This window comes from Actinomyces stomatis (genome assembly GCF_031292835.1).
GTDB lineage: Bacteria > Actinomycetota > Actinomycetes > Actinomycetales > Actinomycetaceae > Actinomyces > Actinomyces stomatis.
Genome location: NZ_JASPEP010000003.1, coordinates 172,645 through 254,553, shown reverse-complemented (window position 1 = coordinate 254,553; position 81,909 = coordinate 172,645). Strand labels below are relative to the sequence as shown.

At 69.0% G+C, this 81,909-nt stretch carries 78 protein-coding genes (1 of these 78 only partly in view); 30 read left to right on the top strand and 48 right to left on the bottom strand.

Annotation, left to right across the window (positions count from 1 at the left end; translation table 11 throughout):
• Window positions 1-565: 565 nt before the first annotated feature.
• Window positions 566-1,123 (top strand): DoxX family protein, encoded by a 558-nt coding sequence (locus RIV12_RS03680; RefSeq protein ID WP_075418080.1) that lies wholly within the window; start codon window positions 566-568, stop codon window positions 1,121-1,123.
• Window positions 1,124-1,245: 122 nt separating this feature from the next.
• Here the strand turns inward: RIV12_RS03680 and RIV12_RS03675 are convergent, their stop codons facing one another.
• The 4 genes from RIV12_RS03675 to gatC form a co-directional block, all read right to left on the bottom strand.
• Window positions 1,246-2,634 (bottom strand): NAD(P)-dependent malic enzyme, encoded by a 1,389-nt coding sequence (locus RIV12_RS03675; protein ID WP_309322183.1) that lies wholly within the window; start codon window positions 2,632-2,634, stop codon window positions 1,246-1,248.
• A gap of 332 nt (window positions 2,635-2,966) precedes the next feature.
• Window positions 2,967-4,463: an Asp-tRNA(Asn)/Glu-tRNA(Gln) amidotransferase subunit GatB gene (gene gatB, locus RIV12_RS03670; protein WP_309322181.1), complete on the bottom strand. Its 1,497-nt coding sequence runs from the start codon at window positions 4,461-4,463 to the stop codon at window positions 2,967-2,969.
• Complete coding sequence (gene gatA, locus RIV12_RS03665; protein WP_309322179.1) at window positions 4,460-6,001, bottom strand: Asp-tRNA(Asn)/Glu-tRNA(Gln) amidotransferase subunit GatA; 1,542 nt, start codon at window positions 5,999-6,001, stop codon at window positions 4,460-4,462. Before gatA ends, gatB begins: the two co-directional genes overlap by 4 nt.
• On the bottom strand, window positions 5,998-6,303 hold the full coding sequence (gatC, locus tag RIV12_RS03660; RefSeq protein ID WP_297992906.1) for an Asp-tRNA(Asn)/Glu-tRNA(Gln) amidotransferase subunit GatC: 306 nt from the start codon (window positions 6,301-6,303) through the stop codon (window positions 5,998-6,000). Before gatC ends, gatA begins: the two co-directional genes overlap by 4 nt.
• A gap of 416 nt (window positions 6,304-6,719) precedes the next feature.
• Between gatC and RIV12_RS03655 the strand changes: the two genes are divergently transcribed.
• A complete protein-coding gene (locus RIV12_RS03655; RefSeq protein WP_309322177.1) occupies window positions 6,720-8,597 on the top strand; it encodes a L,D-transpeptidase in 1,878 nt (625 codons plus the stop codon).
• Between the two features lie 75 nt (window positions 8,598-8,672).
• Here the strand turns inward: RIV12_RS03655 and ligA are convergent, their stop codons facing one another.
• On the bottom strand, window positions 8,673-11,129 hold the full coding sequence (gene ligA, locus RIV12_RS03650; RefSeq protein ID WP_309322175.1) for an NAD-dependent DNA ligase LigA: 2,457 nt from the start codon (window positions 11,127-11,129) through the stop codon (window positions 8,673-8,675).
• Between the two features lie 141 nt (window positions 11,130-11,270).
• On the opposite strand from ligA, the gene RIV12_RS03645 reads away from it, so the two are divergent.
• Window positions 11,271-14,864 (top strand): FtsK/SpoIIIE domain-containing protein, encoded by a 3,594-nt coding sequence (locus RIV12_RS03645; RefSeq protein ID WP_309322173.1) that lies wholly within the window; start codon window positions 11,271-11,273, stop codon window positions 14,862-14,864.
• A 215-nt stretch (window positions 14,865-15,079) separates the two neighbouring features.
• Window positions 15,080-15,328, top strand: a complete 249-nt coding sequence (locus tag RIV12_RS03640) for a WhiB family transcriptional regulator (RefSeq protein WP_003779481.1) — start codon at window positions 15,080-15,082, stop codon at window positions 15,326-15,328.
• Window positions 15,329-15,427: 99 nt separating this feature from the next.
• Here the strand turns inward: RIV12_RS03640 and RIV12_RS03635 are convergent, their stop codons facing one another.
• A complete protein-coding gene (locus RIV12_RS03635; protein ID WP_309322171.1) occupies window positions 15,428-16,903 on the bottom strand; it encodes a sensor histidine kinase in 1,476 nt (491 codons plus the stop codon).
• Between the two features lie 177 nt (window positions 16,904-17,080).
• Between RIV12_RS03635 and RIV12_RS03630 the strand changes: the two genes are divergently transcribed.
• The 5 genes from RIV12_RS03630 to RIV12_RS03610 all read left to right on the top strand — a co-directional run bounded on the left by RIV12_RS03630 (window position 17,081) and on the right by RIV12_RS03610 (window position 20,445).
• On the top strand, window positions 17,081-17,587 hold the full coding sequence (locus tag RIV12_RS03630; protein ID WP_309322169.1) for a DUF2505 domain-containing protein: 507 nt from the start codon (window positions 17,081-17,083) through the stop codon (window positions 17,585-17,587).
• A 167-nt stretch (window positions 17,588-17,754) separates the two neighbouring features.
• Window positions 17,755-18,195, top strand: coding sequence for an OsmC family protein (locus RIV12_RS03625; protein WP_075418071.1), 441 nt, complete (start codon window positions 17,755-17,757; stop codon window positions 18,193-18,195).
• Window positions 18,196-18,269: 74 nt separating this feature from the next.
• Window positions 18,270-18,968, top strand: a complete 699-nt coding sequence (locus RIV12_RS03620) for a hypothetical protein (RefSeq protein WP_075418070.1) — start codon at window positions 18,270-18,272, stop codon at window positions 18,966-18,968.
• The gene (locus RIV12_RS03615; protein ID WP_309322165.1) at window positions 18,965-19,858 is read left to right on the top strand and encodes a thymidylate synthase; all 894 of its coding nucleotides are present in this window, start codon (window positions 18,965-18,967) and stop codon (window positions 19,856-19,858) included. The genes RIV12_RS03620 and RIV12_RS03615 overlap by 4 nt, the downstream gene beginning before the upstream one ends.
• The gene (locus RIV12_RS03610) at window positions 19,855-20,445 is read left to right on the top strand and encodes a dihydrofolate reductase (RefSeq protein ID WP_075418068.1); all 591 of its coding nucleotides are present in this window, start codon (window positions 19,855-19,857) and stop codon (window positions 20,443-20,445) included. The genes RIV12_RS03615 and RIV12_RS03610 overlap by 4 nt, the downstream gene beginning before the upstream one ends.
• Window positions 20,446-20,471: 26 nt before the next feature.
• Here the strand turns inward: RIV12_RS03610 and RIV12_RS03605 are convergent, their stop codons facing one another.
• The 7 genes from RIV12_RS03605 to RIV12_RS03575 form a co-directional block, all read right to left on the bottom strand.
• Window positions 20,472-20,879, bottom strand: coding sequence for a winged helix-turn-helix transcriptional regulator (locus RIV12_RS03605; RefSeq protein WP_309322162.1), 408 nt, complete (start codon window positions 20,877-20,879; stop codon window positions 20,472-20,474).
• A 103-nt stretch (window positions 20,880-20,982) separates the two neighbouring features.
• Entirely contained in the window at window positions 20,983-21,606 is a 624-nt protein-coding gene (locus RIV12_RS03600; RefSeq protein WP_309322160.1) for an NADPH-dependent F420 reductase, read from the bottom strand.
• Between the two features lie 158 nt (window positions 21,607-21,764).
• Window positions 21,765-22,763 carry an ABC transporter substrate-binding protein gene (locus RIV12_RS03595; protein WP_309322157.1) on the bottom strand — a complete coding sequence of 333 codons (999 nt, stop codon included), beginning with the start codon at window positions 22,761-22,763 and terminating at the stop codon, window positions 21,765-21,767.
• Window positions 22,760-23,440, bottom strand: a complete 681-nt coding sequence (locus tag RIV12_RS03590; protein WP_309322155.1) for an ABC transporter permease — start codon at window positions 23,438-23,440, stop codon at window positions 22,760-22,762. Before RIV12_RS03590 ends, RIV12_RS03595 begins: the two co-directional genes overlap by 4 nt.
• On the bottom strand, window positions 23,437-24,117 hold the full coding sequence (locus RIV12_RS03585) for an ABC transporter permease (protein WP_309322153.1): 681 nt from the start codon (window positions 24,115-24,117) through the stop codon (window positions 23,437-23,439). Before RIV12_RS03585 ends, RIV12_RS03590 begins: the two co-directional genes overlap by 4 nt.
• Window positions 24,114-24,983 carry an ABC transporter ATP-binding protein gene (locus RIV12_RS03580; protein ID WP_309322151.1) on the bottom strand — a complete coding sequence of 290 codons (870 nt, stop codon included), beginning with the start codon at window positions 24,981-24,983 and terminating at the stop codon, window positions 24,114-24,116. Before RIV12_RS03580 ends, RIV12_RS03585 begins: the two co-directional genes overlap by 4 nt.
• A 235-nt stretch (window positions 24,984-25,218) precedes the next feature.
• Window positions 25,219-25,395 carry a hypothetical protein gene (locus tag RIV12_RS03575; protein WP_256691646.1) on the bottom strand — a complete coding sequence of 59 codons (177 nt, stop codon included), beginning with the start codon at window positions 25,393-25,395 and terminating at the stop codon, window positions 25,219-25,221.
• Between the two features lie 123 nt (window positions 25,396-25,518).
• On the opposite strand from RIV12_RS03575, the gene RIV12_RS03570 reads away from it, so the two are divergent.
• Window positions 25,519-26,292, top strand: coding sequence for a DeoR/GlpR family DNA-binding transcription regulator (locus tag RIV12_RS03570; RefSeq protein WP_075250004.1), 774 nt, complete (start codon window positions 25,519-25,521; stop codon window positions 26,290-26,292).
• Window positions 26,293-26,307: 15 nt separating this feature from the next.
• Here RIV12_RS03570 and RIV12_RS03565 read toward each other — a convergent pair whose 3' ends face one another.
• Window positions 26,308-26,754 (bottom strand): VOC family protein, encoded by a 447-nt coding sequence (locus RIV12_RS03565; protein ID WP_309322149.1) that lies wholly within the window; start codon window positions 26,752-26,754, stop codon window positions 26,308-26,310.
• A gap of 203 nt (window positions 26,755-26,957) precedes the next feature.
• On the opposite strand from RIV12_RS03565, the gene RIV12_RS03560 reads away from it, so the two are divergent.
• Window positions 26,958-27,725 carry a DeoR/GlpR family DNA-binding transcription regulator gene (locus RIV12_RS03560; protein ID WP_309322147.1) on the top strand — a complete coding sequence of 256 codons (768 nt, stop codon included), beginning with the start codon at window positions 26,958-26,960 and terminating at the stop codon, window positions 27,723-27,725.
• Window positions 27,726-27,798: 73 nt separating this feature from the next.
• On the opposite strand, the gene RIV12_RS03555 is transcribed toward RIV12_RS03560, so the two are convergent.
• From RIV12_RS03555 to RIV12_RS03545, 3 genes are all read right to left on the bottom strand, one after another.
• Window positions 27,799-29,628 carry a subtype A tannase gene (locus tag RIV12_RS03555; RefSeq protein ID WP_309322145.1) on the bottom strand — a complete coding sequence of 610 codons (1,830 nt, stop codon included), beginning with the start codon at window positions 29,626-29,628 and terminating at the stop codon, window positions 27,799-27,801.
• Between the two features lie 227 nt (window positions 29,629-29,855).
• Window positions 29,856-31,292, bottom strand: coding sequence for a class II fumarate hydratase (gene fumC, locus RIV12_RS03550; protein WP_309322144.1), 1,437 nt, complete (start codon window positions 31,290-31,292; stop codon window positions 29,856-29,858).
• 95 nt (window positions 31,293-31,387) lie between these two features.
• Window positions 31,388-31,981, bottom strand: coding sequence for a TetR/AcrR family transcriptional regulator (locus RIV12_RS03545; protein WP_309322142.1), 594 nt, complete (start codon window positions 31,979-31,981; stop codon window positions 31,388-31,390).
• 84 nt (window positions 31,982-32,065) lie between these two features.
• Here RIV12_RS03545 and RIV12_RS03540 point away from each other — a divergent pair, with 84 nt between their 5' ends.
• Window positions 32,066-32,446 carry a nuclear transport factor 2 family protein gene (locus RIV12_RS03540; RefSeq protein ID WP_309322140.1) on the top strand — a complete coding sequence of 127 codons (381 nt, stop codon included), beginning with the start codon at window positions 32,066-32,068 and terminating at the stop codon, window positions 32,444-32,446.
• Window positions 32,447-32,485: 39 nt separating this feature from the next.
• Here the strand turns inward: RIV12_RS03540 and RIV12_RS03535 are convergent, their stop codons facing one another.
• Window positions 32,486-33,268 carry a purine-nucleoside phosphorylase gene (locus RIV12_RS03535; RefSeq protein WP_420912300.1) on the bottom strand — a complete coding sequence of 261 codons (783 nt, stop codon included), beginning with the start codon at window positions 33,266-33,268 and terminating at the stop codon, window positions 32,486-32,488.
• Window positions 33,269-33,354: 86 nt separating this feature from the next.
• Window positions 33,355-34,800 carry a purine-cytosine permease family protein gene (locus RIV12_RS03530; protein WP_309322139.1) on the bottom strand — a complete coding sequence of 482 codons (1,446 nt, stop codon included), beginning with the start codon at window positions 34,798-34,800 and terminating at the stop codon, window positions 33,355-33,357.
• Between the two features lie 254 nt (window positions 34,801-35,054).
• Here RIV12_RS03530 and RIV12_RS03525 point away from each other — a divergent pair, with 254 nt between their 5' ends.
• The gene (locus tag RIV12_RS03525; protein ID WP_309322137.1) at window positions 35,055-35,243 is read left to right on the top strand and encodes a CsbD family protein; all 189 of its coding nucleotides are present in this window, start codon (window positions 35,055-35,057) and stop codon (window positions 35,241-35,243) included.
• A 72-nt stretch (window positions 35,244-35,315) separates the two neighbouring features.
• Here the strand turns inward: RIV12_RS03525 and RIV12_RS03520 are convergent, their stop codons facing one another.
• The 3 genes from RIV12_RS03520 to RIV12_RS03510 all read right to left on the bottom strand — a co-directional run bounded on the left by RIV12_RS03520 (window position 35,316) and on the right by RIV12_RS03510 (window position 38,066).
• A complete protein-coding gene (locus RIV12_RS03520; protein ID WP_309322135.1) occupies window positions 35,316-36,524 on the bottom strand; it encodes an RCC1 domain-containing protein in 1,209 nt (402 codons plus the stop codon).
• Window positions 36,525-36,562: 38 nt separating this feature from the next.
• Window positions 36,563-37,225 carry a peptidase gene (locus tag RIV12_RS03515; protein ID WP_309322133.1) on the bottom strand — a complete coding sequence of 221 codons (663 nt, stop codon included), beginning with the start codon at window positions 37,223-37,225 and terminating at the stop codon, window positions 36,563-36,565.
• A 163-nt stretch (window positions 37,226-37,388) separates the two neighbouring features.
• The gene (locus tag RIV12_RS03510; RefSeq protein WP_309322132.1) at window positions 37,389-38,066 is read right to left on the bottom strand and encodes a ferritin-like fold-containing protein; all 678 of its coding nucleotides are present in this window, start codon (window positions 38,064-38,066) and stop codon (window positions 37,389-37,391) included.
• A gap of 263 nt (window positions 38,067-38,329) precedes the next feature.
• On the opposite strand from RIV12_RS03510, the gene RIV12_RS03505 reads away from it, so the two are divergent.
• A complete protein-coding gene (locus RIV12_RS03505) occupies window positions 38,330-39,991 on the top strand; it encodes a DEAD/DEAH box helicase (protein WP_309322130.1) in 1,662 nt (553 codons plus the stop codon).
• 52 nt (window positions 39,992-40,043) lie between these two features.
• On the opposite strand, the gene RIV12_RS03500 is transcribed toward RIV12_RS03505, so the two are convergent.
• Both RIV12_RS03500 and RIV12_RS03495 read right to left on the bottom strand, forming a co-directional pair.
• Window positions 40,044-40,673, bottom strand: coding sequence for a MarC family protein (locus tag RIV12_RS03500; RefSeq protein WP_309322129.1), 630 nt, complete (start codon window positions 40,671-40,673; stop codon window positions 40,044-40,046).
• A gap of 56 nt (window positions 40,674-40,729) precedes the next feature.
• Window positions 40,730-41,575 carry a PHP domain-containing protein gene (locus tag RIV12_RS03495; RefSeq protein ID WP_309322127.1) on the bottom strand — a complete coding sequence of 282 codons (846 nt, stop codon included), beginning with the start codon at window positions 41,573-41,575 and terminating at the stop codon, window positions 40,730-40,732.
• A 36-nt stretch (window positions 41,576-41,611) separates the two neighbouring features.
• Between RIV12_RS03495 and RIV12_RS03490 the strand changes: the two genes are divergently transcribed.
• The 4 genes from RIV12_RS03490 (at window position 41,612) to RIV12_RS03475 (ending at window position 45,793) form a co-directional block, all read left to right on the top strand.
• On the top strand, window positions 41,612-42,712 hold the full coding sequence (locus RIV12_RS03490) for a Gfo/Idh/MocA family protein (RefSeq protein ID WP_075418042.1): 1,101 nt from the start codon (window positions 41,612-41,614) through the stop codon (window positions 42,710-42,712).
• Between the two features lie 70 nt (window positions 42,713-42,782).
• Complete coding sequence (locus RIV12_RS03485) at window positions 42,783-44,405, top strand: aminopeptidase P family protein (protein WP_309322126.1); 1,623 nt, start codon at window positions 42,783-42,785, stop codon at window positions 44,403-44,405.
• A 57-nt stretch (window positions 44,406-44,462) separates the two neighbouring features.
• A complete protein-coding gene (locus RIV12_RS03480) occupies window positions 44,463-44,834 on the top strand; it encodes an ArsR/SmtB family transcription factor (RefSeq protein ID WP_309322125.1) in 372 nt (123 codons plus the stop codon).
• Window positions 44,831-45,793 carry a cation diffusion facilitator family transporter gene (locus tag RIV12_RS03475; RefSeq protein ID WP_309322124.1) on the top strand — a complete coding sequence of 321 codons (963 nt, stop codon included), beginning with the start codon at window positions 44,831-44,833 and terminating at the stop codon, window positions 45,791-45,793. Before RIV12_RS03480 ends, RIV12_RS03475 begins: the two co-directional genes overlap by 4 nt.
• An 8-nt stretch (window positions 45,794-45,801) precedes the next feature.
• Here RIV12_RS03475 and RIV12_RS03470 read toward each other — a convergent pair whose 3' ends face one another.
• Window positions 45,802-46,650: a sugar phosphate isomerase/epimerase family protein gene (locus tag RIV12_RS03470; protein WP_009395917.1), complete on the bottom strand. Its 849-nt coding sequence runs from the start codon at window positions 46,648-46,650 to the stop codon at window positions 45,802-45,804.
• A gap of 29 nt (window positions 46,651-46,679) precedes the next feature.
• On the bottom strand, window positions 46,680-47,486 hold the full coding sequence (locus RIV12_RS03465; RefSeq protein ID WP_309322122.1) for a YflT domain-containing protein: 807 nt from the start codon (window positions 47,484-47,486) through the stop codon (window positions 46,680-46,682).
• An 80-nt stretch (window positions 47,487-47,566) separates the two neighbouring features.
• Here RIV12_RS03465 and RIV12_RS03460 point away from each other — a divergent pair, with 80 nt between their 5' ends.
• From RIV12_RS03460 to RIV12_RS03450, 3 genes are all read left to right on the top strand, one after another.
• Window positions 47,567-48,859, top strand: coding sequence for a magnesium transporter MgtE N-terminal domain-containing protein (locus RIV12_RS03460; RefSeq protein WP_309322120.1), 1,293 nt, complete (start codon window positions 47,567-47,569; stop codon window positions 48,857-48,859).
• On the top strand, window positions 48,852-49,424 hold the full coding sequence (locus RIV12_RS03455; protein ID WP_309322118.1) for a DUF1003 domain-containing protein: 573 nt from the start codon (window positions 48,852-48,854) through the stop codon (window positions 49,422-49,424). The genes RIV12_RS03460 and RIV12_RS03455 overlap by 8 nt, the downstream gene beginning before the upstream one ends.
• Window positions 49,425-49,495: 71 nt before the next feature.
• Window positions 49,496-50,638: an Mrp/NBP35 family ATP-binding protein gene (locus RIV12_RS03450; protein WP_309322117.1), complete on the top strand. Its 1,143-nt coding sequence runs from the start codon at window positions 49,496-49,498 to the stop codon at window positions 50,636-50,638.
• A gap of 109 nt (window positions 50,639-50,747) precedes the next feature.
• On the opposite strand, the gene RIV12_RS03445 is transcribed toward RIV12_RS03450, so the two are convergent.
• The gene (locus tag RIV12_RS03445; protein WP_309322116.1) at window positions 50,748-51,665 is read right to left on the bottom strand and encodes a twin-arginine translocase TatA/TatE family subunit; all 918 of its coding nucleotides are present in this window, start codon (window positions 51,663-51,665) and stop codon (window positions 50,748-50,750) included.
• Between the two features lie 159 nt (window positions 51,666-51,824).
• On the opposite strand from RIV12_RS03445, the gene RIV12_RS03440 reads away from it, so the two are divergent.
• Window positions 51,825-52,460, top strand: a complete 636-nt coding sequence (locus RIV12_RS03440) for an O-methyltransferase (protein ID WP_009406302.1) — start codon at window positions 51,825-51,827, stop codon at window positions 52,458-52,460.
• A 147-nt stretch (window positions 52,461-52,607) separates the two neighbouring features.
• Here RIV12_RS03440 and RIV12_RS03435 read toward each other — a convergent pair whose 3' ends face one another.
• Both RIV12_RS03435 and RIV12_RS03430 read right to left on the bottom strand, forming a co-directional pair.
• Window positions 52,608-52,775 carry a DUF3117 domain-containing protein gene (locus tag RIV12_RS03435; RefSeq protein WP_009396029.1) on the bottom strand — a complete coding sequence of 56 codons (168 nt, stop codon included), beginning with the start codon at window positions 52,773-52,775 and terminating at the stop codon, window positions 52,608-52,610.
• A gap of 105 nt (window positions 52,776-52,880) precedes the next feature.
• Window positions 52,881-53,636: an LOG family protein gene (locus tag RIV12_RS03430; protein ID WP_309322114.1), complete on the bottom strand. Its 756-nt coding sequence runs from the start codon at window positions 53,634-53,636 to the stop codon at window positions 52,881-52,883.
• 299 nt (window positions 53,637-53,935) lie between these two features.
• On the opposite strand from RIV12_RS03430, the gene RIV12_RS03425 reads away from it, so the two are divergent.
• Complete coding sequence (locus RIV12_RS03425; RefSeq protein ID WP_075418032.1) at window positions 53,936-55,675, top strand: phospho-sugar mutase; 1,740 nt, start codon at window positions 53,936-53,938, stop codon at window positions 55,673-55,675.
• 30 nt (window positions 55,676-55,705) lie between these two features.
• On the opposite strand, the gene RIV12_RS03420 is transcribed toward RIV12_RS03425, so the two are convergent.
• Window positions 55,706-56,566, bottom strand: a complete 861-nt coding sequence (locus tag RIV12_RS03420) for an AraC family transcriptional regulator (protein ID WP_075418031.1) — start codon at window positions 56,564-56,566, stop codon at window positions 55,706-55,708.
• A 102-nt stretch (window positions 56,567-56,668) separates the two neighbouring features.
• On the opposite strand from RIV12_RS03420, the gene RIV12_RS03415 reads away from it, so the two are divergent.
• The gene (locus RIV12_RS03415) at window positions 56,669-57,088 is read left to right on the top strand and encodes a DUF6157 family protein (RefSeq protein WP_309322113.1); all 420 of its coding nucleotides are present in this window, start codon (window positions 56,669-56,671) and stop codon (window positions 57,086-57,088) included.
• Between the two features lie 70 nt (window positions 57,089-57,158).
• Here the strand turns inward: RIV12_RS03415 and RIV12_RS03410 are convergent, their stop codons facing one another.
• From RIV12_RS03410 to RIV12_RS03330, 17 genes are all read right to left on the bottom strand, one after another.
• Window positions 57,159-58,043 carry a metal ABC transporter permease gene (locus RIV12_RS03410; RefSeq protein WP_309322112.1) on the bottom strand — a complete coding sequence of 295 codons (885 nt, stop codon included), beginning with the start codon at window positions 58,041-58,043 and terminating at the stop codon, window positions 57,159-57,161.
• A complete protein-coding gene (locus RIV12_RS03405; RefSeq protein ID WP_309322111.1) occupies window positions 58,040-59,098 on the bottom strand; it encodes a metal ABC transporter permease in 1,059 nt (352 codons plus the stop codon). Before RIV12_RS03405 ends, RIV12_RS03410 begins: the two co-directional genes overlap by 4 nt.
• A complete protein-coding gene (locus RIV12_RS03400) occupies window positions 59,095-59,922 on the bottom strand; it encodes a metal ABC transporter ATP-binding protein (protein WP_309322110.1) in 828 nt (275 codons plus the stop codon). The genes RIV12_RS03405 and RIV12_RS03400 overlap by 4 nt, the downstream gene beginning before the upstream one ends.
• Window positions 59,923-59,930: 8 nt before the next feature.
• Window positions 59,931-61,115, bottom strand: coding sequence for a metal ABC transporter substrate-binding protein (locus tag RIV12_RS03395; RefSeq protein WP_309322195.1), 1,185 nt, complete (start codon window positions 61,113-61,115; stop codon window positions 59,931-59,933).
• Between the two features lie 164 nt (window positions 61,116-61,279).
• Window positions 61,280-61,933: a deoxyribose-phosphate aldolase gene (deoC, locus tag RIV12_RS03390; RefSeq protein WP_075418025.1), complete on the bottom strand. Its 654-nt coding sequence runs from the start codon at window positions 61,931-61,933 to the stop codon at window positions 61,280-61,282.
• A 90-nt stretch (window positions 61,934-62,023) separates the two neighbouring features.
• On the bottom strand, window positions 62,024-62,356 hold the full coding sequence (locus RIV12_RS03385; RefSeq protein WP_081380066.1) for a VOC family protein: 333 nt from the start codon (window positions 62,354-62,356) through the stop codon (window positions 62,024-62,026).
• Between the two features lie 47 nt (window positions 62,357-62,403).
• Complete coding sequence (locus RIV12_RS03380) at window positions 62,404-63,213, bottom strand: hypothetical protein (protein ID WP_075418023.1); 810 nt, start codon at window positions 63,211-63,213, stop codon at window positions 62,404-62,406.
• The gene (locus RIV12_RS03375; protein WP_309322108.1) at window positions 63,210-64,556 is read right to left on the bottom strand and encodes a thymidine phosphorylase; all 1,347 of its coding nucleotides are present in this window, start codon (window positions 64,554-64,556) and stop codon (window positions 63,210-63,212) included. Before RIV12_RS03375 ends, RIV12_RS03380 begins: the two co-directional genes overlap by 4 nt.
• Window positions 64,557-64,595: 39 nt before the next feature.
• Window positions 64,596-65,030 (bottom strand): cytidine deaminase, encoded by a 435-nt coding sequence (locus RIV12_RS03370; RefSeq protein ID WP_309322106.1) that lies wholly within the window; start codon window positions 65,028-65,030, stop codon window positions 64,596-64,598.
• Window positions 65,027-66,319 (bottom strand): ABC transporter permease, encoded by a 1,293-nt coding sequence (locus tag RIV12_RS03365; protein ID WP_075418020.1) that lies wholly within the window; start codon window positions 66,317-66,319, stop codon window positions 65,027-65,029. The genes RIV12_RS03370 and RIV12_RS03365 overlap by 4 nt, the downstream gene beginning before the upstream one ends.
• 3 nt (window positions 66,320-66,322) lie before the next feature.
• On the bottom strand, window positions 66,323-67,657 hold the full coding sequence (locus RIV12_RS03360; protein WP_309322105.1) for an ABC transporter permease: 1,335 nt from the start codon (window positions 67,655-67,657) through the stop codon (window positions 66,323-66,325).
• A complete protein-coding gene (locus RIV12_RS03355; RefSeq protein WP_075418018.1) occupies window positions 67,654-69,183 on the bottom strand; it encodes an ABC transporter ATP-binding protein in 1,530 nt (509 codons plus the stop codon). The genes RIV12_RS03360 and RIV12_RS03355 overlap by 4 nt, the downstream gene beginning before the upstream one ends.
• A gap of 57 nt (window positions 69,184-69,240) precedes the next feature.
• Window positions 69,241-70,341, bottom strand: a complete 1,101-nt coding sequence (locus RIV12_RS03350; protein ID WP_075418017.1) for a BMP family lipoprotein — start codon at window positions 70,339-70,341, stop codon at window positions 69,241-69,243.
• A gap of 799 nt (window positions 70,342-71,140) precedes the next feature.
• Window positions 71,141-72,370 (bottom strand): mannose-1-phosphate guanylyltransferase, encoded by a 1,230-nt coding sequence (locus RIV12_RS03345; protein WP_309322104.1) that lies wholly within the window; start codon window positions 72,368-72,370, stop codon window positions 71,141-71,143.
• A 53-nt stretch (window positions 72,371-72,423) separates the two neighbouring features.
• A complete protein-coding gene (locus tag RIV12_RS03340) occupies window positions 72,424-72,774 on the bottom strand; it encodes a hypothetical protein (RefSeq protein WP_309322103.1) in 351 nt (116 codons plus the stop codon).
• A 238-nt stretch (window positions 72,775-73,012) separates the two neighbouring features.
• On the bottom strand, window positions 73,013-74,035 hold the full coding sequence (locus RIV12_RS03335; protein WP_309322102.1) for a YihY/virulence factor BrkB family protein: 1,023 nt from the start codon (window positions 74,033-74,035) through the stop codon (window positions 73,013-73,015).
• A complete protein-coding gene (locus RIV12_RS03330; RefSeq protein ID WP_309322101.1) occupies window positions 74,032-74,694 on the bottom strand; it encodes a 2'-5' RNA ligase family protein in 663 nt (220 codons plus the stop codon). The genes RIV12_RS03335 and RIV12_RS03330 overlap by 4 nt, the downstream gene beginning before the upstream one ends.
• A 314-nt stretch (window positions 74,695-75,008) precedes the next feature.
• On the opposite strand from RIV12_RS03330, the gene RIV12_RS03325 reads away from it, so the two are divergent.
• The 5 genes from RIV12_RS03325 to RIV12_RS03305 all read left to right on the top strand — a co-directional run bounded on the left by RIV12_RS03325 (window position 75,009) and on the right by RIV12_RS03305 (window position 80,658).
• A complete protein-coding gene (locus RIV12_RS03325) occupies window positions 75,009-75,806 on the top strand; it encodes a DeoR/GlpR family DNA-binding transcription regulator (RefSeq protein ID WP_075418081.1) in 798 nt (265 codons plus the stop codon).
• A gap of 93 nt (window positions 75,807-75,899) precedes the next feature.
• Window positions 75,900-77,189 carry a galactokinase gene (galK, locus tag RIV12_RS03320; protein ID WP_309322100.1) on the top strand — a complete coding sequence of 430 codons (1,290 nt, stop codon included), beginning with the start codon at window positions 75,900-75,902 and terminating at the stop codon, window positions 77,187-77,189.
• A gap of 183 nt (window positions 77,190-77,372) precedes the next feature.
• Entirely contained in the window at window positions 77,373-78,440 is a 1,068-nt protein-coding gene (locus RIV12_RS03315; RefSeq protein ID WP_309322099.1) for a permuted SH3 domain-containing protein, read from the top strand.
• Entirely contained in the window at window positions 78,437-79,225 is a 789-nt protein-coding gene (locus RIV12_RS03310) for an ABC transporter ATP-binding protein (RefSeq protein ID WP_309322098.1), read from the top strand. The genes RIV12_RS03315 and RIV12_RS03310 overlap by 4 nt, the downstream gene beginning before the upstream one ends.
• Window positions 79,222-80,658: an ABC transporter permease gene (locus RIV12_RS03305; RefSeq protein ID WP_309322097.1), complete on the top strand. Its 1,437-nt coding sequence runs from the start codon at window positions 79,222-79,224 to the stop codon at window positions 80,656-80,658. Before RIV12_RS03310 ends, RIV12_RS03305 begins: the two co-directional genes overlap by 4 nt.
• A gap of 73 nt (window positions 80,659-80,731) precedes the next feature.
• Here RIV12_RS03305 and RIV12_RS03300 read toward each other — a convergent pair whose 3' ends face one another.
• Window positions 80,732-81,565 carry an exodeoxyribonuclease III gene (locus RIV12_RS03300; RefSeq protein ID WP_309322096.1) on the bottom strand — a complete coding sequence of 278 codons (834 nt, stop codon included), beginning with the start codon at window positions 81,563-81,565 and terminating at the stop codon, window positions 80,732-80,734.
• Window positions 81,566-81,611: 46 nt separating this feature from the next.
• Between RIV12_RS03300 and RIV12_RS03295 the strand changes: the two genes are divergently transcribed.
• Window positions 81,612-81,909 carry the 5' portion of an acylphosphatase gene (locus tag RIV12_RS03295; protein ID WP_075418006.1) on the top strand. 8 nt of this gene lie beyond the right edge of the window, so 298 of the gene's 306 nt are visible here — the first part of the coding sequence; the start codon lies at window positions 81,612-81,614; its stop codon lies beyond the right edge, outside the window.

The window sequence follows — 81,909 nt, the reverse complement described above, 5'->3', positions numbered from 1 at the left end:
GGCCCAACCCAACCCCCCAAACACAGAGAGCCAGGCAAACCAAAACAAAACAACCCCCCAAACCACACAAAACACGCGCAGCCCAAGAGGCCATGGCATAAAAAACATGACACACTATCGAGTTCTCAAACAACACACCCAGCCGGATCTCGGTCAAGCCTTTTCAACTCAACCTCGCTCTGGCGAGCAACTCGGCTACTCTAGAACATTCGCCAGTTCGACGTCAACCTCAAGAGCATTGCTTTCGGTCACACCGATCGACGTTCCGTCGTAGCACGTCTGCTACCGGATGGCCATGAGCGAGGCTCAGCCCGTTCGGCAGCGGGCTGTACTTTAGGCAGGTCCACCCCGCGGACGTCAAACCAAGACTTCATGATCCAGGACACACTGACTTTTCGGTGTCGTTCCAACGCTCTCGCCAATCACTTGGATGTACGGCGGCAACACGCCGCCGTTCGTCAGTATCCACCGAACAGCCTGACACACTACTATCGTCGAGTCAGTTTACTGTTCAACTACCTGGCGTCCGGCATCGGACCCCAGCGATCATCAAGGAGCACCTCCCGTGCCTGTTTCCACTCATGGCGCCAAGCGCCCTCGTTCCGGATCCGAGATCGTGACCAGCCCGTCGGCTCGCATCGTGCTGGCCGTCCTGCGGATCGTCGTTGGCTTCATCTTCCTGTGGACCTTCCTGGACAAGACTTTTGGCCTCGGATTCTCCACACCTCGTCAGATGGCCTGGATCAACGGAGGTCAGCCCGCCCAGGGCTTCATCAAGGGCGTGGCGGTTCACAGCCCCTTCGGGAGCGCCTTCGAGCTGCTGGCCAACCCGGTCGGCGACTGGCTGTTCATGGCCGGGATGCTCGGAGTCGGCGTCGCCCTGACTCTGGGCATCGGACTCAAGGTGAGCGCCTTCGCGGCCTCAGCACTCATGGTGCCGTTGTATCTGGCCCTGTGGCCCATCGGAACCGGAGGTACCGAGAACGCGGCGACCAACCCCCTGGTCGATCTCCACTGGGTTCTGACCCTGTCCGCCATCCTGTTCGCCCTGACTCGGGCCGGCGACACCCTGGGGCTGGGCACCTGGTGGTCTCGCTTGGTCGGCGACTCCTGGCTGCGCTGATGTCACCGAGGTCCTCTGGCTGACGAGCGAGCTCGGGCCACGTATCGCGTACGGCAAGGGGCGTGAGACACCAGTAGGTGTCTCACGCCCCTTGCCGCGTCACATGCCGCGTAATGCGGCCCTCACTCCTCCTCGGCGAATTTGCGGACCGCCTTGGCCACGGCGTCGGCGACCCGGGTGTCGAAGGCGCCGGGGATGATGTACACGGGGCTGATCTCATCATCGGCGATCACCGAGGCGATACCGGTGGACGCGGCCCGCAGCAGCTCGGTCGAGATATTAGTGATCCCGGTGTCCAGCAGCCCGCGGAAGAGCCCGGGGAAGGCCAGCACATTGTTGATCTGGTTGGGGAAGTCCGAACGTCCGGTCGCCACCACAGCGGCGTAGTCGGCGGCACGGATCGGGTCCACCTCCGGAATCGGGTTGGCCATGGCGAAGACGATGGCACCGTCGTTCATGGCCTCCAGGTCCTCGGGCTCGAGCAGGTTGCCCGACGAGACACCGATGAAGACGTCAGCCCCCTTGAGGCCCTCCTTGAGGGACCCCGTCACCTGACGCGGGTTGGTGTTCTCCGCGAGCCACTTGCGGTGCGCGTTCATCCCCTCGGTGTTCGCTGCGGACAGCGCCCCGGTACGTCCGTAACCGACGATGTCCGTGGCGCCGTGCGCCATGAGCAGCTTGGCGATGGCACTGCCGGCCGCACCGACACCGGACAGGACGATGCGCACGTCCTCGATCTTCTTGTCCACGATCTTCAGCGCATTGATGAGCGCCGCCAGGGTCACGATGGCGGTGCCGTGCTGATCGTCGTGGAAGACGGGGATATCGAGTTCCTCGCGCAAGCGGGCCTCAATGTCGAAGCACTTGGGGGCGGCGATGTCCTCCAGGTTGATGCCGCCGTAGGCCGGGGCGATGGCCTTGACGATGGAGATGATCTCCTCGGGATCCTTCGTGTCCAGTGCCACCGGCCAGGCGTCCACGTTGCCGAACTGCTTGAACAGAACGGCCTTGCCCTCCATGACGGGCATGGCGGCGGACGGGCCGATGTCCCCCATGCCCAGGACCGCGGTCCCGTCAGTGACGACGGCGACGGTGTTCTTCTTGATGGTGAGCATCCGGGCGCGCTCGGGGTGGTCGTAGATGGCTTTGCAGACGCGGGCCACTCCTGGGGTGTAGACGCGGGCCAGGTCGCGGCGGTTGTGGATCGGGTACTTTCCGGCGATCTCGATCTTGCCCCCGACGTGAGTCAGGAAGGTCGAGTCGCCGACATTGCGAACGACAACGCCGTCGATCTCCTCGAGCGTGGCGACGAGCTCGTTGCGGTGCTTGGAGTCCCGGGTGTCTGCCGTGAGATTGACGGTGAGCTTGTCGCCGTCGGCATCGGCGACGTCGACGCCGGTGACGATGGCACCAGTCGCAGTGGCGGTGTCGACCAGACGGGCCACCGCCTTCTGGGAGGCGGGCACCTCGAGGTACAGGGCGACGGTGTAACTGGGACTGGGCTGAACCATGGGCACTCCTCGTGGGACGGGCGGGGCTTGAGACAGATACTCCGAGCCTATCTCCCACCAGCCGCAACACACTCGTATGACGGTCCAATTGTGACCGGATGCTGAGATTCTGAGCGACTTTCGCAAGCAATCTCACCCTGCGTGGGAGGAGCATGACGTCTACCCGCCGTGACGGACGCGAGCCATGGAGGAGCCGCCGGCAACAGACAGTCCGGCCTGTGACCGCTGCATGCTGCCAGCGGTCACAGGCCGGACTGTTCAGAGCCGCCCTCGATCCGAGAGGACGATGCTGGGAGGAAGGAGAGGGCAGGAAACGAGTGGCGAGACCCGCCTCAGCCCTGTACTCGCTCCATGACGAGCTCACGCACACGCTTGGCGTCGGCCTGGCCGCGAGTCGCCTTCATGACGGCGCCGACGATGGCGCCGGCCGCCTGGACCTTACCGCCGCGGATCTTGTCCGCCACGTCCGGGTTGGCGGCCAGCGCCTCGTCCACGGCAGCCAGCAGTGCCGAGTCGTCGGAGACGACCTCAAGCCCGCGAGCGGCGGCCACGGCCTCAGGATCACCCTCTCCGGCCAGAACCCCTTCGAGAACCTGGCGGGCCAGCTTGTCGGTCAGACGCCCGGAGTCCACCAGCCCTTGCAACTCGGCGATCTGCTCGGGCGTGACGGCCATGTCCTCCAGGGCGGTCTCCTGCTCCTTGGCCGTGCGGGAGAGCTCCCCCATCCACCACTTCCGGGCGGCCTGACCGGTGATTCCTGCTGCCGCAGTGGCCTCGATGAGCTCGAGCGCTCCGGCGTTGACGACGTCGCGCATCTCGGTGTCACTCAGGCCCCACTCGGCCTTGAGGCGACGGCGCTTGGCCGCGGGCATCTCGGGCAGCTCCTCACGGATCTGCTCGACCCACTCGCGGCTGGGCGCCACCGGCACGAGATCCGGCTCGGGGAAGTAGCGGTAGTCGTCGGCGTCGGACTTGACGCGACCGGCGCGGGTGGTGCCGTCCGCCTGGCCGTGACGGGTCTCCTGGAGCACCTCTCCCCCGGCGGCCAGAATGGCGGCCTGACGCTGGATCTCGTAACGGACGACCTGCTCGATCCCGCGGAAGGTATTGACGTTCTTGGTCTCGGTGCGGGTTCCCAGCGGCGCGTCGGGCGACTCGCGCAGGGAGACGTTGACGTCGGCGCGCACGTTGCCGCGCTCCATGCGTGCCTCGGAGACCCCCAGGGCGCGGAAGATGTCGCGCAGAGTGCGCACGTAGGCGGCGGCGACCTGAGGCGCCCTGGCACCGGCGCCCTCGATGGGGCGGGTGACGATCTCCACCAGCGGCACGCCGGCGCGGTTGTAGTCCACCAGGGAGTGGCTGGCGCCCTCGATGCGGCCGTCGGCGCCTCCGATGTGGGTGTTCTTGCCGGCGTCCTCCTCCATGTGAGCCCGTTCGATCGGGATAGTGAAGAAGGATCCGTCCTCCATCTCGATCTCCAGGGCGCCGTCGTAGGCGATGGGCTCATCCGACTGGGAGGTCTGGAAGTCCTTGGCAAGGTCCGGGTAGAAGTAGTTCTTCCGGGCGAAGCGGCAGGACTCTGCGATCTCGCAGCCCAGGGCCAGGCCGATACGGATGGCGTACTCCACGCCGCGGGCGTTGACCACCGGAAGCGCACCGGGGAGTCCCACCGACGTGGGGGTCACCATCGTGTTGGGCTGAGCGCCGAAGACGTTGGGTGCGGCGTCGAACATCTTGGTGGCGGTCCCCAGCTCGACGTGCACCTCCAGCCCCAGGACCGGGTCGTAGCGACGAACGGCCTCGTCGAAGTCCATCAGCGTGTCACTCATCGTGTCTCCTCCAGCTCGGGCGCACGCGACAGCAGCGGCGCCCCCCATGTCTCCTCCAGCGCGGCCTCCAGGACGGCACCCACGCGGTACAGGCGGTCATCGGCCCTCTGCGGCGCCAGGATCTGGAAGCCCACCGGAAGCCCGTCATCGCTCAGGCCCGAGGGCAGGCTCATGCCGGGCACCCCCGCGAGGTTGGCCGGAATCGTGGTCACGTCCAGCTTGTACATCGCCAGCGGGTCGTCCTTCTCCCCGAAGCGGTAGGCCGTCACCGGAGCGGTGGGCGAGACGAGGATGTCCGCCTTGTCCCAGGCGGTGTCGAAGTCGCGCTGCACCAGCGTGCGCACCTTCTGGGCCGAGCCGTAGTAGGCGTCGTAGTAGCCGGCCGACAGCACGTGCGTGCCCAGGATGATGCGGCGCTTGACCTCGTCACCGAAGCCCGCCCCGCGGGTGGCCGCCATGACGGTCTCTGCGGTGACGGGTCCCGACGTCGGCTCGACCCGCAGGCCGTAGCGCATCCCGTCGTAGCGGGCCAGGTTGGAGGATGCCTCGGCGGGCATGATGAGGTAGTAGGCGTCCAGCGCGTACTCCAGATGCGGTAGGGAGACGGTCTCCACCTGCGCGCCCGCCGCCTCGAGCAGCTCCAGGGCGGCGTGGAAGGAGGCCACGACGCCGTCGTGATAGCCCTCGCCGCCGTCGAGCTCGGAGATGACGCCGACCCGCAGTCCGGTCAGGTCCCGCCCCTCCTGCGCGGCCCGAACCACGGCGGCCATGCCGCGCGGCGCGTCCGGCAGCGACGTGGAGTCCAGCGGGTCGTGGGAGGCGATGACGTCATGCAGGAGAGCCGTGTCCAGCACCGTGCGGGCCATGGGGCCGGGCGTGTCGAGGGAGGAGGCCATGGCGATGACGCCGAAGCGCGAGACCGTGCCATAGGTCGGCTTGACGCCGACTGTGCCGGTGACGGCCGCGGGCTGGCGGATCGAGCCGCCAGTGTCGGTGCCGACGGCCACCGGAGCCTCGTAGGCCCCGACGGCTGCGGCCGAGCCTCCGGAGGACCCTCCGGGGATGCGCCCGAGGTCCCAGGGGTTGGCCGTGCGCCCGAAGGCCGAGTGCTCGGTGGAGCCACCCATGGCGAACTCGTCGAGATTGGTCTTGCCCAGGATCGGGGTGCGGGCGGCGCGCAGGTTGCGCACAAGGGTGGCGTCGTAGGGCGGCACCCATCCCTCGAGGATCCGTGAGGCGGCGGTCGTGACCTGGCCACGGGTGACGATGAGGTCCTTGACGGCCACCGGCACACCGGTCAGCTCGCTGGTCGTCTGTCCCTCCTTGCGGGCGGCGTCGGCGGCGTCGGCCTGGCTCAGGGCGCACTCGGCATCGACGTTGAGGAAGGCCCCTACGGCACCGTCCACAGCGGCGATGCGGTCAAGATGGGCCTGGGTGAGCTCGCGCGAGGAGACCTCCCCCGCTGCCAGGGCCGCCGCCTGCTCGGCGGCGCTGCTCCTGATGAGGCCGGCCAGTGCGGTGGTGCTGTGAGTGCTCATGAAGCGGAGTCCTCCCCCAGGATCTGCGGCACGAGGAACATGGAGTCCTCGCAGGCCGGCGCACCGGCCAGGAGCTCGTCGACGTCGAGCGTGGGGGCCGGAACGTCCTCACGCAGCACGTTGGTCAGGGGCACGGGGTGGGAGGTCGCCGGCAGGTCGGACGTGACCACGCTCGTGACCCGGGCGAAGGAGGAGGCGACCGCGTCCAGCTCTCCGGCCAGGCGCGTCACCTCCTCATCACTCAGGGCGACCCGAGCCAGCGCCGCGACCCGCGCGACCTCATCAGTGGAAATAGCAGACATGGTGTGGAGTCTAGCCGGGCTGAGCCGTGCTGCGGCCGCATCACGTCGACATCACGTCGAGGCATGATCGACTGCGAGGATCGGCCCCACAGCGACGTCCCTCTCCCCGCAGGCAGAGCGTGGGCGTCGAGCCCGCGGGTTCCAGCGAAACGAAACTGAAATCGGATTCGTACGATCTCACAGCGCCTCATCCCCGAGGATGATTGACATCGTCTCGTTTCACGGATGTCATGGTGATCACCAGGGTGAGGACCGACCCGCCGGCGACGGCACTGCCACGTCGACGCAGGTCGGACCAGGAACAGCCCTTGGATCAGACCTCCTTCCAGGAAGTTGGACCACCGGAGGTCAGATGGACCACTGGATTCGGCCACATACCTCCCCGCACGGGGCAGGTGGCCGAGGGACGAGGATGCATGAGCAGCAACACTTCCCCCACTGGTGTACAGCACCAGGGAGAAGCCTCACAGAGCGAGACCCCTGTGCTCAGTACGCCCTACGGACAGTCTGAAGGCGTACGTCGCCAGTCCGTCTTCCAGGCGGCTGCGAACGCCGCGGCACCGCATGCGCGTTCGGCCAACGCTGTCTCAAGCGGCACGAAGGAGGAGCAGGGCAGCACCGAGGAGATCGAGGCGGTCGTCCCGACCCCGACCTCTGAGCCGGGCGCCGGCAGCGAGCCGGGCGATCAGCCGAGCACCGAGGGCGCCTCGGGAGCCGAGAGCATCGTCAGCGCTGAGAGCACCGGCGGTACCGACACTATCGGCAATGCCGACAGCACCGGCAGTGGCGGTCATCCCACCGCAGCCGGCCTGGCCCCCTCCTCCTTCCCCGCGGCCACGTACCCCGATGCGGAGTCGACCCTGGACGAGCCCCGGCGTCGTCGCCGTTGGCCCCTGGGGGTCGCGGCCGCCGCGCTGCTCCTGCTGGGCGTCGTCGGTGCCGGTGGCTACGCCTACGCCGCGCACTACGACGGCCGGGCCGTCCCGGGGACCACCGTGGCCGGCACCGACGTCTCCGGCAAGAGCCGGGAGGAGGTGGTCGCCGCCATTGAGGAGCGCGTGAAGGGCACCAAGGTCGACATCTCCGGGGACGTCACCGCCAGCGCCTCCCTGGCAGACCTGGGAACCACCGTGGATGCTCAGGCCACCGCCGATGCCGTCATGGCTCGAGGCAATACGCTCGGCGAGAAGTTCCACGCTCTGGTCTCCAAGGGCGAGGTCCCGGTGGTCACCACCACCGACAAGACCAAGGTGAGCAGCTACGCCACTTCTCTGATCCCGGAGGACCGCGCCAAGGCACGCAACGCCACCGTGGTCCTCGGTGAGGACGGCACCACCTTCACCACCACGAGCTCGGCCAAGGGCTCCTCGCTGGATGCCGACGCCCTGGCCCAGGCCGCGCAGAAGGCCGCTACCTCCCTGGACTCGTCGTCAATCTCTATGACGATCACGAATGCCGACCCGAAGGTCTCCGACTCCGACGCCCAAAAGGTTGCTGACGAGGCCAACAGCTGGGTCGCCCAGGACGTCACCATCACCATGGGTGAGGACTCCTACACGGCGGAGAGCACGGACAAGGCCTCGTGGATCACGGTGAAGAACTCGACCGACACCGCCCCGACCATCGCCGTGGACTCCTCAAAGGTCTCCCAGTGGGTGAAGACACAGGCCGAGGAGGCCAGCTCCGAGCCCGTCACCGGCGAGCGCAACATCAATGCCAGCGGCCAGGTGGTCTCCACCCCGACCGAGGCCAAGGACGGTAAGACCGTCAACAACGTCGATGCGGTCGCCTCCTCGATCACGCAGTCCCTGGGCAGCAGCAAGGCCTACTCCGGCTCCTTCGAGGCGACGACGGTCAAGGCGGATTGGAAGGAGCGCACCATCGCCAATGGCGCGGAGAAGCTGCCCTACCAGGCCGCTCCGGGTGAGAAGTGGGTCGACCTCAACCTGTCGAGCAAGACGGTGACCGCCTACGAGGGCGCAACCGTCGTGCACGGTCCGGTCTCCATCGTCGACGGCGCCGCCGAGACCCCGACGGTGACCGGCACCTACAAGGTCTACCTGCAGTACGAGTCCCAGACCATGCGGGGCGAGAACGCCGACGGGTCCCCCTATGTCGCCGAGAACGTCCCGTGGGTGAGCTACTTCTACAGCGGCTACGCCTTCCACGGCGCGGGGTGGCGCTCCAGCTTCGGGTACTCCGGTTCCCACGGCTGCGTCAACATGCCGGTCCCCGAGGCGCAGTGGATCTACAACTGGGTCGACACGAACACGGTGGTCCACAGCCACTACTGAGCCGGAATCGACCGAGTCGCGACTGGGGCGGGGCACTTTCCTGACAAGGAGGTGCCCCGCCCCAGTCGTGAGTCCTCAGGAGACCGCCTGAGGTCCTCTCTCCAGGAGCGCCACGAAGCCCTCCTCATCGAGAATCGCCAGCCCCAGCTCACGGGCCTTGGTCTCCTTGGAGCCCGCCTTGTCCCCCACGACGACGAAACTCGTCTTCTTCGAGACGCTGCCGGAGGCCTTGCCGCCGCGCGAGACGATGGCCTCCTTGGCACTGTCCCGGGTGAATCCCTCCAGGGAGCCGGTGACCACGACGGTCAGGCCCTCCAGGGTGCGCGCCGGCTCCTCCTGCTGGTCCGAGGCATCCTCCCGGGTACGGACCCCGGCGGACTCCCAGCGGCTGAGGATCTCGCGGTGCCAGTCGACCTCACGCCACCGCGCCCAGGACTCGGCAATAGTGGGGCCGACGCCGTCGACCTCGGCCAGCTCGGCGACGTCAGCCCGACACAGGGCCTCCAAGGACCTGAAACGCGCCGCCAGGGCGCGGGCGGCAGTCGGGCCGACGTGACGCACGGACAGGGCCACCAGAATGCGCCACAGTGGACGGGTGCGGGCCTGCCGGAGCTGGGAGAGCATGGCGGTCGCGTTCTTTCCCGGTGCCGTCGCCTTCTTGACCCGTCCGTCGGCGTCATAAGTCTGCTTGGTCCAGAAGAAGCGGCTCAGGCGCCAGTCGCCGGTGGGGACCCCCCGGCGGGAGACGGGACGCCAGACGAAGACCTCGCGAAGGTCGTCCTCGGTCAGGTCGAACAGAGTGGCCTCGCCGGTGAGCACCGGTACCTGCTCGGTGATCCCCGACTGCTTCAGGAGCTCCTCGACGGCCTCCACCCGCTGGGAGACGTGGAGGGAGTCGAGCTCGCCGGGCGAGAGGCTGAGCCGTCCGCGTTCGGTCTCCAGGCTCCGCCCTGCCGCGAGCGCGGTCAGGGCCTCGCGGCGTCCGGCGTCGGGTCGGGTGAGGGCGCCGGCGGCCTCGTCTCCCAGTCCTTCGACGTCCAGGGCGCCCCGGGAGCCGATGTGGGCGATCCGCTCGGTGAGCTGGGCGGGGCAGGAACGGGTGTTGGGGCAGCGCAGGTCGACGTCGCCGTCCTTGGCCGGTGCCAGCTCGGTGCCGCAGGAGGGGCAGTGCGTCGGCATGACGAAGTCCCGCTCGGTGCCGTCACGCAGGTCGGCGACCGGCCCTAGGATCTCAGGGATGACGTCGCCGGCCTTGCGCACGATGACCATGTCCCCGATACGCACGCCCTTGCGGGCCACCTCGGTGGCGTTGTGGAGGGTGGCGCGGGCCACCGTCGAGCCGGCGACGAGGACCGGTTCCATCATGCCGAAGGGCGTGACGCGTCCGGTGCGCCCGACCTGGACGGCGATGTCCAGCAACCGGGTGCGGACCTCCTCGGGCGGGTACTTGTAGGCCGTGGCCCAGCGGGGCACTCGGGAGGTGTGACCGAGGCGGCGCTGGAGGGTATGGTCATCGAGCTTGAAGACGATGCCGTCGATCTCGTGGATGAGGTCGTGGCGGTGGTTGGCGTAACGCTCGATGTAGGCCTCACGCTCAGCCCGTCCCCGGACCACGGTGTTGTAGGGGGACACCGGCAGCCCCCAGCCGGCCAGCAGCTCATACCACTCGTGCTGCCGGGTGGGGAGCCTCTCCCCCGGTGCGGGGGTGATCGCGCCGACCCCGTGGGCGATCATCGCCAGGGGTCGGGAGGCGGTGACGGCGGGGTTCTTCTGGCGCAGCGAGCCCGCAGCCGCGTTGCGGGGGTTGGCGAAGACCTGCAGGAGGGGGGCGCCGTCCTTCTGCCGCCGCAGGTTGCGGGTGCGGCGCTCCTCGTTGAAGGCCTCGAAGTCCTGGGTGGGGAAGTAGACCTCGCCGCGCACCTCGAGCAGGGAGGGGTGGGCGTCGCCGGCCAGGACCAGGGGGACCGAGCCGATGGTGCGCACGTTGCCGGTGACGTCCTCACCGGTCGTGCCGTCACCGCGGGTCGCGGCCCGAGTGAGGATCCCGTCCTCGTAGGTCAGGGCCACGGCCAGGCCGTCGATCTTGACCTCGGCGGTCATGGCGAGCTCGTCGTCGCCGACCCCGGTCTCGGCGACCATGCGCTCGGCCCACTCCTGGACCTCGTCAAGGGAGAAGACGTCCTGGAGGGAGTACATGCGCTCGTGGTGCGGGGCGGGGGCGAAGTCGGTGACGGCGCGCCCACCCACGGAGCGAGTCGGTGATCCGGCTCTGGCCAGGAGGGGGTGGGCTGCCTCCAGCTCCTCCAGCTCCCGGTAGAGGACGTCGTAGTCGGCGTCGGACAGGGGGCTCTCGGCGTCGATCGCGTTGTAGTAGGCGTCGCGGGCCGCCTCGATGTCACGCACCAGCTCACTCCAGCGTTCCCGGGCGGCAGTGGGGATGACGCTCAGATCCACGGGGCTCTGCTGATCGGAGTGTGCCGAGGCGGGGGCCTGGCTAGGAGCGGAGCCGCGGGGCACGTCGGTGTCAGTCATGGGGCCATCTTCCCTCAACCGGGTTCACACCGGGTTCTGCGCGTATCCACAGTGAGCATGAGCATCCCCGAATGGAGAGGTTGTCCACACCCGGTGCTGCCCGCCGGCGACGTGACGGACGACAGCGGTGATTCTGGAGGAATGAGCGCTACCGCCGACGTCCTGGACCTCCCCTCACCCCTGCCGAGGGAGGCCTCGTTCTCGTTGTGCCGGCAGTCGGTGGGTGAGGTCGCCGCGGACGCGGCTCTCGCCGCCTTGGCCGGCCCGTGGCACCTTGCGGTCCTGGATGGACCTGACCGCGGCCTGGTGATCCCTGTCAGGGACGGCGCCTTCCTGGGGCGGGGAGAGGTTCTCAGCGACCCGTTGATCTCACGCCGTCATCTGCGCCTGCGGCTTCATGGCGGCCATGTCCTGGCGCAGGACTGCGGATCGGCCAACGGCTCCTACCGCTACTGGCACCTGGGGCTGTGGCTGCGTGCTCGCGGGGAGATGCGGCTGAGGGAGGGGGCGCTCCTGAGGCTGGGAGGCAGCGTGCTCGAGCTGCGCAGGCGCCCCTGCGACCTGGTGGTGGCGGCCCCTGCGGCGCCGGCTTCGTCAACGGCATGGTTGATGGCGGGCACACTGGTCTGCGTCCTGGTCATGGCCGGCTCGGCGGCGATAGCGGTCAGGACGGGGAGCCGCGGTGCGATGGGCATGATCATGGTGGCGCCCATGATCGCGATGACGATCATGCGCCTGGTGCCGTTCCTGCAACGCCGGCGAGCCCAGCGCACCGGGAGCGCCGGCGGGTCCCGATGGCGTGGTCGCCGGCGCCGCCGAGGATGCCGACCGGGTTGGAGGCACGGCGAGCCGGACCCTGCCACGATGCTGCTGGCCGTCGCGGCACGGTCCAGCATGTCTCATCCCGTCCGGGGTTCCGAGGCCGAGGGCCCGACGCCGGTGTCGACCTCCCAAGAGGTCCTGACCGCCTGGAGTGCCGAGCGCCGACGACGCTGCGTCCTGTCGCTCTCCGACGGCGAGAGCGTGGCCCTGTCGGGCAAGGGGGCCGGGAACGCACTGAGATGGTGGTGCACCCAGCTCCTGGCCCGCGATGAGGTCCGGGTGACCGTGATGGATGACCTGCCGGGAGACCCCCAGGATGGGCACGCGGGTGATCGGGACAGGGAGGAGCGTGAGGAGGCAGGCGACCGGCTGGGGCTCCACCTCACCTGGGGTCCGCAGGCACGCCCTCATAGCGCGCTGATACTGACCTGCTCGCGTGATGAGGTCCCGCCGCAGGCACTGTGCACGCGGCCCGCTCCGGCAGGGGCGCCATCGTGCTCACCGACCTGGTGGGATGCGGTTCGCCACCTGAGCCGCTCCCGGATCACGTCACCGCCGCAGGGGTCGTCCCATGTCGACGGCATTCCCGATCTGGTCCCCCTCAGTGCGGTCATGGACGACCTCGACGCCCACGAGCTGCGGACTCGGTGGGAGGAGCAGTCACGCTCGCCGGCCCGGGATGCCCCGGCGTTGTCGGCGGTGCTCGGAGTGGGATCGCGGGGGCCGGTGAGCGCCGACCTGGTGGCGGACGGCCCGCACGCCCTGCTGGCCGGGACGACGGGTTCAGGAAAATCCGAGCTGCTCATCTCGTGGCTGGTGCAGCTGGCGCTGAGTCGGGCACCGGATCGCCTGACACTGGTACTCGTCGACTACAAGGGTGGTGCCGCCTTCGGTCCTCTCGCCGGCCTGCCGCACACGGCCGGGGTCCTGACGGATCTGGATCCTGCCGGCACTCAGCGAGCCCTGTCCTCCTTGGAGGCCGAGGTACATCGCCGCGAGCGGATCCTGGCCGCCCATGGCGCCAAGGATCTCTCCTGCCTGCCGCCACGGGTCGTCGTCCCCGATCTGGTGGTGGCGGTGGACGAGTTCGCCACCTTGGCCGGTGAGCACGCCGAGGTCCTGGAGTCTCTGGTGCGCATCGCCGCCCAGGGACGCAGTCTGGGGATCCACCTCATTCTGGCCACTCAGCGCCCTCAGGGGGCCGTGTCACCGGCGATTCGAGCCAACACCTCCCTGCGAGTGTGTCTACGAGTACTCGACGCCACTGACTCCAGAGACGTCCTGGGGCACGACGGGGCCGCTCGGCTCGGTCATCATCCCGGCAGAGTCCTGATCAGTGGAGCCGGCGGCGAGCAGGAGGACGACCCCGGCCCACGAGGTCTCGGCAACGGACCTATTGGCCCTAGCAGCCCTAGCAGCCAGGTGCTTCAGGCCCCCTGGTGCGGCTCGACGCGTGAGGTCCAAGAGATCGTTGACCTCGTCTCACGCGCAGCCGAGGGACACGCCTCTCCGTGGCGCCCGTGGGCGCCGGCCCTGCCCATCTCGATCAACGCGGCCGAGGCACTCGAGCTGGGACGGTTCCAAGGCCCCCAGGCACCCGGTGGGACTGAGAAGCAGGGGGAGGATGGGGCGCTCGCCCTCGCGGACCTCGCCGGCCACGCACCACCGACCATCCACGACGACCGTCTTCTTCTCGCCGTCACCGACCTTCCTCGCCAGCAGAGCCTCGGGGTGTGGCACTGGTGGGTCGCTCGCCCGTTGCTGGTCCTCGGGGCCCCGAGGTCGGGGCGTTCCACTCTCGTCGTCTCGGCCGCGACGGCGGCACTGAGCTCGGGCAGAGGGGTGCACCTGTGCGGGCTCGCTCCGCCGGCCTCCGACGGCTCCGGCGGGGCCACGGACGCTGCCTCACCCGTGCGCGGACTCCTCACCCACCCCGGAGTGGGCACGGTCGTCGGTACGGAGGACCCGCGGCGCCTGGCCCGGTTGTGGGGGCTTGCGGCCAGTGGGCGGCTGGGCGGGGACCTGCTGTGCCTCGATGACGTCGACGCACTCATCCCGACCATCGATGAAGTGCTGGGCCCAGGTCAGGGCAACGCCCTGCTGGAGACCGTCATCCGAACCGCATCCGCAACGGGCACTCCCCTGCTGTTGACCGCCCCGTTGGGCGCGTCCACCGCCCGGTGGGCCGGATCCATGGGGCTCAGGCTGGTTCTCGGTGCGTCCACTGGCACGCAGGCCGCCCTCGCAGGTCTTCCACGCGGGGTGGTCACCGGAGGCGTCCCAGGGCGGGGCGTCATCCTGGACGGAGCGGCGACGACCGCCTGTCAGATCGTGCTCCGGGAGGACCCCCCTGTGTCCGGCTCCGACCGCGACGGCGGCCGTGTGCTGCGGCTCGAGCCGCTGCCGACACGGCCCACCTGGAAGGACGTTCCGGACGGTACCTGGGCTGTGGGAGGGGACGCGGCAGCACCGGTCGCCCTCCCGGCTCACACCAGTGTCCTGGTCACCGGGCCACCCGGCTCGGGGCGCTCCACGACCCTGCGGGCACTGGCTCAGGCGATTCCTTCAGACGCGCTCGTTGTCGACGACCTGGACCTGGCGGACGTGGCCACCACCACTCAGGTGGAGGCCGCGCTGGCACGCTCCGAGGTGGTTCTGGCCTCCGCCTCGACGGAGAAGGTCGCCACGACCTTCCGCGGCGCGATCTCCACCATGCGTGAGCGCGAGGCCATCGTCGTGCTGTGGCCCGGTCTGCGTCATGCCGATCAGGCAGCCGGCATGTCCTTGCGGGCTGTCACCGACCCGAGGGCGATGACGCTTCCTGGTCGTGGAGCACTCGTCCATCGCGGAACGTGCCTGCCCATTCAGGTCGTGCTGCCGCGGCCCGAAGACGATGACCGTCCTATTGAATAGTCTGTTTAACAGGCATTCTCAATGATGGAAAGTGGTGTTATCTCAATACCTCAGCCTCCTGTGAGGATCACGACAGGGTATCGGCACAGGTCTCATGATCGAGGTCTTGCCCGCTGCCCCACGTCATGTGAAAGTTGTTCTCAGACGCGGCCGCCGTCCCCTGTCAAACCGGACCGGCGATAGCCGTATGACCGATGACCTTGTAGGGGGCCTTTATGGACTGGCGCAGCCAAGCCGCATGTCTCACCGTTGACCCGGAGCTCTTCTTCCCCGTGGGGAACACCGGTCCCGCCATTGCCCAGATCGCCAAGGCGAAAGAGGTGTGCGGCCGCTGCGAGGTGGTGGACACCTGCCTGAAGTGGGCACTGGAGAACGGTCAGGACGCCGGCGTCTGGGGAGGCATGAGCGAGGATGAGCGTCGTTCCCTCAAGCGTCGGGCGGCTCGCGCGCGCCGATCATCCTGAAAACTGATCGACTTCTTCGTGTCGCGGTGTTCGCACGGTTAATCGTGCGAACACCGTTTTTGTCGATCCAGGTGTTTTCAGCAGCCCGGATTCGAAAGGTCAGGCTTCAGCCCTGGCAGCCCTCTGGCTAAGGCGGGCGTGAATGACGACGTCGGTCCCCCCGCCGCTCAGAGGCTCCCAGTCAATGACCCCCCGCAGCTCCCCACGCACGAGCGTGGTGACGATCCGCGTTCCCAGACCGGTCATGAGGGTGTCCGATGCAAGGCCTGCACCGTTGTCCATCACGTGGACCTCGAGGTGGTCCTCGTCGCGGTGGGCCGTGACTGTCACTCGGCCGTCACGTCCGTCAAGGCCATGCTCGACGGCATTGGTCACGAGCTCGGCCAGCACCGTGGCCAGCGCCTGAGCCGTGTCGGCATCGACCACGCCGAAGGAGCCTTCCAGCTTGGTGCTGACCTCACCTGTGGGCGTGGCCACAACCGCGGCCATGCGCAGGATGGAGGAGAAGACCTCGTCGAAGTCCACGTGCTCGTTGACGTTGTGGCTCAGGGCGTCGTGGACGGTGGCGATGGTGGTCACCCGACGCTCGGCCTCGGACAGGGCCTGACGGGTCTCCTCGTTCGAGGCACGGCGGGCCTGCATGCGCAGCAACGCCGACACCGTCTGCAGGTTGTTCTTGACCCGGTGGTGGACCTCCCGGATGGTGGCGTCCTTATTGAGCAGGACCTGCTCACGCCGACGCACCTCGGTGACATCACGGACCAGGAGCGCAGCCCCGGAGCGGCGTCCTCGGAGCGTCAGGGGAATGGAGCGCAGAGAGAGGAACACTCCTCCGACCTCGACCTCGGTGAGCCAGGCCTGCCGCCCCATGAGGACCACGGCCAGCGTCTCATCGACGGGGGTGCGGGCAGGAATGATCGAGGTGACGGCCTCAGCCAGCTGGATCCCCTCCAGCTCGCCCTCGATCCCCAGGCGGTGGAAGCAGGAGCGCCCGTTGGGGCTGACGTAGACGATCCTCCCCTCCTCGTCCAGGCGCAGGACGCCGTCGGCCACGCGCGGTGTACCGTGGCGGATCGTGGTGCCGGCACCTTGGATGGGGAAGTCGCCCGAGGCGGTCATCTGGCACAGGACCTCGGCGATCTCCTCCATCTCCCGCTCAACGATGCGCCCGCCCCGGATGACGCCCACCGAGGTCTCCCGAGTGACGACGGCGATCGGTGTACCGGCGTGGACAACCGGGATGTACTCCTCCTGGACCGCGGCGGTACCGGTCCAGTAGGGCTCGGCGGCGTCCTGAATCTGAGAGGTGGACAGCGACTCCATGGCCATGGCCTCACGCGAGGCCGGCATGCGCCGCCCGACGACGTCCTCGAGGTGGACGGTGGTTCCACCAGACGGGCGGGTATGGCCTGCGGCAATGAAACGCCCCGCGCGGGTACGCACCCACAGGACCAGGTCAGAGGTGGATAGGTCCGCAATCAGCTGCCAGTCGGCCACCAGCTGGTGGATCCAGTCGAGGTCGGCCTCGGCGAGGTCGACTGCGTCTCTGAGGGCGCTGGGCAGAAGATTAGGCACCTCTCAAGGTTATCGGCAGTGAGCGGACCCGGCTCGTTGAGCCGACTCATTGCCAAGCAGGACACATGTTCGGGACCTGAGCAATCCCGTACTCAACCGTACGAGCCGCGTCACGGCTCCCGGCCCCGCCATGATCGGAGCATGCCCCGGCCCGGTGAAACATGACAGGATCGCACCATGAGGAAGACCATCACCATCACCTATCCCGCAAGTCCGGCACGCACCGCGCAGATGCTCGCCGACCCCGCCTACCAGGAGGAACGGGTCTCGCGAGCCGGGCTCGACAACGCCTCAGTCGACGTCGCTCAGCGCGGCCAGGGGTTCGTCTCCACCATCGCCGGGAGCGTCCAGCCCGCCCAGCTGCCCTCGGTCGCCTCGCGGTTCGTGCGCTCGGCGGTGTCCTTCACCGTAGCCGAGTCCTGGGGCGAGCCGAAGGACGACGGATCACGCTCCGGCGGCTACGACGTGACGATCAAGAACGCCCCGGTCAAGGTCAGTGCCACCTCCACCATGGCTCCAGCCGCGGACGCCGCCGGTGAGGCCACCACCCTCACCGTCGACGTCGATCTCAAGGTCACTGTGCCCCTGGTGGGCAAGACCATCGAGGAGAAGGCCATGGGCATGGTGGGCCGAGTCGTGGCGGACGAGGAGCGCCGCGCCACCGCTTGGCTCGCCGAGCACTGATCCCCGTCTCCATCGCATCTCGATCTCTCACCTCGGTCATTCACTGTGCGCTACGTCGCCCGGTGCTGTTATTCCCGTGCTGCGCCCCTGTCCGCCAGTGGCGCAGCACGGGGCCGTGTACCGGTTCCGACACCGAGTCGCACCCTGTTTCATGGCACGATCAGGCCATGAGCACATCCAACACAGCCGCCTCCGCCCCTAACGCCGTGTGGGCCGAGCGCGCGGGCACCCGGCAGTACATCGGTCGCAACTCCTCCGGCGCCGAGGTCCGCATCGGCATGGGGCCGGGCGAGTTCTCCCCCGGCGAGCTGATGAAGATCGCGTTGGCCACCTGCAACACCCTGTCCGCCGACCACCGTCTGGCCAAGGCTCTGGGAGAGGACTTCGAGGCCACCGTGGGCTGCTCGACCGTCAAGAACGACGCCGAGGAGCGCTACGAGTCCTTCCAGGTCGAGATCGTCACCGATCTGTCCTCGCTCGACGCCGATCAGCGCGAGCTGCTGAACCAGCGGGTCGCAAGCGCCGTCGACCGTCACTGCACCGTGGGTCACACCATCGAGCACGGCGCTTCCTACACGACGACGATCGTCGACCCCAACGAAGACTGAGCGCTCAGCGCCCCATCCGCTGAACCGGCCGCCGTCCCCGAGGCCCCCCTGTGCCATCAGGTAAGGAGACCACCGTGAACACCTCCCGCTCTGGGCGCTCCACCGCGCTGGAACGTGCACTCGACAAGGCCATCGCCATCCCGGCCGCCCGCATCGAGGAGCGCGTCGCACGGATGCGTCGGGACCGCCCCGGGGCCGACGCCGCCGAGCTCGTCGAGATGGCCGCCTCCCGCTTCCGGCGGGACGCGGGTCTGTCGTCGGGGGCCGTCGGGGCCTCCGCGGCCATACCGGCCATCAGTACGGGCGCGGCCGCCGCTCTGACTGTCGGCCAGAGCGCCGCCTTCATCGCCTCGGCCGTCACCTACGTTCTCACTGTCGCGGAGATCCAGGGGGTCCATGTCGTCGACACCGAGCGCCGTCGGGCCCTGGTTCTCTCCGCCCTCCTGGGCAAGGAGGGCTCTGAGGCGGTTCAGGGCCAGCTGGGCCTGTCCTCGATGTTCTGGGCGGCTCAGCTGCTCATGCAGATGCCCCTGCCCTCGGTGAAGTCGATCAATGCCCACCTCATCAAACGGGTGGCCAAGCGCTCGGCCGCCAAGGGCGGGGCGCTGGCGCTGGGGCGCCTGCTCCCCTTCGGGATCGGGGCCGCCATCGGCTGGTCCGGAGGCCGGGCACTGGCCAACCAGGTCATTGAGGGGGCACAGGCGGCGCTGGGACCCCAGCTCGCTCTGGGCGGCTACGTCGACAACTCCCACGTCGAGGTGATCGACGCATGAACGGATTCGGCAGTGCCAGCGAGCCGTCGCCGTCGGCCGCCCAGTACCCGGCGCTCGCGCAGATGGGGCTCGTCCCCCCGCCGGACGTCGACGTCGCCTACGAGAACCTCCTGGCGGACGTTGTGACCAATGGGACCCCGAAGTCCGACCGCACCGGTACCGGAACGCGTTCGCTCTTCGCCCGCCAGCTGCGCTACGACCTGGGACGTGGCTTCCCGCGTATCACCACGAAGTTCGTGGCCATGAAGGCCGTCAAGGGCGAACTGCTGTGGTTCCTGCGCGGGGACACGAACGTGCGCTGGCTCCAGGAGCGGGGCATCACGATCTGGGACGAGTGGGCCGATGATTCCGGCGAGCTGGGGCCGGTCTACGGCTCGCAGTGGCGCTCCTGGCCCACCCGGGACGGGGATGCGATCGACCAGATCTCCAGTCTTATCGGCACGCTGCGCACCGACCCGGACTCGCGGCGCATGCTGGTCTCGGCCTGGAACGTCTCCAAGCTGGGTTCCATGGCCCTGGCCCCCTGCCACGCCTTCTTCCAGTGCTACGTGGCCGATGGCCGCCTGAGCCTGCAGATCTACCAGCGCAGCGCCGACCTGTTCCTGGGGGTGCCCTTCAATATCGCCTCCTACGCGCTGCTCACCCACATGCTCGCCCAGCAGTCGGGCCTGGAGCCCGGCGAGCTCATCTGGACCGGCGGGGACTGCCACATCTACGACAACCATGTCGAGCAGGTCCGCACCCAGCTCTCCCGGGTGCCGAGCGCCCATCCCTTCCCGACGCTGCGCCTGGAGCGGGCCGAGTCCATCGACGCCTACGACATGGATGACATCGACGCCTCCCAGGGCTACGAGCACCACCCCACGATCAAGGCCCCGGTCGCGGTATGAGCGGCCTGGGGATGATCTGGGCCCAGGACGTCACCGGCATCCTGGGGGCCGACGGCGGCATGCTGTGGCGTGTGCCGGCGGACTTCGCCCACTTCAAGGCCACGACCATGGGCTGCGGACTGGTCATGGGACGCACTACCTGGGAGTCATTGGGAGGCCCCCTGCCCGGGCGGCGTAACGTGGTTCTCACCCGTGACCGGTCCTGGCGGGCTGAGGGGGCGACCCGTGCCGGCTCGCTGCGTGAGGGGCTCTCGGTGGCGGCGCGGGGCCTGACCGCCGACCTGGGGCACGATCCTCGTGAGGGGGATGCTGCCGGGCTGCCCCGCCTGTGGGTCATCGGCGGCGGAAGCGTCTACGAGCAGGCTCTGGCCGACGGTCTGCCCGATGTGCTCGTCGTCAGCGTCCTGGACCTCGATGCCACCGAGCGGGCCCGCGAGCGCGGCCTGCCCGACTCAGTGCTGGTGCGCGCACCGGGGATCAGCACTCAGGAGTGGGCCATCGACCCGGCCCGCTCCGACCCGCAAGGGCAGTGGCGCCCCGTGTCGGGGGACGCGCGCTGGCGAGTGGAGACCTGGCGGCACCTCTAGACGCGCTCAGTGGGCACAACAGGTCTTCAGTGGGCGGCATCATAACGGGCCCGCGCCTCAGTGACAGCACCGAGGTGGTCGGTGGCCCAGGCCTCAACCTGAGCGAGCGCCTCCGCCAGCCCCTTCCCTGAGTCAGTGAGCTCGTAGGTCACTCGCGGTGGGATCTCTGGATACTGATGGCGCTCAAGAAGTCCATCGCGTTCAAGCCCTCGTAGCGTCTGGGTGAGCATCTTCGTGGAGATACCGTCGACTTGAACCGATATCTCCTTGAAGCGCTGCGGCCGGTCCGCATGATGCAGCGCCCCGATAACGAGCACGGTCCACAGGTCACCGAGCGACTTGAGTAGGGGGCGTGAGGGGCAGTTGCGGCTGTAAGGGTCGGGGGCCATCTCCCCCGCCTTATGCGTGCCGGTCGGCTGCTCAGTGTCGGCCACATTGTCTCCTCGTGTGCTTGGTCGCTGATCCGTCGTCGGACGCCCACGAGTGTGAGCGGCCGACGACGGATGTTGGCGACAGGCTACCTGCGGATCGTGCGCCTCACTCAGCGACGACGGCGAGTCCCCCGGTCCAACCGATCTGCTCAGTAACGCCCAGGGCGATGCCCAGCGCCCCGAGCGCCTCCAGACGCTCTGCCCGCTTGAGCTCTCCGGCGTCCGCCCACCTCAGCCCGGCGGCTTCGACGAACGAGCGCAGGCTCGCCTTGGCCTCGGCGGAGTCGGCGGCGGCCAGAACAGTGGCCGGGCGACCGCCAACGGTTCCGGCGGCGAGGACGGCCGCGAAGACGGTGTTGAAGGCCTTGACCACCTGGGCGCCCGGGAGCTTCACGGCGAGCTCGGCAGCCGCAGAGCTACCGGCCTGCACGACGGAGTCAAGGGTGGTGAAGTCCAGGGGGTTGGTCGGGTCGACGACGACCTTGCCGGCGAAGGCCTGCCCGCCATAGGTGGCGATGACGTCGTCGATGGCGGCGTACGGCAGGGCGAGGACGACGATGTCGCCGCTCAGGGGCGAGCCGATCTCGGCGACGTCGACACCCGACAGGCCGGTGACCTTGGAGGTGTCACGGACCAGGACCTGAGTGCTGGCGCCGGCCTTGACCGCCAGGCCTGCGACGGCTGATCCGATGTTGCCGGCGCCGATGATGGAGATGGAGGGGACGGACATGAGAGCTCCTTGAGCGTTAGTTGTTGAACGAACAACTAAACTCTCTCACACGCACTCACTTTCCGATAGAGAGTGACTGTATGACAGAGATCACTGATTGTCGTCCCGCACGCTCCCTGTCATCACTGACACGCCGAGCGCCGCGGTCCTCTCGCCGCTCAGAGCAGCTTCTTGGAGGTGAGCCAGTCGGTGGCGATGACCTTGGAGCTGAGCTTCTCACCGGTGGAGCGCTGGTTGAGGGCGCGCAGCTCGTCGGGTGTCAGCAGGGCCGAGACCCGGTTGATGGCGGTGGCCGCGATGGCCGGCAGTGAGGCGGAGACCAGCGGGGTGACGTTCTGCGGGAGGATGAGCATCTGAGGGTCGGACAGGATGACGAGGTCCTTGACCCCGATGGCGGGATCGGAGGAGTAGATGTCGGCGACGTCGACGGTGCCGTCGGTGAGCGCCTTGACGGTCAGCGGTCCGCCGGAGTCCTCCACCGGCGTGACGGAGGCGTCGACGCCGTAAACGGCCTTGAGTCCCTTGGGACCGTAGGGGCGGGTAGTGAACTCCGAGTTCGCGGCGATGGTGATGGGCCGCCCCAGTGAGGCCAGGTCGCCGATGGAGGTCAGGGAGTGGGCCCGGGCGGTGGCCTTGGTGACGGTCAGGGAGTCCTGATCCGTCGCTTCGGCCGGATTCAGGACGGTCAACGAGTGCGGCAGAGTCCTCAGCAGGGTGTCCTGGATGGAGGCAGTGTCACTGGCGGTGCGGGAGGGGGCTGCGGTGCCGGCCGCGGCGGTAGGGCTGCCTGAGGCGGAGGTCTTGCTGTAGTACTCCAGCAGGTTGCCGCCGTATTCGGGGATGACGTGGATCTTGCCGGCCTCGAGCTCGGGCAGGTAGACCTCCCGTTGGCCGATCTGGTACTGGCGGGTGACGGTCAGGCCGGTCTTCTCCATCATCTGGGCGTAGAGCTCGGCGATGATCTCGTTGGAGTAGTACTGCTGGCTGCCGATGATGATCGGGCCACCGGAGTAGCCCCCGGAGGCCCGGTCAATGGCGAAGGGGTCGGTGTCGGAGCAGGCGCTCAGGGCGAGCAGGCCGGTGGCCGCGCCGACGCCGGCCAGCAGACCACGTCGCGTCAGCTGCTTACCGGGGCGCGGGTTGGACTGTGCAGTCATGCTGATTCCTTCCGGTGCTGCCGGGCACCCGGGGGCGTGACGCCCCATTGGATGAGGGCGAAGAGGGCCTCGGAGGCCAGGGCGAGGGCGATGACCAGGAGCGCCGAGGCGAGCATCATGACGTAGTCCTGGGTCTTGAGGCCCAGGAACATGAGCCGGCCGAGCCCGCCGGCGCCGGTGTAGGCGGCCAGCGTGGCGGTGGAGATGACCTGGAGACTGGCCGAGCGCAGCCCGCCGACGAGCAGCGGCGCCCCCAGGGGGATCTCGACCCGCCCCAGCACCTGCAACTCGCTCATGCCGCTGGCTCGAGCGCCGTCGACAGCCATGGTGGAGGCCGCCCGCACCCCGCTCATGGCTCCGGCCAGGACACTGGGCAGGGCCAGGATGATGAAGGCGATCATGGGGGCGCTCAGCCCGACCCCGAGCACGAGGCCGAACAGCGTGATGAGGCCCAGGGTGGGCAGGGAGCGGGCCGCGCCACTGAGCGGTTGCACCCAGGTGCGCCCGCGTCCGGTGTGCCCCACCCACCAGCCGGTGGGGACCCCGATGAGGGCGGCGATGAGGACACCGGCCAGGGAGTAGAGGATGTGCTGGACCAGCAGCGGGCCGATCCCCATGGCCCCGCTCCAGTGAGCGGGATCGGCGATGTACGCCAGTGCGGCCAGGACGAACCTCACGCCTTGCCCTCCTGGTTCTGTGAGGCGGCTGGGCCGGCTTCGGCACGCTTCCAGGTCCAGGGAAGGCACAGCCACCCCAGCGCGAGGACGAGCCCGTCCAGGACGAGCGCCAGGGCCGCGGTGGACACCAGGCCGGTGACGATCTCGGCGGTGATGCCACGCTGGAAGCCGTCGGTGAACAGCCAGCCGAGGCTGCGCACACCGAGGACCGCCCCAACAGTGGTCAGCGAGATCGTCGAGACCGTCACCACGCGCAGGCCCGTGAGGATGGCGGGGCCCGCGAGCGGCAGCTCGACGGTGAGGAAGCAGCGCAGGCGCCCCATGCCCATGGCTGTGGCGGCGTCCAGGACGCGTGCGTCAACGGCGTCGAGCGCGTCGGCAGTGGCCGGCACCAGGAGCGCCAGCCCGTAGAGGGTCAGGGCCACGATGACGTTGAGCGGGTCGCGGATGCCGGTGGCCAGGATGATGGGGAGGATGACGAACAGGGCCAGGGACGGGACGGCGTAGAGCAGCGAGGAGCCGGTCACGAGCACGGCGCGCAACGGGCGGGCGGTGCGGGCCAGCCGGGCGATGGGGATCGCCAGGACGAAGGAGGCGATGATCGCGGGAACCGCCTGGAGCAGGTGAGCCAGCAGGTGTCCGGCGATGGTGGGCAGGTTGGCCAGGACCCAGCTCATGCCCGCTCCTCCGCCTCCGTGGAGGACTCGTCGGCCAGGCGCCCGACGGCGCGACCGGCCCGGTCCAGGACGATGCGGGACTCGGCGACATCCTTGAGCCTCAACTGGCGTGCGGCGTCGTCGAGGCCGAGGAAGCGGGCGACGAAGTCGTCGGCCGGGTCGGCCAGCAGCTGGGGGCCGCTGCCGCGCTGGGCGACCTGGGCGCCTTCGCGCAGAAGGATGATCTCGTCGCCCAGAGCGAGGGCCTCATCGACGTCGTGGGTGACGAAGATGATCGTCTTGTCCAGCTCGGCCTGGATCCGGACCATCTCGCGCTGGAGATCGCGGCGCACGAGGGGGTCGACGGCGCCGAAGGGCTCGTCCATGAGGAGCACCCCCGGATCGGCGGCCAGGGCCCGGGCGACACCGACCCGCTGGGCCTGACCGCCGGAGAGCTGGTGGGGGTAGCGCCCGGCCAGGTCGCGCTCGAGGCCCAGCATGTCCATGAGCTCGAGCGCCCGCTGCCGGGACTCATGGCGCCCTACGCCTTGAAGGCTGGGCACCAGGGTGATGTTGTCGATGACGCGCCGGTGTGGCAGCAGCCCCGCGTTCTGCATGACATAGCCGATGGAGCGGCGCAGGGCGACGGCGTCACGGGCGGCGACGTCCTCGTCATCGATGAGGACCCGGCCGCTGGAGGGCTCCACCATGCGGTTGACCATGCGCAGCAGGGTGGTCTTGCCGCAGCCGGACGATCCCAGCAGGACGGCGGTGGTGCCGGCCTCGATGCGGGCCGTGAAGGAGTCGACGGCGGGAGAACCTGATTCGGGGCCCCTCCCGGCCGGGTACGACTTGGTGACGGCATCGAAGGTAATGGTGCTGCTCATTGCAGGTGCCGGGTGTCCTCTCATGGCCTCTGACGGCGCGTCCCGTTGGCGTATCGCCACCGTACCAGCCGCCACCTGCCGATCTGCCAGGTGTTGGCTTTTCCCAAGATGATTGGTGCAGGATTGAAAGCAAACACCCAGGTGCTCACCATCTACACGTCGATGGAGTCGACGAGCTGCTCCCACTCAACACCGCGGCAGTGCACGCTATTCCCGCACTGCGTGACTGAGGTGCTCAGGCCGCCAGCGACACGGCCTCATCGACTCGGAAGTCCCCCTTGAGCAGGGCCTGGACACCTTGCGCGTAGGAGCTTGCCGCAGGTCCAGCAGTCTGTTCCAGCACGCCCTCCAGCCAACAGGAGTAGGCGGCGCTGACGGCATTGGCAACATGGTTGAGAGCATTTCCGATCATGATGATCTCCTCGGTAAATCACGGGTGTATCAACGAGTTCTGCGTCCATCCCTGTCGACACCCACTACTGTAGGAGACCATATGATCATTCAGAATCTTCATTTCAACGTAAAGTGATCATCCATGAGTACCTTCTCCCCCACCAGCCGTCAGCGTCAGATCCTCAAGAGCCTGAGCACGACGACGATCATGAGCGTGAACGCCCTGTCGCGACTCACCGGCGTCTCCGGGGTGACGATCCGTCGCGACCTGGCAGAGCTCGCTCACGAAGGCCTGATCACCCGCGTTCATGGCGGCGCCCTGCGCGCGCCTCGACGCGGGGCCGGCCAACCGATCTCCCTGCGCCGCAGCGAGGATCTGGAAGCCAAGAGGGTGCTGGCCCGAGCCACAGCAGCACTCGTTGATGACGGGGAGAGCGTCATCATCGACAACGGAACTACCTGCGAGATGGTGGCTGAGAACCTCGTCGGGCGCGACATCCGGGTCCTGTGCCTGTCGCTGTCGGCGGCTGCGACGCTGGCCTCCGCACCCGGCCCGGTCGTCACCGTCCCCGGGGGGATCGTTGAGACCGACACGCTGGCGATGCTGACGACGACCGCAGTCGACGCCGTGCGCCGTTTCCGCGCCGACGTGGCCGTCCTGGGCGCCTGCGCGGTATCAGCGCAAAGCGGCCTGACCTGCACCGAAGATCATGACGCCGTCCTCAAGGCGGCCATCATCGGTTCATCATCCCGGTGTCTCATGCCGGCTCCGCCACGCAAGCTGACACGCTCGTCCACCTACGGCTTCGGCACGCTGAGCGACCTGGACACCCTGCTGACGACGACCGACATCGACCCGGAAACGCTGACAGGCTTGCGGGAGGCAGGCGTCTCCGTCGAGGTGCACGACGTGTAGAGACCTCTCCCCGGATCAGAAGGTCGGGCGCAGGGCGACGTCGTCGGAGTAGTCGGAGGCGACGAGCTCGACACGGTTGCCCTCGGGGTCGAGCACGGTGGCCTCGTAGTATCCGTCACCGGTCTGGCGAGGTCCGTCAATGACCGGCACGCCGGCCTCGGACATGTGGGAGGCCAGGCGGTCGACGTCCTCACGCCCGGGCAGGCCGAAGGAGACGTGAGCCCACCCCAGCTGGGCGGCCTCGCAGTGCTCGGCGAGCTCAGGACGGGTCATGATCTCCAGGCGGGTCCCCCGCTGGACCGCCGGGGTCTCAGCGAAGTGGAGGATGTGGGTGCGCAGGCCGGTCCTCGGGTTCTCATAGAGGCCGTTGGCGTGCCCGCCGAACCAGTGGGAGTAGAAGTCGCGGGCACTGTCGAGGTCAGCGACCCAGATGGCAACGTGGTCGAGGTGAGGCATGGTCATTCCCTTCCTGACGGTGAAGAATCACTGTCGACGATCAGAGATGATCGTACGATCACTCTTCCCGACAGCGATTTTCCGGCATTGAATCAACGGATTTCCGGAGTTCCGATCCGTTGACACCAACGGTAGAAGACCATACGATCATTGTCATTGCTCGTTCTCCAGCAAAACGATCGCCTCGTTGCCGCCGATGCGGAGGAAGCATGCGCGACAGTCCTCACGAGAGGCGCCGTACGATACTGCGCGCCCTGAGCCCCACCACAGTCCACAGTGTGCAGGCGCTGTCCCGGCTGACCGGGGTCTCGGTCATCACCATCCGCCGGGACCTGGCCGAGCTGGCCCACGAGGGCCTGGTGACCCGGGTCCACGGCGGCGCTTTGCGTGCACCGCGCCGTGGGGCCGCCCGGCCGGCCTCCATGCGTCGCAGGCAGGATGTGGAGATCAAGCGCCGTCTGGCGCAGGCCACCGCCGAGCTCATAGAGGACGGGGAGGCGGTCATCATCGACTCCGGGACCACCTGCGAGATGGTGGCCGAGCAGCTCGCCGGCCGCGACATCCGGGTTCTGTGCCTGTCGCTGGGCGCCGGTGCAGCAGTGGCCTCCGTGCGTGGAGCCGCAGTGACCATCGCGGGCGGCCCGGTGGATCCGGAGTCCCTCTCCCTGTTCTCCGCCGAGGCGGTCGAGGCGGTGCGCGCGTTCCGCGCCGACGTCGCGGTCCTGTCCACCTGCGCCGTGTCCACCCGCGAAGGCCTGACCGTCATGGAGTCCGACGACGCGATGGTCAAGCGCGCCATCATGGCCTCTTCCACCCGACGCGTTCTGCCGACCGCACCGAGCAAGATCGCCCAGACCAGCACCTACCGGTTCGGGCGTATCGAGGACCTCGACACGCTGCTGACAACAAGCCAGATCGCCCCCGACACCCTTGAGGAGATGCGGGGCGCCGGAGTCGACGTCGTGCTGTGCGACTAACGGAGAACGACCGGGTCGGAGCGGAGCGACTCGGCCCGGGAGGCTCCAGGATGTCCCCCGGAGTCTTCCGGGCTCAGGAGGCCGCCTGCTTGGTCACCCAGGCGATGAAGTTCTCCTCGCCGGTGCCGGTCAGCTCGGCCATCGTGTGCCCCTGCCCCCAGACGGTGGCGAAGTCGACGTTGCCGGCTCCGGCCTGCTGGAGCGCCAGGGCGAGATTCACCTCGACGGTGGAGGCCGTGTCGCCCTGGGCGATGCCAGTGCGGATGCGCCAGGCCGGGGCGATGGTGGAGCTGCCTCGCCCCTTGGAGTCCTGGGTGAGGTAGTACAAGGGGTCGTACATCGCCACGCGCGTGACCATGTCGGTGCCGACCGAGTCCTTGGCGGCCAGGTCCTTCTCGTAGGCGGCGACGCCGTAGTCCTTGTTCCAGCCCGACAGGCTCGCGTACCTGGACTGCCCCTTGGAGATGACCTCGCGGCTCAGGGAGGAGAAGTGCTGCTTGTTCTCCCCCGAGCCCATGACGAGGTTCTCGGTCTGGGCTCGGCCCACGCCGTCGAAGGCCCCCACGTCCTTGGAGACGTTCTTCTGGGAGGTGACGAAGCCCTGCAGGCCGGTGATCGTCGCAGTCTTCTTGGAGGCGTCGTAGGTGACCCACTGCGAGGAGGAGTTGAGGAAGGCGATGTACTCCTCCACCGTCTTGTAGGTGGTGGACTCACCACTGCCCTGACCGCCGCCTCCGGGAGTCCCCCCCTTGGGGGGCGTGCCGCCGGCGTCACTGGGCGGGGTTCCCGACGGCGCCCCGCCGCCCCCGCCGGGCCCCATCCCCGCCATCTCGGTGGAGGAGGGCGTGTAGGGGAAGGTGGTGGCCGCCAGGAAGTCGTTGAGGGACTTCTGGATGACCGCCACGAGGTGGTCGTAGTAGGAGCCCGACAGGTAGGTGCCCTGGGAGGAGGACTCCAGGGTCAGGGGCCTGCCCTGGGAATCGGTGAGCTTCAGCCCGTTGAGGTAGGCGGGGAAGGCGGCCGCGAGGTCATGGGAGTAGGCCCGCGTCCAGGTGCCCTCGGCCCGAGTATCGGAGGAGGCGAACTGCCCCATGTTCCACTCGTAGGCGGCGTTGGCGCTGTCCAGGCTGGTGATCGGGCACCAGCACATGGCTCCGGCGACGGCGTCGGACAGAGCCTTGCCACTGGTGTCAGTGGTGGCGGCACCCAGAGCGGCCAGGTAGGGGGCGAACAGCTCGCTGTCCCCTGAGGCCCCTGCGACGGCGCTCTGCGCCCCTCCTCCGCTGTGCCCGAAGACGTAGACCTTCGCTGCGTCGCCGGGCACGGAGGCGGAGTTGTAGCGCCGGTAGCGCACGGCGGCCTTGAGGTCGGTGACACCCCAGGGCGCGTTGCCGGAGTAGGTCTGGGAGTTGGAGTCCTTGCCGCGCAGGCCGGCGTGGACGTAGATGAAGCCGGCCTCCATATAGGCCTTGATGGTCTCGTAGGAGTACTCGGTGGGCGGCTTCTGGGCGGAGTATCCCGGGGTGTTGACCGGGAAGACGGTGGGTGCGGTGGCGGCGGTGAAGCTGCCGACGGTGCCGGAGGCGTTGATCGTGGCCGTGTAGGTGCCGTTGCCGTTGTCGGTTCCCTTGAGATAGGCGCCGGGCACGTAGATGCCCAGGGTCTCATAGTCCGAGGCCTGGGGAGTGGTCACGTAGCGCAGCCCCAGCTGGTAGTAGACCTTGTGGTCCGCGTCGTAGCGCCAGGCCGTGTTGTCCAGGGCGAGCTTCGTGTCGGTGGGCGCCTGCGACGACGCCGTGGCGGAGGCCTGCGCGGTGGCCCCTCCCGTGGAACAGGCGCCCAGGCCCAGGAGTCCCGCCGTGGCGGGCAAGGTGGTGAGGATAGTGCGTCGTGGCAGGTTCATCGTGCTTCCCTCCGGCACAGTCGGTGGCGTGCCTCGCTCGGGTGTCTGCGTACGTGACTAGCACATCACCTTAAGGCAAGGACGACCCCAGGACGTGGCTGTGCCGCTTCTGTGAGTCGGCATCCGCCTGATGGCGAGCGCATGGGGCGCCACTCGCCCGAACGACGACGGCGCCGCCCTCGTGTGAAGGGCGGCGCCGTCGTCGGATTGAAGAACAGCCCTGAGGCTCAGTCCTCAGCGGCGCTGGGGTGCGTCATGTCCATGGGGACGACCCACTTGTCGAACTCCTCGGCGGTGACGAAGCCGAGCTCGAGGGCGGACTCGCGCAGGGACAGGCCCTTGTGGTGCGCGTTCTTGGCGATCTTGGAGGCCTTGTCGTAGCCGATGTGGCGGTTGAGGGCCGTGACCTGCATGAGGTTGGTCTCCAGGTTGGCCTCGATCCGCTCAGTGTTGGGCTCGATGCCGTAGGCGCAGTGGGTGTCGAAGGAGACGCAGGTGTCACCCAGGAGCTGGATGGACTCCAGGACGCACCAGGCCATGACCGGCTTGAAGACGTTGAGCTGGAAGTTGCCCTGGGATCCGGCGAAGCCGACGGTGGCGTCGTTGCCGAAGACCTTCGTGGCCACCATGGTCATGGCCTCGCACTGGGTGGGGTTGACCTTGCCGGGCATGATCGAGCTGCCGGGCTCGTTCTCCGGGATGATGAGCTCGCCGATGCCGTTGCGGGGGCCGGAGGCGTACCAGCGCACGTCGTTGGCGATCTTCATGAGGGCGTCGGCCAGGACCCGCAGGGCGCCCGAGACCTGGACCAGGGCGTCGTGAGCGCCCAGAGCGGCGAAGAGGTTGTCCGCCTGGGTGAACTCGATGCCGGTCTCCTCGGAGATCTTCTTGGCGCACAAGGCCCCGAACCTCGGGTGGGCGTTGAGGCCGGTGCCGACGGCGGTCCCGCCGATGGCGAGCTCTCGGGCGCGGGAGTCGGCGTAGCGGATGCCGTCGAGGGCGAAGTCGATCTGGGCGACCCAACCGCTGATGACCTGCCCCAGGGTGATGGGGGTGGCGTCCTGAAGGTGGGTGCGTCCCACCATGACGACGTCGGCGTAGGCCTTGGCCTTGGCGTCCAGGGTGTCGCGCAGCTGCTGGACACGCGGGTACATGGCGGCGAGCTCGTTGACGACGGCGATGTGCATGGCCGTGGGGAAGGTGTCGTTGGAGGACTGGCCGCGGTTGACGTGGTCGTTGGGGTGGACCGGGGTCTTGGAGCCTCGCTCCCCGCCGGCCAGCTCGATGGCGCGGTTGGAGATGACCTCATTGGAGTTCATGTTGGACTGGGTGCCCGAGCCGGTCTGGAAGACCACGAGCGGGAACTCGGCGTCGAGGTCACCGGCGATGACCTCATCGCCGGCCTTGGCGATGAGCTCGGCGATGTCGGCGGGCAGCTCGCCGAGCTCGGCGTTGGCCAGGGCGGCGGACTTCTTGAGGATTCCCAGGGCCTTGATCATGGGGCGGCCCCACACGAAGGTCTCACGGCCGATGTCGAAGTTGTGCAGGCTCCGCTCGGTCTGGGCCCCCCAGTAGCGGTTGGCGTCCACCTCGATGGTGCCCATGGAGTCGGATTCGGTGCGGGTCGTGACAGCCTGGTTGGGCGTCTTTGCATCAGTTGTCATAGGTGCAAGGTTAGGCGCTCATGATCCCCGCCGTGCGAGGACGGGCGTCCCAGAGACGTCTCAGATCGCTACCGGCCAACACCGCCGAAGGCGCGTCACACGGGTCGCAGCTGCTCCAGGGCAAGGTCCAGTAGGTCCGCAAGACGCTCGTTGCCGTCAATGGTTCGGGGCTCATGGAGATGACCCGTGATCTGCAGGGCAGAGAGTCCATGAAGCAGGACCCAGACGACGGTGGCGATCTCACGGGTGGGGCCGGGGCGCAGCAGACCAGCATCCTGAGCCTGAGCGACGAGCTCACCGACGGCGGCCATGGCGTCGTCAGCGGCCTCCTCCAGCCCTGAGTCCGGCTCCGCAATCGGAGCGTCTCCGAAGACCAGCTGGTAGTGGTGGGGACACTCGACCGCATAGTCGATATAGGCCCAGCAGCCGGCGCGCAACCGCTGCCACGCATCCCGATGCCGCTCCGAACCGTGACGAATCCGCTCTGCGATCTGCCGCAGTGTCCGTCCCGCCAGGGCACGCATGAGCGCGGCCTTATCCGCGTAGTGACGATAGGGCGCCGAGCGGGACACACCCGCAGCTTCTCCAACGGCGCGCAGCGTCACCGACTCAGGCCCCCTGTCCTCGAGCAGCGCTGCAGCGGCGTCGAGGATGGCGGCACGCGTCGGACCTGGATCACGAGGGCTCACGACTCAAGCATACCCACATGTTGACATAGTCAACTTTCCGGCTATGCTGACATTGTCAACTTAACTTGAGGAGAGGAATGAGTCATGACCGACACCACCCAGACCGGCGCCGACTTCGACGCGAACTACCTGCGCACCTGGACTGAGCCCGACGCCGCTAAGCGCCTTGCACTCATCGAGCAGATGTGGGCCCCGCACGGGTCGCTGCACATCTCCTCACCCGCCTTGACCGTCACAGGAACAGCCGACATCGCCGAGCACATCAACCGCGTCCACAACGACCGCATTGCAGGCCAGGGCCTGACCTTCAGCTATGACCAGCGCATGGAGTCCGGCGACGCAGTATTGCTGCGCTGGTCGATGACCGCCCCAAGTGGCGACGTCATCGGACGCGGAGTCGACACCGTCTTCCGCGACATCGACGGCAAGGTGACACGCGCCTACATGTTCATGGGCGTGAGCTGACCCGAGGGAGCTCCAGCGACCCGACTCGACGCCGACAGCTCAGGACATCGCCGCCAGCACCGCCTCGATGCCGGCGGCGATCGTCGTGTGCGCGGCGGCCGCGAGGCGGACGACCTCGTCGGGCTCGGTGGGCGCCTGCGCGAAGGACAGGTCGGAGACGATGCTCATGCCGGCCACTCGCACACCGAGCTGGTGCAGGGCGATGGCCTCCAGGACGGTGGACATGCCCACGCAGTCGGCACCGATGGACTCCAACATCCGTGTCTCCGCCATGGTCTGGTACTCCGGGCCGCGTAGAGCGGCGTAGACGCCTGACCTTTCTGAGACACCGCCCAGGATGTCGGCGAGCTCGTCGTCCCACACGCAGCGAACGTCAGTGAAGACCGGGCCGTCGAAGGGCGAGGAGCCGGTGAGGTTGAGGTGGTCGGTGATCGCCATGACCTCGCCGATCCTCCAGCTGCGCAGGCATCCGCCGGCGTTGACCAGGACGGCCCCGCGTACGCCGGCAGCGGCCGCGATCCGGGCCAGGGCGACCACCGGCCCGGGTCCGTGTCCCTCATAGAGGTGGGTTCGTCCGTGGGCCACGAGCACGCGCCACCCTCCCCCGCCCACCTTCTGGCCACGACTGACGACATAGGAGTCGAGGCGATCCTCATGTCCCGGCGCAACCGGGACGAGGACACCGGGCAGATCGGACAGGCGCAGGCTCGCGGCCGGCTCACCCCAAGCGGCCACGGCGTCAGCTGCACCGGATCCCAGGACCACCAGGAGGTCGTGGCAAGGCACGCCGGTACGTCGGGCGATCTGATGGGCGCCTTCCATGGCCGAACCGGGGCCTTCCGCTCCGGCGGAGGCGCTCAGGGCCTCCAGACGCTCAGACTCGAGGGTGAAGATGGACGTACGGTCATTCACGAACGGGCCTCCTGGCGGGCCACTCGGCCTCGACCAAGGGCGAGGTGCCCGAGCACGCCGATGAGCAGGGCGACCAGCACGCCGAGGTTGGCTCCGGCCCAGGCCCCCTCGCGGCCTCCTAGAGGCCCGAGCAGATAGCCCTGCCAGGACAACCAGGAGGCGGCCGAGTTGACCACCAGCCCCCAGCCGACGACGGAGCCGGCCGCCACCAGGGCGATGGCCTCCCAGTTGACTGAGCCGTAGACGCCGTCAGGCGTGAAGAGGGCCTCCTCGTCGTAGTCGCGGCGACGCATGATGACCTCGGCGACCATGACGCCGGCCCAGGCGGCGATGACGACTCCCAGGGTGGTGAGGAACCCCTGGAAGGGACCGAGGAAGTCATCGGCACCGAAGATGACGGCAATGGTGCCCGCAGTCATGATGGCGGCGTCGATCGAGGTGGCCACATGCCGGCGCACCGGCAGACCAGTGGCCAACAGGGACAGACCTGAGGAGTACAGGTCCATGATGATGCCTCCGGCCAGCCCGAGGATGGCGACGACCGCGAAGGGGACGAGGAACCATGTGGGCAGGATCGTGGTCAGAGCACCGATGGGGTCGGCGTTGATGGCCTGTCCGAGCTCGGCGTCGGACCCCACCAGGAGGATGCCGAAGAAGACGAGCACCACGCAGGGCAGGGCCGATCCCAGCGTGGTCCAGCCGATGACGCCGGCCGTCGAGGCCTTGCGGGGAAGGTAGCGGGAGTAGTCGGCGGCGGCGTTCACCCAGCCGAGGCCGAAGCCGGTGGCCACCATGACCAGGGCTCCGACGAAGGCCGCAGGATCTCCGGAAGGCAGCGCCAGGAGTGTGCGGAAGCTGATCTGGGGAGCGACGAGGACGAGGTAGATGATCGTGAGGATCGCGGTGGCCCAGGTGATCCAGGTCTGGACCCTCATGATCGCCTCGAAGCCAAGGATGCCGGCGCTGGCGGCCAGGCCAACGGTGAGCAGGAAGCCGAGGATCTGGGCCCCGACCTGGTTGTGCCAGCCCAGGGCCTGGAACACCGTTGCCGAGGCCAGGGTGGCCGAGACGCACAGGACGGTCTCCCAGCCGACTGTGAGGATCCAGGACAGCGCCGCGGACAGGCGATTGCCGTTGTAGCCGAAGGCCGCTCGGGACAGGGCCAGGGTGGGGGCGCTGCCTCGCTTGCCCAGGACGGCCACGACACCGCACAGGAGGAAGGAGATGATGACGCCGACGCTGCCCGCGACGACCGCCTGCCAGAAGGACAGTCCAAATCCGAGGACCCAGGCGCCCCAGGACAGTCCCAGGACGGAGATGTTGGCCGCGAACCAGGGCATGAAGAGATCACTCGGCCGCCCCTTGCGATCGGACTCGGAAATGACGTCAAGACCGGCGTTCTCGACGCGGGTAGCGGTGGATGCGTCAGCAGCGCTGCTCATGGGTGATCGACCTCAGTGTCGTTATCGGGAGGCTCTCGAACGAGAGGTGTATGAAGTCTATGCGTTTTCAGGTGTGGCGGACGACGCCAAAGAGACGAGCACCCCACCCCGAGAATAGGGTGTGCCACACATTTCAGGTGATCTCCATAGAAACTCCCACTAGATACTGAGCGCTGTCTCAGATGCACACATGTATAGTCGATCTGTCCTCTACGTCTCCGCCTCGCGGAGACTCATCATGGAAAGGAGCTCTCATGAGCGACAACGGAACCTTCGACAGGATCGCCGGCAAGGCGAAGGAGGCCGCGGGCAAGGTCACCGGTAACAAGGAGACCGAGACCGAGGGCAAGCTCCAGCAGGCCGAGGGCAAGGTCAAGGAGGTCGCCGAGGACGCCAAGGACGCCATCCAGGGCGCGGTCAACCGCCTCAAGGGCGACAAGTAGAGCGTCGCGCAATACGCCGAGCGCCCAGCCTCCCGAAGGAGGCTGGGCGCTGTTCTGTTGCCGATACCGGCGTCAGCTTTCCGCAGGAATGAGCGTCGGCGCCACGTTGACCACGCTCTGCGAGGGGTCGGCCTGACCCCAGGAGTTGTTCCCCCAGGTCCAGGTTCCCTTGTCGACAGTGGCCCAGGTGTCATAGCCGGAGGTGCCGATCTGGGTGGCCCCATCGATCTTGTCCACCTGCACCAGCCCTGACGGGGTGTCGGAGACAGTGCCGTTGACCTGTCCGTAGCGGTTGGAGCCGAAGCACCAGACTGCTCCCCCGGTCAGTGCGCAGGTGTGCTCGTAACCTGAGACGAGCTCGGTGGGGACGGCCGGCAGCTGACCGACCTTGACGGCCTGATTGACCAGCGCCTCATCGGTCTTCTTGCCGAGCTGGCCGACCTCGTTGGCCCCCCAGGCGTAGACCGTGCCCGAATCGTCCACGGCGACGGCGAAGCCCTTGCCCACGCTCAGGGCTGAGACCTTGACCTTCTCCAGCCCGGGCACCGCCGTCGGCGAGACACGTGCGCCCTGGGTGTTGGCCTGTGCGTCAGCGCCCCAGCAGGAGACTCCGATGCCGCTGGAGGAACAGACGAAGGAACCACTGCCGGCACGCAGGGACGTCGGCTTCGTGGCGGCGGGGGCTGCCGCTGCGGAGGGCGACGACGGAGTCGCCGCCTCCTTGCTGGGCCACAGCCAGTGACCTCCCAGAGCGCCTCCGGCCAGCCCGAGAAGAAGCACGCCAGCCGCCACGACCGGGAGGACCCACCCGCGGCGTGGAGCACTGCTGGAGTACTGGGTGGTGCCGCCCTGGGGCGCCTCCATCTCAGTCACCGCGGGCAGCGGCTGAAGCCTGTAGCCCTGTGGTTGAGGCTGCGTCGGCGTCGCCATCTGCGGCTGGGGCGGTCCTGCCGCGGTGGGCTGAGTCGCCCCGTAATCCGCGGCTCCGTAGTCCACGGTGCCGCCACCGACGTCGTCGCCTCTGAATGGGTCATCAAAGGCCACGAGGTTTCCAGGCGCCCCGTACGAGGGCGCGGGCTCCTGAACGGGTACCTGCTGCTGAGCAGGCGGGTACCCGGCTGGCTGCTGAGGGGGATATCCGGCAGAGGCTGCGATCTGTTCGAGCTGTGCACGCTGCTCAGGCGTCCAGGCGCGTCCGGCGGCGAGGGCCTCCTGAGCCCGTTCAGGACTGCCGCCGATGAACCACAGCACCCTGTCCCCGTCGAGCATCCGGTCATCCATGGGCCAGACCTCTCCTCAACGTCAAGGACCGATGCGCGTCAGTACGTCAGCCTACGGCGCGCCATGAGCATGGCAGCGCCCGTCGCACCGGTACCCAGCACCATCCAGGCGGCGGTCGTCCCCGCACCGGTCTGTGCGAGGGTGGAGCGACCTGCGCTGGTGGCGCCGCCCTGGCGGGGAGCCGCAGCCTGCTCGTCGCGGGGAGCGGCGGCCTGCTCACCGGAGACGTCCGCGGAGCCCGGGGCTGCACCCTCCTCGGAGGCCGCGGGAGCGCCGCCCTCAGCGGGCTGCTCGGGCGCCTGCTCCTGAGGGGCCTGCTGCTCGGGAGCGGCCTCAGGGGCGGCGGAGTCGCCCTGCTGCTGGTCACCCTGGTTCTGCTGGGGCTGCTCGGCCGGCGCCTCCGGCTTGTTCTGCTGCTGCGCCGCAGCATTGTTGGCACCGGGGGCCTGGGGGTCGACCTTGCCGGCGTCGTCCGCCGGAGCGGGCGCCGGGGCAGGTGCGGGCGCGGGCTTGTTGCCTTCAGGGCTGGGAACGGCGGGGGCGGGCGTATTGGGCTGCGGGGCGTCAGCCTTGGCCTCACCGGCCTGCGACGCCGCCTGCTCGGCGGCAGGAGCGGGGTCCGTCTCAGCAGCAGCCGCGCCGACCGGGACGACGGACAGGGCTACGGCCGCGGACGCGGCCATCCATACGCTTCGCTTCATGGGAACTCCTTCAGGACTTAAGAGCCATGGCTCTCACGTCGGGTTACGAGGATGTGGATACGGCCACCTTACCCGGCGCAGCCCCGGTCCTGTCACGCCACCGACACGGGCACCACTCCCACTGTTGGACACCTCACATATCGGTGCGTCGGGATGACGGGAGTCAGACCCTCAGCCCCAGCGCTCTCATACGTGAGACGGCCCCCTGGGAGAGTACCGAGTGGAGCTGCTCCTGAGCCATCGAGCCGAGAAGCTCGGGGAACTGCCCCAGGAGCCTCTGAAAGGTTCCGATCTCCTCACCGATGACGCGCCGGCCCCACAGCCCCAGCCGGGCGGCCAGCTGCGGGTCGGCCGCGATGACCTCCTCCAGCTCGGCGACGGCGTACGTACCGATCGGATCCTGGCTGAGCTCGTGGACGAGTCCACTGCGCAGGAGATCGTCCAGGGACTCGCTCAGGGCCATCCCGAAGTCGATGAACAGCCCGAAGGTGATGTAGGTCTTGAGCAGGCGTTCAGCCCAGTCCAGTGGCCGCAGCCGCTCGTCGAAATCGCCCAGGACGTCAGTGAAGCGCTCGGCCGCCCCCAGGGCGTCGATGCCGTGGGTCGACGCCAGGGCCACGACCCGGTCGAAGGAGGCGACCTCCCAGGCGCTCATGCGCAGCAGGTCAACCCGGGCCGCCATCCGCGGAGCCCGGTCGGCATCCTTGGCGTAACGGGTGCAGGCCGCCGTCCTGGAGATCGCGACGACGCCGACGACGGACAACTCGTGAGGACCGACCTGCATCGGAGTGGAGGCACTGGGCTGAGGTGAAGGAGTCGGCATCTGAGGCATGACCATCATCGTATCCAGGTCTTGCCATGTGTGAAGTACAGCCGTGACATCGAACACGCCGATAGCGCACCTGCTCATCCAGGCACGCCATCGCGATGTTTTCCCGCTACGCTGACGGCGTCCACGGTTGCCCGGTCGTCAGATGGACTCAGATTGACTCGCGATCGGCTACCACATCCGACGGCGCCAACGCCCACGCAGCGCACCCGACTGTGCGCGCGAGCGACAGCCGCGCCGGAACGGATCAACCCGATCAGAAGACAAGGAACCTCGTGAGCAACGAGCACCACGGGGCCGACGCCGTCGAGCCCGACAACAACTCCACAGACGACCAGACCGCCATCGACGGCACCGACGCCGGTGCCACTGCCGCCACGTCCGGGATCATCGAGACGGCCGGCGCCCACGCCCCCGTGCTGGACGAGGCCACTCCCGACATCACCGATGAGGGCGAGCAGACCGATCTGAGCCGCAGGACCTTCGCCGACTTCGGTGTCGAGCCGGAGATCTGCGAGGCCCTGGCCGCCAAGGGCATCACCCACCCCTTCCCCATCCAGGCCCTCACCCTGCCGGTGGCCCTGGAGGGGCAGGACATCATCGGCCAGGCCAAGACCGGAACCGGAAAGACCCTGGGCTTCGGCATTCCCCTGCTCATGGACACCCTGGGCCCCGGGGAGGAGGGCTGGGACGAGGACCCCGCCTCCGGGAGCCCCCAGGCCCTGGTCATCCTGCCCACCCGTGAGCTGGCCAAGCAGGTCGCCGAGGAGTTGTCCACGGCTGCGGCGAAGCGCACCGTGCGCATCGTCCAGGTCTACGGCGGGCGCGCCTACGAGCCCCAGATCGAGGATCTCGAGCGGGGGGCCGAGGTCGTCGTAGGGACGCCCGGCCGTCTCATCGACCTCATGGAACGCGGCGTGCTGGACCTGGCGCACGTCACCACCGTCGTCCTGGATGAGGCCGACGAGATGCTGGACCTGGGGTTCCTGCCGGATGTGGAGAAGATCCTGGCCCGCACCCGCGCCGACCGGCACACGATGCTCTTCAGCGCCACCATGCCCGGCGCCGTGGTCGCCCTGGCGCGCCGCTACATGACCCGCCCCACCCATATCCGCGCCCAGGACCCGGGCGATGAGGGCATGACCGTCCAGACGGTCCAGCAGGTCGTCTACCGCACCCACTCGATGAACAAGGTGGAGGTCGTCTCCCGGATCCTCCAGGCCGAGGGCCGCGGACGCACCATCATCTTCGCGCGCACCAAGCGCACGGCGGCCCGGGTGGCCGACGACCTGCGCGCCCGCGGCTTCGCCACCGCGGCCCTCCACGGCGACCTCGGCCAGGGAGCCCGCGAGCAGGCCCTGCGCGCCTTCCGCAACAGCAAGGTGGACGTCCTCGTCGCCACCGACGTGGCCGCCCGCGGCATCGACGTCGACGACGTCACCCACGTCATCAACTACCAGTGCCCCGAGGACGAGAAGATCTACGTCCACCGCATCGGACGCACCGGCCGCGCCGGCAACTCCGGCACGGCGGTCACCTTCGTGGACTGGGACGACGTGCCGCGCTGGCGGATCATCGCCAAGGCCTTAGGCCTGCCCATCGAGGAGCCGGTGGAGACCTACCACACCAGTGAGCACCTGTTCTCCGACCTGTCGATCCCGAAGAAGGTCACCGGCCGCCTCCCCCGCCACAAGCGCACCCTGGAGGGCTTGGACGCCGAGGAGATCGAGGATCTGGGTGAGACCGGCAGGCGCGGACGCAAGCAGTCCGGCCGGCAGGGCGGGCGTGCGGAGCGCGGCCGGGGCCGCGGCGGTCGGGACGCCAAGCGCGGTGAGCGCTCCCGGCGCTCTGCCGACGGTGAGGCGAAGCCACGGCGCAAGCGCACCCGTAAGCGCACTCGCGGCGGTCGCCCTGTTGACGGCTCGACCGGCGAGTAGGCTCACCTAGGTCTCAGACCGCCGACCGGCAGCAGCTCAGGGCGAGCCCGGGTCAGAGACGGGTCTCCAGGAAGGCGAAGACGCCGTCGGCCATGATCTGGACGGCGATGGCCGCCAGGAGCAGTCCCATGACCCGGGTGAGGATCCGGATGCCGGAGGTGCCCAGCACCCGGTTGAGCCCCAGGGAGAAGCGCAGCGAGGCCCAGATGGCGATGTGCGTGCCGATGATCGCGACCGTCACGGAGACCCATCCGGCCACTCCACCTCCCGTGGTGTCCACGGCGACCATCGCCGCAACGATGGCACCGGGGCCGGCCAGCAGGGGTGTACCCAGGGGCACGAGGGCGGCGTTGGCGGTGACGGCGTCGGGGTCGGGGCTCTCGTCGACTTTGTCGGTCAGAAGCTCCAGGGCCACCAGGAGCAGCAGCAGTCCGCCCGCCACTTGGAGGGATGGGACCGAGATGCCCAGGAACTTCAGGATGTAGCGACCGAAGACCGCGAAGAGCACGATGACGGCGAAGGAGACGACCGTGGCCTGGCGTGCGGAGGCGGCGCGCTCGGCGGGGGTCTGCCGAGAGGTCAGGGACAGGAAGATCGGGATGGCGCCCAGCGGGTCCTGAATGACCAGAAGCGTCGTGAAGGTCGTGGCGAAGACCGTGGAGTCGAAGACGGACTGCAGCATGGTGTTTTTCTATCACCGGCACTCGGTGGACGTCTGGTGCCGTGGTCGGTCGTGCGTCAGGGTCGGATGAGGTCGAGAGCGCCCTCCTCGAGGATCCGCTCCATCAGGTCGGGCGGCATGAGGTTCTCCCCCAGGCGGTTGGGTTTACCGGTGCCGTGGTAGTCCGAGGCCCCCGACAGTCCCAGCCCCAGGCGCTGGGCCAGGAGGCGAACCTGCTCGCGCTGCTCGGGGCCGTGGTCGCGATGGTTCATCTCCAGAGCCGCCAGGCCGGCCTCGGCCATCTCGGCGAAGGTCTCATCGGGCACGAGGCGGCGCTGGCGTGAGGAGGCGCGCGGGTGGGCCGCCACCGGGACTCCGCCGGCAGCGCGCACCAGGCGGCAGGCCTCCACCGGGTCCAGCGCCCAGTGGTGGACGTAGTAGGGCGAGCCGGTGGCCAGCGGCCCGGCGAAGGCGGCGTTGCGATCAGGGAAGGAGCCGGCCGCCACCAGGGCGTCGGCGATGTGGGGCCGGCCGATCGTGTGGGAGTCGGCCGACTGGGAAAGGACGTCCTCCCAAGTGACCGGGTAGTCCTGGCTGAGGCGCTCGACCATCTGCTGCGCCCGGCTGTCACGCGAACGGCGGGCGTGGGCGAAGGCGGCCTCCAGTCCAGCGTCGTCGGCCCGGTGCAGGTAGGACAGCAGGTGGAGGGTGACCCCGTTCGCGGCGCAGGAGATCTCGGTGCCGCGCAGCAGGGCGACGCCGGTGTCCGGGACGGCCCGGGCCGCCTCGTCCCAGCCGGCCATCGTGTCGTGGTCGGTCAGCCCGACGACGTCGAGGCCGGCCCTGGCCGCCTGAACCATGAGCTCGGCGGGCGAGTCGGTGCCGTCGGAGCAGGCCGAGTGGGTGTGGGGATCGATGCGCACCGTGACAGTGTAGGGAGGCGTGGAAGACTGGACGACATGAGCGAGCTGAGCCGAATGACGGATACCGCGCCTGCCACGCAGCGCACCGACGACGCCCCGGTCCGTTTCGGGATGATCGGGGCCGGCTTCATCGCCCGGTGGTTCGCCGAGGCCGTCTCCGGCGAGCCTGCCGCCCAAATCGTGTCCGTCACCTCCGCCCACCGCGAGCGCGCCGTCGCCTTCGCCGCCGAGCACGGGATCCCGTATGCCCACTCCTCGCTCGAGGAGATGCTCGCCGCCCACGGCCCGGGCTCGAAGGCCCCGATCGACGTCGTCTACGTGGGCTCGCCCAACTCTCTGCACGCGGAGCATACGATCGCGGCGCTGGAAGCCGGTTTCCACGTTCTGGTGGAGAAGCCCTTCGCGCTGACGTCCACCCAGGCCCACGCAATGGTGGAGGCGGCGCGGGCCGCCGACCGTTTCCTCATGGAGGGGTGGCTCTCCGCCTTCGAGCCCGGGGTGGCTCGGCTGCGCGACCAGCTGCCGCGGCTGGGGCGGCTGCACCGGGTGGTGCTGTCCAAGGAGCAGTTCTCCTCGCGGATGGAGGCCTACCGCTCCGGCGGCCTGCCGCCGGCCTTCGACCCGGCACTGGGCGGCGGCTCCCTCATGGACCTGGGCATCTACCCGGTCAGCCTGGCCATCCACCTCTTCGGTGAGCCGGACCGGGTGACGGCCACGGGAGCGCTGCTGGACTGCCGTGTCGACGCACGGGGCACGGTGGTCCTGTCCTACGACTCCGGTGAGCACGCCGGGCTGGAGGTCGTCTGTCTGCACTCCAAGACCTCCCCGGGGACGGATTCGAGCTTCGCCGGGGACCACGATGTGCTGAGCATCGACGACTGCCAGTGGCCCCGGCGCATCGAGCTGCGCGGCCCGGCGGCGGTGAGGGGCGCGGACGAGGACCTGTCGGTCGAACGTGGCGCTGCGCGGCCCGGCCACCAGCTCGCCTACGAGCTGGCCGAGGTTTGCCGCCTGGTGCGCGCCGGCGCGCGCGAGTCCGATCTGCACCCGCTGAGCCGCTCGGTGGCGGCGGTCGGGGTTCTGCAGGAGGCTCGCCGCCAGGTGGGGGTTCGTTTCCCGGCCGATGAGCAGGGCTGAACCGCCTCAGGGATCCTGACTCCCCCGCCGCTCAGCACCGACAGGGGCTCAACAGTGGGATGATGCCCCTATGGCATCGACTTCTCCCGCAGACACCCACCCGTCCGACGAGGCCCCCGCCTCCTCGCAGGAGGCCCCCCAGTCCTTGGCGGCGCGAGGCTCCAACCGCTCCCGCCAGCCCGACAACCAGGCCTTCAGGGACTTCATCGGCTCGGGCTGGGGCCCCCGGCCTGAGGGGCTGCCCGCCCGCAGCGAGGCGGCACCGTGGGCGGCGGCCCGGCGTGAGGCCCTCGGAAGGCTCTTCCCCGGCGAGCGTCTGGTGCTGCCCGCGGGTGCTCTCAAGGTGCGCAACAACGACTGCGACTACCGGTTCAGGCCCCACAGCGCCTTCGCCCACCTGGCCGGAACCGGCACGGACTTCGAGCCTGACGCCGTGCTCGTCCTGGACCCGCTCACCTCTCAGGGCCAGGACGCGGGCTGCTCGGACAACGCCGATGACGCGGATGGTGCCGCCCCGACGCATGAGGCGGTCCTCTACTTCCGGCCCCGCGCCTCGCGCTCCAGCCAGGAGTTCTACGGCGACCCCCGCTATGGCGAGCTGTGGGTGGGCGTGCGCCCCTCCCTGGAGGAGGTCGAGTCGTCCACCGGCATGCGCTGCGCCCACATCGACTCCCTGCCCGATGCGCTGGCCAAGGACGCCGGTCCCGGCGCAGTGCGGCTGCGTGTCGTCGCCGAGGCCGATGAGTCCGTCACCGCCCTGGTGGCCACCACCCGCCAGCAGGTCGGGCTGGAGACCGGCGAGGCCGCAGCGGAGGTCGACGCCGGCCTGGCCGAGGCCGCCAGCGAGCTCCGCCTGGTCAAGGACCCCTGGGAGATCGACCAGCTGCGTGCCGCCGTCGCCGCCACCAAGGCCGGCTTCGACGACCTCATCCGCTCCATCCCCCGCGCCCGCGGCCACTGGCGCGGTGAGCGGGTCCTGGAGGGGGCCTTCGGCGCCAAGGCCCGCGAGGAGGGCAACGGCCTGGGCTACGACACGATCGCCGCGGCCGGCAACCACGCCAACACCCTGCACTGGATCAACAACGACGGCGCCGTCGAGCCCGGCCAGCTGGTCCTGGTCGACGCCGGTGTCGAGGTCGACTCGCTCTACACCGCCGACGTCACCCGCACGATCCCGGTCGATGGCCGCTTCACCGAGGCTCAGCGCCGGATCTACCAGGCGGTTCTCGACGCCGCCGACGCCGCCTTCGCCCGTGCGGGCACGCCGGGCTGCCGCTTCAAGGACGTCCACGCCGCCGCCATGGAGGTGATCGCCGCCCGCCTGGAGGAGTGGGGGATGCTGCCCGAGGGCGTGAGCGCCGCCGACTCCCTGGCCCCCGAGGGCCAGTACCACCGGCGCTGGATGGTTCACGGCACCAGCCACCACCTGGGTCTGGACGTCCATGACTGCGCCCAGGCGCGCCGCGAGATGTACATGGAGGCCGAGCTCAGGCCCGGCATGTGCTTCACCATCGAGCCGGGACTGTACTTCCGTGAGGACGACCTGCTGGTGCCCGCCGAGATGCGCGGCACCGGCGTGCGCATCGAGGACGACGTCGTCGTGCGCGAGGACGGCAGCGTGGAGCGCCTCACTCAGGACGTGCCCCGCACCGTGGAGGAGGTCGAGGCCTGGGTGAGCGGGCTCATCGCCTGACTGACTGCTCGGTCACCTCCCTTGCCTCTCATCGTTATCCGCGAATAGCATCGCCGCATGACGATGAAACATGGACTGCTCCCCGAGGACCGCTCCCAGGACCACGGCGCCGTGCGCGAGGCCTCGACTGTGGCCTCCCTGCTCGACGTCCTGGGGGACGCCACACGTCTGGCGATCCTGCGTCACCTCCACGGAGGCGAGCACCGGGTGGTGGAGCTGACCGAGCACCTGGGCCTGGCCCAGTCGACCGTCTCCCAGCACCTGGCGATCCTGCGCAGCGCCGGCCTCATCTCCAGCCACTCCCACGGGCGGGCCAATGTCAGCCGGATCGAGAACCCCGAGGCCATTGAGCAGGTCCTCTCCGCGGCCGAGTCCCTGGCCGCCACCATCTCCGCGGACGCTACGAGCCGGAGCAAGGAGTCCCTGTGAGCACCTCGGACGGCCACGAGCACCGCGACCATTCCCACGGGCACTCGCACAACCACGGCGCCGGGGCCTCGCGCGGACGGCTCCTGGTCGCCCTGTGCCTGTCGTCCACGGTTCTGGTGGCCGAGATCGTCACCGCTCTTCTCACCGGCTCACTGGCGCTGCTGGCCGATGCCGGGCACATGCTCACCGACGTCGCCGGTCTGGCAATGGCCCTGACAGCCGCCCACCTGTCCACGCGTCCGGCCACGGACCGCTCGACCTGGGGCATGCGCCGCGCAGAGGTCATCGGGGCCGCGCTCCAGGCGGGCATGCTCGCCGTCGTCGGCGTCTTCGTGGCCTTCAAGGCGGTCCACAACCTGCTGGTTGCCCCGCAGGTCGAGGCCTCCGGCATGCTCGTCATGGGCGTCATCGGCCTGGCCGCCAACGTCATCGCGCTGCTGGTCCTCTCCGGCGGCCGGGGGCATGACGGACAGAGCGAGAACCTCAACATGAGGGCCGCCCTCCTGGAGGTCCTCAACGACGCCCTGGGATCGGTGGGCGTCATCATCGCCGCCGCCGTCGTGGCCCGCACCGGCTGGACCCGGGCCGACGCCGTGGCCTCCCTCCTCATCGCCGTCCTCATCCTGCCCCGGGCGGTGACGCTGCTGCGCTCGGCCCTGGGGGTCCTCATGGACTTCACCCCCAGGGAGCTGGATCTGGCGCAGGTGCGCTCGCACATGCTCGGCATCGACCATGTCGAGGAGGTCCACGACCTGCACGCATGGACCGTCGCCTCGGGCATGCCGGTGCTGACCGCGCACGTCGTCGTCCGCGACGAGTGCCTGCGTGACGGTCATACCGAGGAGATCCTCGACCGGCTCCAGGGCTGCGTGGCCGAGCACTTCCCGGTCAAGATCCAGCACGCGACCCTCCAGCTCGAGCCCGTCTCGCACCTCGAGCACGAGGCCGCCTACTGCTAGACCGGGGCTCAGGTACGGCGGTAGCGCTTCCGGGTCGGCTCAGGGATGTGAGCCGGCTCCCCGCCCTCCAGGTGCTCCCGGGCGAAGGCCAGGGCGCTGGCGAGCCCCTCGAGGCGCTGGGCGGCCGTCATGGACCGGGTGGTCACCTCAACGACGACCTGTCCCCCACCGGCCTCGAAGCCGGTGGCCACCAGGTGCTTGAGGACCCCGGCGCAGTCCTGGTTGCCCTGCCCGGGCAGCAGGTGGTCGTCCAGGGGCCCGGGCACGCCGTCGGTCAGGTGCAGGTGACGCAGCGTGGGCCCCAGCGAACGGGCCATGGCCAGGGCGTCGGAGCCGGAGGTGGCGGCGTGGGAGATGTCCAGCGTCACCGACTTGTACCCCTGCCCCACCGGGTCCCAGGTAGGTGAGTACGCCTGGAAGTCACGCGTGGAGTGGGCGTGGCGGGGCCGCCAGGTGAACATGTTCTCCACCGCCAGGTGGATGCCCGTGGTCGCCTCGCGCTGCGCGACCCCGGCGATGAAGGAGCGCGCGTAACGGGTCTGCCAGAAGAAGGGCGGGTGCAGCACCACCGTGGGGGCCTCGAGGTAGTGCGCCAGCTCGATGGAGCGGTCCACCTTGTCCCACGGATCCACGCCGAAGACGCCGCGGGTCACCAGCAGCGTGGGAGCGTGGACCGCCAGCACCGGCTGGTCGAATTTCTCCACCAGGGCCGCCAGCCGGATGGCGTCCTGGGATGCCTTCTCGCTCCAGACCATGATCTCGACGCCGTCGTAGCCCAGCTCCTGGGCGATGGCGAAGGTGTCGGGAACACTGCCGGGAACCACGCAGGCGGTCGACAGCCCCACCGGAATGCTCATCGCTGAACTCCCTCGTCCCTCAGCACTGGTCAGTTCTCGTCACCGGAGTCGGCCTCATCGCGGGTCTCCTGCGACGACGCCGACGCGCCCTGATCCTTCCGGTCCACCGGCCGTGGGGAACGCAGGAACGGGTCGTAGTCATCGGAGACGGTCGGGGCGTCGGAGGAGGCGCCGGCCGAGGTGGTGGGGGTCCGGTCGGGGATGCTGCTGCCGGGCTGCGGCAGCCGCACCCCGAAGCGGGGCTGCTCGTCAGGACGCGAGCCGAAGGCGGTGGGACCGGAGGCCTCCTCCCGAGCCCGACGACGCGCCTGCGAGCGCCGCAGTGCCTCTCCCCCGCGTGAGAGGTTGCCCGGGACATCAGTCAGGGCCTGACTTGCCTCGTGGATCTCACGTGCGGCGATGATCGAGTAGCGCGAGGCCACGACCTGGCTGATGGAGGTGAAGTCGCGCCGCCCTCGGGTCAGTGCGTAGCTGAAGAGCTGGAAGACGATGCCCCACAGCACCCCCAGCAGGACACAGGCCCAGAAGCTGAGTCTGGGCCCGCTGCTGCCGGCCACCGACATGATGATGCCGAAGAACATGCCGATCCACAGGCCGTTCATGGCTCCTGACATCGCTGCGCGCCCCCAGCTCATACGCCCGGTGATGCGCTCGACCTGACGCAGGTCGGTGCCGATGATCGCCAGGTGCTGAACCGGGAAGCCCTGGTCCGACAGAGCGTCGACCGCCCTCTGCGCCTCGGGGTAGGTCGCGAAGGAGGCCACCTCCTCCCCCTGGGGCATGACACCACCACTGGACGAGGTCAGGGAGGACAACGGGCTCGGATTGGCGTTCATGGGGGCTATCGTCGCACGCGCGGGCACGCGGTACGGACCCATCGGCAGGCAATCACGCCTCAGGCGCATAGGCTTGGCTTGTGGAGAACACCAGGACGCGCACGACCAGCAGGGTTTTTGTGGCCCGCCTCATCGGCACCTCCGTCTTCGACCCCTTGGGCGATGCGGTGGGCAAGGTCCATGACGTCGTCGTCCTGCTGCAGATGCGCGGGGAGCCCAGAGCCGTCGGCTTCGTCATCGACGTCTCCAGCCGGCGCCGCGTCTTCCTGCCTCTGTCCCGGATCACCGCGATCGAGCCCGGAGCCGTTATCACCACGGGACTGATGAACATCCGCCGCTTCACCCAGCGCCACGTGGAGACCCTGGTCGTCGGCGAGCTGCTGGACCGGGTGGTCACCATGCGCGACGGCTCGGGGAACGTCACGGTGCGGGACGTGGCCATCGAGCGCGACCGCGGCATGGACTGGAAGGTGACCCGTCTGTTCGTCCAGCGGGCCTCCTCGGGCCCGCTGGGCCTGCGCCGCGGGGAGACCTTCACGGTGCGCCCCGACGAGGTCAGCGGCCTGGCCGCCAGCGCCGACCAGCAGGGCGCCACCGCGCTGCTGGCCACCTTGGAGGACCTCAAGCCCGCCGACCTGGCCGACGTCATGCGCGACCTGCCCCAGGACAGCCAGATGCGCGTGGCCGCCGAGCTGACCGACGAGCGCCTGGCCGACGTCCTGGAGGAGCTCGGTAATGAGGACGCCGTCGCCCTCCTGTCCCGTCTGGAGGCAGGGCGCGCCGCCGACGTCCTGGACGCCATGCAGCCCGACGACGCCGCCGACCTGGTCGCCGACCTCCCCCAGCTCAAGGCCACCGAGCTGCTGGGCCTCATGGAGCCCGAGGAGGCCGAGGACGTGCGCCGCCTCATGGCCTACGACGACTACACCGCCGGCGGTCTGATGACCACCGAGCCGATCATCCTGCCCCCCGAGTCGACGGTGGCGACCTTCCTGGCCCAGTCCCGCAAGGCCGAGGTCCCTCCCGCTCTGGCCGCCGTCGGCTTCGTGTGCCGCCCGCCCCTGGAGTCCCCCACCGGCAAGTTCGTGGGCATGATCCACTTTCAGCGGGCCCTGCGCGAGCGCCCCCAGCGCATGGTCGGCTCCATCGTGGACACCGACGTCGACTCCGTGCGCCCCGAGGACTCCATCGGTACCGTCACCCGCCTGCTGGCCACCTACAACCTGACGGCCCTGCCGGTCCTCGACGACGCCGGTCGCCTGCTGGGCGCCGTCAGTGTCGACGACGTCCTGGACCACCTCATGCCCGACGACTGGCGCGTGGCCGACGAGGCCGTCACCGATGAGACGATCGAGAGGGGCGCCAATGCCTGACCAGCTCGACCAGCCCTTGCCCGACAGCCGGCTGCGGTGGCTGCGCAGGACCCATCCTGCCCACGCCTCCCGCTCCGACGGCTTCGGCCGCTTCGCCGAGGCGACCGCCCGCTTCATGGGCTCGCCCAAGTTCGTGCTCTACATGTCGATCTTCGTCACCGTGTGGATCGTGGCGAACCTCGTTCTGGCCAAGATGCAGCAGGCCTGGGACCCCTACCCCTTCATCCTGCTCAACCTGGCATTCTCCACTCAGGCCTCCTACTCGGCCCCCCTCATCATGCTGGCCCAGAACCGGCAGGACGACCGCGACCGCGTCACCGCTGAGCAGGACCGCCAGCGCGCCCAGCGCAATCTGGAGGACACCGAGTTCCTCACCCGGGAGATCGCCGCCCTGCGCCTGGCCATGAACGACGTCGCCACCCGTGACTTCGTGCGCAGCGAACTGCGCGACATGCTCGGCGAGATCCTCGCCGAGGAGCGCCTCACCCGTGAGGAGATCGCCGAGTTCCAGGACAGCGGCGACGAGGGGCCCGGGACCGTTCCGGGGCAGCGCACCACTCACTGAGGACCGCCTCCCACCCTCACGTGGGACTCGCCACCTGTCGTGGGGCTCCGGGGCACCCCTAGGATGGGGCCATGCCGCAACCGACTCATGACGCCGTCATGGAGGCGCTGGCCAGGGTCATCGACCCCGAGCTGCACCGCCCCATCACCGACCTGGGAATGGTCTCCTCCGTTGACATCGCCGAGGACGGCGTAGTCAGCGTCGAGGTGCTCCTGACCGTGGCCGGGTGCCCCCTGAAGGACACGATCACCGCCGACACCCGGCGCGAGGTCGGCACCGTCGAGGGCGTCACCGAGGTACAGGTGAGCCTGGGCGTCATGAACGACGAGCAGAAGGCCGAGCTGCGCCGCCGCCTGCGCGGGGGCGCCGCCGAACCGGTGGTTCCCTTCACCCAGCCGGGCAACCTCACCCGGGTCTACGCCGTCACCTCCGGCAAGGGCGGGGTCGGCAAGTCCTCGGTGACCGCGAACCTGGCCGCTGCCATGGCCGCCCAGGGCCTGAGCGTGGGCGTCGTCGACGCCGACATCTACGGCTTCTCCATCCCCCGCATGCTGGGGGTGGACCGGGTTCCCACTCAGCTCGACGGCATGATCGTGCCGCCTGTGGCCCACGGGGTGAAGGTCATCTCCATCGGTATGTTCGTGGAGGACAAGCAGCCGGTCGTCTGGCGCGGCCCCATGCTGCACCGCGCCGTCCAGCAGTTCCTCTCCGACGTGTTCTGGGGCGACCTGGACGTCCTGCTGCTGGACCTGCCCCCCGGGACCGGCGACGTGACGATCTCCGTGGCCCAGCTGCTGCCGAACGCCGAGATCCTCGTGGTCACCACCCCGCAGACGGCCGCCGCCGAGGTCGCCGAGCGCACGGGACTCATCGCCACCCAGACGCACCAGAAGGTGGTGGGCGTCATCGAGAACATGTCCTACATGCCCCAGCCCGACGGCTCGCGCCTGGAGATCTTCGGCTCCGGCGGGGGCGAGATCGTCAGCGCCTCCCTGAGCGAGACCCTCGGCTATGAGGTGCCACTGCTGGCCCAGCTGCCGCTGGACATCCGTCTGCGCGAGGGATCCGACACCGGCCTGCCGGCCACTGTGACCGATGACGGCAAGCCGGCCGCCGACGCCCCCGCGGCCTTGGAGCTGTCCGCGGTGGCCCAGCGCCTGACTCACCGCTCCCGCGGCCTGGCCGGCAAGAGCCTGGGGGTCACCCCGGCCTGAGTCGGCCCCGCCCGACTCTCTCGCCGCACTCTCACCGAGGCCGGCAGTCTTTGCGCAACCCGGCGGTTCTTCTGACCGGCGACACGAGATCTGCCCGACTCGATGAGGATCAGAAGTCGACGGCGACGCGTGCGGCCTCGGCGCGGGTGCGCGCGGCCGCATTGGCGGCGCGCACGATGTCACGCGGCGACAAAGGGCGCACGCGGGTGCGGGAGTCATCGCCCGCCGTGGAGGCGTCCCCCGCATCCTCGCCGGAGGCACTGGCCTCCGGCTCGACCAGGCTTGCCGGGACCTCGACCGGCCCAGGCTCGACCTGACGCTCCATGGGATCCGGTTGACCGGCATCCTCAGCCTGCTCGGCGTCCTCGCTCTCCTCGGACTTCTCGGCCTCGACCTTCTCCGGCTCGGCCTCCTCAGCCCCGTCAGCCGCCTCGGGCGACTCGGTCTGAGCCGAGGGCTCTGCGTCAGCCTCCTGCTGGAGCACTCCCCGCGGTGGGGTGGAGCCCGCGGACTGCTCGGCGCTCTCCGGGTTCTCGGTCCCCTCGACGCTCTCGGTCCCCTCAGCGCTCTCGGAACTCTCGGTGTTCTCAGCGGTCTCAGCGTCGTTCTCGGCCAGCTGCTCAGCCCGCTTGGCCTCGATCTGCTTGCTCAGCGACTTGGCCCGATCCTGCTTGACCACGTCGTTGACGGCCTGGGCGGCGGCGTCGGAGGCATCCTTGGCTGCTGAGCCGACGGACCTGAAGGGGTGGGTGAGGTCCTCGCGGATGGCGTCGATGTCCTCCCCCAGGGCGTCACGCACGATCTTGCGAGGGTCGTACTGGCGCGGGTCGAGGCTGGACAGGTCCAGGTCGGCCATCTCCGGGCCGACCTCCTCGGCGATCTGGCTGCGCGCGTTGTCCAGGAACACTCTGAGCTGACGCACCATCTGCGTGAGCTTACGGGTGTACTCGGGCAAGCGCTGCGGCCCCACCACGATCACCGCCACTAGGACGATGATGAGGAACTCAGATCCGTTGATGCCGAACACGCCGCCCAGTATAAGGAGTCCTGCCGGGCAGAGGCCGCCTCGGTTCGCCTACCGGCGGACTCACCCGAGCGCCTGCCCTTCCGACTATCGGGCCGAACACCTGGAACAATGTGGCCCGAGGGGTGCGCCTGGCGCCCCGCAGCAGAAGAAAGGCTCACAGTGAGTGCGGACAAGACGCTGAGCTGGTCCTACACGGAGGACTTCACCGCGGAGGACGAGGCCACCGCCCAGGCCCGCATACGCGGGCTCGAGCTCGGCATCACCCCGGTGTCCTCGGGGACCGGAGCGGCGCTGCGGATGCTGGCCGCCTCAGTGGGTGCTAAGTCCGTGGCCGAGGTCGGCACTGGCACCGGCGTCTCGGGCCTGTGGCTGCTGGGCGGCATGGGCACCGACGGGGTCCTCACGACGATCGACGTCGAGCCCGAGCTCCAGCGCGAGGCCCGCCGTGCCTTCGACGGAGCCGGTTACCCCTCCTCGCGCACTCGTATCATCCAGGGACGGGCCTCGGACGTCATGCCCAGGATGGCGGCCCGCTCCTACGACATGGTGGTGCTCGACGTCGCCCCGGAGGAGGCGATCCTCCTGGCCTCCAACGCCCTGCGAATGCTGCGCCCCGGCGGGGTCCTGGCCGTCACCCGCGCCCTGTGGAACGACCACGTGGCCGACCCGGCCCGCCGCGACGTCACCACCGTGGCAGCCCGCGAGCTCGGCAAGGCGCTACGCGCCTCACGTGCGCTGCTGACAACCCTGCTGCCCGTCGGAGACGGCCTGCTCGTCTCCGTGCGCCAGACCTGACAGGGCGCCCTCCAACGGGGCGGAACGAGGAAGAGGGTCGGACCCCTATTGGGTCCGACCCTCTCTCATAGGCTGGATGAACCGGCCACCGGCTCCTCGACGCCGAGGACCGAGTGGTACCGGCTGTCCCCCGGGCGCCAGGATCGATCAGATCTTGGCGTTGGCCAGGGCCTCTCCGAGTGCCTTGACCTCGTCGGCCGTGATCTCGAGAACGAGTCGACCACCACCCTCAAGCGGGACCCGCATGATGATGGCGCGGCCTTCCTTGACGACTTCAAGAGGGCCGTCTCCGGTCCGGGGCTTCATGGCAGCCATGTGCTCACCTTTCGTCAGTGCTGCGCGGGCACATCGCCGCGCGACCTGTCATATTCTACGACATTCAAGGTGCAACGTTCGAGGATGCTCCCGCCATGACGCGACTCACGCCCCGGCCCGGCCATTGCGCAGCCGGCGAGCAGCACTGACCACGTAGTCCACAGCAGCCTCGGCGTCGTCGACGACGTGAAGCAGATCAGGGTCGGAGGCGGCGATCATGCCGCGCTCAATCATCGTGGTGCGCAGCCACTCCAGCAGCCCGCCCCAGTAGCCACGGTCCACCAGGACGATGGGGAAGGAGGAGATCTTCTGGGTCTGGACAAGGGTGAGAGCCTCGAAGAGCTCGTCGAGGGTCCCCATCCCACCGGGCATGACGACGAATCCGTCGGAGTACTTGACGAACATGGTCTTGCGGGCGAAGAAGTAGCGGAAGTTGACCCCGAGGTCGACGTACTCGTTCATGCCCTGCTCGTGGGGCAGCTCGATGCCCAGGCCCACCGAGGTGCCACCGGCCTCGTGGCACCCGCGGTTGGCGGCCTCCATCATGCCCGGTCCGCCTCCGGTGATGACAGCGTAGCCGGCGCGGGCCAGCCCCGCCCCCACCTCTATGGCCGCTCGGTAGGTGGGGTCCTCGGGCTTGGTGCGGGCCGAGCCGAAGACGCTGATGGCCGGCCCCAGTTCAGCCAGAGCCCCGAAACCCTCGACGAACTCCGCCTGGATGCGCATGACCCGCCACGGGTCGGCGTGGAGCCAGTCGGCGTCGGCATCACTGCTCAGCAGTCGCGCGTCGGTGGTCTGGGTGGGAATCTGGGTGCCGCGCAGCACCACTGGTCCCTTGCGGTAGGACTCGCGTGTACTCATGCGGCCATGATCCCTTAATCCGGCTGAGGTGGCGACGTGTCCGGCACACAGAAGCGGAGGACACATACAGGACAAAGGTCCCAGATAACCGCCCTCACCGCCCACTCTTTTCTCACCTTCACCACATATCTCAAAACTCCCAAAACAACCTCGAATTGTCTTGCTGTTTTAATTTAAGACATCTTATTTCAGGTGCGGTCCATCACTTCCGTGACTGAATTCTCCTTGTGTTTGGAAACACCAGTGAGGAGCGCCATTGTGAGCGTTTCCATCGGTTTTAGCGCGGTACCGTCGCAGATATGACCCGAGGCCCTGAAGACGTGTACGACGACGCTGCCGTGAACGCATGGATCCAGGATGATCCGGATCCAGCCACCCGCGCCGAGCTCACTGAGCTCCTGAGTGCCGCCCGCTCACAGGGCGAGCAGGCCCAGGCGGCTCGCAGGGCCCTCAGCGACGCATTCAGCGGCACGCTCGCCTTCGGCACGGCCGGGTTGCGAGGTCGCCTGGGCGGTGGCCCCAACCGGATGAACCGGGTCGTCGTCATCCGCGCCGCGGCGGGGCTGTCCGCATATCTCAAGGCCCGTCTCGGTGAGGGTTTCAGCGTCGTCATCGGTTACGACGCCCGCCACAACTCCGAGCAGTTCGCCCGCGATACGGCCGCGGTCGTCACCGGCGCAGGTGGGCGGGCCATCCTCTTCGAGTCGCACTGCCCCACCCCGGTGCTCGCCTTCGCGCTGCGACGTCTGGAGGCTGACGCCGGTGTCATGGTGACGGCCTCGCACAACCCGCCGCAGGACAACGGCTACAAGGTCTACTTGGGAGGGCGGGCCGTGACCGACTCGGGTCAGGGAGCCCAGATCGTTCCCCCCTATGACAGCCAGATCGCTGCGGCGATCGACGCCGTGGGCCCGGTCGGGTCCGTACCTCGCCCGCAGTCGGGCTGGGAGACGGTCGACCCGGAGATCCGGGAGGAGTACATCGATCGGGCCGCTCAGGCCGCTCGGATGACGGCCCCCGCCCCGGTGAGGATCGTGTTGACGGCGATGCACGGCGTGGGCGGGGCCACCTGCCGTGAGGTGCTCGCGCGAGTCGGGTTCACCGACGTCGTCGAGGTGGCCGAGCAGTTCGAGCCGGATCCGGACTTCCCGACGGTCGCCTTCCCCAATCCGGAGGAGCCCGGGGCGCTGGACCTGGCGCTGGAGAAGGCTCGGGAGGTCGAGGCGGACCTGGTGATCGCCAACGATCCTGATGCTGATCGATGCTCCGCCGCCATCCCGGACGCGGATGCTCCCAGCGGCTGGCGTCAACTGACAGGCGATGAGGTCGGCGCCCTCCTGGGCGAGCAGGCCGCCGAGCTGGCCGCCTTTGCCGGCAACGGGGTCCTGGCCTGCTCCGTGGTCTCCTCCCGCCTGCTGCGCCGGATCGCCCAGTCCCACGGGTTGGGCTTCCGCCGTACCCTGACGGGCTTCAAGTGGATCAGTCGGGAGCCAGGGCTGGTCTTCGGTTACGAGGAGGCGCTGGGGTACTGCGTCGATCCTGCCGCGGTGCGGGACAAGGACGGTATCTCCGCCTCGGTGAGGTTGGCGGTGCTGATCTCCGTGCTCAAGCAGCAGGGCCGGACCTTGCAGGATCTGCTCAACCGGCTCGCACGCGAGCACGGGCTGCACGCCACGAGCCCGTTGAGCATGCGGGTCGAGGACCTCGACATCATCACCAGCACCATGGAGCGTCTGCGCTCGGGCGGGGCGCCGGCCAAACTCGCCGGTTCCCCGGTCACCAAGACGGTGGACCTGCTCGACGGCATCTCGGACGGCAACGGCGGCACCCTGCCCCCCACGAACGGACTGGTGTGGGTGACGGCCTCGGATGATCGGGTGGTCGTACGTCCCTCGGGGACTGAGCCCAAGCTCAAGTGCTACTGCGAAGTGATTCTGCCGACGAATGACACTCCGGTGGCCGAGGTGCGGGAGGCGGCCGCTGAGCGCCTGGAGGCCATCAAGGAGGATCTGCGCGGCATCCTGGGGATCGCCGCCTGAGCGGGCCTCACAGGCGCGGCCTCCGCCGCGTCATCCGTTGATGAGGGTCTCAAGGCTGCGCCGATAGGCGCTGGGGCTCAGCCCGCAGGCGGCCCTGAAGGCGCCCGACAGGTGAGACTGGTCGGCGAAGCCGAGGTCTGCGGCGATCGTGGCCAGGTCGACCTCGGGACGCACCGTGAGTGCCAGAACCACCTCCTGGAGCCTGATGCGGTGCCCCACCCATCTCGGTCCGCGTCCCAGGGTGGCGCGCAGGCAGCGCTGGATCGTGCGCTCACTGACGTGCAGAGCCGCAGGCAGGGAGTCGCCAGTGCGCCGGTGAAGCCGGGAGCGCAGCTCATCAACCACCCTGTTGGCCAGGAGACCGCTCTCCGAGGGCCGGTGCTCGGCCAGCCGTGCCCGGATCGCCTCATCGGCGGCCTGGGCGCGGGCCTGGGGCGTGGGGTGGGCTGCGACCCTGCGCATGAGTGCGTGCAGTCCAGCGTCGAGCTCCTCGGTCAGGGGAAGCGCGGTGTTGGCCAGGCACTGGGGCGACAGCGCGCCGAGAACGGCGAGTCCCGCCGGTCGCAGCCGTATGGCGAAGACCCTTCCACGACCCTGGATCGTGCGGTGCCAGGCGCGGGTCTGGACTCCGGTGATCACCAGGGGCGCGGGCACGTCGCCGTCCTCCACCGTCAAGGTCACAGCCGGGGCGTCGATGATCCGCTGGTCCACGCTCTGGTCGCCCAGGTTCCATGAGACGTACCAGTACTGGTCGACGACGTCGGCCACTGTGGGATCGGGTGCCAGCCAGTGCGCGCCGTAGCGGGTGAGGTTGTCCGGTGCCAGCACCCCTGTGCGCTCCTGCGGACGGATCGGGGACTGGCGTGGACCGCAGTCCGGATCGGCTGACATGGCTCCTAGTGTGGCACGCACCCGTGCCTCGCCGGGGCCGGCGGCCTCCAGCTGTCGCCTTTCTTCTATGACGCCCCGGCCGGCGCCCTTAGCGTTCTGGTCATGAGCAGCACCAACTACACTGAGACATTCATCCGAGTCGCCGAGGACTGCCCGGCGCAGGACGCGCAGGAGCCTCCTGCCGGCCCGGCGGGCAAGCCCCCGACGATCGCCCTCCTCCAGTACCGGCTCCTCAGTGAGCGCCCCTATGAGCTGACCTCCGACGACCTGCTGTTCGAGGTGCACGCCATCCGTCAGAACATTGAGCCTCCGGAGCGGGCCGCACAGCGGGAGGCCTTCTTCGCCAAGCCCCAGGCCTGCCTGCGCTCCTCACCACTGGCCAAGCGCTACGGCTGGGGATTCCACCACGATGGCCAGGGCCGAGTGGCGCTGGTCCCTCTCGGCTCGACGCGCTACCAGGAGCTTTCGGAGGACTCCTCACTCACCCAGCTGAGAGCCATGCGCTCGCGCCGCGCCTCCTGAGGTGTTCAATCGTTCCGGTTCTCATGGAGGCCGGGAGACCGCCGGTCGTTTTCATTCGGGCGCTGGGGACTCATCCCCTGCGTAGCTGCGGCACCCGAGATCCGCTCATCACGGCCCCGTGGGCCAGGGCCGAGACCAGGTAGACCACCCCGGAGGTCACCGCGATGACTCCGCCGGCGGATAGGCTGAGCCGCACCGCGATCAACAGCCCTGCCAGGGCCGTGGCCGCACCAAGAACAGGGGCGGCGATCAGCAGGTGCCGCATGGTGCGCGTCCACGGCGCCAGCGCGGCCGCGGGCGCGGCAATGAGTGCGATGGGCAGAATCGTGCCGACGGCGGGAACGAGCATCACGATAGTCAGGGTGATCATGACCATGACGGTTCCCTCGGCCCAGGCGGGGTTCAACCCGCTGGCGCGGTAGCCCAGCGGGTCGAAGCTGTAGAAGGTGAGGAACCGCCCTGCCACCAGGAGCACGAGGACCGTCATCACCAGGACGACACCGACGGCGATGACGTCGACGTGGTTGACGTTGAGCACGGATCCGGCCAGGAAGGAGTCCACCTTGATCGGCAGCGGGGCGAACCACTTGTTGAGGAAGTAGCCCAGAGCGAATCCGAAGGTGAGGACGACGCCGGCGGCCGACTGGGACGAGACCCCGGGCACCTGGGAGAGGCGCCGCATGAGCCAGATCATCGGCAGGCACATGAGGGCGGCCCCCACCAGTACCAGGGTGGACAGGAGGGTGAAGTCGGCCCGCTGACCGAGGATCACCCGCGAGAACCAGGCGGCTGCGACCACGCCGACGATTGCGCCCGGGAAGGTCGCGTGGGTGAGTGACTCGGTGAAGAAGATCCGGCGATGGACCAGTGCGAGCGCGCCCACGAGCCCGGCCAGCAGCCCCATGAGAACGACCTCGATGATGGGCAGCAGGAGGATGTCGAGACCGATGCTCATACTCGGCCTCCTTCGGCCATCGGGGCAACAGCACTCGCCGCCCCCTCTGGTCCCCCAGCACGATCAACGGTGCCGTCCGCGCTCGCCGTCGTCGAGGTCGACACAGCTGTTGCGGACTGCGCCGAGCGAGCGCGCCGAGCCGGTCTGCGGAGCCTCTCGCGCACGGCGGCGACGCAGACGGCGAGCAGGAGGATCCCCGTCATCACCAGGGCCACGGTGGCCTGCGGGGAGATCGGTTTGTCGAGGGTCTCGGGCAGAGCCATGAGCAGCATGCCGAGGTATCCCCCGCCCACACCAACAGCAATGGCGACAAGGACCATGGTGCGCACCCGGAAGGCGAGGATGCGCGCCGTCGCCCCGGGGATGACGAGGTAGCCGATGACGAGGAGGATGCCCACCGCCGTCGAGGCGGAGACGACCGTGGCCGCGATGGCGGTGTTGAGGACCAGGTCGAGCATGAGGAGCCTCAGCCCGGAGGCCCGGGCACCGGTGCGGTCGAAGGCGTAGGCGACCTGCTCCTTCCAGGTCGCCATGATGAGCAGGAGCGCGACTGCGCACACGATGAGCGCCTGCGCGAGGCGCGCATCGGTGACCTCCAGCAGGCGCCCGAACATGAGGGCCTCGAGCTGGCCGGACATGTCGCCCTTGGCCAGGGACAGAATGAGCCCGATGGAGAAGAAGCTGGTGAGGACGACGGCGGTGCCGGCCTCGGATGCCTCACCCCGACGCGAGCGGTGGGAGACGATGGTCAGGACCAGGGCCGCGACGACGGCGACGACGGAGGCCGCCGGGATGATCGCGTCGATCCCCCAGTAGACGGCGCCGGCGACGATCCCTGGGAAGACGGCGTGGACCATGGCCTCGGCACTGAACTCGGCGCTGCGCAGGTTGACGATGACACCGATGACACCGGCGACGACGCCCAGAAGTACCACCATCACCAGGGGGCGGAAGAGGAAGGGGGCGTCAGCCAGGTCCGTGAGTCCGGGGACATTGACGGCCGCCAGGCGCAGCTGCTCGAGGGCCTGGCTGAAGAGCGTCATCGCGTCACTCATGACAGCTCCTGCGCCCCCGCGCCGGAGCGAAGCCCCAGCAGCCGAGTCGTGCCGTGGCCGCCGTAGGCCTCGTCGATGTAGCGGGCCACGAGCACGTCGTCGCGCGGACCGAAGGCGATCTGCCGTCCGGCCAGGAGGGCCGCCTGCTCGCAGGTCTCCTGGGCCAGAACCAGGTCGTGGGTGGAGATGATCAGGGAGACGCCCTGCTCCTTGAGGTCGGTGATGATGGACAGCAGGGCCTCGCGGTTGGGCTGGTCCAGGCCGTTGAAGGGCTCATCGAGGAGGATGAGGCGAGGCCTGGCGGCCACGCAGCGCGCCACGAGGACTCGCTGCTGCTGACCGCCGGACAGGGTGCCGAAGCGCCGTTCGGCGCGGTCGGCCAGCCCCACGTTCTCGAGGGCCTCCAGCGCCCGACGACGGACCTCGGCGCCGGGGCGCCGCAGGATGCCGAGCTGGGAGTACATCCCCATCTGGACCACCTCCCGCACGGTGACGGGAAAGGTGGGGTCGAGGTCGCTGAGCTGGGGAACGTATCCGACGGACCCCCGTGGCGCTCTACCCGGTGCCGCCCCATTGACACGCACCCGGCCTTTGCTGACGGTCACCATGCCGAGCAGTGCCCGCATGAGTGTCGTCTTGCCTGAGCCGTTGGGGCCGACGAGGGCGAGGGCCTGCCCGGCCGGCACCTGACCGTCGACGCCGGTGAGCACGGTGGAGGAGCCGTAGGAGAAGGAGGCGCCCTCCAGGGTGACGACCGGTTCGGCGGTGGCGGTTGGGGTGGCAGGGGTGGTCATATCGGGAGCTCGATCACGGGGGTCTGTCATACGGTTCCTCACTTGACGTCGGACGCCTTGGGGGTCCATTGGGCGAGGTCGGCGGGGATCTCGGAGACCGTACCGCCCCAGGCCTTGGTGAGGTTGGAGACGTTGTGGAGGATGGAACCGATGTAGGTCTCGCCGTCGGATCCGGGGGTCCCCAGGGAGTCGCCGTAAAGGGCCTCGTCACCGATGACCGCCTTGACTCCGGCGACCTCGGCGACCTTCTGGACGGACTTGGGGTTGTTGGAGTTCTCAGCGAAGATGGCCACGGCCCCGGAGGCCTTGACCTTGTCCGCGGTCTCCTTGATCTTGTCGGCGGTGGCGTCCTGCTGGGCGTTGAAGTCGGACAGGGCGGCGCCCTCGAACTTCACGCCGAACTCCTTGCTGAAGTAGCCGAAGGCGTCGTGGCTGGTGAACAGGACCCGCTTGTTCTGGGGCACCGAGTTGAGTGAGGCGGCGGCCCACTCGTCGAGCTTCTTGAGCTTGGCGACGTAGGCGTCCACGTGGTTGCGGAAGACGCCGGCCTGGTCGGGGGCGGCCTTCTCCAGGGCGGCACCGATGTTGGTGACCTGGACGATGGCGTTCTTCGGTGAGGTCCACACGTGCGGGTCGAAGCGGAACTCGGGCTCGCTCTCGCCCTCCTCCGGGGGGAAGGGCCACTTGGCGACCTCGACCTTGGCGCTGCCTCGGTCGACCTTGTAGGGCTTGGCCTCCTCCTTCTTCTTCTGGGCCGCCAGGTCATCGACGTCGGCGGCCCCGGCGACCCCGGAGGTCACCACCATGGTGCCCTTGAATCCGGTGGAGTCGACGGCGGAGTCCAGGAAGTGCTCCAGGTCGACGCCGGAGATGAAGAAGAGATCCGCCTCGGACAGGGCCTTGGACTGGGCCGTGGTCATGTCGTGCTCGTGCGCTGAGGCGTTGGGGGCCAGCAGGCAGGTGAGCTTGAGGCGGGACTTGGCCGTGGCGGCGTCGGCGCCGAAGTGCTGGGTCTTGCCGTCCGCTCCGGTGCGGTCGAAGGAGAGGTCACTGGAGGCGTCTCCGGTGGCGAGCTGGGTGATGTAGTCGCAGATCTGCGTGGTGGAGGCGACTACCTTGACCGTTCCCGAGTCGTCGGCCGAGGTCGAGCTGTGACCACAGGCGGCCAGGGCGGGAGCGGACAGGGCGAGGCAGGCGAGTGCCGCGGCGCTGCGGCGACTCATACTGGGGATGGTTCTCATAGAGCCGAGTATAGTTTCGGTTGCCCGAAACTTGGCAAGTTGAGGCGACCCTTTCTGTTTCATGCCGGTGCGGACGGCAACGGGCCCGGCTGTCATGCCGGGCCCGTCAGTGATGTTCGGTGATGTGCGACGACGCACGGTTCTCTTCAGACCTCCAGCCCCTCCAGGACGGCGGCGCTGGCGGACAGACCCAGGCGATTGGCGCCGGCCTCAACCATGGCGAGGGCGTCGGCGGCGGTGCGGATGCCGCCGGAGGCCTTGACACCGAGGCGGTCTCCGACGGTGGCACGCATCAGGGCAACGGCGTGGGTGGAGGCGCCGCCGGCGGGGTGGAAGCCGGTGGAGGTCTTGACGAAGTCGGCCCCGGCGGCCTCGGCGGCACGGCAGGTGGAGACGATCTCGTCGTCGGTGAGGGCGGCGGACTCGATGATGACCTTGAGGACGGCGCCCCGGCAGGCCTCGCGCACGCCACGGATGTCGGCCTCGACGGCGTCGACGTCGCTCTCCTTGACGAGGCGAAGGTTGACGACCATGTCGATCTCCTCGGCCCCCTTGGTGAGGGCGTCGGCGGCCTCGGCAGCCTTGACAGCAGTGGCGTGAGCACCGGAGGGGAAGCCGCAGACCGTGGCCACGTGCAGTGTGTCGGGAACCTCCAGCGGCAGGAGGCTCGGGGAGACGCACACGCTGTAGGCGCCCAGGGCGGCGGCCTCGGCGATGAGCGCGTCGACCTGGGCGGCAGTGGTCTCGGGCTTGAGGAGGGTGTGGTCGATGAGGCGGGCGATCTGGGCGCGCGTGGTCATGGGGGGTCCTTTCAAGAGCGTCCATACCATCATGGACTGACCTACCTGACACGGGCAAAGCAACCACACGACATACCGTCAACGCTGGAATCACAGATGGGAAAGGACATTCACGATGTTTCCGTCCGCATCCTGGAAGAAGAAACGACGCACCCCCCACTCCTCCACAGCGAGTTCATGCACGATTTCCCAGCCGTTCTCCCGAGCGATCCGGTAGGCATCATCCAGATCATCCACCTCGATGGAGACCGCCGGGTTGACCGGAGCAGTGGGATCAGAGGCGATCAAACTGATTTGGATGGAACGATCCCCTGGCGGGGACAGGGTGGCGATCCAGCCATGATTCATGACCACCTCCATCCCGGTGAGGCGACGATAGGCTTCAATGGCAGCATCAAGATCGCGCACAGTGATGAGTGGCATGGCTCGCCGTGTCGACATGGATATCACTCCCACACAACTGGTACTCGTCATGGATTGTTTTCGGGCGCGATGACGGCGATGACGCGGGGCCAGTTGCCGAGCTCGCGGGGGCCGGGGCGGTGCGGATCGCGCGGGGCGGTCAGGTCGAGGGGGCGTACCGATCCGCTGGAGGGCTCATAGATGTGCACGCGCCCCTCACCGGGGTCGTCCTGCTCGACGGACCGCCAGGGCAGGGCCAGGACGTAGTGGCGGGGCACGGCCGGGGTTCGCGCCAGGGAGGCGCGCAGCCTCGCCCTCGCAGTGGGGTCCCCCTCGGCGTCGTCATCGAGAACGAGCGGACCACCGGTGACCAGGATGACCGGGAGCCCACCTGCAAGCACCTCACGGATCGAGGCGACCTCAGTGCCCCACGCGGGGCCGTGGTCGCTCACCCACCTCACCGTGTAGCGACGGCGCCCGCCGCCCGGGGCGCAGACGCTCGCGATCTCGGTCATCTGCCGGGCCACGGACCAGGGCGTGGAGCCGAGCACCTTCGGCCAGGGCAGGACTCCCAGGCCGTGCACGTTCATGGCCCGTTGGATCCGTACCTGGTGGTGGGACAGGACGGACAGCAGGTGCTTGCCCTCCCGGCCGGGCTGTGAGGCGGCCATCTCCTGGGCGAGGTCGTCCGTCACGGCTGCGCGCTCGCCGGGTGCCAGGAGCAGTCGGGCGGCCAGGAGGCAGGTGGGCCCGCAGGTGGTGCCGTCGGTCTGGGTCAGGGTGATGGCCTGGCCCGCCTGGGTGAGGCGCCCCACTCGTAGCCGGGAGTTGACGGCCCGGGCGATGATGGCCGGCTGCACCGGCCGGGGCGTGGTCATCCGATGCGCTCCAGGATGACGCCATGCCCACGGCGGGCGACGGCGTCGGCGGCCTGTGGGGAGCCGGCCTGGGAGATGACGATGCCGCCGGCGAGCGCCTCCCGGGCGCGGGTGAAGCGCTCGGGCGTGGCGGTGTGCAGGGTGAGCAGCGGCTGGCCGGCGCGCACCTCGTCGCCCGGCTTGGCGTGCATGGTGACGCCGGCAACCGCCTGGACCGGGTCCTCCTTGCGGGCGCGCCCGGCCCCGAGGCGCCAGGCGGCCACCCCGACGGCGAGGGCGTCCAGGGTGGTCAGGACGCCGTCGGCCGGGGCGGTGACGGTCTCGGTCTCCGGGGCGACGGGCAGGGGTGCTTCCGGGTCCCCTCCCTGGCGGGCGATCATGTTCCGCCAGACGTCCATGGCGCGCCCGTCGGCCAGGGCGGTGCGGGCCTCGTCCTCCTCCACAGGCCTGCCTGCGGCGGCGCACATCTCCAGGGCCAGGGCCACGGTGAGGTCGACGACATCGGCCGGTCCCCCGCCGGCGAGCACCTCGAGGGACTCGGCGACCTCGAGGGCGTTGCCGGCGGTGAGCCCGAGCGGGGTGGACATGTCGGTCAGCAGGGCACGGGTGGTCACGCCGGCGTCGGTCCCCAGGGCCACCATGGTGGAGGCGAGCTCGCGGGCCTGGTCGATCTCCTTCATGAAGGCGCCCGAGCCGACCTTGACGTCCAGGACGAGGGCGCCGGTCCCCTCGGCGATCTTCTTGGACATGATCGAGGAGGCGATGAGGGGGATGCAGGAGACGGTGGCGGTGGTGTCGCGCAGGGCGTAGAGGCGCTTGTCGGCGGGGGCCAGGCCCGCCCCGGCGGCGCAGATGACGGCGCCGGGGCCGCCGGCATCGAGCATCGCCAGGATCTCCTCGCCCGTGAGGTCGGCCCGCCAGCCGGGGATGGACTCCAGCTTGTCCAGGGTCCCGCCGGTGTGCCCGAGCCCGCGCCCGGACAGCTGAGGGACGCTCACGCCGAAGACGGCCACGAGCGGCGCCAGCGGCAGGGTGATCTTGTCCCCTACTCCCCCGGTGGAGTGCTTGTCCGCCGTGGGGCGGGTCAGGCCGGAGAAGTCCATGCGCTCCCCGGAGGCGATCATGGCGCCGGTCCAGCGGGCGGTCTCGGCCTGGCTCATGCCGCGCAGGTAGATGGCCATGGCCAGGGCGCTCATCTGCTCCTCGGCGACGGCGCCGCGGGTGTAGGCGTCCACGACCCAGTCGATCTGGGCGTCGGTCAGGGCGGCTCCGTCGCGCTTGGCGGCGATGACGTCGACGGCGTCGAAGGGCTCGACGGCCGGTGGTGTGGCGGGGACGGTCACAGGGCTCTCCTCCATCTGTGGCTGCTCGTCAGCCGGCCCTCAGCTCTGCTGGCCGACGACGCGTTCGACGTCGGCGGCGGTGAAGCGGTCGGGCAGGACCTCGTCGATGCTCATCATCCCTGAGGGCATGGCCAGCACCATACCGTCGGCGGCGTGCTCGTTCAGGAGCTGGCGGCAGCGCCCGCACGGCGCGCAGGCCCGGCCGTGGGCATCCACGCAGGCGAAGGCGACCAGGCGCCCTCCTCCGGTGCGGATGAGCTCGGAGACGAGGCCGCACTCGGCGCACAGGGTGACGCCGTAGCTGGCGTTCTCCACGTTGCATCCTGAGACGAGCCGGCCATCGTCGACCAGGGCGGCGGCGCCGACCTTGAAGCGGGAGTAAGGGGCGTAGGCGCGGGTCATGGCCTCCACGGCGAGCTCGCGCAGGGTCTGCCAGTGGGTGTCGGTCAGATCGGTGGGCGCGATGCTGCTCACGGGTAGGGCACCCCCTCGGCGGCGGGGGCACGTACCTTGCCCACGAATCCGGCCACGGCCAGGATCGTGACGATGTAGGGGATCATGGAGATGATGTCGGGTGAGACCGAGCTGCCGATGACCGGCAGGGTCTGGGCCACGGAGGTGGCGAAGCCGAAGAGCAGGGCCGCCCCCAGGGAGCCCAGGGGCCGCCAGGCACCCAGGATCATGGCGGCCAGGGCGATGTAGCCGTTGCCGGCGGTCATGTCGTTCTCGAAGGACAGGCCCGAGCCGACGGTGAAGAAGGCCCCTCCCAGTCCCGCCAGCGCCCCGGCCAGGGCCAGGTTGGCCACGCGGGTGCGCATGACATTGATGCCGACGGTGTCGGCGGCCTTGGGGTGCTCGCCACAGGCCCGCAGCCTCAGCCCCCACCGGGAGCGGAAGAGCATGACGGACAGGACCGCCACGGCCGCGTACATGAGGTAGACGAGGATCGTCTGACGGAAGAGGACCGGCCCGATGATCGGGAGCCGGGACAGCAGCGGCACAGCCAGGGTGGGCAGGCGCAGGGCCCGGTTGAGGCTGGGGCTGGAGGACAGGAAGGTGGAGAACAGGAAGCCGGTGAGCCCGGAGACCAGGACGTTGAGGACGACGCCGACGACGATCTGATTGACCCGGTAGCGCAGGCCGAACAGGGCCAGCAGGAGCGCCACGAGGACTCCGGCCACGGGCGCGGCCAGGAGCCCCACCCAGGGGTTGGAACAGGCCGAGGCGACGACGGCCCCCAGGAAGGCCCCACCCAGGAGCTGGCCCTCGATGGCGATGTTGATGGTGCCCGAGCGCTCCCCGATGATCCCGGCCAGCGAGCCGTAGACGAGGGGGACGCTCAGTCCCAGCGCGGAGGACAGGATGGTCACCAGGGGGATGACACCGGCGCGTCCGGCCCCGGTCCAGGCCAGGAAGGCGATGACGAATCCGATGCCGATGAGGGCGGTGCTCCAGGTCGGGATCCTGCTGCGACGCCGGGCCCGGTCGAAGGCGACGGCGGTGGCCGCCGCGACAGCCCCGGCGGCGACGAGGATGACCAGGCGCGCGTTGAGCTCGGGGGCCCCGAGCCGGAACAGGTCGGAGGAGGCGGTGAGGTCGAAGGTTGTCGAGCCACGGGCTCCCAGTGCCATGAGCCCCTGCAGGACGAGCACGACGACGCCGGTGATCGGGATCTTGAGATCCATGGGCGCAACCGGGGTGAGGGCGGACGTGTTCGATGCGGTCGCGGCGTGAGAATCGGCTGAAGCAGTTGATGCGTTCATGGCTCAGGCCTCCTTCGCGGCGGGAGCGGCCGGGGCTGCGGCCGAGACTGAGGCGGGGGTCGGCGCGGTGCCGCCGCCGAGGGACTCGCGGCGCTCCGGGAGCCGGAAGATGGCCCGGACCAGAGGAGGCGCGGCGATGAACAGCACGATCGTGGACTGCAGGACCAGGACGATCTTGATGTGGGTGCCGGGGGCGGCCTGCATGGCGGTGCCGCCGGCGCGCAGCGCACCGAAGAGCAGGCCGGCCAGCACGGTCCCCACGGGGCGGGATCGGCCCAGGAGCGCCACCGTGATGGCGTCGAAGCCGATGGTGCCCACGACGGACTCGTCCATGCCCTTCTGGGTGCCCAGGACCGGTGCGGTGGCGGCCAGCCCGCACAGGGCGCCGGAGATCATCATGACCAGGCTCGTCACCCAGGGCACGCTCATGCCGGCGGTGCGGGCGGCGTCGGCGTTGAGGCCGGTGGCCCGCAGCTGGAAGCCGAGGCGGGAGCGCTCCATGAGCCACCACACGGCCACGGCGACCAGCAGGGCCAGGAGGAAACCGGCGTGGAGACGGAAGGAGTCGCCGGCCAGTGAGGGGTACTGGGCGGTGCCCGCCACGGTCAGGGACTTGCGGTTGCCGGTCTCGCCCTCACCGTTGAAGGCCTTGAGGCTGAGTACCTGGGACAGCAGGTGGGCGGCGATGGAGTTGAGCATGATCGTCACGATCACCTCGTTGGCCCCGGTGCGGGCCTTGAGGACGCCGGCGATGCCGCCCCACACCAGTCCTCCCAGGGCCGCCCCGATGACAGCCACGAGCAGGTGGGCCACCGGCGGCAGGTTCCAGGCGATGCCCGCGTAGCAGGCCGTGATCGCCCCGAGGATCATCTGCCCCTGGCCGCCGATGTTGAACAGGCCGGCGCGGAAGGCCACCGCCATGCCCAGGCCCGCGATGATGAGCGGGGTGGCGTTGGTCAGGGTGTCGGTGATGGGGCGGATCATGCGCACGCCCGTGGTGGCCCGCCAGTCGAGGATGGCGCCGCGCAGCAGGGAGCTGTAGGCCTCGCTCAGGGTGGATGCGGTGGCGTGGAGGAAGTCGCCGGGGCGGTTGAACAGGTAGGTGGCGGTGTAGCGCACCTCGGAGTCGGCCGCGAGGATGAGGATCGAGCTGAGGATCAGGGCGGTCAGGACCGCGAGCAGCCCGACGACGGCCGGCGAGGAGGCGGCCTGCCGCAGCAGGGCGGCCTGGCCGGCCGGCCGACTGCCTGACTGGCCGCTCGAGCCGGGCTCGGGGCGGTCCTCGGTCTGGTGCGTCGGTGTCGGTTCGGTGCTGGAGCCGGTGGTGGGGGTGCTCATCGTGTCTGTTCCTGAGGGTCGAGGGCCTGCTCGGCGGGGGTGCCGGCCATCATGAGGCCCAGGGCGTCGCGGGCGGTGTCGGCGGGGACGGCGCCGACGATCCGTCCGCGGTACATGACGGCGATCCGGTCGGCCAGGGCATAGATCTCGTCGAGCTCGGAGGAGATGATGAGGACGGCGGTGCCGGTGTCCCGCTCGGCGACGATGCGCTGGTGGACGAACTCGATGGAGCCCACGTCCAGGCCGCGGGTGGGTTGGGAGGCGACGAGGACCTTGAGGGGCCGGGAGAGCTCGCGGGCGAGGATGGCCTTCTGCTGGTTGCCTCCTGAGAGGGTCGAGATGGCGTCGCCGACGTCGGTGACACGCACGTCGAACTCCTCGCGCATCCGGTGGGCGGCGTGGCGCACGCGCGTCGGCGACAGTGACGGGCCCCGCCCCAGGGAGGGGTCGTCGTAGCGGTCCAGGACCATGTTCTCGGCGACGGAGAGCTCGGCGACCATGCCGTCGGTGGTGCGGTCCTCGGGGACGAAGCCGAGTCCGGCTCGCAGGCGGCGGCGCACTCCGTGGCGGGTGACGTCGTGGCCGTCGAAGGCGATGGAGCCGGCTGTGGGCGGGCGCAGCCCGAGGATGACCTCGCTCAGCTCGGTCTGCCCGTTGCCCTGGACGCCTGCGATGGCGAGGATCTCGCCGGCGCGCACGTGTAGGTCGATGTCCTCGAGCAGGACGGCGCCGTCCTCGACGAGGCTGATGCCCTCCAGGGCGAGCCCGCCGTCCCCGGGGTCGGCCGGTGGCTTGTCGACGGTCAGTGAGACGTCGTGGCCGACCATGAGGCCGGCGAGCTCGGCGGCCGAGGCGGTGGGCTCGGCGGTGCCGACGACACGGCCGCGGCGGATGACGGTGATGGTGTCGGCCACCTCGCGGATCTCGCGCAGCTTGTGGGTGATGAAGACGATGGAGGTTCCTGAGGCCTTGAGCTCGCGCATGATGGTGATGAGCTCGTCGGTCTCCTGCGGGGTGAGCACGGCGGTGGGCTCATCGAGGATGAGGACCTTGGCGTCTCTGGCCAGGGCCTTGATGATCTCCACGCGCTGCTGGACCCCCACGGGCAGGTCCTCGATGAGGGCGTCGGGGTCGACGTCGAAGCCGAAGCGGCGGGAGATCTCGGTGACCTTGGCCGCGGCGGCACCGGCGTTGAGGATCCCCAGCGGCCCGGCCGGCTCGTAGCCCAGGGCGACGGACTCGGCCACGGTGAAGACGGGCACGAGCATGAAGTGCTGGTGGACCATGCCGATGCCGGCGGCCACGGCGTCGCCCGGCCCGGAGAAGGTCACGGGCTCGTCGTCGATGAGGATCTCTCCGGCGTCGGGCTGGTGGAGACCGTAGAGGACGTTCATGAGTGTGGACTTGCCCGCGCCGTTCTCGCCCAGGAGGGCGTGGATCTGGCCGGGTTCGACGGTCAGGTCGATGTGGTCGTTGGCCACGAGCGGCCCGAAGGCCTTCGTGATCCCTCGCAGCTCAAGCTTCACAACAGGCTCGCTTCCAGGTGGCGGTGGAGGCTCGGGGCGCCGGCCCCGGCCGGGCGTTCAGGAGGGGTCGTAGGGGGTGGAGACGTCGAGGGACCCGTCGATGATCTGCTGTCGCAGCTCCTCGAGCCTGGCCTTGACCGGCGCCGGTACCCGGGAGTCGAAGTCGTGGAAGGGCGCAGCGGCCACCCCTTTGTTCTTGAGGGTTCCGATGTAGGGCTCGGAGGAGAATCTCCCCTCGGAGGCGTTCTTGACGGTGTCGAAGACCGAGTTGCCGATCTCCTTGACCACGGAGGTCATGATGATGCTGCCGTCGCCGGTGGAGGTGTAGCCGTCGGAGTCGACCCAGATGACGGCGTTGGTGCCACCGGCGTCGTTCTTCTGCTTGACGGAGGCCAGCGTGCCCTGACCGACGGGGCCGGCCACCGGCATGATGATGTCCGCGCCCTGGGAGATGAACTGCTCGGTGATGGCCTGGCCCTTGGCGGCGTCGGTGAAGTTGCCGACGAAGGAGCCGCCCTTGCCGGTGGTGGTGTCCCAGCCCTTGACCTGGACCGAGGCACCGGTGTCCTTGTTGTAGCGGGCCACGCCTTTGGCGAATCCGTCCATGAAGATCTGGACGGTGGGCAGGGGCTTGCCGCCGTAGGTGCCCACGACCCCGGTCCGTGAGGTGCCGGCGGCGGCGTATCCGGCCAGGTAGGCGGCCTCGGCCGTCTTGAACAGCAGCGGTTTGGTGTTGGGAAGGGTGGTGGGCTTCCCGTCGGCGCCGATGAAGGAGGCGTCGATGAGGGCGAACTGGATGTCGGGGTTGGCCTTGGCCGACTCGGCCAGGTCGGCGGCGATGTTGAAGCCGACGCCGATGACGAGCTTGCAGTTCTGCTGGATGAGCGCGTAGATGTTGGTGGCGTAGTCGGCGGAGCTCTCCGACTGCACGGCGATGGTCTTGACTCCCAGCTCCTTGCCGGCCCGATCCAGTCCCTTCTTGCCGGACTCGTTGAAGGAGTGGTCGTCGAAGCCGCCTTCATCGGAGAGCATGCAGGCGATGAAGTCCTTGGCGCCCTCGAGGTTACGGGTGGGCCGCTGCGCCGGCGGCGTCCCGCAGGCGGCCAGGACCAGGGCCAGGGCCGCGCCGAGCGTCATCGCGGAGCAGGCCTTCTTCATGGAAACCTCCGTGGTTCTCACGTGCGACGGGGGACACATCCGAGTGTCAAGGATAGGTGAAAGCCTCTCATTCTCACACCACCTGATCCACCGGAATGACCTCATGATCGTCGTGGTTTCGATGAGGGGCCCGGCGCCGGAGGAGCGTCTTCTTCCGGCACTGGGCCCCTCGAAGGGCCAACTGACCGACCCCGATTGCCGCTGCGTGCCTTACCGCCAAGGGCCGGCGAGGCTGGCTACTCGCAGCAACTCGGGCGACGTCCAGCGTCGTCTGGTCGCAATGCACGAGGCCCGGGTACTACTGGAGGAGGGATGGGGGTACTCCAGGTAGGTAGGGCCTTCGTGCAGTACGCACAACCCTTGGCCAGTAGATCCCGACCCTCGTGGAGTAGGGGCAGCTCTGACAAGCCCCGGGCCGGAGCCGACGTCGGACCACGACCTCCAGGCCCCGATCAAGAGCCGAGCAGGGGCCAGTGGGGTCGGACCTGGGGTGAGGGCGTCGGGCTGCGCCGCAAGACCCCCGCTGGGCCGATGCTGAAGGCAGCCCAGTGTCCACAGCACTGACATCAACGAACCCGCCGCGGAAGCGCCCGGTGCGAATCGTTGGAATGCCGCGGTTTATCTTCGGCGCGCGGCGCCGATGCGGAACTGATGTCAGCGCTGTGGACACTGGCGAGATGCCGGATTTCTCCCATCGGCCCACCATGGCCTTCAGGGCGACCAGCCCTACCCCGGAATCGCGCCGGCGTGAGCGCCTCAGAAGTCGGGGGCCAAGACGGTCCCCGGCGCAGTGGTCCGGCTAGAGCAGATCCTCGCGACCGGCCGCCTTGAGGGCGTCGACGACGCCCTTGACGTCCTGGGCGTGCTCGGGGGTGGTGACCAGGAGGGCATCGGGAGTATCGACGACGACGGCACCCGGCACTCCCAGAAGCACAACCGTGCGTCCGGACGTCGAGGCGATGAGGGCACCATCGGAGTCAAGGGCCCGAACCTCCGGGCACGGGGCCGCGAGGGCTGCGCCGTCAACGGCGCCGACGCAGGCAGAACCGTCGACGTCGTCGAGTACGCCTGCCCCTGCCGCCACCCCCTCGGTGTGCGGCGGGACGAGCTCGGTCAGGGCGTCGAATCCGCCGACGTCGTTCCAGCCCATGGAGACCGGCACGGTGGCCACTCCCCCGGCGGCGGCCACCGGCTCGGCGATGGCGTGGTCGATGGCGATCTTCTCCAGGGCCGGCCAGCGCTCGGCCAGGACCTCCTCACGCTCGGGGGCGTCCCAAGCGGCGGCAATGGCCTCGATGCCCTGGGCCAGCTGGGGCCTGAGCTCGGCGAGGTGGTCCAGGAGGACGCCGGCGCGGACCACGAACATGCCCGCGTTCCAGCGGTAGTCGCCGGTGGCCAGGTAGGCGGCGGCGGTGTCGGCGTCGGGCTTCTCGGTGAAGCCCCGGACCCGACGACCGTCGGGGGCCCCGGGCACGTCAGTGGGGTCCCCCGCGTGGATGTAGCCGAAGGCGGTCGAGGGGCCGGTGGCCTCGATCCCGATGGTGACCACCCAGCCCTGCTCGGCCAGGAGGGCGGCCTGTCGGACGGCGTCGGCGAAGGCGGCCCGGTCGGCCACAGTGTGGTCGGCGGCGAAGGAGCCGACGACGGCGTCTCGTCCGTGACGGCGGGCGATGACAGCTGCGGCCAGGCCGATGGCCGCCATGGAGTCGCGCGGGGAGGGCTCGGCCAGGAGGTTGTCGCGCGGGATGCTCGGAAGCTGGTCGGCCACGGCGGCGATATGGGCGACACCGGTGACGACCGTCGTCGTCGCGGTCACCGGGGCGAGTCGCTCGACGGTGTCCTGCAGGAGACTGTGGCCGGCCCCGGTGAGGTCGAGGAGGAACTTGGGGCGGTGACGCCGGCTGAGCGGCCACAGCCGGGTGCCCGCGCCGCCGGCGGGGATGATGGCGTGAATGGCCGGCGCCGAGCCGTCGGGCTGTGCGGGGCGATCGGACTTGCCAGGGTTGCCAGAAATATCAGTCACCGGCACAGGCTAGCGCTCGGAACACAACCTCGCACACACCACCGCCCCAGTCTCAGCATCTACATCCCGGGCCGGGCGACCTTCTTCCGCTGAGTCGCTTTCATGACACCCGCGCCAATCAAACCAATAATGCCGAGCACCACTCCACCAACCGCTGCTTTGCGAACCGTATAGGCACTCTCACCGATCCATCCTTGACTCTCCCACTGGGCACGAGCCCGATAGCTCTCAATGGTGACGGGGCAGTCTCCCTGGTCCGGATCGCTGAACCCGGAACTGACGGACCCGTCGGTGACGCATTCATACTTGGGGGCCGGTCCGCTCGCAGGAATAAGACTGATCCCGATGGCGCCAACGCCCGCTACCAGCAGAACCAACGCAAAGATGAGCACTCGTTTAGCCGCTGACACAACGACTCCTTTCAGGAAAAGAGAACAAGGGATGTGTTCGACACGCAATGCTACCCGTATGGACGAGAATCTCAACCCCAGGATTCACGAACTGTCGATGCATATATACCCCATCAATTCGCTAGGCGACCAGGGGCTCAAGAACACATCACACCCATCTTTTGATTCGTGAAAAATTCACCTTCGGACGTAAGCACCACCATTCCCCATCCCTCCCAAAAAGTGTTTCCATCCACACTCAGGGGATCGGCACCGGGGGGAGGTAGTCAGGGTGTGCCGTCGGGTCCGCCTCGAGACTTCCGGTAATGGACTGCCGGGGCCAGGCCAGGGTCTCAGGCACGGAGAGCGTTACGTAGTTGGGGCGCTCGTGGGCGTGGACCTCGTCGGGGTGGCCGACGTCACGGGGCAGCGGCGGGTTGGCCATCCAGGCCGCCACAAGCAGCACGACGCGGCTGGTCAGGTGCAGCCACAGGATGAGGACGGCGATGGCGGCGAAGGAGGCCAGCAGCGGGTTACGTGTCACCGAGCCGACCGCCCCGGTTCCCACCTGGCGCAGCGCGCCCAGCGCGAAGGCGCCCAGCATGCAGCCCTGCACCAGGTCGCGTCGGGGAGGGCGGATGCCGCACATGGTGATGAGGAGCGCCAGGACACCGGTGTCGATGAGGAAGGAGAGCAGGAGCGTCATCATCCATGTCCCGGTCCCGGTCAGCGACTGCGGCAGGCCCAGGGCCCGACCGACGTTGCCCGACAGCGTCGTCGTCACCACCGAGGCGACGGCGGTCACCAGCACTCCGGCCACGATGACGAGGAACCCCGCGATATTGGCCAATTGCCCGACCACCGGTCTCATCACGGGGTTGACCAGGCCGAACATGGCCCGCAAGGCGATCTTGAGAGTACCCATGAGGCTGATGACCGAGTAGATGAAGGCCCCGGCCGCCAGCACCGAGCCCAGGTTGAGCGCAGAGGTGAGCGTCAGCTGCTCGACCGAGACCAGCCCCTTGCCGTTGCCGGTGTCGATGACACCGGGCAGCAGAGAGTTGATGGAGTCCACGACGGCCGCCCGGATGGTGGGGTGCCGACCGAGCATCGCCATGAGCATGCTCACGCCGATGACGAGCACGGCGAAGACCGAGAACATACCCGTGTAGGCGATCCCGCCGGCCATGAGCGCACCGCGCGCCGTGCCGTAGCGGATCAGGGCCCGACCGACCCGCGTGCGCCGCCCAGCCGCCAGCAGCTCCTTAACACGCTCGATCACACCGAGACCACCGGAGTCGTCGGGACCGCCGATGCTGCGGGCGCCTCACTGTCGGCGGAGGTGTCGGAGGCGAGGGAACCCCCGAAGGCGAAGGCGGCAACCACTTCCCAGCCCCCCTCCGAGGCCGAGCACCCACTGCTGCTGCGGCGGGCGGGCCGACTGAGGTGGCGGTAGAGATGAAGCTTGGTGACGGTGAAGTCCATGGTCAGATCCGCCCCCTTCCTCGCCGCGGTGTCGAGGCCGTCCTCGGCGATCTCGTGGGCCAGGGTCACGTGCGGATGGAAGGGGAAGCTGAGCGAACGGGCCAGGGGGCCCCGGCGGTCGCGGACCCGCGTCTGAAGACGGTCGCAATCCTCGGCACCGCTGCGCAGACCGAGGTAGACCACGGGACTGACGGGCCGGAAGGTGCCGACCTCGTCAAGACGCACCTCGAAGGGGCTCGTCCCGGCAGCCACGTCGCGCAGGTGCCGCATGACCTCGTCGAGGGAGTCGACGTCGACGGCCGTGGGGGGCAGCAGCGTGATATGGGGCGGCACGACCTCGGCCAGAGGATCCCCGGCGGCCTCCCGCACCGCTCGCACCTGGGCGGCGTAGTGGGAGGGCAGGGCGATGGCCACACCGATGACGCACTGGTGCGCGTCTGGTGCGGGGATCTGCATGACTCCTGAGCTCCTACGGGATGACTGGTCGATCGGGTTGATGTGAAATCCTGCGTCCGGAGAACGCACGCCCACGAGGGGGACCCGAACACATTACCGTGTCACACCCCCGTTATCCCAGCCGAGAGTGCAGCACGAGCGGGATAAGTGTGCCATGACCGACCGAACGGGTGAAACCGTGGCGCCCACCACCGCCTGTGCGACTCTGTGCGGGAACGTGCGAACATGGCGTTTTCTTGGCCGAGGTCTGGCAGACTGGCCCCATGCACCCCGGCCCCTCAGCCTCAGCCGTCGCCCCGCCCCGTCCGGCCCCGATGCTCGCCCGTCAGCGTCAGGAGCACATCCTGGAGCGGGTCGCGGCCACCGGCGGGGTCCGTGTGGCCGACATCGTCGAGGAGCTGGGGATCTCCGAGATGACCGTGCGCAGAGACATCACTGAGCTCGTCACCCAGGGGCTCGTCGAACGCGTCCACGGCGGGGCGGTGGCGGCCGGCCCCACGACCCTCGAGCCACGATTCACCGCCAAGTCGACTCTCAACCTGGAGGCCAAGCGCCGCATCGGCCAGGCCGCGGCCGCCATGGTCCGCCCCGGGGACTCCCTGGCGCTGTCCGCCGGGACCACCACCCTGGCGCTCGCCCAGGCCCTGACCGAGCTGGAGCACTTCCCCACCCTGACCGTCATCACGAACTCGCTGCCCGCCGCGCAGGTGCTCTTCGACGCCGCCGACGCCGCCCGCGCCGAGAACCGCGACGCCCCCACGGTGGTCATCACCGGGGGCGAGCGCACGCCGTCGAACGCCCTGGTGGGGCTGGTGGCCATCGACGCGCTGCGCACAATGCGCGTGGAGTGGGTCTTCCTGGGCGCCCACGGCTTCACACCCGAGGCCGGGCTCATGACCCCCAACCTGCAGGAGGCCTCCGCCAACCAGGCACTGGTCGCCGCCGGGCGCACGGTGGTGGCCACGCTGGACTCCTCCAAGTGGGGGGTCCTGGGGCTGCGCTCCTTCTGCGCCACCCGGGACATCGGGGTCCTGGTGACCGAGGCCGAGCCCGACGCCGACAGCGTCGACGCCCTGCAACAGGCCGGCACCCGCCTGACCATCGCCACCTGACCCCACCCCGCCCTCACCGTCCTTCTCGCCCCTTCCACAGCCCGCCCACCACCCGTCCTCTCACTCACAGAACAACCCTCACAGGAGACCACGATGACCAACGATGCTCCCGTCTTCGCCCCCGCGCTGAGCCCGCAGGAGGGCGCCGAGGCTGCGACCGCCCTGTTCCGCGAGGTCTTCGAGGCCGAGCCCGACGGCGTCTGGTACGCACCCGGGCGCGTCAACATCATTGGCGAGCACACCGACTACAACGGCGGCCTGGCCCTGCCCATCGCCCTGCCCCACCGGGCGCACCTGGCGCTGCGGCGCCGCGACGACCGCGTCGTGCGCCTGGTATCCCCCCAGACCCGGGAGAAGGTCGACGTCATGGACCTCGACACGATCGGCCCGAAGGGAACCCCCGGGGAGGTGGAGCACTGGGCCTCCTACATCGCCGGCGTCGCCTGGTCCCTGGAGCGCGACGGCTTCGAGAGCCTGCCGGGCTTCGATGCCGCCCTCGTCTCCTGCGTGCCCCTGGGAGGCGGGCTGTCCTCCTCGGCGGCCCTGGAGTGCTCTGCGGCCGTCGCCATTGACGAGGTCGCGCACCTGGGCCTGGCCGGGACTCCTGAGGAGCCCAACGACGCCGGGCGCGCCCGCTTGGTGTCCAACTGCGTGCGCACGGAGAACGAGATGGCCGGCGCCCCCACCGGCGGCATGGACCAGTCGGCCTCCCTGCGCTGCCACGAGGGTCACGCCCTGGAGCTGGACTGCCGCGACGGCTCGGTGACCCACGTGCCCTTCGACCTGGCCGCCGAGGGGCTGGCCCTCCTGGTCATCGACACCAAGGCCAAGCACTCCCTGGACGACGGCCAGTACGGTGCCAGGCGAGCCGCCTGCGAGCGCGCCGCCGAGATCCTTGGCGTGGAGCTCCTCGCGGACATCGCGGTCGAGGACCTGCCCGGTGCCCTGGAGCGCCTGGCCGCAAGCGCCGACGTCCAGGACGCCGGAGAGGCCGACGAGCTGGTCAAGCGCACCCGCCACGTCGTCACCGAGATCGACCGCACCCGCCGGCTCGTCTCGCTCCTGCAGGACGGGCGCCCCCTGCGCGGTGAGAAGCTCGCCGAGGCGGGCAGGCTCATGGACGCCTCGCACGAGTCACTGCGCGTGGACTACGAGTGCACTTGCCCCGAGCTGGATGTGGCCGTGGAGGCGGCCCGTGCCGCCGGCGCCCACGGGGCGCGCATGACCGGTGGCGGGTTCGGAGGCTCGGCGATCGCCCTGGTGGACGCTGACGCCGTCCACGACGTGGCCGCCGCCGTGACCGATGCCTACCGGCGTGAGGGTTTCAACCCACCGGCCTTCCTCGACGCGGTTCCCGCTGCCCCGGCCGGACGGCTCGCCTGAGCTGTACAGCACGCCGCTCGGCCGGCGCACCTTGACGGTGATCAGCCCTCTCCAACCTCGGTTGGAGAGGGCTTTCAGCGTTCCTCCTTCAGGATGAGGTCAGACAAGTACTCCTGCCGTAGTCTCTGTGCGTATTAATCAGGAACGCGGGCTCCCTACCCGGTTCCGATTCCGTTGCCTTCCATGGAGGACGCCGTGAAGCGCTTCGTCTGGCCCGCCCTCAAGACCCTCATTGCGGTGATCATCGCCGTCGCCCTGGTGAAGATCGCCTTCTTCCCCTCGCAGAACGATGGCACAACCGCTGACATCTCCCCCGGTTACGCCGCTGACGTCAAGACCGCCACCGTTGCCACCGGCAACATCTCCAACACGGTGACGGTCAAGGGTCACATCGTTCAGGACGCCACGGTCGAGGTCCAGGCCGACCTGGCGGGCGTGGTGGACTCGGTCGCCGTGGAGAAGGACAGCCAGGTCAACGCCGGCGATCCACTGCTCTACATCAAGCACTCCGAGTCTCAGTCCCCGACGACCAAGACCGATGAGAACGGCAACGTCACCCAGACACCGACCGAGGACAAGGTCACCTGGTCCACGATCTACGCCCCTGTCAGCGGCACTGTGACCCCCAAGGTCATCAAGCAGCAGGAGACCGGCGTCGGCGTCGTCGTGGCCACTATCACCCCCTCGACCTACTCGGCCACCGGCACCGTCAGCGCCACGCAGCAGTACCGGCTCACCAACGCCCCCACTGCCGCGACCCTGACCCTGGAAGGGGGCCCGGCTCCCTTCCAGTGCAACAACCTCAAGGTCGGCACCAAGGCCTCCGCCTCCACGACCACCGGTGGGGACGGCTCGACGACGACCACCTCCGGTGACGGCACCAGCGTGGAGATGCGCTGCGCGGTTCCCGGCGACCAGAAGGTCTTCGCCGGCATGCCGGTGACCATCAGCGTTGACGCGGGCAGTGCCTCGGACACCCTGATGGTTCCGGTCACCGCCGTGGAGGGCAAGGTCGGCTCGGGCTTCGTGTGGCTGGTCCCCGAGTCCGGGGACGCCTCCAAGGCGGTCAAGACCGCCGTGAAGCTGGGGATCACGGACGGCACGAACATCCAGATCACCGCCGGCCTCAAGGCCGACCAGCAGGTGCTGCAGTTCGTCCCCAACAAGGACACGCGCCGTACCGGGACGCCGGATAGCTGCGAGCCGGACAACTCCGCCTGCTACGACTCCGAAGGCAAGGAGATCCTGTGAGCGGGCTGCTGGAGCTGCGGGAGATCACCCGTACCTTCACCGTTCCCGACTCCGAGCCCCTGGAGATTCTCACGGGAGTCAACCTGAGCGTCTCCCCCGGCGAGCACGTGGCCATCGTGGGACGCTCGGGAACGGGCAAGTCCACCCTGCTCAACATCCTGGGTCTCATCGACAAGCCGACGTCGGGCCACTACACGCTCTCCGGCACCGACACCTCCCGGCTCGGGGAGAGCCGCCGCGCCCACCTGCGGGGGCAGACCTTCGGCTTCGTCTTCCAGTCCTTCAACCTCATCCCGGGGCTGAGCACCACCGAGAACGTGGCCGCCCCGCTCCTGTACGACACCGGCAGGGCCTTCTGGACCCGCAGCACGCGGGCCGCGGAGCTGCTGGAGGCCGTGGGCCTGGGAGACAAGGTGGGCTCGCCCATCTCACGTCTGTCGGGAGGCGAGCAGCAGCGGGTGGCCATCGCCCGGGCACTGTCCCGCCGCCCCAGCGTCATCCTGGCCGACGAGCCCACCGGAGCCCTCGACGTCGACACCGGCAACTCGGTCATGACGCTCCTGGAGCGACAGTGCGCCGAGAACGGCGCCGCCCTCATCATCATCACTCACGACCTGGCCGTGGCCGGCCGCGCCCACACGCAGTACCGGCTCGATCACGGCACCCTCACCCCGATCTCCGTCATGCGTCGCAAGGTCGGCAGCCTGGAGGAGTTCGGTGAGGTCGTCGCCCCTCCGGCATCCCCCTATCCGTCTCCCTCCACCAGCCACGAAGGAGCCTCATGAACGGCATTCTCACCGGATTCTTCGGCGCCATCGTCGAGGCGTGGGCCCAGCTGCGCATCGGCAAGCTGAGGGTCCTGCTGTCCCTGGTGGGCGTGGCGGCGGCGGTGGCGGCCATGACCTTCGTCATCGCCCTGGGGCAGGTCTCCGTCGACGCCATCAACAAGGTCAGCGAGAAGTACACCGGCCGCCAGGGCACGGTGACGATCAACGTCAGCCCCACCGGCAAGGGCCTGGACCAGGCACTCCAGGCCGACGACGCACCCGAGGCGAGCGCCGGCAGCGACTCAGCCGGCAGCAGTGGCGCCGACGCAGGCGGGTCGGGTGGCTCGGGTGGCGCAGGTGGCGCAGGTGGCGCAGGTGGCGCAGGTGGCGCAGGTGGCGCAGGCGGAGGCTCCACGACCAGCGCTGCGACCGCAGCGAAGATCTCGGGGGCGATGAACAGCTTCGTCGAGCGCTACGACGTCAAGTCCTGGGCGACGACCTACACCTCCAACGTCCGCTTCTCCTTCCCCGACGGGGCTCGGAGCGTGCCCACCCAGACCGTGAGCCTGAGCTACGGGCTCCTGCACCACAAGACCGTCTCCCAGGGGCGCTGGTTCACCGCGCAGGACGAGGACGACCTGTCCCCGAGTATGGTCGTCACCCAGGGCTTCCTTGACGCACTGGGGATCCAGGAGCTCACCGAGCCGGTCACCATCACCTCCTTCTCCCCCGTGCAGACCTCCTTCACGATCGTCGGCGTGCTGGAGGCGGAGGACCTCTCCCTCATGGGTTGCAGCGGTGACCCCGAGCGGGACGCGGGCCTGCCGTGCACACAGCCCGTGACCGCCTTCGCCCTCAACACGCCTTACGAGCACTGGCTGCCCAAGGACGCTTCCCGCCCCGCCCCCACACTGGAGATCTGGGCCGGTCAGGACGGCGCGAAGGAGGTCGCCAGCCTGGCCAAGAAGGACCTGGACGCGCGCTTCGGTCAGGGCTCGACCCAGACCGAGGACAACCTCCAGGGCGGCGGCATGGTCTCCAGCGCGAACACCTTCACCCAGGTGGTCACGGCCGCCGGCGTGTTCGTCATGCTGCTGGGGGCCCTGAGCCTGGTCAACATCTCACTGGTGACCGTGCGCCAACGCATCCACGAGATCGGGGTGCGGCGCTCCTTCGGGGCGACGAGCAGACGCATCTTCTTCTCCATCATGCTGGAGTCGGTGGTGGCCACCGTGGTCGCCGGCGTCGTCGGCATCGGGATCGCGATCGTCGGGATGCGCTTCATGCCGCTGAGCACCTTCCTGGGGATCCCGGTGACCACGACCCCGCCCTTCCCCATGATGGCGGCCGTCATCGGCCTCATCGCGGCCACCGCCGTGGGCGCGCTGGCGGGCATCATCCCAGCGATCGTGGCCACCCGCATCCGGCCGATCGACGCGATCCGCTACTGAGACGGATGTCGGGGTCGGGCACGTTCACGTGCCCGACCCCGACATCCGTTCTCCGGAAGGGTCAGCCGTGGCTTTAGAGGTACTCGACGACGAGCGGGGCGTGGTCGGACCAGCGTGAGGCGTAGTCGGGCGCCCGATCCACGGCGACGCTGCGGGCCCGCTCGGCCAGGGCTGGGGTGAGGACCTGGTAGTCGATCCGCCAACCGGCGTTGTTGTCGAAGGCCTTGCCGCGCTGGGACCACCACGTGTAGGGCCCCTGCTCCTCGTCCCCCACGAGGTGGCGCGAGGCGTCCACCCAGCCGGAGGCGAACCATCCCTCCAGGTGGGCGATCTCCTCATCCATGACGCCGGCGATCTTGTTGTGGTTGGGCTTCCAGTTCTTGATGTCGCGCTCGGAGCGCACCACGTTGAGGTCCCCGGCCATGACGGCCTGGGGGCCGCCATCACGGGCGGCGCCCAGGAGGTCGGCCATGCGGGCGTCGACGAGCTCGAGGTGGGCGTACTTCTGGTCCATCTTCTCGGTGCCCAGCTGGCCGGAGTGCAGGTAGGCGGAGATGACGGTGAGCTGCTCGACGCCGTCGAAGCCGGTGAGACTCAGGTCGGCCTCGAGCCAGCGACCGGAGTCGACGTCGGGCTCCTCGGTTCCGGGAGCGGCCACGCCGTAGCGCAGCTCGCCGAGGGCGGCGGGGCCGCCATCGCGCACGGCGACACCCACACCCGCACGGCCCTTGATGCGACAGGGCCAGATGGCGGCCTCGTAGCCGGGCAGCAGATCGACGGCGATCTGCTCGTCGGCACGAACCTCCTGGAGCAGGAGGATGTCGGGGGCAGAGGCGGTGAGCCACTCCCCCATGCCCTTGCGGGCGGCGGCCCGGATGCCGTTGACGTTGACGGTGGCGATACGCATGGCGGCAAGCCTACGCGGTCGGCCCTGAGCCTGAGACGATAGAGCCATGAGCGACGCCGGTATGAGTGCCAGCAGCGTGAGAACCGTTCACGTCCTGGTCCAGGGCACGGTCCAGGGTGTGGGTTTCCGCTACCACTGCGCCTACACCGCCCAGGAGCTGGGTGTGGTGGGGCAGGTCCGCAACCTGCCCGACGGGGACGTCGAGGTCATGGCCCAGGGCGAGCCGGAGGCCGTGGGCCGGCTGATCGCGTGGCTGAGACACGGCCCCCGGTGGGCCTCGGTGCGCCGGCTCACCGTCACCGACCTGCGCGCCGGCTGTCTGGATGAGCGCAGGTTCGAGATCA

Excerpts from the sequence above, each read along its gene's own strand:
- RIV12_RS03560 (WP_309322147.1), top strand. The coding sequence starts at position 26,958 with ATGCGCGACAGTCCTCACGAGAGGCGCCGTACGATACTGCGCGCCCTG.
- RIV12_RS03315 (WP_309322099.1), top strand. The coding sequence starts at position 77,373 with ATGGAGGACGCCGTGAAGCGCTTCGTCTGGCCCGCCCTCAAGACCCTC.
- RIV12_RS03450 (WP_309322117.1), top strand. The coding sequence starts at position 49,496 with ATGCCGCAACCGACTCATGACGCCGTCATGGAGGCGCTGGCCAGGGTC.
- RIV12_RS03575 (WP_256691646.1), bottom strand. The coding sequence starts at position 25,395 with ATGATCGGAAATGCTCTCAACCATGTTGCCAATGCCGTCAGCGCCGCC.
- RIV12_RS03305 (WP_309322097.1), top strand. The coding sequence starts at position 79,222 with ATGAACGGCATTCTCACCGGATTCTTCGGCGCCATCGTCGAGGCGTGG.
- gatA (WP_309322179.1), bottom strand. The coding sequence starts at position 6,001 with ATGAGCACTCACAGCACCACCGCACTGGCCGGCCTCATCAGGAGCAGC.
- RIV12_RS03395 (WP_309322195.1), bottom strand. The coding sequence starts at position 61,115 with ATGAGTCGCCGCAGCGCCGCGGCACTCGCCTGCCTCGCCCTGTCCGCT.
- gatC (WP_297992906.1), bottom strand. The coding sequence starts at position 6,303 with ATGTCTGCTATTTCCACTGATGAGGTCGCGCGGGTCGCGGCGCTGGCT.
- RIV12_RS03410 (WP_309322112.1), bottom strand. The coding sequence starts at position 58,043 with ATGAGCATCGGTCTCGACATCCTCCTGCTGCCCATCATCGAGGTCGTT.
- RIV12_RS03515 (WP_309322133.1), bottom strand. The coding sequence starts at position 37,225 with ATGAAGCGAAGCGTATGGATGGCCGCGTCCGCGGCCGTAGCCCTGTCC.
- RIV12_RS03380 (WP_075418023.1), bottom strand. The coding sequence starts at position 63,213 with ATGACCACGCCCCGGCCGGTGCAGCCGGCCATCATCGCCCGGGCCGTC.
- RIV12_RS03425 (WP_075418032.1), top strand. The coding sequence starts at position 53,936 with ATGACCCGAGGCCCTGAAGACGTGTACGACGACGCTGCCGTGAACGCA.
- RIV12_RS03520 (WP_309322135.1), bottom strand. The coding sequence starts at position 36,524 with ATGGATGACCGGATGCTCGACGGGGACAGGGTGCTGTGGTTCATCGGC.
- RIV12_RS03485 (WP_309322126.1), top strand. The coding sequence starts at position 42,783 with ATGGCATCGACTTCTCCCGCAGACACCCACCCGTCCGACGAGGCCCCC.
- RIV12_RS03420 (WP_075418031.1), bottom strand. The coding sequence starts at position 56,566 with ATGTCAGCCGATCCGGACTGCGGTCCACGCCAGTCCCCGATCCGTCCG.
- RIV12_RS03600 (WP_309322160.1), bottom strand. The coding sequence starts at position 21,606 with ATGTCCGTCCCCTCCATCTCCATCATCGGCGCCGGCAACATCGGATCA.
- deoC (WP_075418025.1), bottom strand. The coding sequence starts at position 61,933 with ATGACCACGCGCGCCCAGATCGCCCGCCTCATCGACCACACCCTCCTC.
- RIV12_RS03500 (WP_309322129.1), bottom strand. The coding sequence starts at position 40,673 with ATGCTGCAGTCCGTCTTCGACTCCACGGTCTTCGCCACGACCTTCACG.
- RIV12_RS03535 (WP_420912300.1), bottom strand. The coding sequence starts at position 33,268 with ATGGAAGGCGCCCATCAGATCGCCCGACGTACCGGCGTGCCTTGCCAC.
- RIV12_RS03330 (WP_309322101.1), bottom strand. The coding sequence starts at position 74,694 with ATGCAGATCCCCGCACCAGACGCGCACCAGTGCGTCATCGGTGTGGCC.
- RIV12_RS03470 (WP_009395917.1), bottom strand. The coding sequence starts at position 46,650 with ATGAGCATTCCGGTGGGGCTGTCGACCGCCTGCGTGGTTCCCGGCAGT.
- RIV12_RS03615 (WP_309322165.1), top strand. The coding sequence starts at position 18,965 with ATGAACGGATTCGGCAGTGCCAGCGAGCCGTCGCCGTCGGCCGCCCAG.
- RIV12_RS03325 (WP_075418081.1), top strand. The coding sequence starts at position 75,009 with ATGCTCGCCCGTCAGCGTCAGGAGCACATCCTGGAGCGGGTCGCGGCC.
- RIV12_RS03585 (WP_309322153.1), bottom strand. The coding sequence starts at position 24,117 with ATGAGCTGGGTCCTGGCCAACCTGCCCACCATCGCCGGACACCTGCTG.
- RIV12_RS03365 (WP_075418020.1), bottom strand. The coding sequence starts at position 66,319 with ATGAACGCATCAACTGCTTCAGCCGATTCTCACGCCGCGACCGCATCG.
- RIV12_RS03430 (WP_309322114.1), bottom strand. The coding sequence starts at position 53,636 with ATGAGTACACGCGAGTCCTACCGCAAGGGACCAGTGGTGCTGCGCGGC.
- RIV12_RS03530 (WP_309322139.1), bottom strand. The coding sequence starts at position 34,800 with ATGAGCAGCGCTGCTGACGCATCCACCGCTACCCGCGTCGAGAACGCC.
- RIV12_RS03565 (WP_309322149.1), bottom strand. The coding sequence starts at position 26,754 with ATGACCATGCCTCACCTCGACCACGTTGCCATCTGGGTCGCTGACCTC.
- RIV12_RS03675 (WP_309322183.1), bottom strand. The coding sequence starts at position 2,634 with ATGGTTCAGCCCAGTCCCAGTTACACCGTCGCCCTGTACCTCGAGGTG.
- RIV12_RS03360 (WP_309322105.1), bottom strand. The coding sequence starts at position 67,657 with ATGAGCACCCCCACCACCGGCTCCAGCACCGAACCGACACCGACGCAC.
- RIV12_RS03510 (WP_309322132.1), bottom strand. The coding sequence starts at position 38,066 with ATGATGGTCATGCCTCAGATGCCGACTCCTTCACCTCAGCCCAGTGCC.
- RIV12_RS03580 (WP_309322151.1), bottom strand. The coding sequence starts at position 24,983 with ATGAGCAGCACCATTACCTTCGATGCCGTCACCAAGTCGTACCCGGCC.
- ligA (WP_309322175.1), bottom strand. The coding sequence starts at position 11,129 with ATGACTGACACCGACGTGCCCCGCGGCTCCGCTCCTAGCCAGGCCCCC.
- RIV12_RS03400 (WP_309322110.1), bottom strand. The coding sequence starts at position 59,922 with ATGACAGACCCCCGTGATCGAGCTCCCGATATGACCACCCCTGCCACC.
- RIV12_RS03630 (WP_309322169.1), top strand. The coding sequence starts at position 17,081 with ATGAGGAAGACCATCACCATCACCTATCCCGCAAGTCCGGCACGCACC.
- RIV12_RS03610 (WP_075418068.1), top strand. The coding sequence starts at position 19,855 with ATGAGCGGCCTGGGGATGATCTGGGCCCAGGACGTCACCGGCATCCTG.
- RIV12_RS03350 (WP_075418017.1), bottom strand. The coding sequence starts at position 70,341 with ATGAAGAAGGCCTGCTCCGCGATGACGCTCGGCGCGGCCCTGGCCCTG.
- RIV12_RS03490 (WP_075418042.1), top strand. The coding sequence starts at position 41,612 with ATGAGCGAGCTGAGCCGAATGACGGATACCGCGCCTGCCACGCAGCGC.
- RIV12_RS03465 (WP_309322122.1), bottom strand. The coding sequence starts at position 47,486 with ATGAACGCCAATCCGAGCCCGTTGTCCTCCCTGACCTCGTCCAGTGGT.
- RIV12_RS03455 (WP_309322118.1), top strand. The coding sequence starts at position 48,852 with ATGCCTGACCAGCTCGACCAGCCCTTGCCCGACAGCCGGCTGCGGTGG.
- RIV12_RS03640 (WP_003779481.1), top strand. The coding sequence starts at position 15,080 with ATGGACTGGCGCAGCCAAGCCGCATGTCTCACCGTTGACCCGGAGCTC.
- RIV12_RS03385 (WP_081380066.1), bottom strand. The coding sequence starts at position 62,356 with ATGCCACTCATCACTGTGCGCGATCTTGATGCTGCCATTGAAGCCTAT.
- RIV12_RS03595 (WP_309322157.1), bottom strand. The coding sequence starts at position 22,763 with ATGACTGCACAGTCCAACCCGCGCCCCGGTAAGCAGCTGACGCGACGT.
- fumC (WP_309322144.1), bottom strand. The coding sequence starts at position 31,292 with ATGACAACTGATGCAAAGACGCCCAACCAGGCTGTCACGACCCGCACC.
- RIV12_RS03415 (WP_309322113.1), top strand. The coding sequence starts at position 56,669 with ATGAGCAGCACCAACTACACTGAGACATTCATCCGAGTCGCCGAGGAC.
- RIV12_RS03655 (WP_309322177.1), top strand. The coding sequence starts at position 6,720 with ATGAGCAGCAACACTTCCCCCACTGGTGTACAGCACCAGGGAGAAGCC.
- RIV12_RS03570 (WP_075250004.1), top strand. The coding sequence starts at position 25,519 with ATGAGTACCTTCTCCCCCACCAGCCGTCAGCGTCAGATCCTCAAGAGC.
- RIV12_RS03525 (WP_309322137.1), top strand. The coding sequence starts at position 35,055 with ATGAGCGACAACGGAACCTTCGACAGGATCGCCGGCAAGGCGAAGGAG.
- gatB (WP_309322181.1), bottom strand. The coding sequence starts at position 4,463 with ATGAGTGACACGCTGATGGACTTCGACGAGGCCGTTCGTCGCTACGAC.
- RIV12_RS03645 (WP_309322173.1), top strand. The coding sequence starts at position 11,271 with ATGAGCGCTACCGCCGACGTCCTGGACCTCCCCTCACCCCTGCCGAGG.
- RIV12_RS03540 (WP_309322140.1), top strand. The coding sequence starts at position 32,066 with ATGACCGACACCACCCAGACCGGCGCCGACTTCGACGCGAACTACCTG.
- RIV12_RS03405 (WP_309322111.1), bottom strand. The coding sequence starts at position 59,098 with ATGAGTGACGCGATGACGCTCTTCAGCCAGGCCCTCGAGCAGCTGCGC.
- galK (WP_309322100.1), top strand. The coding sequence starts at position 75,900 with ATGACCAACGATGCTCCCGTCTTCGCCCCCGCGCTGAGCCCGCAGGAG.
- RIV12_RS03480 (WP_309322125.1), top strand. The coding sequence starts at position 44,463 with ATGACGATGAAACATGGACTGCTCCCCGAGGACCGCTCCCAGGACCAC.
- RIV12_RS03435 (WP_009396029.1), bottom strand. The coding sequence starts at position 52,775 with ATGGCTGCCATGAAGCCCCGGACCGGAGACGGCCCTCTTGAAGTCGTC.
- RIV12_RS03300 (WP_309322096.1), bottom strand. The coding sequence starts at position 81,565 with ATGCGTATCGCCACCGTCAACGTCAACGGCATCCGGGCCGCCGCCCGC.
- RIV12_RS03625 (WP_075418071.1), top strand. The coding sequence starts at position 17,755 with ATGAGCACATCCAACACAGCCGCCTCCGCCCCTAACGCCGTGTGGGCC.
- RIV12_RS03555 (WP_309322145.1), bottom strand. The coding sequence starts at position 29,628 with ATGAACCTGCCACGACGCACTATCCTCACCACCTTGCCCGCCACGGCG.